The following is a 115343-nucleotide window of genomic DNA, read 5'->3' as shown; positions in this document are numbered from 1 at the left end:
CCGGCGTGAACGGCGCCGCGTGGCGAGCGCCCCGCAAGTTCGCGTCGATCGAGGAGCGCGATCCGTTCCGGGAGCGGACGGCTGAAAAGCAAACACCCCGCCCCGATGAACGGGAGCGGGGTGTTTCGTTTGCCGCGCGCGTATCGGAATACGCGGGCGTGTGTCCGGCTTACTGGCCGAAATACACGGAGTCGCGGCCTTCCTGCTTGACCGCGATCGCGCGGCCGGCACGCACGCCGGCGGCAGCTTGCGCGCCGTAGCCGGTTTCATCGGCGTTCGTCACGCGGGCCTGTGCGGTCTGCAGTGCGCGCGGGTAGTACTGATCGGAGACTTCCGGCTTGTAGCCGGCCTGTTCGAGCTGCACGAGTTCCGCGCGCACCTGGGCACGCGTCAGCTGGCCCGACGGGTTCGATTGGGCGAATGCGCCGTACGAGGCGGACAGGGCGGTTGCGGTGACGACTGCATAGATGAACGACTTCATGATGACCTCCGGTTTCATTGATTTCGCGCTTCGCTTGTTGCGTTCAGCGGTTGATTGCATCGTAGCGATCACGTTACCGGTCGGAAATACGCGTTCCAGCGAATAATTATTGCAACTGGGTAAACGATCTGGGCAGGTGGGTGTTTCATCTGATGATTGCGGGGCTGTCCCGCGGTCGATCAGGACCGCCGACGAGGCTTCCAGCGGGGCGATGTCGTCGATCGGCCAGTGGCTTGACCGCACGACGCTCAGTTAGATCGGATGCCGAAGTATTTGGGCGGAGTGGCTGACCTCGTTCGCGCCGAATCGCGCGCACTGCCGCGTCACTCGACCAGGACTGCCTGCCGTTTCCGGTATTCGGCCGGCGTGATTCCGACGTGCCGGGTGAACGATCGCCTGAGCGTATCGACGTTCGCGAAGCCGCATTTCGCGGCGACCTGTTTCGGCGTGTCGTGACCGTTCTCGAGCAAGTGGCGGGCTGCCGAGATGCGGGTCGTCTCGACCCAGGCGGCCGGCGTCATGCCGACTTCCGCCCGGAACAGCCGCGCGAAGTGGCGTGGGCTCATGCCCGCGTGCTTCGCCATCTCCGCCACCGAATGCTCGAGTTCCGGATTCGCCGCGATCCAGCGCTGGACTTCCTGCAGTACCGAACGCCCGGCGGGGCGCGCTTCGCCCTTGCGGCTGAACTGAAGTTGCCCGCCCGGGCGCTTGAAGAACATGACCAGTTGCGCGGCGACGCGCCGCGCGATCTCGCGGCCGAGATCTTCCTCGACCAGCGCGAGTGCGAGATCGAGCCCGGCCGTGACGCCGGCACCGGTGCGCAGCTTGCCGTCGCGCACGTACAGCGCGTCGGCGTCGACGGCGAGCGATGGATAGGCTTCGGCCAGCGCGTCGGCGGCAGCCCAGTGTGTGGTCAGGTGACGCCCCTTCAGCAGGCCGGTGGCCGCGAGGATGAACGCGCCGGTGCAGATCGAGCCGTAGCGCTTGCTCTGCACGGCCGCCGCTCGCAGCCACGCGAGGACGTCGGTGCGCAGTGCGATCCGGCCGGCGTTCGGCGCGCCGGCGACCAGCAGCGTGTCGATGCGCTCAGGAATGTCGGGGACGATCCAGTCCGGCAGCAACTGCGCACCGGACGAACTGCGGATCGGGCCAGACTCGCTCGCAATGATCCGCAACGTATAGAACGGCTTCCCGCATTCGGCGTTCGCTTGCGCGAAGACGTCGAGCGGTGCGGAGACATCGAGCAGTTGAACGCCCGGAACGGCGAAAATTCCCACGACCTTCGGCATGATCGATTGCGTGTTGTGTCGAACGTGACGGGTAGCAGTATAGGGGCGCTGTCGGTGCATCGGGCGGGTGGGGGCACCTGTTTCCGGCGTTCTTTCCGCCGTGCGGGCACCGTGTCCGTCCGCCGCGCAAAATGGCAGGATTTGACGTAACACGTCTATTGGAGACAGCTATCGAACTCCGGAGAATCAACGGTGTGTTCAATGGAGGTCGATCATGACTGAGAACGTTGCAGGCATCACCATTCCCGATAGCCAACTGACGCGCGAGATCACCGAACTCGTCCGCGATACCGCGTCTCCGCTGCTGTTCCATCATTCCAGCCGCGTCTTCTATTTCGCGGCGCTCGCGGGCCAGCGGCGCGGGCTCAAATACGATCCCGAGCTGCTCTACTGTGGCTGCATGTTTCATGACATGGGGCTCACGCACAAACACAGCAGCGCGTGCGAGCGTTTCGAAGTGGACGGCGCCAACGCCGCCCGCGATTTCCTGAAGGGCAAGGGTATCTCGCAGCAGGATATCGACGTCGTATGGACTTCGATCGCGCTGCATACCACGCCGGGTATCCCGCAGCACATGCATCCGGTGATCGCGCTCGTTACCGCGGGCGTCGAGATGGACGTGCTGGGCCTGACGTATCCGGAATACAGCGACGTCGAGCGCGAGGCCGTCGTCCGTGCGCATCCGCGTACGCCGCACTTCAAGGAAGACATCATTCAGGCGTTCTACGACGGGATCAAGCACAAGCCGGATACGACGTTCGGCAACGTGAAGGCCGACGTGCTCGCCGACAAGGATCCGCATTTCCATGCCGGCAATTTCTGCAGCGTGATCCGGTCGTCCGCGTGGGCCGGCTGATTGCTCGCGGTAGGGCGCACGGTCGCGGGGAAGGGGTGGTACTGGCGTGACTGGCGGCAGCGTCGCAGTGAGCGGGGTGGGTTGGCGTCGCGACACAGGCCGCATCGCCGGCAGCAAAGTACCCGTTTATGGGAGCGCGGTTCGTTGCGCTGCCGGATGTTCAACCGATACGGGTGTTCCAATGGCTTCCAAGCTTCACGACGTACCCGACAGCCCCTGTGTCGGCGTGTGCTCGACGCTGTTCGACGATGTCTGCAAGGGATGCGGCCGAACGGCCGACGAGGTCTCGCACTGGGTGTTCATGAACGACGACGAGAAACGCGCGACATGGGAACGCATCCGGCGCGAGGGCGCGGCGATGCGTTTCCATCGGGACGGGCGGTGAATCGCCAGAAGCGGCGTTCCTTCCGGATGACGGGGGCGGCGCTTGGCGAACATCTCCCTGTCCGGGGCGAATCCCTCGACCTTGTCTGGAATGATGGCGCGGAGGAACGCGAGCAAATGAAACCAGTAAAAAAGTTGTTACGTGACAACCGTGTGATGTGAGTCCGGACTTTATATACTGAATAATTGCATCCCGTCACCCAGGCGAATCTTCGATTCGCGGCCACAGCGACCTGCCTCCAGACAGGCGGGTCACGTTCGCTCCCGCCTATCTGGAGGCCCTGACGAGCGCCACAGGCACGCGCTCCAACCGGTTCCCGCACGCTCGCGGCAAAACGCCTATAATAATTGGGCAAATTGCCGGGAGAGGTCATGAGCACCATTGCTTTTCATCCTTCGGGCGTCGCGCATCCGCGTCAGGCCGAATTCACGATTCTCGAACAGTTGCTGGCGATCCGCGTTCGATCGGGGGCCGATCTTGCCGAGCTGGCGAGCGCACGCGTCGATGTCTCGGTGATCGACCGGTTGTCCGAGCGCGGGCTGAAATCGGACGAACTGGCTTTCATCATTCCGCGCCGCACGCTGAGCCATCGTCGCCAGGCGCACGAACGCCTGTCGCCGGAGGAGTCCGACAAGGCGATCCGTCTGGCGCGCATCGTCGCGCAGGCGACGGCCACGTTCGGCGACCAGGACAAGGCGATGGCGTGGCTGCGCAACGGGCTCCAGCGCTTCGGCGGCCGCACGTCGCTCGACATGGCGAGCACCGAGCATGGCGCGCGGCTCGTCGAGGAAGTCCTCACGCAGATCGACGAGGGGTACTTCGCTTGACGACGCTGTGGCGGATCAGCAATTTCGCCGACCTGAAAGGCATCGGCGGGTTGCGCGCCGGCGGGCGCTGGCATTTCGCCGGGCAGCCCGTCGTGTATCTCGCCGAGCATCCGGCGCTCGCGCTGCTCGAGACGCTCGTTCATTTCGAAATCGCCACGGTCGCGCAATTGCCGAGCGGGTATCAGTTGCTTCGCATCGAGGTGGCCGATTCGGTCGATATCGCCGAAATCGCGGAGGGCGACGCGCCGGACGACTGGCGAACCGACGTCGACTGGACCCGCAGCGCCGGCACCGAGTGGCTGCACACGCAGCCGAGCGCGCTGCTGCGCGTCCCGAGCGTCGTCGTGCCGCACGCGCACAACTTCCTGTTGAATCCGCTGCATCCGGCCGCTTCCGAGGTGCGTATCGCCGAAGTCATGCAATCGCCGTACGACACCCGGATTCTGCGGCTGATCCAGTCGAAGCCGGGCGAATAGGGAATCGGACGGCACGCGGCCCGCGCCAGTGCGGGATCAGCGCTCGTGTGCGGCGCGATCCGCGGCCGCATCGGGAGGCAGCGTCTGCCGAATGCGCGTGACCGTTCGTGTACTGACGAGACCGAGCATCGCACTGACGTCGGCGTGTGCGTGGCCGGCGAGCAACTGGCGGCGCGCATACGTATTGCGCAGCACGCGCGGGCTCAGGTCTGCCGCGTGGAAGCCGATCGCGGTCAGCGCGTCGCGCACCACGAGCAGCAGGAACATGTCGTTCATCGCGCCACCGCCGCGCGGCGCGGGAAACAGCAACGCGGATGCCGGCGCGTCTGCCGAGCGCGCGCGCCAGGCGGCGAGCGGCGCCAACGCGAATTCGGCGAGCGCGATCCGGCGCGCGGGCCGTGCGCGTTCGCGCGGCACGGATAGCACCGGCGGCCGTGCGTCGAGATCGGGCGCATCGTGCGTCGCCGCGCGTATCTCGGCCGACGTGATGCCACTCGCGAGCAGCAGCGCGACGATCGCGCGATTCCGGCAGTCGGCCGGCGTGTCGTCCGGTCGAGGCTGCACATGGCGCTGCAGCGCCGCGTCGGCATCGGGCGGCAGGTAGCACGGTTCGGGCTCGCCGTCCGGCCATGCGAGCGCGCGTGTCGCCCGGCCGGCTGGATGGATCGTGCGCACGCCGGTTTCGACCAGATGCCGGCACAGCCGGTCGATCAGCTTCGCGTAGCGCACGCGGGTCGACGTGCCGGGCGCACAGGTATGTTCGAGTTCCGCCAGGAAGGTCGCGACGTGGTCGGGACCGAACGTGGCCAGCGACACGCGCTGTGCGATCAGATGGCGCAGGAACCGTTCGAACATCGCGACGTGCTGCACGACCGATCGCGGCGCGAACGGCCGGCGATCGGCGCCGGTCGCGGCGGTTTCCTGCCATGCGCGGAAGGCGCCGGCGGGGTCGTGAATCCAGCGATTCGTGTCCATGCACGATTTATAGCTGGAACGTGGAGGCTCCGGCAATCGTTCCGATGGTCAGCGGGCTGGCTGGATCGACGCAACCGGCGCGTCAGTGCACGGTACGCGTGCCGTCGATAGGCATCGCCAGGTAAAAGAGCAGCAGCGTGTTGAAGAAACGGAGCGCGGCCGGCACGCCGTTCTGGTTGGCGTGCGCGTGCAGGTCGATGCTGGCGAGCAGCTGGATGCCCACCACGCTGATCATCGCGAACACGGCCAGCGTGGTGCTTCCGCCCACTGCATACGCGACCCGCGCGACCAGCGCGATGACGATGTTCCCCGAGTTGTTCTCCGAGGCGGTCGAAGCGATGGAAAGCGGCTTCGCGCGCGACGGCCGGGCAGCCGGCAAGCGCCGTCGGGCAGCGAGGTAACGACGTCACGACATCGGCCGAACAAGCGCATCGCACTGCGATGCAGTGCAACACGCACCGCCGAATGCGCATGCGGTGACGTTGCGCGCGCAACGTCCGGTCGCATTACGTCATTCCCTTATTGCGAAAAAATTTTTGTTCATGGGACTATCGAACGCGTTGCCGGCGCACCGAGGGGGTCGCAGGCAGCGTGATGTCCATCGCAACGACCTACAAGAACATCGGCAGACAATGAACAGAACAGCGATTTTTCCGTATGCGCCCGCGTTGCTCGCGGCCGCCCTGTTGACGGCATGCGGCGGCGACGTCGAGAACGAAGCAGGCCGCACGCCGACACCTTCCACCGATGCGAGCTGCCTCGCGGTCGACAACAGCGGTGCGACGGTCGTGGTGGGCTCGAACCAGCCGGGCGACCCGTCGCTGCCGGAAGCGTCGTCGGGCTATCGCACCGGGATGAAGCCGGTCTATGCGAAGACCTATCTGGTGGCCACGTCGAACGCGTACGCGAGCGCGGCCGGTTGCGCGGTGCTGAAGAAAGGCGGCACGGCCGCCGACGCGGCGGTCGCCGTGCAGGCCGTGCTCGGCCTGACCGTGCCCGAAGCGACGGGCCTCGGCTCGGGCGGCGTGCTGCTCTACTACGATGCGCGCGGCAAGACGCTGCAGGCGTATGACGGCCGGGAAACCGCGCCGGCCGCCGCGACGGAGAACTACCTGCGCTACGTCGACGACGCGACCGACCAGTCCGCGCCGCTGCCGAACGCACGGGCGAGCGGCCGCTCGATCGGCACGATCGGCGTGCCGAGGCTGATCGAGGCGCTGCAGCAGGATCACGGTCGGCTGCCGTGGCAGAACCTGTTCGGCGATGCGATCACGCTCGCGACCAACGGCTTCCCGATCGGGGGCCGGCTCGCCGACGCGATCGCGTCGAACGCCGCGAACCTGAAGCGCGACCCCGAGGCCGCCGCGTATTTCCTGAACACCGATGGTTCGCCGAAGACGCTCGGCACCGTGCTGAAGAATCCGGCGTATGCGCGCACGCTGACGCTGATGGCGCAGTCGGGCGCGAACACGCTGTACACAGGGCAGATCGCGCAGGACATCGTCGCGAAGATCGCCACGACGAAGGGTGCGGACGGGTCGACGCTCACGCCGGGCAAGACGACCGTAGCCGACCTCGCCGCGTACCAGGCGAAGCGCCGCGAGCCCGTGTGCACTACCTATCGCAGCTACTGGGTGTGCGGGATGCCGCCGCCGTCGTCGGGCGGCATCGCGGTCGCGTCGGCGCTCGGCATTCTCGAGAATTACGACCTGAAGTCGCTGAAGCCGACGGCGATCGATCTCGAAGGCGGCAAGCCGACCGTCGCGGGCGTGCATCTCGTTACCGAGGCCGAACGGCTTGCGTATGCCGACCGCGACAAATACGTAGCCGATACGGATTTCGTGCCGCTGCCGGGCGGCACGTGGAACACGCTGCTGAACAAGCCGTACCTGAAATCGCGCGCAGCGCTGATCGACCCGGCCAAGAGCATGGGCACCGCACAGCCCGGCAATCTCGGCGCGGTGCCGCTTGGCGTCGACACGACGCTGATCGAGCACGGCACGAACCAGTTCACGATCGTCGACGGTGACGGCAACGTGCTGAGCGCGACGACGACGGTCGAATCGAGCATGGGCTCGTTCCACATGACCAACGGCTTCCTGCTGAACAACCAGCTGACCGACTTTTCCGCGAACCCGGTCGACAGCGCGGGTAATCCGGTGGCCAACCGCCTGCAGCCGGGTAAGCGGCCGCGCAGCTCGATGGCGCCGACGATCGTGTTCGGTCAGGCAGCGGACGGCTCGCGCGGCGATTTCGTGATGGCGACCGGTTCGCCGGGCGGCGGCACGATTCCGCAATACGTGGTCAAGACGCTCGTCGGCGCGCTGGACTGGGGCCTCGACGCGCAGCAGTCCGCGGGGCTCGTCGACTTCGGCGCGAGCAACAGCCCGACGACCACGATCGGCGGCGAGCATCCGAACGTCAACACCGCGAACAACGGAGCGAACGATCCGCTGATCACGGGGCTGCTCGCGCTCGGGCACAAGGTGTCGACGTCCGCGCAGGCGAGCGGCGTCAACACGGTGATGCGCGTGACGGTCGGCCAGTCGCCCGCGTTGCAGGGCGGCACCGATCCGCGACGTGAAGGCGTCGTGCTCGGCGATACGTTCCGGCCATAATCGGGCAGAACGCGCGGCCCCGATCTGCCGGTATTCACCAACGGCGGTCGGGGCCGTGCATCGTGAAGGAGTCGCAATGACGAATGCGCATCTGCGTGAAATGGACGCCATCCTGTCGGTGCCGGGCTTTTTCGATTTCCTCGGCGACCTGGATTGCGACCACGCGCTGGACAGTCGCGATGCCGAGCCGTTCGATGCGCAGTGGATGGCGTCGTTCGACGAAATCGACGGCGATCCGGGCGCAGCGATCGACCGGCCGGCCGTGGATGCACTGAGGGAAAAGGCGTTCAAGCTCGCGTTCGGCGCATCGGGGCATGCCGGCGTGGCGGCGTGCGTATCCGACGACATCGAACTCATCGCGAGGAGCCGGTTGTCGGGCTGCACCGATGGCTGGCCGACACGCATCCTTTGGAATGCTTATAGAAGCGGCCGGTTTCCCTGCTAGCCGTTTCACCTGTCTGGTTTCCCGATCCGTGGCGATCAGCTGCGTCGCTGTTGCGGAATGCTCCGTGCGGTACGCCCCCAGAGTCCCCCCGTCTACCGTCCAATCCCGCCGCAAGCCCCCGATTGTCAAACAGTGTGAGTCAATCGTCAGCATTTGCAACGGAAGTAACAGTCCCCGCAAATCAATCGTTTTGCGCGTTCGCGCCGCTACATTAGCTCCACCTGCCGCACGTCGCGGCGAGGCATGCGACAAGCCGCACGAAGGCGGCCCGCAGCAACAACGTCTTTGGGGAGAATGACCATGAACAAGATTCGTACGATTCTGGTGGGTGCTGCACTGACCGCGATGGCGACTTCGGCTGCGTTCGCACAGACGGCCCAGACCGGCGCCCAGGGTTCCGCAGGCGTCGGCGCGCAGGTTCAGACGCCGCTGCTCGGCGGTGGCGTGGGCCTGCAGGCTGGCGCCGGCGCGAATGCGGCAGGCTCGGGTTCGGGCGCGGGCAACGTCGTGGGCGGCGCGCTGAACGGCGTCGGCAAGACGGTCGGCGGCGTCGGCTCGGCAGCCGGCACGGCGAAGGATGCCGCCGCATCGGCCGTCCACTCGACGAAATCGCACGTGAAGCACGTCGCAGGCACGGCAAAGAGCCACGCGCAAGGCGCGATGTCGACGGCGGGCGACGTCGCCGGCGGCGCGAAGGCGAAGGCCGGTGAGGCGCTCGAAGGCGCGACGAACTCGGTGCAGGGCGGCGCATCGGTCGGCGTGAAGGGTTCGGCGTCGGCACAAGGCGGCGCGCAGTAAGCGTCACGCTTCCCGACAGAGCCCGGCCCGCTTCGATGCGGGCCGGGCTTTTTTTGTTGGCGCGCACGGCGCGCCGTTGATCCCATCCTCGATACAGGGATGCGTCGGCGTTCGCCATCATCCGGCGACGCGACGCGTACGGGCACCTTGCCCGATGCCCGCCAGCAAGGGCCCGCAACGGGCGGCGTGCGCATCCTCTGCCTATTGCCTGCCCACCATGCTTAAATAGCGGGGCTCCCGGTGGGTTGCCGGGCCGCCGCGATCGCGGCGCCGGCCGATACGGGCATGCATGTCCGATCGACATCGTGACGACAGACGACACCAAAACGCCGTTCCGGCCCGCCCGGCGCGGCCCGATAACATTCCGAGGCCTTACGTCATGACCCTTCTGTTCCGTCTTCTCGCGCTCGCCTGCGCGCTCTGGCTGGCTGCCTGCGCAGCGACGCCTCCGCCGTCCGCCAGCACCAATGCGTCCGCCGCCGCACCGGACGCCAGCGAACGCCGCGGGCTCGGCACTGCGTGGGGCGAGTCGGTACGATCCGAAACTCGCCAGGTCGATTTCAAGCGCGCGGATCCGGCGAAGCCAACGGATCTCGCGTCGGTCTACTACAACGATGCGTTGCCCGGACACCCGCCCGCGTCCCAGGTGCGCCGGTTGCCGACGCGCGTCGCGCTCGCCAACGGCGACATCGCGCTGTCGTTCACGGACGAAAAGGGCGCGCCGCTGCATCTCGCGCGCAGCGACGGCCGCTGGCACATGGCGGGCGTCGAAGGTTCGCGCTACATGATCGTGCTGCGCAACCAGGGGCGCCGCACGTTCGAGGTCGTGTCGACCGTCGACGGGCTCGACGTGCTGTCCGGGCGGCCGGGCCGCTATACGAACGGCGGTTACGTGCTGTATCCGGGCCGCACGCTGACGATCGAGGGCTTCCGCAAGAGCCGCGACGAAGTCGCCGCGTTCCGCTTCGCGGCGGTACCCGACAGCTATGTCGCGAACGCGAAGTATGGCGATGCCGCGAACGTCGGCGTGATCGGCGTCGCGCTGTTCGCGCAAAAGGAGAGCGACGAGGAGGCGCTGCGCCGCAACGCGAATCCGTTCCCCGGCAATGACAACGGCTATGCACCGCCGCCGGTACCGCGCGGCGAGTGACGGCACGTCGTGGATCGGCCGCGTGCGTCGTGACGAACGACGCACGCGGGGCGACCCTGAATCGGCGCTGCCCGAACGACATGCCGGCACATACGATGAACTTCACGACAATCCTGCGCGACTCATGCGGACACGGATCAGCCCGACGAAATCGATGGTGTTGAAGCTCGCGGCGCTGGCGCTGCTGGCCTCGAGTACCGCCGTTGCCTCCGCCGAAACGCCGGCGCCCGAGTCGGTGCGGCTCGCCAATGGTCACGAGATCGAATGGGTGCGCCCGGGGTTGTTCGAGGTCGATGTCGCCCGCCACAAGAAATCGGCACTGAGCGTGCCGGTCGAGCTCCGCCGCGTATTGTCCGATGCATCGAGCGTCGCGTTCCCGTCGGACCGGTTGAAGCGGATCGACGGCAAAGACTATCTGCTGGTCGTCGTCAACCGCTCGTCGAACGTCCGCCCGACCGGATATTGCGGCGCGGGCGAAGAAGGGGCGCTGCACGTGCTGGAGCTGCACGGCGCCCGTGCGGTACCGCGTTTCTCGCTGCCGGTTCAAAGCTGCATCGACTCCGTTTCGCTCGAAACCAATGATGGAGCGCAATCGCCCTACCTGGCGATCGCGTGGCGCGACGCCCCGGCCGGTATCGACATCCGGTGGGAATATCTCGCACACGGCGGTCCAACGCATCGCTTCTTTCGTTTCGTGAACGGCTCGTTTGTCGAGGCCGAGGTTCCTCGGTAACACGGTCGCGCTGTGGCACGATGGCCGTTCGAATTCGCATCGCGTGATTCCCCATCTTCCGGATCGACGGAGAGCCTCATGTCGTTACCCGCTTTCAGGTACCATCCCGACCCGCTGGCAACGGGCAGCGTGATCCGTTCGGATGCGCGCTGCGTGTGTTGCGGCGCTGCGCGCGGTTACGTGTACGCCGGCCCCGTGTATGCGGTCGACGAGTATGAGCAGTGCATCTGCCCGTGGTGCATCGCCGACGGCTCGGCGCACGCGCGGCTCGACGCAGCCTTTACCGATACGTACGGCATCGGCGGCGGCGAATGGGACGCCGTGCCCGACGCGGTCATCGACGAAATCGCCTGTCGCACGCCGGGCTTTCAGGGCTGGCAGCAGGAACGGTGGTGGACGCATTGCGGCGATGGCGCGCAGTTCATCGGCCGTGCAGGCGCCGCCGAACTGACCGCGCTCGGCCCGCAGGCGGTTGCGTCGATTCGGGCATCGACCGGACTCGACGAGGGCGGCGAGTGGGTGCGTTTCTTTGCTGCACTCGACAAGGACGGCTCGCCGACAGCGTATATGTTTCGCTGCCTCCATTGCGGCGAACTCGGCGGCTACCAGGATTGCGACTGATGGTCTGGCTGGCGGCATCGCACGGCGATCGCAGGCCCCCATCGTCATGAAACAGAGGAATCTTCGTGAAGTTCATCCACGCGGCAGACATACATCTTGACAGCCCGTTGCACGGCCTGAGCGCGTATCCCGATGCGCCGGCCGCGCAGTTGCGCAACGCGTCGCGCGAGGCGCTGCGGCAGCTCGTGGATCGTGCGATCGAAGAGGAAGTCGCCTTCCTCGTGATCGCCGGCGACCTGTACGACGGCGACTGGAAGGATCACAACACGGGCATCTTCTTCGGCCAGCAGATGGGGCGCTTGCGCAAGGCCGGCATCCGCGCGTTCGTCCTTGGCGGCAACCACGATGCCGAAAGCGAGATGACGAAGAAGCTGACGCTGCCCGACAACGTCACCGTATTCGGCCACCGCAAGGCGGAAACCTACACGCTGTCGGAATTCGACGTCGCGCTGCACGGGCAGAGCTTCAAGGACAAGGCGGTCGTCGACAATCTCGCGATCGGCTATCCGGACCCGGTGCCCGGTTACTACAACATCGGCGTGCTGCATACGGCGCTCGAAGGCTACGCGGCGCACGCGAACTATGCGCCGTGCACGCTGGCCGAACTGCACGCGAAAGGCTACGACTACTGGGCGCTCGGCCACGTGCACGAATTCCAGCAATGGACGGGGCCGTCCACGGTGGTGTTTCCCGGCAACCTGCAGGGGCGTCATATCCGCGAGACGGGCCGCCGCGGCGCGGTGCTCGTGACGGTCGAACAAGGCCGCACGCAGGTCGAGCGTCTGTATCTCGACGTGCTGCGCTGGGAAGCCGTGTCGGTCGACGCGTCCGATTGCCTGTCGGTTGCCGATCTGTCGAGACAGATCGGCCAGTCGCTGGAAGCACTGCTGACCGTCGACGGCCACGTGCCGCGCGCGGTGCGCGTGACGGTCACGGGGCGCACGCCCGCGCATGGTCTCTTCTTCGGCCGCGCGCCGCAGTTGCGTGCGGAGGTGCTGAACCAGATCGGCATCATCGGCAACGAGCGGCTGTGGCTGGAGAAGGTCCGGCTCGCGACGTCCGCGGCCGATCATCAGCCGGGCGAAAGCGAGCAGCTTGAAGCGCTGGAGGACCTGAAGCAGATCCTGGCCGACGCCGCGCGCGATCCGGATTTCCTCGAACTGCTCGAACGCGACCTGAAGCCGTTCGTCGGCAAGGTGCGCAGCGACGTGAAGGAAGAGGTGCCGTTGCTGGCGATGGCACGTGCGGGCGAGCTCACGGCGCTCGTTGAACAGGTCGGGCCTGCTCTGCTCGCGCGGCTGGCGAGGGGGGAGTAAGCGATGCGCATCAATCAGCTCGATCTGATCAAGTACGGCAAGTTCACCGACGAGACGCTGCGTTTCCCGTCGGCCGGCGAGGATTTCCATGTGATCGTGGGGCCGAACGAGGCCGGCAAATCGACGATCCGCACGGCCGTGTCGGAACTGCTGTTCGGGATGAAGCTGCAGACGCCGCTTGCTTTCTTTCACAGCATGCCGGAGCTGCGGATTGGCGGTGTGTTGGAGAGTGGCACCAATGCACTCGCATTTCACCGTGCGCGAGGGCGCAATTCTTTGCGTACGGTTGCCGACGTCAAGCTGCCGGACGATTATCTCGCGACGGCACTTGATGGTGCGACACGGGAGTTTTTCGAGCAGATGTTTGGGCTCGATCACGAGAGGCTTGTCGCCGGAGGTCGGAGCATTCTCGATGCATCGGACAAGCTTGGGCAGGTGTTGTTCGAATCGGCGGCTGGTGTTGGAAGTCTCGGACCGGTTCGACAAGAGTTGACGGCCCGCGCAGGCGAGTTGTGGGCGCAGCGAGGCCGAAGTTCCTATTCTGAAGCCGAATCGTCGTTCAACGAAGCCGTGACCGAACTGAAGACGGTCCAGGTGCGCACGCGCGACTGGGTCGAACGCAAGGATGCGCGCGAAGCGGTCGAACAGCAGATCGAGCAGACGCGCGCCGAACAGCGCCGGCTCGAAGCGCTGCGCTCGAAGCTCGAACGTGTGCGGCGGCTGGCGCCGTACCTGAAGGAGCTGACGGTCAAGGACGCGGCGCTGGCGGAACTGGGCGCGGTCGTCGAGTTGCCGCCCACCGCGTATGCGGATCTGCTGAAGGCGCAGGGCGATCTCGCGGCCGAACAGAAGGTGCTCGAGGAGCGTCGTGCCGACCTGGTCGCGAAACGGCAGGCGCGCGATGCGATCGACGCCGATGCCGACACGCTGGCGCTCGAAGCCGACATCGAAGCGCTCGATCGGTTGCGCGGCGCGTGCATGAATCACGCGCAGGATCTGCTGCTGCTTGGCGCAGACGTCGAGCGGCACCTGTCCGCCGCGTTTGCCGCGGCCGCCCAGCTCGACTGGCCGACGGACGAGGTGTCGCTGCGTGCGTCGCTGCCGACGGCGCTGTCGCTGAAGACCGTCGCCAACCTGTTGCGCGAACACGGCGCGCTGCACCAGGCGCTTGCCGGCGCGCGCGAATCGCTCGACGAACGCACGCGCGAGCTTGCGCAGGTGCGGGAACAACAGGCGCGCCTGTCGACCGTCGATGTACCGGAAGCGCTGCGTGCGGCGCTGACCGATGCGCAGGGCTTTCGCAACAGCGGCCAGCGCGAGCAGGCGCTCGAACATGAAATTGCTGCTGCCGACAGCGCGCTGGCAGGTGCACTCGATGCGCTCGGCCAATGGCGCATGCCGGTCGACACGCTGCGGGCGCTCGACGTGCCGTCGGCGGCGCGGCTCGGCGCGCTGCAGAAGGAAGACAGCGAACGCGCGAGCGCGGCCGCTGCGGCACGCGACGCGCGGGACGGCGCGCTCGAAGAGCTCGAGCGGCTCGAACTGCAGGAGAAGCATTTCGCGGAGAACCACAAGGTCGTCACGACCGCCGACGTGCTGGCGGCGCGTGCGCGGCGCGACGGCGCGTGGGGCGATATCCGCAGCGGCGCGGTCGATCTCGTCACGGGCGCACCTGCGGTCGACGACGCGATTCGCCTGGCGGACGAACTCGTCGATGCGCAGCTCGGCGCGACGCAGGCGGCGGCGACGTTGCAGTCGCTGCGTCAGCAGGTCGAATCGGCGCGCGCCGGCGTGACGCGCAGGCACGCCGCGCTGGACGAACGCGAGCGTGAGCTCGCTGCGCATCGCGACGCATGGGCCGCACTCGCGACGACGGCCGCGGTGCCCGGCATGCCGCTGGCGGCGATGGGCGACTGGCTTGCGAAGCGCGACACGGTGTTCGCCGCGCAGGCCGACCTTGATCGGCAGCGCCGCGAATTCGACACGATTCGCGCCGCACGGGCCGGTGCCGAAGCCGCGTTGCGCGCGGCGCTGCGCACCGTGTCGCGAGGCGGCGAGTCGGACGGCCTGGCGGCGCTCGTCGCGAGCGCCGAGACCTTCGTACAGTCGGCCGAAAAAGCGCTCGCGCAACAGGACAGCCTCGAGGATCGCGCGCGGGAAGCCGAACGCGGGTGTGCGACGGCGCAGTCGCGCGCCGGCCACGCGCAGACGGCCTACGATGCGTGGCAAGCGCAATGGCGCACCGCACTGGCCGACGCAAAGCTGTCCGCGAGCGCGGCGACGCTGGCTGCGGCGGAAGGAGCGCTCGGGCTCGCCAACGCCGTGACGGCCGAACTGGCCGATGCCGATGCGCCGCGCAACCGGATCACTGCCATTCGCGCGGAACTGGCCGCGCTCGAGGCGGGGGCGCGGCGACTGGCCGCGGCGCTCGCCCCGGAATGGCTGACGAGCGGTGACTGGCCGGACGTCGCGCGCCGGCTGACGATGCGCCTCGCGGCCGCCCGGGAAATTGCACGTGCGATCGGTCGCGCTGACGAGACCGTGCGGCAGGCCGACGGCAAGGTCGCGGATGCCGCCGCCGCGGTGGCTGGTGCCGATGCGCGCATCCAGCCACTGCTGCAACTGGCCGGCGTAGCGTCGATCGACGCGGCGCTGCCGCTGGCCGAACGCTCGGATCGCCAGCGCCAGCTTCGGCAGGCGGTCGATGCCGCGCACGAGGCACTGGTGCGCGATGGCGACGGCCTGTCCCGGTCCGCCGTCGAAGCCGAAGTCGCGGAGCAGGACATCGTCGACGTACCGGCGCACCTTGAAGCGGTGAAGCAGTCGCTCGGCGATGTCGGCAAGCGGCTGAACGAGCTTTCCCAGCAGCAGGTCGTGGCCGATCAGGCGTTCGGCGCAATCGATGGGCAGGCGAATGCCGCCGTTGCCGAGTCGAAACGGCAGGAAGCGCTGGCGGCGATGGGCGATGCAGCCGAGCAGTACCTGGAGGCGGCCACCGCGAGCCGGCTGCTGAAGTGGGCGACGGATCGCTATCGCGACCAGAAGCAGGGGCCGATGCTCAGGCGCGCGGGAGAGATCTTCGCCGGGCTCACGCTGGGAGAATTCGCGCGGCTGACCGTCGATACCGAACGGACGCCGCCCGCACTGTATGCACGTCGGACGAAGGGCGCGTCGGTCGAGGTCGCCGGGTTGAGCGAAGGGACGCGTGACCAGTTGTTCCTTGCGCTGCGGATCGCGGCACTGGAGCTGCAGCTCGGCAGCCGGACCGCGCTGCCGTTCGTCGCCGACGACCTGTTCATCAACTTCGACGATGCGCGCGCGAAGGCCGGGCTCGACGCGCTGCGCGATCTGTCGACGCGCACTCAGGTGCTGTTCCTGACGCACCACGACCACCTGCTGCCGCTCGTGAGGGACGTATTCGGCGCGCGGGTCAACGTGGTCGAGCTGCAGCGCGCGCCGGTGGGTGCGTGACGCGCGGCGTGCGCGGAGGCCGGCGCACGGGCAGGGTCATCGCGAACAGGTAGTATGTGCGGTTCCGAAATGCCCGCGGCCGGTTCTGCCGGTCGCGGGTCAGGCCACACGAGGGGGGAATATGAAAAAGCTGGTAGCCGCCATCGCGTTCGCGGCGGACAAGCATCGCAATCAGCGGCGCAAGGACGAAGAGGCGTCGCCGTACATCAATCATCCGATCGCGCTTGCCGACGTGCTGGCCAACGAGGCCGGCGTCGAAGACGAACGGGTGATCGTCGCGGCGGTGTTGCACGACACGGTCGAGGATACCGAGACGACCGAGCAGGAACTGCTGAGGCTGTTCGGCAAGGACGTGGCGGACATCGTGATGGAAGTCACCGACGACAAGTCGTTGCCGAAGGAGGAGCGCAAGCGCCTGCAGGTCGAGCATGCGGCGACCATCAGCCGGCGCGCGAAGCTCGTGAAGCTGGCCGACAAGATCTGCAACCTGCGCGACATCGCGCGGCATCCGCCTGCGGACTGGCCGCTGGAGCGCAAGCAGGCGTACTTCGACTGGGCGAAGTCGGTCGTCGACCCGATGCGCGGCGTGCATCCCGGTCTCGAGGCGATCTTCGACACCGCCTACGACGCCAGGCCGGCGGACTGAGGCGTCTGGATGCGATCGACCCGATCCGTCGGATCCGCCGCGCCGCAATCGCCGGTCGTGGCGGGTGTCGATGTGGGCGGGGAAAAGAAGCAATGCGATCTCGTGATCCTGCGCGGAACGACGGTCGTCTGCCGCGAGGCGCAGATCGCGCCCGAGGCGGTGCCTGCGCTGTGTCTCGCCCATGACGTCGTGGCCGTCGGTGTCGACGCACCGAGCCTCTGGTGGGCGGGGAGCGGGCGCCGGGCGGCCGAGCAGACGCTCGCGCGCGAGCGGATCTCGTGCTTTCCGACGCCGTCGCGGGAGCAGGCGGTCGCGAGCACGTCTGGCTTCTTCGACTGGATGTTCATGGGCGAGCGCGTCTACCGCGCGCTCGCGGACGCCTATCCGCTGCTGACCGGCGCGCGCTATGCGGGCGGACGCGCGAGCTTCGAAACCTATCCTTATGCGATCACCTGCGCGATGCTGGGCAAGTCTGTTGCGTCGGCAAAGCAGAAACGCAACCAGCGCCGGCAATTGCTGGAGCGACTGGGGATCGACGTGTCGACGCTGAAGTCCGTCGATGCGCGAGACGCGACCCTTTGCGCCGTGACGGCGCAATGCGTCGTCGACGGGAATGCGCATGCGTATGGCGATGCGGCGGGCGGATATATCCGCGTGCCGATCGTGAGCGAGACGATCGTTCTCGATGCGCGGTAGCTGCGTCGCGCGGCCGGGGCGTAGAGATAAGGTGAGCTTTTGCGGGAGCGAAGCAGCCGGTGTGTCGACTAAGGTGTCAGGCGGTGACTGCCGGCCGGCAAGCATCGGGATGGCTGGCGCACACGACATGACGTCGGTGCGCGATGCGATCCCGAGCGGCGCAGCTCAATCCTCGAGGATGGCTTTCGGCACGCTGGCCAGATCGCAGGCTTGCGCCTGCTCGAAGTAGCCTTCGGCGTCGTCGATCATCACGACTGCGACGTCGATCAGTTCGTCGAGCCGTTGCAGCAGCGATTCACGCCACTCGATGTCTTCGTCGCGCTCGGGCGTCTTGTCCAGTTGCTCGATGATCGAGTCGGCCGTCTGCAGGAAAGGAATGGCCTGCTGATAGTTTTCGATCGAGACCATCGCCGCGTTGCGCGCGCCGACGAGTCGCTCGCGGTGCTCGTCCGCCAGTTCGGATTCGCCGCTGATCCGCGGCAAGACATCCGAGATGCGTTGCAGAAGCGGCGGAGCCTGTTCTTCCAGGATGATGGCGCGCTCGCGCAGCGCTGCATATTCGTCGCGAAGATCGGCGTCGCCGGGTTGAGTGGTGCTGTCCATCGTGGATATAGAGTGCGTGGTTCGGTCGCGGCATGATACTCGACAGCACCCGGTTCCTTGCCGGTTCCGTGGCTTCCTATATGGAAGGCAGAGCGGCTTGCGTCATATCTATGGGAGGCGGCTTCCATCGCGATGGGCGGCCGGTCGAGCCCCAAGCCCCCGTGCGCGGCAGCGCACGGGGGCTTTTTCAAAATATTTTCACAAAGGGGCTTGCGGAGTTGGAGGCGGCTGCCTACAATCACGCCTCTTTCGCGCTAACGGAAACGCGGCGCGGAAGAGGGAAGCAAGGTTGGCGGTGTGCTGGAGTCTGAAGCGCGCCACTGGCCTGGAAGTTGAGCCCCGCAGTCGCAACGATGTAGTGAAAAAAGTTGTTGACGAAATGCGAAACACGGTTCATAATCTCGCTTCTCTGCTGCTGAAAACGCAGCGCTGCTGAGAAACACGAAGTTCCTCGCAGAAACGCTCTTTAAAAATTAACAGCCGATAAGTGTGGGCGCTTGATGGAAGCGAGCTGATCCTCGGATCAGATAGCGAAAGTATCAAGAGTCTCACACTAAAGTAAGTCAGGTTTATGAAGCAATTCATATTCCTGTCAGCTTTGAGTGAGCGACCGGTTCTTAACTGAACCGAAAACAGTAACAGGTTTAAACTGAAGAGTTTGATCCTGGCTCAGATTGAACGCTGGCGGCATGCCTTACACATGCAAGTCGAACGGCAGCACGGGTGCTTGCACCTGGTGGCGAGTGGCGAACGGGTGAGTAATACATCGGAACATGTCCTGTAGTGGGGGATAGCCCGGCGAAAGCCGGATTAATACCGCATACGATCTACGGATGAAAGCGGGGGACCTTCGGGCCTCGCGCTATAGGGTTGGCCGATGGCTGATTAGCTAGTTGGTGGGGTAAAGGCCTACCAAGGCGACGATCAGTAGCTGGTCTGAGAGGACGACCAGCCACACTGGGACTGAGACACGGCCCAGACTCCTACGGGAGGCAGCAGTGGGGAATTTTGGACAATGGGCGAAAGCCTGATCCAGCAATGCCGCGTGTGTGAAGAAGGCCTTCGGGTTGTAAAGCACTTTTGTCCGGAAAGAAATCCTTGGCTCTAATACAGTCGGGGGATGACGGTACCGGAAGAATAAGCACCGGCTAACTACGTGCCAGCAGCCGCGGTAATACGTAGGGTGCGAGCGTTAATCGGAATTACTGGGCGTAAAGCGTGCGCAGGCGGTTTGCTAAGACCGATGTGAAATCCCCGGGCTCAACCTGGGAACTGCATTGGTGACTGGCAGGCTAGAGTATGGCAGAGGGGGGTAGAATTCCACGTGTAGCAGTGAAATGCGTAGAGATGTGGAGGAATACCGATGGCGAAGGCAGCCCCCTGGGCCAATACTGACGCTCATGCACGAAAGCGTGGGGAGCAAACAGGATTAGATACCCTGGTAGTCCACGCCCTAAACGATGTCAACTAGTTGTTGGGGATTCATTTCCTTAGTAACGTAGCTAACGCGTGAAGTTGACCGCCTGGGGAGTACGGTCGCAAGATTAAAACTCAAAGGAATTGACGGGGACCCGCACAAGCGGTGGATGATGTGGATTAATTCGATGCAACGCGAAAAACCTTACCTACCCTTGACATGGTCGGAATCCCGCTGAGAGGTGGGAGTGCTCGAAAGAGAACCGGCGCACAGGTGCTGCATGGCTGTCGTCAGCTCGTGTCGTGAGATGTTGGGTTAAGTCCCGCAACGAGCGCAACCCTTGTCCTTAGTTGCTACGCAAGAGCACTCTAAGGAGACTGCCGGTGACAAACCGGAGGAAGGTGGGGATGACGTCAAGTCCTCATGGCCCTTATGGGTAGGGCTTCACACGTCATACAATGGTCGGAACAGAGGGTTGCCAACCCGCGAGGGGGAGCTAATCCCAGAAAACCGATCGTAGTCCGGATTGCACTCTGCAACTCGAGTGCATGAAGCTGGAATCGCTAGTAATCGCGGATCAGCATGCCGCGGTGAATACGTTCCCGGGTCTTGTACACACCGCCCGTCACACCATGGGAGTGGGTTTTACCAGAAGTGGCTAGTCTAACCGCAAGGAGGACGGTCACCACGGTAGGATTCATGACTGGGGTGAAGTCGTAACAAGGTAGCCGTATCGGAAGGTGCGGCTGGATCACCTCCTTTCCAGAGCTATCTCGCAAAATTGAGCGCTCACGCTTATCGGCTGTAAATTTAAAGACAGACTCAGGGGTCTGTAGCTCAGTCGGTTAGAGCACCGTCTTGATAAGGCGGGGGTCGTTGGTTCGAATCCAACCAGACCCACCACCGTCTTGACTGGCGGTACACCCTGAGGAATATCTGTACATGGGGGCATAGCTCAGCTGGGAGAGCACCTGCTTTGCAAGCAGGGGGTCGTCGGTTCGATCCCGTCTGCCTCCACCAATCACCAACGCTAAGCGCTTGGTTCAGACACTGAACCGAGAATTTTGCATTGGCGATTGAGCCAGTCAGATTGATATGAGTAAAACCATATCGGCTGTCGTTCTTTAACAATCTGGAAGAAGTAAGTAATTTGGATAGCGGAAGCGTCTATGAGATGGACGTGAAAACTATCCGGGTTGTGATTGTATCGATGTATCTCAAGATGATTCGAACTCTATGTTTGACTCAATTGGAATACGGCACAAATGCGAGAACTCAACCTGTAACGACTGTCGATGAGACAGACTCGTTATAGGGTCAAGCGAACAAGTGCATGTGGTGGATGCCTTGGCGATCACAGGCGATGAAGGACGCGGTAGCCTGCGAAAAGCTACGGGGAGCTGGCAAACAAGCTTTGATCCGTAGATGTCCGAATGGGGAAACCCACTCCTTTTGGAGTATCCATGGCTGAATACATAGGCCATGTGAAGCGAACGCGGTGAACTGAAACATCTAAGTAACCGCAGGAAAAGAAATCAACCGAGATTCCCAAAGTAGTGGCGAGCGAAATGGGATGAGCCTTGCACTCTTTATTTGTATTGTTAGCCGAACACTCTGGAAAGTGTGGCCATAGCGGGTGATAGCCCCGTAGGCGAAAACAGTATGAAAGAACTAGGTGTGCGACAAGTAGGGCGGGACACGTGAAATCCTGTCTGAAGATGGGGGGACCATCCTCCAAGGCTAAATACTCGTGATCGACCGATAGTGAACCAGTACCGTGAGGGAAAGGCGAAAAGAACCCCGGGAGGGGAGTGAAATAGATCCTGAAACCGCATGCATACAAACAGTCGGAGCCTCGTAAGGGGTGACGGCGTACCTTTTGTATAATGGGTCAGCGACTTACGTTCAGTAGCAAGCTTAACCGTATAGGGCAGGCGTAGCGAAAGCGAGTCCGAATAGGGCGTTCAGTTGCTGGGCGTAGACCCGAAACCAAGTGATCTATCCATGGCCAGGATGAAGGTGCGGTAACACGTACTGGAGGTCCGAACCCACTAACGTTGAAAAGTTAGGGGATGAGCTGTGGATAGGGGTGAAAGGCTAAACAAACTTGGAAATAGCTGGTTCTCTCCGAAAACTATTTAGGTAGTGCCTCGTGTCTCACCTTCGGGGGTAGAGCACTGTCATGGTTGGGGGGTCTATTGCAGATTACCCCGCCATAGCAAACTCCGAATACCGAAGAGTGCAATCACGGGAGACAGACATCGGGTGCTAACGTCCGGTGTCAAGAGGGAAACAACCCAGACCGCCAGCTAAGGTCCCCAAATATAGCTAAGTGGGAAACGAAGTGGGAAGGCTAAAACAGTCAGGAGGTTGGCTTAGAAGCAGCCACCCTTTAAAGAAAGCGTAATAGCTCACTGATCGAGTCGTCCTGCGCGGAAGATGTAACGGGGCTAAGCTATATACCGAAGCTGCGGATGCGTGCTTTGCACGCATGGTAGGAGAGCGTTCCGTAAGCCTGCGAAGGTGCGTTGAAAAGCGTGCTGGAGGTATCGGAAGTGCGAATGCTGACATGAGTAGCGATAAAGGGGGTGAAAGGCCCCCTCGCCGTAAGCCCAAGGTTTCCTACGCAACGTTCATCGGCGTAGGGTGAGTCGGCCCCTAAGGCGAGGCAGAAATGCGTAGCTGATGGGAAGCAGGTCAATATTCCTGCACCATTGTTAGATGCGATGGGGGGACGGATCGCGGAAGGTTGTCCGGGTGTTGGAAGTCCCGGTCGCTGCATTGGAGAAGGCGCTTAGGCAAATCCGGGCGCGGAATTCAAGGGTGTGGCGCGAGCTCCTTAGGGAGCGAAGCAATTGGAAGTGGTTCCAAGAAAAGCCTCTAAGCTTCAGTCTAATGATGACCGTACCGCAAACCGACACAGGTGGGCGAGATGAGTATTCTAAGGCGCTTGAGAGAACTCGGGAGAAGGAACTCGGCAAATTGGTACCGTAACTTCGGGATAAGGTACGCCCTTGTAGCTTGATGCCCCTGCGGGCAAAGGGTGAAGGGGTTGCAATAAACTGGTGGCTGCGACTGTTTAATAAAAACACAGCACTCTGCAAACACGAAAGTGGACGTATAGGGTGTGACGCCTGCCCGGTGCCGGAAGATTAAATGATGGGGTGCAAGCTCTTGATTGAAGTCCCGGTAAACGGCGGCCGTAACTATAACGGTCCTAAGGTAGCGAAATTCCTTGTCGGGTAAGTTCCGACCTGCACGAATGGCGTAACGATGGCCACACTGTCTCCTCCCGAGACTCAGCGAAGTTGAAGTGTTTGTGATGATGCAATCTACCCGCGGCTAGACGGAAAGACCCCATGAACCTTTACTGTAGCTTTGCATTGGACTTTGAACCGATCTGTGTAGGATAGGTGGGAGGCTATGAAACCGGAACGCTAGTTTCGGTGGAGCCGTCCTTGAAATACCACCCTGGTTTGTTTGAGGTTCTAACCTTGGCCCGTGATCCGGGTCGGGGACAGTGCATGGTAGGCAGTTTGACTGGGGCGGTCTCCTCCCAAAGCGTAACGGAGGAGTACGAAGGTACGCTAGGTACGGTCGGAAATCGTGCTGATAGTGCAATGGCATAAGCGTGCTTAACTGCGAGACCGACAAGTCGAGCAGGTGCGAAAGCAGGTCATAGTGATCCGGTGGTTCTGTATGGAAGGGCCATCGCTCAACGGATAAAAGGTACTCTGGGGATAACAGGCTGATACCGCCCAAGAGTTCATATCGACGGCGGTGTTTGGCACCTCGATGTCGGCTCATCTCATCCTGGGGCTGTAGCCGGTCCCAAGGGTATGGCTGTTCGCCATTTAAAGAGGTACGTGAGCTGGGTTTAAAACGTCGTGAGACAGTTTGGTCCCTATCTGCCGTGGGCGTTGGATATTTGAAGGGGGCTGCTCCTAGTACGAGAGGACCGGAGTGGACGAACCTCTGGTGTACCGGTTGTCACGCCAGTGGCATCGCCGGGTAGCTATGTTCGGAAGAGATAACCGCTGAAAGCATCTAAGCGGGAAACTCGCCTTAAGATGAGATATCCCTGGGGACTAGATCCCCTTGAAGGGTCGTTCGAGACCAGGACGTTGATAGGTCAGGTGTGTAAGCGCAGTAATGCGTTCAGCTAACTGATACTAATTGCCCGTAAGGCTTGATCCTATAACAAGTCTGTCTCGCGCTGAATACAGCGCGTCGGATTGGTTGGATTCTCGTGTGTGATACACACAACTCAAAAATTACTGCTTCTTCCAAGATTGGTTGTGCTGCGAAGCCAGCGCAACAACCCTCTTTGCCTGATGACCATAGCGAGTCGGTCCCACCCCTTCCCATCCCGAACAGGACCGTGAAACGACTCTACGCCGATGATAGTGCGGATTCCCGTGTGAAAGTAGGTAATCGTCAGGCTCCCTAAGCCAAGAACCCCCGCCCGAAAGGCGGGGGTTTTTGCATTTCGGCGACGGAAATGCGTGCGGGCCGGGAATGGCCCGATTCAGGAATAGACTTCATCGACGAGTCTTGAGAAGCCGGATTATTTTGGCATTCTCGTTAAGCTCAGCAACGTCGAGCGGCGTCTGGTCAAATTCATTTTTTAGATGCTTCCTGGCACCGCATTTCAAGAGAAATTCGACCGAATCGAATTGATCCATCATGGCGGCTTGATGCAGTGGGGTATTGCCGAGATCTCCGGCGATGTTTACATCTGCACCCGCATCGATAAGAACCTGCATGTCTTCTATCGCACCCGTTCGGGCCGCGAGATGTAAAACGGTGTCGCCAACCGCGCCACGCTGATTGGGATCGATCAACGCAAGCCCCAGGAATTCGGGGTGAGTTGCGTATTTTTCGAATATTGCTTTCAGACGCATCCTCGGATGCCAGCTCTGAACCGTCGTTTCTTTTGTTCACCACGATACCTTGATCCTCTTCGCAATGACCAGGATGGGACATCGAGTTGATTGAGAATCGAATCGAAAAGCGTTGATCAAAATATTTCACGCAATAGGCGGGCAGTCTCTGCCGCCAAGTCAGGATCTTGATACCGCCATTCGATTCGACTCATCTCGCCGAGAAAATCGATGATGCTGTCTCGTTGATTTTTTGAGTATGCCTTCAATATTTCGTCGAGCCAGTCGTTCGCATCACCCGTTGCCATTCGGTGCAGCTTGTACACGAGAGAGTCGGGGATGTTGTCAGCTTGATCATACTCGTGGGTCGCTATCTTCATGAACAACGGAAGAAAGAACGCAAATGCCCGCGGCTTCATAAAAGCGAGGCACGCGGATTCATCGCAAGCGTAGTCTTCCCGCAATTCCTTGAGCGTTCTGTCGAAGCGCCTCTTTCCTCGAAAGAAGTCATCGACGGCACACGACTCGATCCCCGATCTGTTGGTGATCGGCTCCCCGTTGGGGAAGGGATCGTCCGGAAACAATGAAAAGTCCAAACTCATTCTAGGCCGTTTGCATGCACGGTTGACGTTGTCCTGGAGCCTGCGGTGTCAGATATCAGATCGCAATCCGCAAGATCGGAAAGAACCTGCCCGGGACGACGCTTGATTCCTTTTCGCCGATCTTTTCAGCCCCGAGCGCCAGATAGAACGGAACCGCATTGGGATCGGCTTCGATCACAAAGCTTCGGATCCCTCTCGCGGCGCTTTCCCTGCGGACCTCTTCCCACAGTGCACGAGCGACACCGCGGCCCATGTGGTCGGGATGGACGAACAACCATCCGGGCGTCGGACGATCCGATTCCGATGACGCCCTGACCCAGAACCCGATGATTGCCTCTCCGGATTCCGCGACGTAACCGATCGATCCATCGATCGTCTCAGGCGCAATCGTGAGGTCGCTCTGCCACAAGTCGAGCCAGTCCTTCGGATAGCCCCAGTGAGCCTTCGAAATGCGAGCCAGTCGCGTGAGCTCGTCCGCGTCCGCGGTACGGGCAGCGCGGACGGTGAATGGTTTGTGCATCTCGTCTCCTGTCGTGGTCGACACCTTCGGCGAGGTATCGTCCGGCTCGCATCGACTCCCCTCCGGAAGCGCGACTGGCCGACTCGAAGGGAGGTCGATCTCGACGCCACTACCTGACCTGCGATGCGTGCCCGGCGACGACGCGCCAGCCAGCATGCGATCGGCGCCACAGCCGAGTATAGGCAAACTCGCCATCGAACGCCGTGCCACCGAAATGGCCGGCGAGCATTGCCTTCGTCGTGGTCAGGATCATCTCGCCGATCGCGCATGCGTGCGTTTCCTGCACATCGAGTCTGTCGAGACGCAGCAGCTTCGCGCGATGCGCGGCCAGGTCGTCTTCTTTCGAAATGACCTGGCCGGTCGGGACGGTGAACACCAGATCGTCGTCCAGCAGCGCATCGAGCGCGTCGATATCGTTGGCCAGCATCGCGGCACGAAGCGCGGCTTCGCTGGGTTCGATGGCTGTACGGATTGCGTCCATTTCAGGGCCTCGTATCGTCTCTGAAGGTTTGTGGTTCTACTCATACCGGCGAGCAACAGCAAGCAACATACCGCACCGACGAAGATCGTCTAGCGCGCGTTCGACAGCGACTGACGCCGGACAAGCATCACCACGCAGATGCCGATCGACGCGAGGACGTTGACGGCCGGATAGAACGCGACAGCGACACTCCACGTGCTCAGCGCCAGCAACGCCAGCGCGTACTTGAGCACGCACAGCGCGAAATACGCGAGGCTCTCGCTCCACGGGTCGCGGATCGTCTTGCGGACGGTCGGGCCGAGGCCGGCAAGCTCGATCAGCGTGACCAGGCAGATCGAGATCGTCGGATCGTCGGTCAGCATCCACAGTGGAATGGCTGACAGGGCCGCGCCCAGGAACAGCCAGTCGAGTCGTGTCCAGCCGCGTTCGCCTCGAAGGATGCTGGCCACCAGCGTCAGGAAGCAGGTGACGGCGATCGCCGCCGTGCACCACGCGGAAGGCCCCGCACCCGAGACGAACTGGCCGGCAGCCGCGATCGCCGTGACGACCGACCACACGAGCCATGTGAACAGATGCGGACGAACCCTGCGCCGGTAGATCGCGTGCGCATACGGAATCGCCGCCAGCAAGGACACGGTCGTTCCGATCACGCCAAAGATCGAAGCGGCGCCCTGATCGACATTCACCATCGACGCACCCTTGTTCGCGCAGGCCGACCAGTATGTGGTCGGATGGGCCGGGGCGCAATGTCGTGCTGGCCAGGCGTCGCAGCGGGTGTCACGTCGCACCGCACCGGAAAGCCGATGCGATCGCACACAAACAAACGGCACCGGGATCGCGACGTGGCAGGAAAACCCACTGCACGACACGCGGATGAATAGAAATAACCTCTTCAATGAGAAGAAAAACTGTTCTTTCAAATCTCTTTTTGATGACCGACAGTTGGCCAACCGGACGACTGCGGCGATTCTCGGCGGTCATGGACCTCGGTCCCGACCGCTGGCGTTTTCGTCGGGTTGAATGCAGGCAGAGAACAACGCACAAATGCCTGGTCGTCAAAACGGAGTCTTGAATGAACCCAACTTCAGCAGAAAACCATCAGCACGCAGACTGGAGACGTCTTGCGGCGCAAGTCGCTCCGAGAACGCTCGCGCATATCGGCGGCCGCAGCGTGCTGGCCCGCAGCGGCCGGACGTTTGCCGCGATCAATCCGGCCACCGAGGCCGTCATCGCAGAAGTCGCGTCGTGCGATGCAGCGGACGTCGACGACGCAGTGCGTGCCGCGCGTCACGCGTTCGAATCCGGCGCGTGGTCGCGCTGCGCGCCGGCAGAGCGCAAGCGTGTGCTTTGCCGGCTCGGTGAACTCATCGCATCACACGGTGCGGAGCTCGCGCTGCTCGACTCGCTCAACATGGGCAAGCGCGTCGCGGATGCGTTCAGCATCGACGTGCCCGCCGCGGGCGGTCTGTTCAGCTGGTACGGCGAGGCCGTCGACAAGCTGCATGGCGAAGTCGCGTCGACCGACCCTGGCAACCTCGCGGTCGTCACGCGCGAACCGCTGGGTGTCGTCGGCGCCGTGGTGCCGTGGAATTTTCCGCTCGACATGGTCGCGTGGAAGGTGGCGCCGGCGCTGGCGGCAGGCAACAGCGTCGTGCTGAAGCCGGCGGAACAATCGCCGCTGTCCGCCTTGCGTCTCGCGGAGTTGGCGCTCGAGGCCGGCCTGCCGCCGGGCGTGCTGAACGTCGTGCCGGGTTATGGCGAGACCGCGGGGCGCGCGCTCGGGCTGCATCCCGATGTGGACGTGCTCGCATTCACGGGATCGACGGCCGTCGGCAAGAAATTCCTCGAGTACGCCGCGCAGTCGAACATGAAGCAGGTGTGGCTCGAATGTGGCGGCAAGAGCCCGAACCTGGTCTTCGACGATACCGACGATCTCGACCTGGCCGCACGCAAGGCGTGCTTCGGGATTTTCTTCAACCAGGGCGAGGTGTGTTCCGCCAACTCGCGGCTGCTGGTTCAGCGTTCGATTCACGATGCGTTCGTCGACCGGCTGATTGCGCATGCCGCCGCGTTCATGCCGGGCGATCCGCTCGATCCGGCGAGCGGAATGGGCGCCATTGTCGACGAGCAGCAGCATCGGCGCGTGCGCGAGTGGATCGCACGCGGTCGCGATAGCGCGACGCTCGCGATCGGCGGAGGCGCGCCGCGTGTCGACGGCAAGGGCTACTTCATCGAGCCGACGATCTTCATCGACGTGAAGCACGACGACGCCATCGCACGCGAGGAGATCTTCGGGCCGGTGCTGTCGGTGATGGCGTTCGATACCGAGGACGAGGCCGTCAGGCTCGCGAACGACTCGATCTATGGCCTTGCCGCGTCGGTCTGGACCGGCAGCCTGTCGCGCGCGCACCGTGTGTCGGGGCGGCTGCGCGCCGGCACGGTGTCCGTCAACACGGTCGATGCGCTGAGCGCGCAGACGCCGTTCGGCGGGTTCCGCCAGTCGGGCTTCGGCCGCGATCTTTCGCTGCACGCGATCGACAAGTACACGGGCCTCAAGACGACCTGGATCAGCTACTGATTCGGCGCGGCGGGCCGCAAACGGTTGCGCCGCACAACGCGACAACACTTTTTGTTCACAAAACTAACCGGAGACTCGCCTATGAATGCGCCCCACTTTCCGCATCGTACGACGCAGGACTATCAACGCAGCGACGCCGCACATCACCTGCATGCGTTCGTCGACCAGAAGGCGCTGAACGAGGAAGGCGCACGCGTGATGGTGCGCGGCGAAGGTGTCCATCTATGGGACAACGACGGCAACCGCTACCTGGACGGCATGTCGGGGCTGTGGTGCACCAACGTCGGCTATGGCCGGCCGGAGCTGGTCGAAGCTGCCGCGCGGCAGATGAAGGAACTGTCCTACTACAACATGTTCTTTCATACGACGCACCCGTCGGTGATCGAACTGTCGGAGCGCCTGTTCGCGCTGCTCGGCAATCGTTTCAGTCACGTGGTGTATACCAATTCGGGATCCGAATCGAACGAAGTGCTGATTCGCACCGTGCGGCGCTTCTGGGACGTGATGGGCAAGCCGGAGAAGAAGGTGCTGATCGGCCGCGTGAACGGCTATCACGGGTCGACGGTGGGCAGCGCGTCGCTGGGCGGCATGGCGTTCATGCATGAAATGGGCGACCTGCCGATTCCGAACATCACGCACGTGGACGAACCGTACTGGTACGCGAATGGCGGCGATCTGAGCCCCGAGGCATTCGGCAAGCAGGCGGCGCTGTCGCTCGAGCGCAAGATCCTCGAGATCGGCGCGGAGCGCGTCGCCGCGTTCGTCGCGGAGCCGTTCCAGGGGGCGGGCGGGATGATCTTTCCGCCGGATGGCTACTGGCAGGAGATCGAGCGCATCTGTCGTCAGTACGACGTGCTGCTCTGCGCGGACGAAGTGATCGGCGGTTTCGGCCGTACCGGCGAGTGGTTCGCGCACCGTCACTTCGGCTTCGAACCGGACCTGATCTGCATGGCCAAGGGGCTGACTTCGGGCTACGTGCCGATGGGTGGGCTGATCATGAGCCGGCGCGTCGGCGATGCGCTGGTCGACAAGGGCGGCGTCTACGCGCACGGGCTGACCTATTCGGGGCACCCGGTCGCAGCCGCTGTCGCGCTGGCCAACCTTGACGTGCTCGAGCGCGAAGGCCTCGTCGAGCGGACGAAGACGGATACCGGGCCGTACCTGCAGAAGGCGCTGCGCGATGCGTTCGACGGTCACCCGCTCGTCGGCGAGATCCAGGGCGTGGGCGCGGTCGGCGCGATCCAGTTCGCGAAGAACAAGGCGACGCGCGAGCGCTTTGCAAACGAGGCCGACCTGACCTGGCACAGCCGGACGGTCGGGTTCGAACTCGGCGCGATCGTGCGTTCGACCAATGGCCGCCTGATCGTTGCGCCGCCGCTGGTGATCGATCACGCGCAAATCGACGAACTGGTCGGCACGATGCGCAAGGCCGTGGATGCCACCGCGCGCGAAGTGCTCGGGATCGACTGCTGACCGGTTGAGCGACGCGCTTCCGTCCGGCGACAGACAGACGGGCGGGAGCGCACCTAACCACGGGTTTCGCTGCGGCGACGGGCCGGCTGCGTTCAGCCACCGGAGCGGCAATCCGGCAGGTTGAAGATCGGTCGTGGTGGGCGATAGTCCGGTAAATCGATGTGCTGCCGACTGCCTATTGATCAGGAATGCAAATAATTTGACTGGTTGATTGCAGGACGCACGCTTCGTGCAGACCAGGCATTCCGCTTCACCCGTCAGCCCCCCGAATCCGCGAACATCACAACAGAAACAAGGAGACGAAATGAGTCAGGGCGAGTCCGTTGCTCATCTCGAGGAAAGTACCATCCAGCCGATTCCGCTGACCGAGCGGCACGGCAGTGCGAAGGACCTGTTCACGATCTGGTTCGGGTCGAACATCATGATGCTGACGATCGTCACCGGATCGCTCGCGACCACGGTATTCAAGCAGCCGTTCTGGTGGGCGGCGCTCGCCACGCTCGTCGGCAGCCTGATCGGCGCGGTCTTCATGGCGCTGCATTCCGCACAGGGGCCGCAGCTTGGCGTGCCGCAGATGATCCAGACCCGCGGGCAGTTCGGGTCGTTCGGCGCGCTGCTCGTGGTCGCGCTGGTCGTCGTGATGTACGTCGGCTTCTTCGCGTCGAACTGCGTGTTCGGCGGGCAGGCGCTGCACAGCCTGAGCGCCGATATTCCGCTCGATGCGGGCGTCGTGGTGATCGGCCTGATCAGCCTGCTCGGATCGATCTACGGCTACAAGCTGATCCACGCGTATGCGCGACTGCTGAGCTGGTGCTCGGGCAGCGTACTCGTGCTGGCGTTCGTGTGGATCATTTTCGTGCACGGATTGCCGGCCGATACGTTCTCGAAGCACTCGCTGAACCTGTCCGGTTTCCTGGGCGCGATGTCGGTCGCCGCGCTGTGGCAGATCGCCTATGCGCCTTACGTGTCGGACTATTCGCGCTACCTGCCGCCCGATACCGGGCCGCGCACCGCGTTCTGGTCGAGTTACTGGGGCTGCGTGCTCGGCTCGTTCTTCCCGATGCTGCTCGGCTGCCTGGTGGGCCTCGCGACGCCGGATGGCAATGTCGTGAGCGGCCTCACGGGGCTCACGCAAGGGATCAGCGTGCTCGTGATCGTCGTGCTGTCGTTCGGCATTGCGGCCAGCAATGCGATGGAGCTGTATTGCGGTGCGCTGTCGGCCATTACCGTGCTGCAAACGCTCTTTCCGTCCTGGTCGGGCAAGGCGCGTGCGCGGGCGATCACCGCGATCGTCCTGTGCGGCATCGCGCTCGCGATCGCGCTGTTCGGGCAGGACAACTTCCTCGCCGGCTACACGAACTTCATCCTGCTGCTGCTGTACGTGCTCGTGCCGTGGACCGCAATCAACCTCGTCGACTACTACCTCGTGTGTCACGGCGAGTACGACGTCGATTCGTTCTTCCGGCAGGACGGCGGCATCTACGGACGCTTCAATACGATTGCCGTCGGCTCATACTTCATCGGCATCGTCGCGCAGGCGCCGTTCATGGCGACCGATCTCTATACGGGCGAACTGGCGAGCCGGCTCGGCGGCGCGGACGTGTCGTGGATCGTCGGTCTCTCGCTGACGTCGCTCGTCTACTACGTGGGTTGCAAGCTGTTCTCGCGGCCGATGCAGGGTGTCGCCGCGAGTGTCGACGGGGTGTCCCGCTGAGTCCGTGTCACGTTACAGCACGAATGTCCGCAGGCGTTCAACGTGGGCTTCGAGTCCGTCGAGGCCGAGATAGTGGCTGAGCTTGCCGGAACGGACCCGGGCGATGTCGGTCGTGAGCTTGAGCAGCAATGCCTCGCTCGCCGCGCGGCAGGCGGCGGCTGCATCGATGCCGCGTGCCGACAGTGCCGCACCGATCAGGCGCGCACTGTCGGCACTGCCGCTGGCGATACAGCGTGCCATCGCGTCTGCATCCGGCTGCACGCCAGCGTCGAGCAGCGCGCGCGTCAGCGCGGGCGGTATGTCGCCGGATACGGACACCAGCGAATCGGACTCGACCGGTGCGCCTGATTCGAGCAACGCGGCCGCCGCCGCAAATTTCTGACGTCGCAGCGCGTAGTCGGCCGGAATCGAGCTGCCGGCGAGCGCGGTGCGGAGATCCGCGAAGATCGTCGCGAGTTGCGCGGTGAGTGCCGCGTCGTCGCGGTCGATCGCATGTTGCAGTGCGTGACGCGCGAGCACGGGTTGCGCGGCGAGCGTGCCGTCGGCGAGCGGCGTGCGCCAGTCGATCACGGCTTCGCGATAGAACGCGATCAGTTTGTCCGCCAGCGGTGCCGACAGGCCATGATCGCTGCGGCGTTCATCGACGTATTCGAGCAACATGCTGCCGGTACCGCCTTCGCTACCGGGTTCCAGCGGATCGGCGTTGAGTTGCAGCACACCAAAGGCCGCATGCAGATCGGGCGCGACCGTCGCGAGGCCGTCTTCATGCATCGCGCCGCGCCACGCGGGCGGCAGCCCCTGTTTCCACGCGAGCACGTGGCCGTGGTCCTTGGCATCGGGTTCCGTCACGACGTAGATCCGGTCGCAATACTCGCATCCGCCGAACGGCAGCGCATCGATTTTGCCGCTCCACGGCCGCGCGTTCGCTTCGGCGGATTCCTCGGCCAGTTCGAGTTCGTGGTCGATCCAGCCCCGCAGGTCGCGGTAACCGTCGCTGTCGTTGTAGAACAGCTCGCTCCAGCCGATCGCTTCGACGTGACCGTTCATCTCGAGCGTCAGGTCGTAGTCGAGACTGCCACCGGCCGTCATGCGCCACAGCTCGAGCAGCGCAGGCGGAATGTCGCCGTGACAGCAGACCTGGACGGCCGCGATCTGGTCGGCTGGCATCGGCGGCTGCGCGTCGTAGATCACGCGGCCGGCGAACAGCACGATGCCGTGCGCGCGCAGGTCGGCCAGTTCAGCATCGGAAAAGACGGTTGCTTGCATCGGAGCAGGAGCGTTGGTGATGGATCGGGTGTTTGCCGTCGTTCATGAATAACGAACGGCAGCGATAGGTCGCATCGTATCAGCGTCGCGTGTGCGTTTCCGTGTCGGCGGTGCGCGCCTGTTGGCGACCGCCTGCCGCATCATCCACTTGCCAGTCCGGGCTCTCCCTCCGCCGCATGCACGTCCCGCCGGAACGCACCGGGGCTCGTGCCCGTCCATTTCCGGAACGCGCGATGAAACGCGCTCGGCTCGGTGAAGCCGAGCTCGGTGGCGATCTCCGCAACGCTGAGCGCGTGCCCGCGCAGCAGCGACTGCGCCAGCGCGCCGCGCAACTCGTCCTTGATGGCCGCGAAACTTTGACCTTCGCTGCGCAGACGCCGCCGCAGCGTCGCGGGCGTCGTGCCGAGGCGCGCGGCCAGCGTATCGAAGTCGGGCCACTCGGCGGCCGGTAGCGTTTTCAGCTGCACGCGCGTTTTCGCGACCCAGCCCGTATCGTGCCGGTAGCGGACGAGCAGGTTGCCGGGCGCGCCGCGCAGGAAGGTCTTCAGCGCCTGCTCGGAGCGGATCGTCGGCAGCGCGAGGTATGCAGCATTGAACGCGAGCCGGCTGTCGGGCCGGTCGAAATGCACGGGTACGCCGAAGAACTGGTGATAGTCGCTGCGCTGGTCGGGGCTCGGGCACGCGAAGTCGATGCGTTGCAGCGGGATGCGCCGGCCGATCAGCCAGCATGCGACGCCGAGCAGGATCAACCAGAACGTCCGGTACGCGAACGCCGGGTAGGGGGCGCCCGTCTGCGTCAGCACGATCTGCGCCTGCCCGTCGGCTACGACGAGCTCGCCGTGCGGCTCGTCCAGCACCACGCGCAGGAATTTCAGCGCCCGCCGCAGCGCCTTGTCGAGCGTGCCCGCGTGCAGTACCGCGTGGCACAGCAGCGTGAAGCTGCCGCGCCGCATCGGGCGTGCGGCGAGGCCGAAGAACTCGTCGTCGAGCGCACCCGCGATCGCGAGCCACAGCCGGCCGTACTGCTGCGGCGTGACGGGCTCGCGCACGGCGGCCGGCAGGCCGGCGGCGCGCAGCACGGGCGCCGTCGGAAGGCCTTGCCGGCGCAGGCACGCGAGCGCGTCGTCGACGAAATCCGGCGAAATCATCTGCGGCCCCATTTTCCTGCATCCTCCCGACATGGCAAAAGCGATCACGATTCTAGATTCTGTTTGTCATTGATTGCAATGTACGGGCTGTCTACTATCGAACTATCCCCGGCGCGCCCCTGGCTCGCCGGCGGCCATAACGCACAGGAGACACGCATGCCTGATGGAGCTACCGCCCGGGTGGTGCCGGCCTACGCCGACGCCGTGGCCCGGTTCAGTATCGAGACCGCCGCGAAGCAACTGCACGGCGACCTGGAGCGCGGCCTGAACGCGTGCGTGGAATGCTGCGACCGGCACGCATCCGCGGAGGCGATCGCGCTCGACTGGATCGACGCGGGCGGACAGCACCACCGCTACACGTTTGCGCAGATGAAGGCGCTGTCGGCACGCGTCGCGAACCTGCTGGTCGCGCAGGGCGTGAAGCCGGGCGACGTGGTGGCGGGCCTGTTGCCGCGCACGCCCGAACTCGTCGCGACGATCCTCGGCACGTGGCGCGCGGGCGCCGTCTACCAGCCGCTGTTCACCGCGTTCGGCCCGAAAGCGATCGAGCACCGGCTGCGCATGAGCGACGCGCGTCTGGTCGTGACCAACGTCGCGAATCGCGCGAAGCTCGACGAGATCGCCGATTGCCCGCCCGTCGCGACGGTGCGCGAGCCGAGCGAGACGCTGCCGGCGCGCGACATCGATTTCCGTGCGGTGCTCGATGTGCAGTCCGACGCGTTCGAGCCGGTGCTGCGCAAGGGGACGGACCTGTTCATGATGATGTCGACGTCGGGCACGACGGGTTTGCCGAAGGGCGTGCCGGTGCCGCTGCGCGCGTTGCTCGCGTTCGGCGCGTACATGCGCGAAGCGGTCGACCTGCGTGCCGGCGACCGGTTCTGGAACATCGCCGATCCGGGCTGGGCGTACGGCCTCTATTACGCGATCACGGGCCCGCTGCTGCTGGGCCACGCGACGACGCTCTACGAGGGCAGTTTCACCGTCGACAGCACATACGACGTGATCGAACGGCTCGGAATCACGAGCCTCGCCGGCTCGCCGACTGCCTACCGGATGCTGATGGCGGCCGGGACGGAAGCGGCGGCGCGGCTGAAGGGCAAGCTGCGCGTGGTCAGCAGCGCGGGCGAACCGCTGAATCCGGAAGTCGTGCGCTGGTTCGACGCGGCGCTTGGCGCGCCGATCTACGATCACTACGGCCAGACCGAACTCGGGATGGTCGTGAACAATCACCACGGCCTCGCGCATGCCGTCCACGCCGGTTCGGCCGGCTTCGCGATGCCGGGCTACCGTGTCGCGGTGCTCGATGAAGCGAGCCGCGAGCTCGGCCCCGGCGAGCCCGGGAACCTCGCGATCGATATCGCGCGCTCGCCGCTGCTGTGGTTCCACGGCTACTGGCAACAGGACACGCCGGCGATCGCGGGCGGTTATTACCGGACCGGCGACAACGTCGAGCTGGAGCCGGACGGCACCGTGAGCTTCATCGGCCGCGCGGACGACGTGATCACGTCGTCCGGCTACCGGATCGGCCCGTTCGATGTGGAAAGCGCGCTGATCGAGCATCCTGCGGTGAGCGAGGCCGCCGTCATCGGCGTGCCCGATGCGGAGCGCACGGAGATCGTCAAGGCGTTCGTCGTGCTGTCGAAAGACTTCGACGGCACGCCGGCGCTGGCCGAGGAACTGTGCCTGCACGTGAAGCGGCGGCTGTCCGCTCACGCCTATCCGCGCGCGATCGACTTCGTCGACGCGCTGCCGAAAACCCCGAGCGGCAAGATCCAGCGCTTCGTGTTGCGCAAGATGGAAGCCGAGAAGGCCGCTCAACCCTGAACATAACCTGTACGGACTGCGAATGGATATCAAGGATCGTGTTTTTCTGATCACGGGCGCCGGTTCGGGCCTTGGCGCCGCGGTGGCGCGCATGGTGGTCGCGGACGGCGGCAAGGCCGTGCTGCTGGACGTCAACGAAGAGGCCGGCGCGGGCCTCGCGCATGAACTCGGCGCGGCTGCGCGCTTCGTGAAGACCGATGTGACGAGCGAAGCCGACGGCCAGGCGGCTGTCGCCGCTGCGCGTGACGCGTTCGGCCGCATCGACGCGCTCGTCAACTGCGCGGGCGTCGCGCCGGGCGAGAAGGTGGTCGGCCGCGATGGCCCGCACTCGCTCGACCGCTTTGCGCGGGCGGTGTCGATCAATCTGGTCGGCACGTTCAACATGATCCGGCTGGCCGCCGAAGCGATGTCGAAGCAGGACGCCAATGCGGAAGGCGAGCGCGGCGTGATCGTCAACACCGCGTCGGTTGCGGCGTTCGACGGGCAGATCGGGCAGGCCGCGTATGCGGCGTCGAAGAGCGGCGTGGTGGGCATGACGCTGCCGATCGCGCGCGAACTCGCGCGGTTCGGCATTCGCGTGGTGACGGTCGCGCCGGGCATCTTCGCGACGCCGATGATGGCCGGCATGCCGCAGGACGTACAGGACGCGCTCGGCAAGAGCGTGCCGTTCCCGCCGCGGCTGGGCCGCCCGGAAGAATTTGCGGCGCTGGTGCGCCACATCGCCGAGAACACGATGCTGAACGGCGAAGTCATCCGTCTCGATGGCGCGTTGCGCATGGCACCGCGCTGACACTGGAGGAAGCGAATCATGACGACTCAGGATCCGATCGTAATCGTTGGTACGGCGCGTACGCCGATGGGTGGTTTTCAGGGCGACCTCGCGGCAGCCAGCGCGAGCGACCTTGGCGCGGTAGCGATTCGCGCGGCGCTGGAGCGCGCGAACGTGCCGGCCGAGCGTATCGATGAAATCGTGTTCGGCTGCGTGCTGCCGGCGGGCCAGGGCCAGGCGCCGGCGCGACAGGCCGCGCTGAAGGCCGGGCTGCCGCTCGCGGCGGGCGCGACCACGGTCAACAAGATGTGCGGCTCGGGGATGAAGGCCGCGATGTTCGTGCACGACCTGCTGCTGGCGGGTTCGGCGGACGTGGCCGTCGCGGGCGGGATGGAGAGCATGACGAATGCGCCGTACCTGCTGCCGAAGGCGCGCGCGGGGATGCGCATGGGTCACGGGCAGGTGCTCGACCACATGTTCCTCGACGGGCTGGAAGACGCGTACGACAAGGGCCGGTTGATGGGTACGTTCGCGGAGGATTGCGCGCAGTCCTATCAGTTCACGCGTGAAGCGCAGGATGCGTTCGCGATCGAATCGCTGACGCGCGCGCAACGTGCGATCGCGGAAGGGCGCTTCGTGTCGGAGATCGCACCGGTGACCGTGAAGGCCGGCAAGACCGAGGCAGTCGTGTCGATCGACGAGCAGCCGGGCAACGCCAAGCTCGACAAGATTCCGACGCTCAAGCCGGCGTTCCGCGAAGGCGGCACGGTGACGGCTGCCAACTCGTCGTCGATTTCCGATGGCGCGGCGGCGCTCGTGATGATGCGTCGCTCGGAAGCCGAGCGGCTCGGCCTCACGCCGAAGGCCGTGATCGTCGGGCATTCGACGTACGCGAACAAGCCGGGCCTGTTCGCGACGGCGCCGATCGGCGCGATTCGCAAGCTGTCGGAGAAGACCGGCTGGAATCTGCGCGACGTCGATCTGTTCGAGATCAACGAAGCGTTCGCAGTGGTGGCGATGGCTGCGATGCGCGATCTCGACCTGCCGCACGACAAGGTCAACGTGCACGGCGGCGCGTGTGCGCTCGGCCATCCGATCGGCGCATCGGGCGCGCGCGTGATGGTGACGCTGCTGGCCGCGCTCGAAACGTATGGCATGAAGCGCGGCGTCGCGTCGCTGTGCATCGGCGGCGGCGAGGCGACGGCGATCGCGATCGAACGCATCGTGTAACGCATCACGCGTAGGACGCACGCCGAGAAGCGGGCGACGGGTATCGCACGGGAATCTTCCGCGCGTTGCCTGTCGCCCGTTTTGTTTTGGACATCCCGCATGTGCTCGTCGATTGATCGATACGAAAACAGCTAGGATGTCGCGATGCCATTGCGCTGCGCGACCTTCACCAGTTCGACCATGTTCGGGGCGTTGAGCTTGCTCATGAGACGTACCTTGTAGGTGCTCACCGTCTTGTGACTGAGCATGAGCGTGCGGCCGATTTCCTGGTTGTTCATTCCTTTCACCAACAGGCCGAGGACCGTCATTTCACGGTCGGTGAGCCCATCGAGCTCTGCGGCCAGGCCCATGCTTTCGGTTGCCGAGATCTCCTGCAAGTTTTCGCGAAGCATGTTGGTGACCACTTGCGGGAAATACGAATAGCCGGCGAGCAAGGCCTTGACGGCCTTCGATATTTCATCCAGCCCGTCGTCCTTGCAGACGAAGCCTGACGCACCGGCTTGCAGGCAACGCATTGCATAGTTGCGCGTGTCGCCGGACGTGAGCACCAGGATGCTGGCGTCCAGTTCGGCGCCGCGCAGGCGATCCATGACCGAGAAGCCGTCCAGATCGGGAATGACCAGATCCAGGATGACCAGATCGGGCTTGAGCGCCCGAACGGCCTGGACGCCGTCCACGCCCGTGCGGCACTCCGCGACGACTTCATGGCCGTCACGCTCCAGGACCATTCGCACCGCCATTCGAATCAACGGGTGGTCGTCCACGATCACAATACGACGATTCACTGTCCCCTCTGCGCAATTGATTTTATTCGCCGAAAACACCGACCCTGACTGGGTAGTGCATTCGGTCTTCGGTTAAGTCCGTGGCTGAACAGGCATCGGCGCGTATTGCCGAGAAAGCTGCCATACCGTCGCCGCTAACGTTACTCGAATGTGGATCGATGACGAATGGGCCGAGCGGTGCGTCAGATATTTCCCGGCGAAAAGCAGAAAGTTCCGAATAGCTTGCACGGGTGTCGGGCCGGCACACTTGACGAGGTGATGGCGCAATGGTTTTGCTGATACCAGTCGCTCGGTGCGGGCCATCATTTTCTCGGTTGATTTGTTATTGGAGCAAGACGATGAAGAAACAACTCGCAGGATGGGGGCTGGCTGCAGGTGTACTGGTTGCCGCCGGCCATGCGCAGGCACAAACCGCGGAAATCAAGGTCACGGGCAGGATCGTGCCCGATGCGTGCCAGTTCACGATCGGTAACGGCGGTGTCTATGACTTCGGCTCCATCGGGTCGGACAAGCTCAATCAGGATGCCGTGACGACACTCGATGCGAAGACGCAGACCGTGGCCATCTCGTGCAATGCGGCTGCGAAGGTCGCGTTGAACGTGCGGGACAACCGCTCGGGTACGGCTGCCGGTGGCAAGGGCGACGACTACGAGTTCGGGCTGGGGGGCAAGGACAAGTTCGCGGGCTACTACACGCTGGCTCTGACCCGTGTGGTCGGCGACGGCAGTACGTTGGACGTCCTCGCCGCTCCCGCCGGATCCAATGCGTGGGCACTCGATAGCACGGGCTCGATGGCGAACGGGCAGGCGCGCAAATCATTTTCGGAATCGGGGAGTGTGGCGCCCGGGGCATACAAGAGCATCACGGCCAATCTGACCGTCACCCCGACGATCAACAAGTTGTCGGCGTTGGATCTTTCCAATGGTGGTGTCGATCTCGATGGCTCCGCGACTGTCGAACTGACTTATCTGTAAAAAACGGTCGGAGTTGGCCGGCGCGTCGGCTGGGTGCGATGGCCGACGTTCGGCTCATGTTTCCGGAGCGCTAGCCGAGCATTGGCAGGTCTGTGCTTTTGAGCAGGGCATGCGGGGGTGTGGCAATGCAAGTCGTGATGCTGGGCACCGTCATGACTCGGAGGGTATTCCGACAGGCGGGCATCCGAGTCGAGGCTTTACGACGTTGGAGTCGAGCATCCCACGGCGCGTGAGCGACCGCGCGATGCGTTTGTCAATGCCGTTCCGAATGAGCGAGATATTCACATGAGCTTGAAGCAGTTTTGTGTTCTTTCCGTGCTGGCCTGCAGTTTGTCGAGCCCGTGCGTGACGTCGGCTGCCGACCTCAGTGTCAACGGTTACATCCAGCCGGGCGGCGCTTGCGGAATAGCGTTGGGTAACGGCGGTATCGTCGACCTGGGTAATCTGTCGAGCAAGGATGTTTCCTCTCTCCCGAACCGAACCGTCATTCGAAATATGCCATTGACGATCAACTGTCCGCACCCGACGAAGGTCGGGGTCGACACGATCGACAATCGGGCTGGTACGAGGCCACCCGAATGGGCGATATACCCCGAAGTGCTCGGTCTAGGCAATCCTGCCATCGGCTACTATGACATTTTCAGTCCTCCGTATGGTTACAACAGCCTTGCCGATGGGAGGAGGGTCGTCGCGATTTGGCGGAAAAAAGGCAAGACTACTTGGGAAGGCGCGGGAGATAGCTACGGCAACTGGGCACCTAACACGACCATGTCCTGGGAGCTTGGATCGGGGCCGGTGGCGTTCAAGACACTGACGGACGTGTTGAAGGTCAGAGTCCGATTCGAGGGGGACATCGCGTTCACCGACGAGCTTGAGATCGACGGTTCCGCGACCCTTGAGCTTGTGTACCTGTAGCGCATACGCGTCGTTGAATTCCCCATTTCAAAGAGTCGGCGAAGAGAGATCGGCGCCTGCTTTCGGGTCGCGAAAGCCCAGGTACGCGGTCCCGATTTGAAGGTGCATGCGGATCGGCGAACAGTCCGGCCGAGTGGGCACGACATCGGGGAAAGCATATGTTGGCAGTGCATGCTGCCGCGATATGTGCTTGTCCAAACCATTCCGCACGAGAGCGAAATTCAGATGAAATCGAAGAAGTTGTGTGTTCTTTCAGCGCTTGCCTGTGCGTTGTCGATCCCTGGCGTGACGGTGGCTGCCGACCTCAGCGTGGGCGGTCGGATCCAAGCGGGCGGTGCTTGCACCATAACGCTGGGGAACGGAGGTGTCTTTGATCTCGGCACTCTGTCACGAAAGAACGATTTTCCTGGCCCATACCAAGCGATATATGCCGATTCAATGTTGACGCTCAACTGCCAGCGTCCGACCAAAGTTGGCGTCGAAATAATCGACAATCGCGAAGGTACGGCATCTAAAGATGCTTCCTATTATTTCGGTCTAGGTAATCCTGAAATCGGCTATTACTTCGTTACGACTGATCAAGCACAGGTCGATGGGGCGGATGGCTTCCAGATTTGGCGAGATAAAGGGTGGCCTTATTGGGGGGACAGACATGGTTGGGGGAGTGGTCGCCTTTGGAGCACTAACGCTACCCTTTCGTGGGACGTGGGTGGTCCACAGATGGAGCCGGTTGCGTTCAAGACGCTGACGACCAGGTTGGAGATCACTTTCCTTCCCAAATACGACACGGCCTTTACCGATGAACTCAAATTAGACGGTTCCGCAACCCTGGAACTTGTATACCTGTAGCGAATGTGCGCCATTGAAACCCCCGCTCCAGGGAATTCACGACCAGAACAAGGATCGTGATGCTGCGTCCACCGGGTGCGCGCGGTGACGGGATGGTGTCAGTCAACGTGTCGAGCGCCAGCGAATGCGTTACGGCGAGTGTCGGCTTCAGCGATATGCGCTTTCCAATACCGTTCCCAATGAGTGAGATATTCAGATGAGTTTGAAGCAGTTGAGTGTTCTTTCGGTGCTGGCCTGCACGTTGTCGATCCCCAGCATAACGTCGGCTGCCGACCTCAGCGTTCGCGGTCAGATCCAGGCGGATGGCGCTTGCAGCATAACGCTGGGGAACGGCGGTGTTGCCGACTTCGGCAATTTGTCGAAAACGGAGGGGTTTTCGAACGGATCTGCCCGCCGCGAGATACCGTTGACGATTAACTGCCGGAACCCGACCAAGGTCGGTGTCGATGTGATCGACAATCGAAAAGGCACGGCATCCATAGATGCTCCTTGGGAGTTTGGTCTGAGCAACCCTGCTATTGGTAGCTACCTCATCGATGCAACTGCTCCTCTGGTCGATGGGAGGGTGGGTGTCACGATTTGGCGCAATAAAGGCGAGAATATTTGGGGCGACAAGGGACGCTATCTCTTCTGGGGAAGCAGAAAAACCGCTTCGTGGGATATGCCAGGTCCGCAAAGTGAGCCGGTGGCGTTCAAGACACTGACGGGCTCGCTGAATATCATATTCTTCCCCGAGTGGGACTCTGTGTTTACCGACGAGTTTGAGCTCGACGGCTCCGCGACCCTGGAGCTCGTATATTTGTAACGCACGTGTGTCGTCGGATTCTCCTTCGTTGCAAAGAACCCGAACCAGGAAGATGGCGAGCATCTGATTGATTCGGCCGTGCCCGCACAGATGAAGAGCCCGCTCCCTTCTGATCTACCTATTTGAGTGTCATCCGGCGTCGGCCGCCGGATCGACGAATTTTCTTGCGCTCATCGGTGCAACATGCATTTTTATTTTTCAAGATAATTTAAATAGGATTGCGAATAATGTTTAACCGTGCGCTGCGCTTCTCGTCATGGTCTGCTTCCCATGTCCGCTCTTTTGCTCCACGCCAGCGCGCATTGGCAAAGTCCGTTCTGACAGGCATCCTGCCGATCATCCTGAGCGTGCCGAGCATTGCACTGGCATCCGGCGTCCTCCCCGAATCGTCCGTGGTGATCCTGAACGAAGCGGACGGCGAAACGACCATGAACGTGAAGAACACGGAGTCGATTCCGCTGTTGCTGCACACAACGATACAGAACACACCAGACGACCAGGAATTGCTGGTCGTAGCGGTGCCGCCGGTGAGCCGCGTGGAAGGTCAGGATACGCAACTGGTGCGCTTCATGCTGCAAAGCCCGGCGCCGCTCCAGGTGCAACGGCTCAAGCGCGTGACGTTCGAGGGCATTCCGCCCAAAGGCCCGGACGGCAAGGCGCGCATCAGCATGACGATCCGCCAGAACCTGCCGTTGATCGTGCATCCCGCCACGCTCGCGAAGCACACCTCGCCATGGACGCTGCTGCAGTGGTCGGTGGCGGACGGCAAACTGCGCGTGCGTAACGACAGCCCGTACGTGGTGCGTCTGGGGCAAGGCGTGCAACTCTTGCCGGAAAAGACCGCGGTGGATCTGGGCAAGACCTACGTGCTGCCTGGCAGTGCCGTCGAAGTGCCGTTGCCGCCAGGGACGGGCGCGCGCGCAGCCAGCGTCAGGCTGTCGCCCGCGACGATATACGGCTACGAGGTCGACACCTACGACGCTCCGCTCGTCGATACCGCGAGGCAACCGTAATGCGTGTCGATCGCGCGACGCGCAGAATACGGCGCCAGCGCGAATCGAGCGTGTACTGCGGCGGCACGGCCGCATCGCTGTTGTTATTGCTGGCCGGAACCTATTCGCCACGGGCACACGCACAGGTGGTTGCGCCGCTAGACACGGCGTCCGCTGCACAAGCAACGGCCGAGTCAGGCGCGGCCGATGCGATCTTCGATACGAGCATCCTGCAGCAACGCGGGCTCGATCCGCAGATCGCCGAGTATTTTCGCGATGCGCCGCGTTTTCGGCCGGGCCGCAGCCGTGTCGTCGTCTACGTCAACGACATTCGGAGGGGGCGGATCAATACGCGGTTCGACGAGGACGGCGCGCTGTGCTTCGACCGCGCGATTCTGGATGCGGCCGGACTGGTGGTACCCGACGCGAAGTACGCGATGCCCGGCGAATCGGAGCCCGACACGTGCTACGACTTCGCTCAGGCCTTCCCCGGTACGGACGTGACGCTCAAGCCGGGGCGGGAAGAAGCGCGATTGGTCGTACCAACCACGGCGTTGCGTCAGGCCGCAGCGGATTTCTCCGGCTACAGCCGGGGCGGCAACGCCGCGCTGCTCAACTACGAGCTGATGACCATGCGCAGCGAGGCGAGCGGCATGCCGGGCTCGAACTTCCTGTCGCTGAACTCCGAACTCGGCGTGAATGCTGGCGACTGGATCCTGCGCAGTCGCGCCTATTCTCAAAGCCAGGATCACGCCGGATTCCAGAGTCGACATCTGTACGCCTATGGCCAGCGAACCTGGTTGCGCTGGGGCGCCACGGCGCAGGTCGGACAGATCAACATCGCCAACTCGGTACTGACCGGCGCACCGCTGACCGGCGTCCAGATATTTCCCGATTCGGCGCTGGGTAAGCAGACGCGCAACATCGTCATGGTCGAAGGTGTGGCGCAATCGCAGGCGCGTGTCGAAGTGCGCCAGGCGGGCGGGTTGATCTATACCACCGTCGTGCCGGTCGGCCCTTTCGCGCTCACCGACCTGCCGCTCCTGAACAACAGCAGCGACCTGGAGGTGACCGTCATCGAATCCGACGGCGCGCGGCGCAGCTTCGTGGTGCCCGCCGCGTCGATCAGTGCGGGGGCGCTCGGGCAGCAGCCAGGCTATGCGTTCGCGCTCGGCAAGAGTCGCAATCTCGACGGCAACAAGGCCCGCAATCCGTGGGTGGCGAGCGCGAGCGGCAACTGGGCGCTCGGCAAGCATGGCAACGTCGGCGCCGCCGCACTGTTTGCGCCCGGCTACCAGGCCGGCAGCTGGGGCGCGGATATGCGCGTGTCGCGCTCGAGCAGCGTCAAGCTGCAGCAGCGCGTGTCGATGGACGCGGGCAAGTCGGGCACGGAAATCGAGGTCTCGGGCATTTTCGGCGGCCTGCACGAGAACCTGAGCATGAATTTCAGCAGTGCGTATCAGAGCAACGGCTATCGCACGCTGGACGACTTCACCGTGGATACCGGCCGGGCCGGGTTTGCCGCATCGCGCTACCGGAGCCGGCATACCGCGGCGCTGGCCTGGTCCGATTCCAGGCTGGGCGGTCTGACCTTCGGCTATTCATTCGCGAATCAACAGAACGGGGAGCGTACGCAGCGGCTGAACCTGTCGTGGGGAAAGAGCTTCGCGTTCGGCACCGTGTCGCTGAACGTGGAGCGCGATCTCAGCCCGCGCCGGGAGGGCCGACGTTACGGAGGTCACGCGTACGACAGGCCCGGCAACACCTATTACGCGTCGTTGAGCATCCCGTTCGGCAAACGAAGCGTCCGCACCTATGCCAGCAATACGAGCGGCTATACGCGATTCGGCACCAGCTACAGCGAGCGGATCGGCGATCACCTGAATTACTCGGTGAACGTGGACCGCAATACGCGCGACCGGCGCAACGCGGTGTCCGGGCAAATGGCCGCGACGCCGCGCATTGCGCAGGTCAACCTGGGCTTTTCCGATACCGGTGGGCGCGCCCGATCGTATTACGCCGGGGCCTCGGGCGGCGTGGTGCTGCACGCCGACGGGGTGACGCTTTCGCCATATCCCGTGCAAGACACGTTCGGCATCGTGTCGGCGTCGGGCGTATCGAACGTGAAGATCAACACGCCGCAAGGGCCGGTGTGGACCGACCGCTGGGGGCGTGCCGTGGTGTCCCGGCTCTCCGCATACAGCAGCAATCGCGTGGAGGTGATGACCCGCTCCTTGCCGCGCAACGTCGACATCGCCAACGGGTTCCAGCAGGTCGAGCCCGGACGCGGGTCCGTGAACCGGATCGACTTCCAGCTCAGCCGCGTGCGCCGGGTGCTGCTCAACGCGCGCGACGCCGACGGCAATCCGCTGCCCGCCGGCGCCTATGTGCTGGATGGCCGCCAGCGGTATGTCGGTATGGTGCTCGAGCAGGGGCAGGTGTTTCTGAACAACGGTGCAGGAAACGAGGCGTTGTCGGTGGCTTTGCCGGACGGCAGGCAGTGCCAGTTGCAGTATGCGTTGCCCGAGCCCACCGGCTCCGGCGCGCTGTTCGAAAGCGCCGATGCCCGATGCACACTTCAATGAGCCCGTGGCTTCGAGAGACGATATGTTGCGACAACCGAAATGTATCCGCCGGTGGGCGTGGACGATGTGTGCGGGATTGAGCCTGAGCGGGGCCGCGCAGGCCGCGGACAATTGCCAGATGCATGCCGGGCATGCGCAGCTGGACTACGGTGCTCAGTACCGGCAAACCATTCTGGGGCAGCCCGCATCGGCCGGAGGATACTCGTTGGGAAAACGTCTGGTTTCCGTGAGCATCGTCTGCAAGGAGTCGGTGCGCATGGCGATCTTCGTGCGCGGCGATGCGCTGGACGACGGCGCGTTCCGGTTCGGTCAGCAGGGCGTGCTTTCCGTGACAGCCGGCGACGCCAATCTGGACGGGAAGTCCGTTGCATTGGGCCGTGTGGAGCATGCCGGTCAGCAACCGTCGGAGCAGGCCGGAAAAGTCGGCTTGCATCCAGGCTCGGGCGTCGTGGTGCTGGCGCAAGGCGTGCCGGCGGCGGGCAACCGGTTGACGTTGCAACTGGAACTGGAGCCCGTGATTCCGCGCAGCGCGATCGAAGTCCTCAACAACGAATCCCACTGGTCCAGTAGCCACGCCGTGGAGCTGGTTCCGTTCTGAAGGCAACCGGCCGTCGAGGCTTCCCGTGGCAGCGCAGAGATGAGCCACGCAGCGGCGCAGCGCGTGCGAAAGTGCTCATGCCGGTCGCTTTGCCTCCGGCGACACCGCACCACATGCGCGAATCACAAGCTGCACGACCTGCTCGGTCTTCTCGTCGAACGCTTTCTGCGTGAACGTCCGCTTGCCGCTCAGCGCGCGGATCTGCGCATCGAAATCCGCGTAGTGCTGCGTGGTGGCCCAGATCAGGTACATCAGCGCATGCGCGTCGATCGGCGCGAGCAGCCCGCGCGCGATCCAGCCATCGATGACCTTCACGCGCGTATCGAACCACGGCTTCACGCGTTCCGACAGGATGTCCTGCATGTGCTCCGCACCGTGGATGATCTCGTTGGCCCAGACCTTCGAGCCGAGCGGCCGCCGCCGTGACAGCGCCATCTTCGCGCGCACGTAGGCACCGATCGCTTCGACGGGATCGTCGTCGGCCTCGAATGTGCCGGCGGCGCGATGCCAGTCCTCGAACAGGTCGTCGAGCACGCGGCGGTACAACGCAAGCTTCGTCGGGAAGTAGTAATGCAGGTTCGCTTTCGGCAGGCCGGCGCGCTCCGCGATCATCGCGGTGCTCGCGCCGTCGAGCCCGCGTTCCGCGAATACGGCCTCCGCACAGGCGAGCAGATGCGCTTCGTTGGACTCGCGGATGTGCGCCTTGCGTCGCCGCAAAGGCGCGGGCGTTTCATCGCTGTCGGTGGCTTCGGTTGCCGCCTCGTCATGTCTCATCGTTGCCCTCGCGCGGCGGGCGTGCCGCGTTGGGCTTCATTCTAGCCGCTGATTCGCATCGCGCGCACGTGTGCGGACATCGCACATTCATCGCCATGCTGCGTTGCGATGGCACGGTTCTCGCTCCATTCATTCACGCAAGAAAGTCATTGATTTGGTCATTTTGATCGTCTAAAACCTGTCCAATCGGACAGGATTCGATGAACGGCGGAAACCTTTCGGCCCGATTCGTCGGACGATCTTTGCAAGCGACCCGGGCATGCACCACGCAAGCGCAGGTGTGCGCCGAAACAGGCATGACATGCACCGGCACAGACCGGGCTGACGACATCACCGACCCCACAGGAGCGATACGAATGAACGCGGTATCGGAAACAGTGAAGCGGGCAGCTTTCGACACGTCGATCAAGGTCGACGGCAAGCGGTTGTGGGACAGCCTGATGGAAGTCGCGAAGATCGGCGCCACGCCGAAGGGCGGCGTGTGCCGCCTCGCGCTGACCGATCTCGACAAGGCCGGCCGCGACCTGATCGTCGGCTGGGCGAAGGCCGCCGGCTGCACGGTGACGGTCGATACGATGGGCAACGTGTTCATGCGCCGCGCGGGTCGCGTGGCCGATGCGGCGCCGGTCGTCACGGGATCGCACGCGGATTCGCAGCCGACGGGCGGCCGCTTCGACGGTATCTACGGCGTACTCGGCGGCCTCGAGGTGATCCGCAGTCTCAACGATCACGGCATCGAGACCGAGCATCCGGTCGAGGTCGTGATCTGGACCAATGAAGAAGGCTCGCGCTTCGCGCCCGCGATGGTCGCATCCGGCGTGTTCGCGGGCGTGTTTTCGCTCGAATACGGACTGTCGCGCAAGGATGTGGACGGCAAGACGATCGGCGAGGAGCTGGCGCGCATCGGCTACGCGGGTGACGTGCCGTGCGGCGGGCGCAAGCTGCACGCGGCGTTCGAACTGCATATCGAGCAGGGGCCGATTCTCGAAGCGGAGTGCAAGACGATCGGCGTGGTGACGGATGCGCAGGGGCAGCGCTGGTACGAGATCACGTTCACCGGCCAGGAAGCGCACGCGGGGCCGACGCCGATGCCGCGTCGCCGCGACGCGCTGCTCGGCGCGTCGCGCGTGGTCGATCTCGTCAACCGGATCGGCCTCGATCATGCGCCGTTCGGCTGCGCGACGGTCGGCATGATGCAGGTGCACCCGAACTCGCGCAACGTGATTCCGGGCCGCGTGTTCTTCACGGTCGATTTCCGTCATCCGGACGACACCGTGCTCGCGAAGATGGACGCCGCGCTGCGCGACGGCGTCGCACGCATCGCGGGCGAGATCGGGCTCGAGACCGCGCTCGAGCAGATTTTCTATTACAAGCCTGTCGCGTTCGATCCCGCCTGCGTGGAAGCGGTGCGCGGCGCGGCCGATCGCTTCGGCTACTCACATCGCAACATCGTGTCGGGTGCCGGCCACGATGCGTGCTATCTCGCGCAGGTCGCGCCGACGTCGATGGTGTTCGTGCCGTGTGTCGACGGCATCAGCCACAACGAGATCGAGGACGCGACACCCGCATGGATCGAGGCCGGCGCGAACGTGCTGCTGCACGCGATGCTGTCGCGCGCATGCGAGCCGGTTTCATGACGCAGGGACCGTAGCAGCCGGCAGGCTGCTCAATGCCTGACAGCCTGACCGTAGCATTCCTAAGAACGACCGCCCCGACTGTGCATTCACAGCCGGCGGGGACGGCTTTGTCTCCACCCAGTCGAAGGAACGCGTATGAGCACCCAGCCAACCGGCGATATCGCCGCGCATCGCCTGTCGTCCACGCAACTCTCGTGCGAATTCACCGATATCGCGCCGCTGCTCGATCCGACTGCCGCAGCGGCCGCCGCCAGCCGCTGCCACTACTGCTACGACGCGCCGTGCGTGCAGGCCTGCCCGACGCAGATCGACATCCCGAGCTTCATCCGCAAGATCGGCAACGGCAACCTGAAGGGCGCCGCGACCGACATCCTGTCGGCGAATCCGCTCGGCGGGATGTGCGCTCGCGTGTGCCCGACCGAGATCCTGTGCGAAGGCGCATGCGTGCGCAACCATCAGGATGCGCAGCCCGTTGCGATCGGCGCGCTGCAGCGGCATGCAACCGACTGGGCGATGGAGACCGGCGCGGTGCGCTTCACGCGCGCGCCCGACACGGGCCGCCATGTCGCGGTGGTCGGCGCGGGCCCGGCCGGTCTCGCGTGCGCGCACCGGCTTGCGCTCGCCGGGCACCGCGTCACGCTGTTCGACGCGCGCCCGAAGGCCGGCGGCCTCAACGAATACGGGATCGCCGCGTACAAGACCGTCGACGATTTCGCGCAGCGTGAGGTCGAGTGGCTGCTGTCGGTGGGCGGCATCACGCTGAAAACCGGCGTCGCGCTTGGCCGCGACATCACGCTCGACGCGCTGCGCGAGCAGCACGATGCGGTGTTTCTCGCGATGGGCCTCGGCGGCGTGCGTGCGCTTTCGATCGACGGCGAGCAACTGGCTGGTGTGATGAACGCCGTCGACTTCATCGAGCAGGTACGGCAGGCCGATGCGCTGGAGAACGTGCCGGTCGGGCGGCGCGTGGTCGTGATCGGCGGCGGCAATACGGCCATCGATGCGGCGGTGCAGAGCCGCAAGCTCGGCGCCGAGCGCGTGACGATGGTGTACCGGCGCGGCGTGGATGCGATGAGCGCGACGTGGGCCGAGCGCGAGTTTGCGCAGAAGAGCGGCGTCACGCTCGTCACGCACGCGAAGCCCGTGCGGATGGCGGGCGCGAACGGGCAGGTGACGGGTGTCGAATTCGAGGCGGCGTCAGGCGAGCGCTTCACCGTCGAGGCGGACATGGTGCTGAAGGCGATCGGCCAGACGCTGGTGCCGAATGCCATTGACACCGCGCTGCTGACGGCGGACGGCGCGCGCATCGCGGTGGACGCGGACGGGCGCACCGCCTGGCCCGACGTGTGGGCCGGTGGCGATTGCGCGGCGACGGGCGGTGTCGACCTCACGGTGCAGGCCGTGCAGGACGGCAAGCGCGCGGCTGCGTCGATCGACGCGGCGCTCGCGGAACGCGACGCGAAGGCTGCGTGACCGCATCAGGTGCGTCACACACCACGAGCACAACGAACACGACCCCATTCTCACGGAGCCGAACATGGCCGACCTTCGCTGCACCATCGCGGGCATCACTTCGCCGAATCCCTTCTGGCTCGCCTCCGCGCCGCCGACCGACAAGGCCTACAACGTGAACCGCGCGTTCGAGGCGGGCTGGGGCGGCGTCGTCTGGAAGACGCTCGGGCTCGATCCGCATGTCGTCAACGTCAGTTCGCGCTACGGCGCGGTGCAGTGGAACGGTCAGCGCATCGCTGGGCTGAACAACATCGAGCTGATCACCGACCGTCCGCTCGACGTGAACCTGAGAGAGATCGCGCAGGTGAAGCGCGACTGGCCGGACCGCGCGCTGATCGTGTCGCTGATGGTGCCGTGCAACGAACGCGACTGGAAATGGATCCTGCCGCTCGTCGAGGATACGGGCGCCGACGCGGTCGAGCTGAACTTCGGCTGCCCGCACGGGATGAGCGAGCGCGGGATGGGCGCGGCGGTCGGACAGGTACCCGAATATGTGGAGATGGTCACGCGCTGGGTGAAGGAAGGCACGAAGCTGCCGTGCCTCGTGAAGCTCACGCCGAACATCAGCGATATCCGGATGGGGTCGCGCGCCGCGTACAAGGGCGGCGCGGACGGCGTGTCGCTGATCAACACGATCAACTCGATCGTCGCGGTCGATCTCGACCACATGGCGCCGATGCCGACCGTGGACGGCAAGGGCACGCACGGCGGCTATTGCGGCCCGGCGGTCAAGCCGATCGCGTTGAACATGGTCGCGGAGATCGCGCGCGATCCGGAAACGCCGAACCTGCCGATCTCGGGCATCGGCGGCATCTCGAACTGGCGCGACGCGGCCGAGTTCATGGTGCTCGGCGCCGGCAGCGTGCAGGTGTGCACCGCCGCGATGCACTACGGCTTCCGGATCGTGTCGGATCTGGCCGACGGGCTGTCGAACTGGATGGACGAGAAGGGCTACGCGACGCTCGACGACATTCGCGGCCGCGCGGTGCCGAACGTGACCGACTGGAAATACCTGAACCTGAAGTACGACATCAAGGCGCGCATCGACCAGGACCGCTGCATCCAGTGCGGGCTGTGCCATATCGCGTGCGAGGACACGTCGCATCAGGCGATCACGGCGACGAAGGACGGTGTGCGCCACTTCGAAGTGGTGGACTCGGAATGCGTCGGGTGCAATCTTTGCATGCATGTGTGTCCGGTCGAGCAATGCATCACGATGGAGCGTGTCGATTCGGGTGACTACGCGAACTGGACCACGCATCCGAACAATCCGGCGAGCGCGGAGGCGGGGGCGAGTGCGGGCGCGGCGGCACCCGAGAAGCACGCGAAGAAGGCTGCTTGACGGCGTACGGCGATGCGGGCCATCCTGCATCGCCGCCTTTCGTTCCACCCGGGCCGGCATCGCATGATGCCGGCGCTGACGTTTCAGTGGAGTGCGTTCGATGAATCACGCAGCGAATCCCGCCGATCCCGATAGCGCCGCGGCGCAGGGCGGCAGCCTGTACAACGACGACCTCGCGCCGACGACGCCGGCGCAGCGCACGTGGAAGTGGTATCACTTCGCGGCGCTATGGGTCGGGATGGTGATGAACATCGCGTCGTACATGCTCGCGGCCGGGCTGATCCAGGAAGGCATGTCGCCGTGGCAGGCGGTGATGACCGTGTTGCTCGGCAACCTGATCGTGCTCGTGCCGATGCTGCTGATCGGCCATGCAGGCGCGAAGCACGGGATTCCGTACGCGGTGCTCGTACGCGCGTCGTTCGGCACGCAGGGCGCGAAGCTGCCTGCGCTGCTGCGGGCAATCGTTGCGTGCGGCTGGTACGGAATCCAGACCTGGCTCGGCGGCAGTGCGATCTATACGCTGCTGAACATCCTGACCGGCAACGCGCTGCACGGCGCGGCGTTGCCGATCGTCGGCATCGGGGTCGGGCAGCTCGCGTGCTTCCTCGTGTTCTGGGCGCTGCAGCTCTACTTCATCTGGCACGGCACCGATTCGATCCGCTGGCTCGAAAGCTGGTCCGCGCCGATCAAGGTCGTGATGTGCGTGGCGCTCGTGTGGTGGGCGACGTCGAAGGCGGGCGGCTTCGGCACGATGCTGTCGGCGCCGTCGCAGTTCGCGGCGGGCGGCAAGAAGGCCGGGCTGTTCTGGGCGACCTTCTGGCCGGGCCTGACCGCGATGGTCGGCTTCTGGGCGACGCTCGCGCTGAACATTCCCGACTTCACGCGCTTCGCGCATTCGCAGCGCGACCAGATGATCGGGCAGTCGATCGGGCTGCCGTTGCCGATGGCGTTGCTGTCGGTGGTATCGGTCGTCGTGACGTCGGCGACCGTCGTGATCTACGGCAACGCGATCTGGGACCCGATCGACCTGACCAGCCGGATGACGGGCATCGGCGTGGGCATCGCGCTCGTGATCCTCACGCTCGACACGATGTGCTGCAACCTCGCCGCGAATCTCGTCGGCCCGGCCTACGACTTCTCGAGCCTGTGGCCGAAGGCGATCTCGTACCGCACCGGCGGGATGATCACCGCGACGATCGCGATCGTGATGATGCCGTGGAAGATCCTCGCGACGACGGACGGCTACATCTTCACCTGGCTCGTCGGCTATTCGGCGCTGCTCGGGCCCGTGGCGGGGATCCTGATGGTCGACTACTTCCTGATTCGTGGCACGCGGCTCGACACGCGCGCGCTGTTCGACGAACGCGGCGGCTTCAGCTACGCGCGCGGCTGGAATCCGGCTGCGCTGGCCGCGCTCGCGATCGGCGTGCTGCCGAACCTGCCCGGCTTCCTGCACACGGCATTTCCGGCGTCATTTCCGAACGTGCCGGCGTTCTTCAACACGCTTTACACGTACGCGTGGTTCGTCGGCCTCGTGCTGGCGTCATGCGTGTACGGCACCTGGATGAAGTGGCGCGCCGGACAGCACGCGCAGATCGCGAGCGCATGACGCACGCGATGCGCTTGATGCGGCACCCGACAGCCAACGAGGAGGCAACCCAATGGCAATCCTGATTCGCGGCGGCACCGTGGTCGATGCGGACCGTTCCTATCGCGCGGACGTGCTCTGCGCAGCCCCGGAGGACGGCGGCACGATCCTGCAGATCGCCGAGCAGATCGACGCACCGGCCGGCGCAACCGTCGTCGATGCGCACGATCAGTACGTGATGCCGGGCGGCATCGATCCGCATACGCACATGGAACTGCCGTTCATGGGCACGACCGCGAGCGACGATTTCTACTCGGGGACGGCCGCCGGGCTCGCGGGCGGCACGACCAGCATCATCGACTTCGTGATCCCGAGCCCGAAGCAGCCGCTGATGGACGCGTTCCACGCATGGCGCGGCTGGGCGGAGAAGGCGGCAGCCGACTACGGCTTCCACGTGGCCGTGACGTGGTGGGACGACAGCGTGCACCGCGACATGGGCACGCTCGTGCGCGAGCATGGCGTGTCGAGCTTCAAGCATTTCATGGCGTACAAGAACGCGATCATGGCCGACGACGAGGTGCTCGTGAACAGCTTCTCGCGTTCGCTCGAGCTCGGTGCGCTGCCGACCGTGCACGCGGAAAACGGCGAGCTCGTGTTCCAGCTGCAGAAGGCGCTGCTCGCGCGCGGGATGACGGGGCCGGAGGCGCATCCGCTGTCGCGGCCGCCGGAGGTCGAGGGCGAGGCCGCGAACCGCGCGATCCGCATCGCGCAGGTGCTTGGCGTGCCCGTGTATATCGTGCATGTGTCCGCGAAGGACGCGGTCGATGCGATCGCGCGTGCGCGCAGCGAAGGGCTGCGCGTGTTCGGCGAGGTGCTGCCGGGCCATCTCGTGATCGACGAGGCGGTGTATCGCGATCCGGACTGGACGCGGGCCGCCGCGCACGTGATGAGCCCGCCGTTCCGCTCGGCCGAGCATCGCGAGGCGCTGTGGCGCGGGCTGCAGGCGGGGCAACTGCACACGACGGCAACCGACCACTGCGTGTTCTGCGCGTCGCAGAAGGCGATGGGCCGCGACGATTTCACGAAGATCCCGAACGGCTGCGGCGGGGTCGAGGATCGCATGTCGGTGCTGTGGCATCACGGCGTGAATCACGGCCGCATCACGCCGAACGAGTTCGTGCGGATCACGTCGACGAACGCCGCGCAGATCTTCAACCTGTATCCGCGCAAGGGCGCCGTGCAGGTGGGCGCCGATGCCGATCTCGTCGTGTGGGATCCGGCCGCGACGAAGACGATCTCGGTGAAGACCCATCACCAGCAGGTCGACTTCAACGTGTTCGAGGGCATGACGGTGCAGGGCGTCGCCACGCACACGCTGACGCGCGGCGCGCTCGCCTGGGCCGACGGCGACCTGCGCGCGGTGCGTGGCGCAGGCCGCTATCTGAAGCGGCCGCCGGCGGCGAGTTACTACGAGGCCGCGCGGATCGCGAACCGGCTGCGCGAACCGCATCCGGTCGAGCGCGCCGGCTGAACGGCGCATCTCGCGTGGGGCGTGTCGGTTCGAACGACACGCCCCGTGCTTGAACCTGCTTTCCCGTTCGTGCCGGCACCGCTCCGGCCCGAACCTGCCTCCTCTCCGCATCGCGTCAATTCTCTCAATATTTGGGACGAATTGAGCGTGATCTCGTCTTGCCGATCTCCCGGTACATAGAAGAACTGAGCAAGTCGACGCAACACGCGACGCCGCGCAAACGCGGCCATTTTGTTTGCGTTGTCGGCATGCATGCCGGCGAGTAATATCCACCGACGGCGTTGCGCAGGTGTGCCGGGCCGGGCCGCCCGCCGAACAGTCCAACAACATCGAGAGCAAGGAGTACGAGGTGGATATTCTGCGCAGTCTCCTGGGTATGCTGTTCCTGCTGCTGGTCGCCTATCTGCTGTCGAACAACCGGCGCGCGGTGAGCGGCCGGACCATGATCGCCGCGCTGTGCACCCAGCTGGCGATCGGCGCACTGGTGCTGTTCGTGCCGTCGGGCCGCACGGCGCTGGCGGCAGCGGCGAACGGCGTCAATCGCGTGCTCGACATGGGCAATCACGGCATCGCGTTCGTGTTCGGCGGGCTGGTCGACAGCCGGATGTTCCAGCTGTTCGGCGACGGCGGGTTCGTGTTCGGCCTGCGCGTGCTGCCGATGATCATCTTCGTGACTGCGCTGATCGCGGTGTTGTACTACATCGGCGTAATGAAGTGGATCGTTGCGATTCTGGGTGCGGCGCTGTCGAAATTGCTCGGCGTGAGCCGCATCGAGGCGTGCTCGGCGGTGGCGACGATCTTTCTCGGGCAGAGCGAGATGCCCGCGCTCGTGAAGCCGTTCGTGCGGAACATGACGAGTGCCGAGATCTTCACGGTGATGGCAAGCGGCATGGCGTCGGTCGCAGGCTCGGTGCTGGTCGGCTACGCCGGCCTCGGCGTGAGGATGGAATACCTGCTCGCCGCGTCGTTCATGGCGGTACCCGGCGGGCTGCTGTTCGGCAAGCTGCTGTATCCGACGGTCGAGCCGAGCCGCGTCGTGGTCGACGGGCTCGACTTCGACGACAAGCGCGCCGCCAACGTGATCGAGGCCGCGGCGTCCGGTGCGTCGGTCGGGCTGCGGATCGCGATCAATGTCGGCGCGATGCTGATCGCGTTCGTGGGGCTCATCGCGCTGATGAACCTCATTGTCGGCGGCGTGGCCGCGTTCGCGGGCTTTCCGCAGATCACGCTGGTCGGTATCATCGGCCACCTGTTCGCGCCGCTTGCGTGGATCATCGGCGTGCCGTGGCACGACGCGACGCTGGCCGGCAACTTCATCGGCGAGAAACTGATCTTCAACGAGTTCGTCGCGTATGGCGACCTGTCGCCGTACCTGAAGGGCGGCGCGCACGTCGCGGCGGCCGGCCTGCAGGTGCTCGACCCGAAGACGCTCGCGATCGTGTCGTTCGCGCTGTGCGGCTTCGCGAATTTCTCGTCGATCGCGATTCTCGCAGGCGGCTTCAGCGCGGTCGCGCCCGAGCGCCGCTCGGAAGTCGCGCGGCACGGTCTGCGCGCGCTGACGGCCGCGACGCTGTCGAACCTGATGAGCGCCGCGATTGCCGGCCTGTTCTTCTCGCTGCATTGAACCGCGCAGCAGACTCCGACCGACCGAGGAGAGGCAACGATGTTTTTACCGCAGGAATTCATTCGCCGGAAGCGCGACGGGCAGCCGCTCGATCGTGACGGGATTGCCGCGTTCGTCCGCGGCGTGACCGACGGCAGCGTGACCGAGGGCCAGGTGGCCGCGTTTGCGATGGCCGTGTTCTTCAACGACCTCAGCACCGACGAGCGCGTCGCGCTGACGCTCGCGCAGCGCGACTCGGGCGACGTGCTCGACTGGCGCGCGCTCGATCTCGACGGGCCGGTGATCGACAAGCATTCGACTGGCGGTGTCGGCGATGTCGTGTCGCTGATGCTCGGGCCGATGGTGGCCGCGTGCGGCGGCTACGTGCCGATGATCTCGGGGCGCGGGCTCGGCCATACCGGCGGCACGCTCGACAAGCTGAGCGCGATACCCGGCTACGACGTGACGCCCGATACGGACGCGTTTCGCCGCACGGTGCGCGACGTCGGCGTCGCGATCATCGGGCAGACCGCGCGGCTGGCGCCGGCCGACATGCGCATCTATGCGATTCGCGACGTGACGGCGACCGTCGAGTCGGTCGCGATGATCACCGCGTCGATCCTGTCGAAGAAGCTCGCGGCGGGACTCGACGGGCTCGTGATGGACGTCAAGGTCGGCTCCGGCGCATTCATGCCGACCGCCGAGCAGTCGGCGGAACTGGCCCGCAGCATCGTCGACGTCGGCAACGGCGCCGGCATGAAGACGACCGCGATCCTCACCGACATGAACCACTCCCTCGCGCCGTGCGCGGGCAATGCGCTCGAAGTGGCGTGCGCGATCGACTACCTGACGGGCACGTCGCGACCGGCGCGCCTGCATGACGTCACGATGGCGCTTTCCGCAGAGCTGCTCGTCACCGGCGGGCTGGCACGCGACGTTGCGGAAGCGCGCGCGAAGTTGCAGCACGCGCTCGATTCGGGGGCGGCGGCGGAACGCTTCGCGCGCATGGTCACGGCGCTCGGCGGCCCCGCGGACCTGCTCGATGCGCCCGCGCGTCATCTTGCGCAGGCGGACGTGATCGTACCCGTTCCGTCGCGCGCGAGCGGCGTGGTGCAGCGGGTCGATTGCCGCGCGCTCGGACTGGCAGTCGTCGCGCTCGGCGGCGGGCGTACACGCGCGGCGGATGCGATCGACTACCGCGTCGGCCTGACGGCGCTCGCGGAGATCGGGCAGCGTGTCGAAGCCGGCCAGCCGCTCGGTTACGTGCATGCCCGCGATGCCGCTGCCGCGGCACACGCGGTGGACGCGATCCAGCGCAGCTACGTGCTGGGCGAGACGGGTGACGCGCCGCCAACCCTCTATCAGCGGATCGGCTGACCGAGCGCGGGGGCAGACACAGGGATCGCTTCACGTCACGGGCGTATCGTGACGGCCGGGATGCGGCTGCGCCGAACCGTCCCGGCACACAATCGGAGGCATGACGAGATGGAACGACACGAACTGATCGAAACGGCGAAGGCGGCGCGCGAACGCGCGTATGCGCCGTATTCGCGCTTCAAGGTCGGCGCGGCGCTGCAGGCGCGCGACGGGACGATTTTTCATGGCTGCAACGTCGAGAACGCGTCCTATGGGCTCTGCAACTGCGCGGAGCGCACGGCGATGTTTTCGGCCATCGCCGCCGGTTATCGTCCGGGGGATTTCACGCGGCTTGCGGTCGTCGGCGACACGGATGGCCCGATCGCGCCGTGTGGCGCGTGCCGTCAGGTGATCATCGAGATCGGCACGCCCGACATCGAGGTGATCCTGGCCAACCTGAAAGGGGCCGTCGAAGTCACGACGGCCCACGCATTGCTGCCGGGCGCGTTCCGGTTGTAACGGCGCGCCTTCCTCACGAGACGCGCCGCACGCATCACGCGCCGTCGCGCGCGTCGTGGATCGGAATCACCGTGCGTGCGCCGCACTGGCGCAGCAGGTCGCGCAACTCGTTGATGACCGGAAACACCTCGTGGTTCCAGTCGGCGCCCTGGCGATCGTGCGCTTCCTGCTCGCGCTCGACGATCCAGCGATCTTCGCGGAAGATGCGCTCGGTGAACCAGACGAGCAGCGGCCACGCGAGATCGAGTGCGAACGGGACGCCGGGCTTGTGGATCGACAGCACGCCGAACGTGCGGTTGGTACGCTGTTCCGCGTCGAGCGGCACGTAGACGATCCACAGGTCCATCACGAGCGTGCCTTCGGTCGAGCGGATCTGCAGCGTCTGGTACGGATAGCCGGTGCGCACCGTCATCACGCTCTTGTCGGACTGCTCGGCCGTCTTCTTGCTGGCGCCGAACACGAGCGCCTCGCCGACCGGCTGCTTGCCTTCCAGCCGCGCGAATGTGTAGTCGACCTCGACCCAGTCGTCGCCGCGCCGGCGGCCGAGCGCGCGCGCGCGCATCTGCCCCATCTGCTTGCGGTGCAGGAACTGATGGTTCATGTCCATCAGGTTCTCGTGCATGAACGAGTAGTGGCACTTGACCTCGCGGCCGAAGCGGCGCGTCTTGTATGCGCGGTTGTCCGCCGAATCGAGCGCGGGGAACGGCTGCGAGTCGGCGAGCGTCGCGTCGCCCGGGAACACGAAGATCAGCCCGTGCGCTTCGCGGCACGGATAGGCGCGCACGCCGTTGGGCAGGCGCTCGCGGCCGAGGTAGGGCACGTCGACGCAGCGGCCGCTGTCGCATGCGTAGGTCCAGCCGTGATAGCAGCAGCGCAGCGTCTCGCCGCTCACGACGCCCGCGTGCAGCGGCACCTGGCGGTGCGCGCAACGATCCTCGAGCGCGTACACGGCGCCGGATTCGGTGCGCACGAGCACGATCGGATCGCCGGCGAAGCGCACGCCGAGCGTCTTGCCGCGTTTCAGCTCGCGCGACCACGCGAGCGGGTACCAGTGATCGGGATGAATCGGCACGCGGCGCAGGTCGCGCACGGCCGCGCCGGATGAGGGTTCTCCAAGGGTGCCGCTGTCGGGGAAGGGCACTGCACGCATGCGTGACGTCTCCAGGCTGGACTGGGATTCCGGGCGCCACATGACGCGGCGGGGATCTGGAGAAGTCTACGCGAAGTTGCCTGTCGCGGCGGACGCGATGCGGGTTTGCCCCGGCACGGCAGCCGCGGTTTCGTTGATGCAGCGCAACCCTGGGCGAAGGCGGCGCGCACTGGCCGTGCGTGGCCGTACGGGCCTCGGCCGCGCGGCGGGCGTCACCCCGTCACGCGGCCGGGAGACGGTCACGAGCGCGCATCGCGCCACAGTACCGCGTCGGTGCGGTACAGCGCCGGGAAGTACTGCTTCAGCCCGGCGATCTTCGGCATGTCGTTGTACGCGATGTACGGTGCGTCGGGATGCAGTTCGAGGTAGTTCTGGTGATAGGCCTCGGCCGGGTAGAACCCTTTGTAGTCCTCGACGCGCGTGACGACGGGCGCCGGAAACACGTGCGCGGTGCCGAGCTGCGCGATGTAGGCGGTTGCGACTGCGCGCTGCTGCGCGGTGGTCGGGAAGATCGCCGACCGGTATTGCGACCCTTCGTCGGGGCCCTGCCGGTTGAGCTCGGTCGGATCGTGCGCGACCGAGAAGAACACCTGCAGCAGCCGGCCGTACGTGATCCGGGTCGGGTCGTAGACGATGCGAACCGATTCCGCGTGCCCGGTCAGCCCCGAGCCGACGAGCGCGTAGTGCGCGGTTTCGGACGCGCCGCCCGCATAGCCGGCCGTGACCTGCTTCACGCCCTTCACGTGCTCGAACACGCCCTGCACGCCCCAGAAGCAGCCGCCGGCGAGCACGGCCGTCTCGTCGTGCGATGCGCCGGGCGTTTCGTCGAGCGTCGGCGCGGGCACGGTGCGCATCGGCTCGGCGGAATTGACGATGCGCTGGTAGCCGAACACGGCGGCGGCCGCGACGGCGATGGCGCCGATGCGGCGCAGCATCGCCGTGCGCCGTTGCGCAGCGGCATCGCGAGTGGAGGTCGGGATCATCTTTTGCTCCTGTCGAATGGGGCGGGGAACACGGCGGCCAGGTGGCGGCGCACGCGATCAACCGAAAGTGAATGCATACGCATCGACACCGGGATCGAGAAACTCGATCGCGAACGTGCGATCGGCGATCGCACCCGGCTGCCGGACGAGCTGATAAAGGCGCTGGCCCGTGACGGTGCCGTAGCCCTGCGCGTCGACGTCGGCGCCGTGCGCGGCACCGGGCGCCGCGCCGTCGAGCGTCACGCGAAAGCGCACGGGCTGGCCGTTCGCGCCCGGGCCGAGCACGAGGTGCAGGTCGCGTGCGTGGAAGCGGTAGACGATCCGGCCGTCGGGAGCGGTGAGCGACGCACGCTCGGCGCCGACATTCCAGGTGCCCGCGAGGCCCCAGTCGTTGAGGTCAGGCCGGGCCGGCGCGTCGTAGCGGTGTGCCGCATCGCGCACGGCGCCGCCCGGCGACGTGAAGCTCTCGGCCCGCGCGTAGCCGACATAGGTTTCGGGCGAGCGCACGTCCGCGCTGTCGGCGGCCGCGAGCGCGCCCTTCGCGGGCGCCCCGGCCAGCCCGAGCGGCACGTTCAGCGCTTCCGGATGCCCGGCTTCCGCGAGCAGCGACTGGATCGCGCGTTCCGACTGCGCGTATTCGCCTTCGCCGAAGTGGTGATGGCGAACGCGCCCTTGCGCGTCGATGAAGTAGTGCGCCGGCCAGTATTCGTTGTTGAAGGCGCGCCAGATCGAATAGCCGTTGTCGATCGCGACCGGGTAGTCGATGCCGAGGTCGTGCACGGCCTTCTTCACGTTGCCGATGTCGCGTTCGAACGCGAACTCCGGTGCGTGCACGCCGATCACGACGAGCCCGTACGGCGCGTACTTGCGTGCCCACGCGTTCGTGTACGGCAGCGTGCGCAGGCAGTTGATGCACGAGTAGGTCCAGAAATCGACCAGCACGACCTTGCCGCGCAGGCCGGCCGCCGTCAGCGGCGGCGAGTTCAGCCACTGCACCGCGCCGTCGAGCGACGGCAGCTTGCCTTCGACGGGCAGCGCGGCCGGCGCATGCGTCGCATCCACCGCGCGCATCATCGCGCCGCCGGCCTGCGCGGCATCGGCAGTCGCGGCCATCATCGCGCCACCCGAGCCGTTCGCGGCGCCGTTTGCCGCGTTGTCCGCCGGGTTGACCGCCGCGGCCATCGCCGCCGGTGCGCCGTTCGAACGCCCGCCGAGCCGGTCGACGAGCTTCGTCTCGAGCCCGCCCGTCGTGACGGTCGACAGTTGGGCGAGCGCGCCCGTATCGAGGCCGAGCGCGATTGCGCCGACGCCGGCCAGCAGCGCCACGCCGATCCCGCGCTTGATCCATTCGCCGGCGCCGAGCGAGCGCTTCATCGCGGCGAACACCTTGCCGCCGATCACGAGCGCGACGCCGAGCGAGGTCGCCGCGCCGGCCGCATACGCGATCAGCAGCAGCGTCGTGCCGACGCTTGCGCCGCGCAGTGCGGCGCCGGTCAGCACGAGCCCGAGGATCGGGCCCGCGCACGGTGCCCACAGCAGGCCGGTGGCGACGCCGAGCAGCAGCGACGACAGCGGGCCGGCCGGGCGGCCGTCGCGCTGCGCGAAGCCGGTGAGCCGGTTGCCGGCGGCGACGAGCGGGCGCGTCAGGTGCTCCGCGAGGCGCGGCATCAGCAGGGTCAGGCCGAATACTGCGAGCAGCACGATGGCGACCCAGCGGCCGGCCTGGTTGGCCTGCGCGACCCAGCCGCCGCCGACGGCGGCGAGCGTCGCGACGACGGCGAACGTGAGCGCCATGCCGGCGAGCAACGGCAGGCCGGTGCGTACGAACGGCTGGTCGGCGCGCGCGAACACGAACGGCAGCACGGGCAGGATGCACGGGCTCAGGATCGTGAGCACGCCGCCGAGGTAGGCAAGGACGATGAGCAGCATGGTGCGTTCTCCAGTCGGTCAGGAGTGGGGCCGGATCAGGCGGCGGCAGGGTGGAAGGCGAGCGCGAGGCCGTTCATGCAGTAGCGCAGGCCGGTCGGTTGCGGGCCGTCGTCGAACACGTGGCCGAGATGGCCGCCGCAGCGGCGGCAGTGCACTTCGGTGCGGATCATCCCGAACGACGCGTCGGTGGTGGTGGCGACCGCGTGGTCGAGCGGCTTCCAGAAGCTCGGCCAGCCCGTATGGCTGTCGAACTTGGTGGCCGACGAGAACAGCGCGAGGTTGCAGCCGGCGCACGCGAACGTGCCTTGCCGGTGCTCGTCGTTCAGCGGGCTGGTGTACGGCCGCTCGGTGCCGGCTTCGCGCAGGATCGTGTACTGGGCGGGCGTGAGCCGGCGATGCCACTCGGCGTCGCTGAGGGTGACCTCAAAAGGGGCGGCCGTTTGCGGGGTGGCCGGCGGCGCGGCGAACGCACGGCCGACCAGCGCGCGGCGGCCGACGGACGACAGCGTCGCGAGCACGGCGAGGCCGGTGGCGCCGGCGAACAGCAGATGTCTGCGGGTAGGCATGATGGGCTCCTGGCGGCAGGTCCTGAAAACATGCGCCCATCGTAGTCAGCGGCCGGTGTCGAAGTCCTCACGGAAAGTTAAATGAATTGTGATTGTTTTCTGGGTGATCCGGCTAGTTTGTTGAAATCCGTCGAAGCCCCGTCTGACAACGGTTTGCGGGAAATATGTGGTCTGCCAAGTTCCGCGAAAATCCGCCACGAGCCGCAACTTTTTAGTGTTTTTTTAGTGTTTGCGATGTGGGGTAGGCTCTGCTTAGAGATGCGCGGGCCGACCTGGTCGCGACATCAAAGGAGGGCGATCATGGGTGCTTTGACGGTTAGACAAATCGAAGCTGCAAAGGCGATCGGGAAGCTGTATTTCCTCCCGGACGGGCGCGGGCTGTTCCTGCGCATCGGCCCGGATGGCTCGAAAACCAGGCTCGTTCGCGTCAGCATTAATGGCAAGCAACACGACAAGCCGCTCGGCAAGGCGTGGGGGCGCACCATGACTGAAGGACAGTTGTCGCTAGAGGATGCACGCGCAGCCGCGGCGACGATTCGTTCACGTGGGCGCGACGGTGTGGACTATCTTGAAGCGAAGAAGCGTGAACGACAGGTCAAGGTTGAAAAAGCGGCGACAGCGGAACTCACGCTCGGAGATTTATTCGATGCTTGGTTCGTGACCATCAACAAGAAGAGAGGCAGGAAAGGCCGAAAGGATGGCGGTCGGATGCTGCGAGGGGCAATGGAAAAACATGTGCTGCCGGCCCTCCGTGCACACAAGATCACAGATGTGTTTGCGTCGAACGTTCTGCCGCTGCTTACCGCAATCTCCGACGTTGGGTACAACCGGCAAGCGGTGGAAATGCTGGTAACCATCCAATAAATGATTCGATGGGGTGAACGTAACCAACCGTGGAAGCGCTTACTGATCGACTGTGATGTACTCGCGCTCGCGAAAGAGGATGTCGTGTCGGGCGATTACGATCCGGTGCGTGATAACGAACGTAGTCGGACGCTGACGGACGATGAAATCTGCGTGCTAGGTAAGCTTGTTCCTGCCGCACGGCTTCCACGTTCCAATTGAGTCGGTGGTATGGGTGATGCTTGCGTGCGGAACGCGAGTCGGTGAAACACTCGTGACTCGATGGGCTGATCTTGACTTCAAGGCACGGACTTGGACGATTCCGAAGGAGCGTACGAAGTCAAGCGCAGAGATTGCGATTCATTTGTCAGATTTCGTCCTTGCACAGTTCGCGGCACAGCAGGTCGTGCGTGCGGGATTGCCGGAGGGTGATGCACGTCGCGAATACGTATTTCCGTCGCAACAGGGCAAGATTCCGCATGTCACTATTCATACAACGTGCAAGGCGATCCGTGACCGGCAACGCGCGAAGGGTGTGCGCCAGATTTCTTACCGGAGAGCAACACCGCCACAATCTGTCTTTCAGTGCAACAGCGACGTGACAATCCGATCAAGGCTCTCGGCAGTCCACGCGGGTTCACGCGAGCCCCACCCGTTGTCGGCCAGCATGCCGTTGCGCTCACCCGCCCGTTCGGGCCGCTGTTGGAAAACACCACGTTGCTCCCAACGGTGTTGCCTGTCAGCACGATCTGTCCGCCGTAGCGGTCGGTCGGGAGCTTGACGTCCAACTACACGCCCAAGTGGTGCGTGGGCAGGGAGCCGTGGCAGATGGTGATCAGCTTGATGTCGGCCGAGCCGCTCGCGGTAACGCCGGTGATGCTGACCGGGGTGAGTTGATCAAAAGTGACTGCGCCGTCGGTCGTCTGGCTGCGGTCGTTGCCACCCGCGTCGTTGATGCTTGCGGCTTGCGCCGGCGTGACAGCGTGCGTACCGCTGCGCAACTGGTTCTGCGGTGGTAGGTATAGTCGAAGCTGATGCACCAGCCCGGAATAGCCGAGTAGCCCATCGCGGCATCATTGCGGAGCGAACAACCGGGGGCGGCGCACGCGTGCCCTGCGGCAAATTGCGAAACTGACTGAACTCTTACTGACCCCATGTGCAGCGACGTGGTGGGCACTGTGGTTTTCCCTAGAAGAGTGGTGCTCTTTATTGCTTTGATATGTGGGTATGCAACGGATTAGGGTTAATCCGGTACGCAATTTCTGGATAGTTCGCAACAAGCAGATATCTTCGCGCTGCGTCGCTCACTAATATCCATCGAGCCGATACCCACCCTATCGCGGGTTGAATAAGTGAGCCACACGAAGTGGCGAGAGCGCTCATGGAACCAAGCACCCACACCGAGCAAAGAAAGCCGCGTCACCGCAGCCGATACTTCGCGCTGATTGCCACAGTGACAGCGCTGGTGCTGACCTACGGCGTCGTGCGGCATCTGTCGTGGGCGTCTTCAACACTCCCGGATCAACAGCACTTTACCGTCTCCATAGACCGGGACCAAGCATCTTGGAAAAGAACGGTCATCGCCATTCGCGAAGGTGTACCGGCCCATATCAACGTGCAGTCGAAAGAGCCCGGCGTACTGATGGTGCACGAGATACCCGGTGCTTTCGCCGCATGCGCGTCCGGCAGCGCGCAATCGCTGGATATCGTCCCGGTTGGCATCACTGGACGTTTCTCGCTGCATTTCCATACCCGCACGGGCGAACAGCTCGAAGTCGCCACGCTCGAAATCTATCCGCGGTAGCGAGGGGGATCGGTGCAGCACCAGCAAAGTGCCAAGCGCTTTTACTACGACAACGAAATGGAGCAACGACTCCTAGGAGACATGCATGAGACGTTACCAAGCATGGGCGATTGCGATATCGCTCAGCTCACTCACGCTCACTGGCTGCGGTGGCGGGTCCGATGACCCGGTGGCGGCCACGCCCAGTGCGCCCCCAACCGTTTCCATTGCGGACTACGTCGTTCCACGCCCGCCAAGCTGTGGCGCAAGTGACAAGCCCGAGACCGCACTGCAAGGTCAGGTGCCGGCTGCCATGCGTCAGGCCGGCTTTGCCGGATTCAGCTGCAACCTGAAGCTTGTCGGTCAGCTTCAGGGGGAAGGGGCGTCGTGGTCTGCTGCCACTTACACCGACAAGAAGGGACAGACCTGCTTCTATCACGCGACGATGGGTGCGAGTCCGATGCTCAATAATCCCAGCGCCCCACCACGCGTGAATCCGGGGGTGCCGGTGATCAATATCACCGACCCGGCACACCCGGTACGGGTCAGCTCATTGACGTCCACCGCGATGATCGATCCATGGGAGTCGTTGCGGGTCAACGTCGCGCGCGGGATCCTCGCGGCAGATAACGGACTTGGTGGTGGCGGTGGTCCCGAGATCGACCTGTACGACATCTCTTCGGATTGCACAGCGCCCCAGCTTCTTGCGAGCGTACCCGTTGGTACGGGAACCGACGGCGGCATCGTTCCCACCAGCGCGCCGTTGGGTCACGAAGGTGGTTTTTCCCCGGATGGCTTCACGTACTACATCGGTGGGTTCTACTCCAAGGCCTACTACGCAGTGGATTTGACAGTGCCGACGCACCCGAAGCTGATCTCCTCCATCAACATGGCGAATCTCGGGCTGGGAACACTTCCGCATGGATTGTCGGTGAGCCAAGACGGCACCCGCGCGTACTTCATCAGTGCCGGGAACGTTGGGACAGCGGCAGGCAGTACGGCGCCCCCGCTGAATGACCCGAACGCCACCGGCGACAACGGCTTCTTCGTCATTGATACCAGCGAAATCCAAAGCCGGCGCCCCAATGCGCAGATGCATCGCATCGCAACGGTGCCGGTTCGAGACGGCAGTGCCGCGCAGCATACGATTCCGTTCACCGTTGCCGGCAAGCCGTACCTGGTTGAAGTCGACGAGGGCGGGTCTGGTGGCATCCAGGATCCGAGCGCCGCTGGTGTGAAGGCTGCCTGCAATGCAAGCATGACGCCGTTCCCGTTGGCCCATATCTACGACATGTCTAATGAAGCCGCGCCCAGGCTCGTGTCCGAGACACGGTTGGAGACGCACGCCGTCGAGAACTGCAGCAAGGTCCTCCCGGATGTCGTGGGTCTGTCCACCTTTACCTACGGCTCGCACTACTGCAGCGTGGACAACCGGGAGAACGCTACCGCGCTCGCGTGCAGCTACTTTAATTCTGGTGTGCGCGTCTTCGATATTCGGGATCCGTCGAAGCCTAAGGAAATCGCGTACTACAACCCTCCGGCCGTGAAATCTCCGGGTGCCGGGTCCGGGCAACTCATGTTTGGGCAATATCGTGCCGGCGGTCCGGACTGGTGTGCATCGCGCCTCGATTTCGACTTTGACCGACACCTACTTACCACGGCATGCCAGAACAACGGCCTCCTCGTCATGGCGTTCGAGAACGGCACGTGGCCATTCCCCGAAAGTACGAAGGCGATTGAGATCGGCAATTGAAACATCACAACCGCGCCCCGTCGTGTCACGGCCCGACGGGGGCAAAACTAAGACAGCCACTATGCAGCCTGACGCACCTCGACGTCTGAAACTTTCCACGTTGGCATTACTCGCCGCACTTGCCGTTCCACTGACATGTCATGCCTTCGAGTCCGACGTGCACTTCGGGCTGACATACTGGCTGGCAAAGAATGCAGGGTTCGCGCCGCGCGAAGCAGAGGCGATTGCGATTGCGAATCAGCGCCTCGATGCAGGATCGATCGAATACATGACATCCCCGTTGCAGTTTGCGTGTCTGTCGCGCTACGCGCCCGACGCCGCAGACAACCAGGCGCGGCGCTATCCGAGCGAAGGCAAAATACCCTCAATCGCAAAAATCCGCATGGTCGTGCCCGGTGGGCCAGCCTCGCAATCCGCGGTTGAGGCTGCGCTCAAGCATGCCAATGGAGGCAAAGCCGCGTTCATGCTCGGCGAGTTCGGGCGGTCACTCCATGCGCTGCAGGATTCTTGGGCGCATCAGGGCACGCCATCCGTACCGGATTGGAGCCGCTACGGCATCTTGTGCGACGCAAATCTGGCCATGGCTGCGCCGCTTGACCGTGGCACGCCACAAAGCCATGCTACGGACTTGACCTCGCGTTGGCCCGCCGACGTGGAAGCTATGGCGAAGGCCACGTACGCGCAGATACTGAAGTATCCGAGCGTCAATGGCGTGCACCGGACTGCGTTGACTTGGGAGCAGGTAAAACCCGCAATCGCAGGCTTTACTAGCGCGCACACGAAGCGGGCAAAAGCAGATTGGTTTGCCGAGCATGACGTCGCCGACACCTCGTTTCTCGACGGAACCAGCCTGCCCGACGGCCCTGCCTGGAAGGCGGCACGTTGGAAAGGCCGTCGCGATATTCCAAAACCCATGGCGCCGGCAGCGCAATATGGTGTAGACAAGGCGCTCATCGATTTCTACACGGGCTTCTTCAGCGATTGGGTCACCACGTCGCCGGTCGACAAGCGCTGGTTGTCCGCACTTGCCACCGCGCGCAACCATCGGCCCGACGACGCCCTAGTAGATCAACTAATCGGCTGGCGATTGAGGGATCACGGAAGCTACCTTGCCCTTGAAGCGCAGCCGCGATCCGCACACGGTGCGTCGTCACCGCTTCGCCAGCGCGCCTCGTTCGAGGTGTTCAAGTCGTTGGATGACGCTGTGCTGCCGCTTATCTTGGAAGGGGACAAACCGTCTCCGATTCTTCCTTTCCTAGTGTTCGCGCTGCCGGACGCGGTCGACGGCAACAAACGAGCCGTTGCGCTGATCAAGCTGCTCGATTCGCCCTACGACACCATTGGCGTGCTCGCCGAAAAGCCAAACGGATCGACCTGGAAGATCACCGGGTTAATCTCATCCGCGGACTACTGAGCAGAACAGCAGAACGCAGGAGACGAAAAACGAAAGACGGAAGACCTTGAAATGCCAGTAGATATCGAACGCGGCGCGATGCAAGGACAGTGCCGCACACGCCTTCATGCGTTACATACAAAAGGCCTAGCGGCGTTCGGACTTGTATTGACAGCCTCGTGCGTGCCGACATGGGCCGAGGCGCACGCCTGGAACGTCCCGTACTACCTGCCGGTTCCGCTGTGGCTATATGCCTACGCAGCCGCCGGAACGCTCATCATCTCTTTCATGATCCTGGCGTTCGCCGGCGCACGGATACCTATTGGCGAGTCACGGCCGGACGTGCAGCAGAACGCGGAGTCGAAGGCGTTGCGGATACCGGCGACAGCGCTCAAGGCCGGCCAGATCGCCAGCGTACTCTTTCTCGCGCTGTTGATCGTCGCCGGCTTGGCCGGAACTCCGAATCCGTTTCAGAACATCAGCATGTCGGGTTTCTGGATCTGGTTTTATCTGGGGGCAATCTATGTGAGCGCCGTGCTTGGAGACGTCTACGCTTTCGCCAATCCGGTGGCCTGTCTATTACGAATCGCGGCGCGGCATTTCCCTGCCATCGAAACAGGGCGGTATCGCTATCCCCGATCGCTCGCCGCGTATCCGGCATTGGTACCGTATGTCGCGCTCGTCGCATTGGAATTATTCGGCGCCGGCAGGCCGAGAGACGTCAGCGTGTTTCTGCTCTCGTACATCGCGTATGCGCTGGCAGGGGCGTTTTGCTTCGGCCGGGGCGTGTGGCTCACGCACTTTGACATGCTGGGTATCCTGTATCGCCTGTGCGCAAAGCTCTCTCCGTTTGGATGGCGTTCGATTTCAAACGGTGACGCTGCCATCCAACTGAGAAACCCGATTGCTGACATCGCGAGTGAACCGCCCCTGCACATGAGCATAGTGGCCTTCCTCTCGTTCATGCTTTCGTCGACGGCCTACGATGGTTTGCGAGACACGGCCCCATGGAATCGATTTTTCTGGGGAAGTATCTACCCACACATCGTTCGCTATATTCCGGCGCTTGGGAAAAACTATGCGTTGTCCGGCGAAGTGCTTCTAGTCTGGCAATGGCTGACTTTCGCTGCCATCGGCGTGGCGTATTACGTTCTGTTTCGACTGTTCTGTACGCTTCAGGCGACCAGTGCGCGCACGTCATTGAACGGTAAGGCGATCGCGCAGCAGTTTTGCCTCGCACTGTTGCCCATTGCACTGTTCTACAACGTCTGCCATTACTTCACGCTCTTTCTGGGGCAGGCGCGGCAAGTGCTTGTACTCGTCTCCGATCCGCTTGGACTTGGTTGGCATCTGCTACCGGCGCTGCCCGCGTTAAGCGATACCACGCCAGCCCAATCGCTTATCAACATGGGCTACATTTGGCACGCTCAAGTGCTGCTGATTCTCGTCGGACATCTGCTGAGTGTGTATGTCACCCACGCCATTGTCGTTAGGAATCATGTCGAAAGCTCAGTAGTCAGCGAGCTGCCACTGCTGGTATTGACGATTGCCTTGACAGTCAGCGGCCTGTGGATTCTGTCGCTTCCGCTAGCGTGAGGACCGCGGAACCCGGTCTGAGTTCGGAAGGTGATACGCCCCACCGTTTGCGGAATGTCGCTGAGAATTGACTGGGTGTCGCGAAACCACTAGCGAGCGCAGCTTTCGTGATGCTGCATTGCCCGCTGGTGATCAGGTTGCGTGCCGCTTGCAGGCGGATCTCGATGATGTACTGGTACGGCGTCAGCCCGTTTGCCTTCTTGAAGCTTCGTATGAACGAATACAGATCACCTGGATAGTCCACTGCATTGGCAATCGTCAGCAGTGTCAATTCGTCTCGAAAATGGCCTTGAATATACTCGACAGCCCTTTGCATCATGGGCGCATGTGCGTACTCTTTCGGCCGCTGGCGCGATTCTAGGTACGCCATTCGACGCAGAGCTGCTGCACCCAATGCTTCCGCGTACATCGGGCCAAGCGGCATTCCCGCAAGCGCGTCCTCGTGGATCGCTCGCACCATCTGTATGAGGAGATCGTCGCTTAGGTCATACCGGAGCGCAGAAGTGCCAAGTCGCCCATTCGTTTGCAGACCTGATTTGGCTAACCATGATTGATTAAAGTGAACGTTAGACCATTCGATCGGCGTTGACCATCGGCCAGAAAAAGAAAATCCGGGTGCGACGAACGTCAGCGGCGTTCGAAGGTGTATCGTGGTCCACCCTCTACCCTCCATTCGAAGCTCGGCTTTGACCTGCGGCGTCAGGTAAATGGTAAATATCGCTCCGGTCGTCTCCATATCGATGAGTTCGGAGTCGCCAGCGAAGTAGTGTTCGATCGCGATGGGGGAGAGTGAGGGCGCAACGGAACGCCGCTTCCACGTATCAGGCGTCTGGCAGCTCGCGAGGTTTCCCTCGGGAGCTACCTTGCAGAAACCTCGCATCGTCGTCTGGCTTGCCATTCGCCCCCCTGGGTTCGATATACGTTTTCCGGATGTGACCTACCTATGATCACTGCGCTTCACGTATTCACATGACTGTAGGCATCCATTCTTACGCGGTTCTTACCTCCTCCGTGATTAGCGTCCAGGCCGACATTTGCGTTACTGAAAGTCGGTGGAGCAGCCCCCTGAAACACCGGACATAGCCTCTCACTTAAACTAGCGGGTAGGCATAAGACCGTGTTTTTGACTAACACCAGGCAGGAAGTGATGGAAGTGTTGACGGGCCCGGAGCGTCGGCGGCGCTGGACGGCGGAGCAGAAGCTGGCAATGGTTCGCGAGAGTTTCGAGCCGGGGAAGTCGGTCTCGATGGTCGCGCGCCAGCACGGCGTGAACCCGAACCAGCTGTTCCACTGGCGCAAGCTGTACCAGGATGGGAGCCTGTCGGCGGTCAAGGCTGGGGAGGAAGTGGTTCCGGCATCGGAGCTGGCCGATGCGCTCAAGCAGATTCGCGAACTGCAACGGATGCTCGGCAAGAAGACCATGGAGAACGAGATTCTCCGAGAAGCAGTTGAGTACGGCCGGGCAAAAAAATGGATAGCGCACTCGCCCTCGCTGCCGGAGGACGTTCATATAGACGACCAGTGAAACTGGTTTGTTAAGTTCTCGGCGTGTCGGGCATCATAGAGACAAGGAGAACTCGATGAAGAAGCGATTTGCCGACGAGCAGATCATCCGCATCTTGCGCGAGGCCGAGAGTCGGGATGAACCGGTGAAGGATCTATGCAAGCGCCACAACATCTCGGAACAGACGTTCTATCGTTGGCGCAACAAGTTCGGCGGCATGGATGTGGCCGACGCGCGTCGGCTCAAGGAATTGGAGTCGGAGAACGATCGGCTTAAGCGCCTGATCGCCGAGCAGATGCTGGTGATCGACGGCCTGAAGGAATTCAGTCGAACAAAATGAGCACCCCGACGGGCCGGCGCGAGGCGCTGGAAATCCTGACTCGGCGGGGGCTATCTCGACGCAAGACATGTTGCTACCTGGGACTGAGTCGCCGGGTGGCGACCTATACGCTCAAGCAACCGGAGAAAGATCGGCGTCTGGGCGAGCAACTGATTGCGGCTGCGCAGGAGGTGCCGCGCTTCGGCTACCGATGGATGTCGGCTTGGCTGGCGCTGGGCGAATCGCGTGTGCGACGAATGTGGCGAGCCTTGCAGCTCAACATTCCGCGGCGGCGCCCTCGCCGACGTCGTTGCGGCAACGACATACGCCTGCCTGGCGCCACCCAGCCCAATTCGGTCTGGAGCGACGACTTTGTGCACGACCAGTTGGTGGATGGGCGAGCGTTAAAGATGCTTTGCGTGATCGATGAATACACCCGCGAGTGCCTGGAGATCGAGATCGGCGCCAGCCTGCGTTCGCAGGATGTGATCCTGACGCTGTTCGCGACTGATGCACCTGTACGGCAAGCCTGCGTTTGTGCGGTTGGACAACGATGCCGAATTTACCGCCGCCAAGGTCATGCGCTGGCTGAGAGATGCTGCAATCGGCCCGGCCTTCATCGCGCCCGGCAGCCCGTGGCAAAACGGATTCGTCGAGCGCTTCAACGGCAAGCTGTGCGACCAATTGCTGAATCGCGAATGGTTCCGCAGCCGGGCCGAGGCCAAGGTACTCATCGAACGCTGGCGACAGTTTTACAACGAGCGTCGGCCCCATAGCGCGCATCGCTATTAACCTCCTGCCACGGTCCGTCGAGCCTCGCTGGATTCCGATAATATCGACGCGAGACTCACTGCCTGATTGGTCACAAAATTCCGCCTCAGGTCACCGCAATGACGGCGATTATCGACCAATATGCTGCTGCTGTGAGACACGAATTGGCGATGCACTGAGCATTAAGCACTGACGGTACCCCATCGTCAACGTCAAGAACCTGGGCATGACGTTCGACGGTCGCCCGGTTGTGTCGGAGGGAGATAAAACCACTTGCGGCCCAACCCTCATGGCTTCGCAATCCATTAATCCGCGCGCGCATTTTCTAGTACCACACTGCGATCTCACCGCATCGTTATTTTTCTGCGCGCCATCATTATCTTCACCTTGATTCCATTAATGTGACCTGACGCGCTGACGCATCAGGTTCACGACCTATAACGTCATTACGCTTCACCCAACTTCACACCCAATAAGAGATCCGATATGAATCGATCATTCCGAATCGCCGCCGTATCTATCGCCGCGCTGTGCGCCGCGTCATTCCAGATCGCGCGCGCCGCGCCCCCCGACGTCACGGTCTATCCGGCTGCCAATGGCAGCGACCAGTCCGATGCGCTGCAACAGGCGTTCGACGCGCTGCAGCCCGGCCAGCGGCTCGTGCTCGCGCCCGGGCAGTACGCGGTGAGCCGCTCGCTGACCGTGAAGAATCCGCAGGTCGTGATTTCCGGCTATGGCGCGACCCTCAGCGCCACCCGCAGCGAGGACCAGACCATCGTGATGAGCGGCAAGAACTCGACGCTCGTCGGCGTGACGCTGGTCGGCACCGGCACGACCCGGCTGACGACGCCCGAGTCCACCAAGGTCGAGATCACCGGCATCGGCGTGCAGGTGCTCGACGTCTCGGTGCGCGGCGGCAGTAGCGCCGGGCTGTTCGTGTTCGGCGGCAAGGACGTCGCGCTGGTCGGCAACGACGTGCGCGACACGCTCGCGGACGGCATCCACACCACCTACGGCTCGCGCAACGTGCTGGTGCAGGACAACACGGTGACCGGCACCGGCGACGACCTGATCGCGGTCGTCAGCTACATCCCCGACGGCGCGATCAGCAGCAACGTGCTGATCCGGAACAACAACGTGTCCGGCAACTACTGGGGGCGCGGCATCACGGTGGTCGGCGGCGCGGACGTGACCATCACCGGCAACACGGTGCGCGGCGTGGAGAAGGCAGCCGGCATCCTGGTCGGCCAGGAGGACGGGTACAACACCTACGGCGCGAACAACGTCGTGGTGTCGAACAACACGATCTCCGACATCTCCTTGCCCAATCCCGGCAACCCCCGGCCGGAAACCGGCATGGCCGGCATCGACCTGAACACCCACTCCGGCAAGGTCACCCGTGTCGCCGTGCTGGACAACCGGTTGTCCAGCGTCCGGTACTCCGGCGTCCGCGCGCTCGGCAACGTGTGCCAGTTCCGCATCGAACGCAACACGCTCACGTCGATCGGCGGCGCGGCGCTCGACCTGATACAGGCACCCAGCTGCGCACCGAGCCAGATCGTCTGCGCGGCCAATACGCTCGATGGTCGGGCGTTGACGCCAACGGGCTGCGTGTCGAGCGCGACGCTCGACATCACCGGCGCGAACGTCTCGCGCATGCCGGTGGTGCGCGATGCGTTGCGGCAGCCGCGCAACGCGGCGGCCACCGCGCAGGCGCACTGACATCGCGACGCGGGGCGCGCGGCTGCGCGATGCGCCGCGTGCGCGCGGCGAGGCGTTGCACTGGCATCCGACGTTCATGGGCCGGTGCTATTCGCACTGGGTCGACGGGCTCAATGGCGACTGGCTGATCAGCCGGAGAACAAATTAAATCTGTCACTCCAGAATCCCCGCCGATCGAGGCATCCGGACCCTGAGTTGACGACTTTATCGACGGTCTTGCCAAAATAATGTCGTCAACTCGCATCATAGGCTTCGAAGCCCGACCGTAAGGCCTTGACCTTATGGACGATTCCCGGCACGCGATGCGCCGGTTGCGACGCCGCTCCCGCGCGGCGCACCCCGGCTGGACGCCTTCAGCCTCAAACTCGATCGCCGACTGACGCTGTTTCAACGTGGAGCGCCCGAACCGTGGCTGCTCATCGAAACGGATCCCGCCGTCCAATCATTTTGTGAGCGGCTGGGTGACGTGCAGCTCAACGGACAGCGCTACCTCGCCGATTTTATGGGCTTACGCCCGGCGATATTCTCAGCGAATTTGGCCCCGTAACGACCGATGTAATCGGGTTCTGCGTCGGATGTTATCAGGCCGCTAAAAATAGGCATATACACGCACGTGCTGAACGAACGCCAGGCGGGCCGTGGCGACGCGATACCTCGGTCGCCATGCGGATGGGATTTAGAAAGTAGTTCTGAGGCGTCGCGATTTACAGGTAGACGCGTAAATCCATAACTATTCGGCATACTTAATAAGTATGAATAGATCTCAGATCCTGTAGCTGCGCAATCGACTAGAACATCGTCTTGAGGCCAACCCGGGCAAGCACCTGGTTGGGTCCGCTCGACATGCCGTCCGGGCCGACCATCCCGTTGACCTGAGCCTGCGCGTCGGCGTTCGCCCGTTGCCAGACGGCCGAGACATAAGCGAGCGTGCGCTTGGAGAGCGCGTAGGTGAGCGCGGCCGAGAACTGGTTGGCGTGGTTGTTGTCGACCGTGGCGTTGCCGTTCATGTAAAGCCACGAACCACACAGGAACAGGAACGGGCTGATGTGCCAGACCTCGGCGAGCTGCGCGCCCCAGACACTGCCGTTGTTGATGCTGTTATGCACCGTGGTGAACAGCACCGTGGTCGTGAACGGGCCGGCATCGTAGTGCGCGCCGACACCCCAGTTGCGTACGCTGGTGCTGATGCCGCCAACGAGGTACTTCTGGTTCGTATAGGCCGCGTTGGCGCCAAAAGCCCCGTGTGCGTAGTTCAGCCCCACGCTGACCGCGCTGTTCGTGCCGATGGAACCGGGCACGCCGCCGAAGCTGTAGAGCACGCCGCCCGAGAATCCACCGTAAACCGGTGAGCTGTACTTGATTGCATTGGAGATGGCCATGTCGCCGCTCATCCGGTCCCAGTCCATCGCGCCCGTCGGATTCTCCGGTATGGCGAGTTTGTTGAACGGGCCAGCACGGAAATCGTAGAGGCCGGCGCCGAACATCGACGCGCCATCATTCATTCCCGAAAAGAGCGAATCGACCATGAAGTCATATTGCCGCCCGAAGGTCAGTCGGCCCAGCGTGTTCGAGTCGAGACCAACGAAAGCTTCGCGCGAGAACAGGCTTTGCTGAGGGATAAACGAACCGGTGCCGAGCATGAACTGGTTTTCGAGCTTGAATATCGCCGCGCTGCCGCCGCCGAGATCCTCACGCCCGCTGAGACTGAACAGATTCGGAAAGCCGATCCCGTCGTCGAAGCGGTAATTCGAATGTCCGCCCTGATTGCTGACGTAGGTGACACCGGCGTCGATCATGCCGCTCAACGTCACGCTGCTCTGGGCATGCGCGCAGGTTGCAAACAGCAGGGCTACGGCCGCCGGTACGGAACGGGTAATGCACATTGTTGTCTCCTCAATCGACTGCTTCGTCTTGGCGTTTCGTTATTTTTCCGGCCACGGCCGGTACTGCGTTGGGCCCGACAACCGCGTCAACGGTTATCGGGCGTCTCCTCACTGAGGGTTCCTGGGCACGATAGTTATTTGAGTTTCAGGAGCCTCATTGCGTTTTCTTTCAGGATCAAAGGCTTGACCTCATCCTTGAACCCCGCGACCTCGAAATCCCGCATCCATCGCTCGGGCGTGATGAGCGGATAGTCGCTGCCGAACAACATGCGATCCTTCAGCAGCGTGTTCGCGTATTGCACGAGCTGCGTCGGAAAGTATTTCGGACTCCAACCGGAAAGATCGATCCAGATGTTGGGCTTGTGCAGTGCGAGGCTTAGCGCCTCGTCCTGCCATGGCCAGCTCGGGTGGGCGATCACGATTTCCATATCGGGGAAGTCGATTGCCACGTCTTCTAGCAACATCGGGTTCGAGTTCTGCAGGCGCAATCCGCCGCCGCAACGCATGCCGCTGCCTATGCCCGAGTGGCCGCTGTGAAAGATCGCGGGCAGTTTGTATTCCGCTATGACTTCGTAGAGCGGCCAGGCCATGCGGTCGTAAGGCAGGAAGCCTTGCACCGTTGGATGGAATTTGAAGCCCTTTACGCCGCATTCCTCGATCAGGCGGCGCGCCTCGCGTGCGCCCATCTTGCCCTTGTGAGGGTCGATGCTCGCGAAAGCGATCATCATGTCGCTGTTTTTCTGCGCCGCTTCGCAGATTTCCTCGTTGGGAATGCGGCGGCGGCCGATCTGGCTCTCACTGTCCACGGTAAACATCACCAGACCGAGTTTTCGCTCGCGGTAGTAGGCAACGGTTTCGTCGATCGTAGGTCGCCGATTTGAGCCGAAGTACTTATCGGCGGCGTGGTCGTATTCTTCGGCGTAGTTGTCGAAGGGGTTGCGGCACGAGACTTCCGCATGCGTGTGGATGTCGATGGCGACGAGTTCGGAGGGATTCATGTGAAGTTCAGTGGTGGGTGCCGAGCGCGGACAGACGTCCGGCCGCGTAACCGAGGAAGAAGTCGAGGCTGCCCGGATTGCTCATGGTTCCGGCCTTGACGGCCTTTTCCGGATTGGCGCCGAGCAGGAGCTTGCGCACGGGCAGTTCCATTTTTTTGCCGGTGAGCGTGTAGGGAATCTCGTTGACCTGCACGATCGCGTCCGGCACGTGGCGGGCCGATGCGCGGGTGCGGATTGCCGCGACAATGCGCGCGCGCAACGCGTCGTCGAGCGAGACGCCCGGTGTGAGCACGACGAACAAGGGCATGAACGAAGGGCGGCCCAGATATTCGAGGTCAACAACGAGGCTGTTCTGCACCTCGGGCAACTCTTCGACCACGGTATAGATTTCCGCCGTACCCATGCGGATTCCGTAGCGGTTGATGGTTGTGTCCGAGCGGCCGTAAATGACGCAGCCGCCTTCGGGTGTGAACCGGATCCAGTCGCCGTGGCGCCAGATTCCTTCAAACAGATCGAAGTAGCTGTCGCGGTAGCGTGTGCCGTCGGTGTCGTTCCAGAAGAATATGGGCATCGAAGGCATTGGCTTCGTCACCACGAGTTCGCCAACTTCGCCCACGACGGGCCGGGCGTGGTCGTCGTAGGCGTAAGCGGCTACACCGAGTTCCGCGCACTGAATTTCCCCAGCCCGCACGGGCAGCAGCGGGCTACACGCGACGAGGCCCGATGCGATGTCGGTGCCGCCGCTGATCGAGCCCAGCCAGAGATCCTGCTTGATGGAACCGTAGACCCAGCGGAAGGCGTCGAGCGGGAGCGGCGAGCCGGTCGAGTTAATCAGGCGCAGCGCTTCGAAGCGGCCGAGTTTCGCGGGCTCGAGGCCTGCCTTCATGCAACCGGTCAGATAGGCGGCGCCGCAGCCGAACTGGGTGACGCCGAGTTCGTCGATGCTTTGCCACAGCGCGTTAGCGGATGGCCAGTTCGGATTGCCGTCGTACAGCACGATGGCGGCGCCGGCCAGCAGCGCGCCGATCTGCGTATTCCAGACGATCCATCCGGTACTGCCGAGGAACAGCATGCGGTCGCCAACCCGAACGTCGTGCTGGAGGCCGAGCGACTTGTAGTGCGTGAGCAGGACGCCGCCGTGTCCGTGCACGATCGGCTTTGGCAGGCCAGTCGTGCCGGACGAATAGACGATCCAGAGCGGATGCGCAAAAGGCACGCGTTCGAAGTGCGGCGTGGAGGCGGGTGCGGGATCGCGAGGCCACGGCAGGCGGTCGCGCCAGCCAACCGGGCGCTGCGCGGCAAGCGGGCCTTCAACGTGGATTACGCGGCGCACGCTCGGCAGACTGCCCAGGATCTGCTCGACCATTTCGGCGCGGTCGTGGACGTTGCCGTTGTAGCTGTAGCTGTCTACGGCGAACAGGACGGTGGGCTCGATCTGGCGAAACCGGTCAAGCACGACGGACAGTCCCATGTCCGGCGAGCATCCCGACCAGATCGCGCCGAGGCTTGCGCAGGCCAGAAAGGCGATCACGGTTTGCTCACGATTCGGCATGTAGGCGGCGACACGGTCGCCCACTTTCACGCCACTCATCAATAGCAGCTCGGCCATGCGGGCCGTTTCCGCCGCGAGCGTTGCCCACGAGATCATGCGCAGGGGTTCGTTCTCGGAACGCGCGATGAGGGCTGTGTCCGTGGGATTGCGTCCGCGGAACATGTGCTCCGCGTAGTTCAGTCGCGTGTTTGGAAACCATTGCGCGCCAGGCATCGACACCTTGCCGAGCACAGGTTCGATGCTCCCATCCGCGTCCACATCGAAATAGTCCCAGATGGATCGCCAGAACGACTCGATGTCGCTGACCGACCAGTTCCACAGCGACGCGTAGTCGCCGAAATCGTCGCGACCGCTGCGAACCAGCCATTGCATGTAGTCAGCCAGCCGCGTTGCGGCTTGCTGTTGCGCCGAGGGCGACCACATCAGGTCGCCTTCGGACAGGGATGAGGTGTTTGCGTCCATACATGAGTACCAGGATGAAAAGGGCACCGCGCGGACCGTTTCGAATGACGTCGGTCCCCGCGTTGTCCTGAAGCATACGGACGCACCCCACCGAACAGAAATGAGTGTAAATACCAATTTGGACTAAAAGTGCATTTCGTATTTAATACGCTCCATCGAGGCGAACGCTCCGGTCGGGCCTGTTGGGGCCGGACCGAGGCGGCGCGCATGGCAAACGAACGGAACAGCGAGAACGCGATGACTGAGGCAGTACATGAAGTGCCGGTTTTGATCGTGGGCGCGGGGCCAGCCGGCCTGGCTGCGACCCTGTTGCTCAAGCAATACGGAATCGAGGCGTTGACGGTCAATCGCTATGGCTGGACCGCCAACACGCCACGGGCGCACTACCAGAACCAGCGAGCGATCGAAATCCTGCGCGAGCTCAAGCTCGAAGACGAGGTGATGGCCACCGGCATGGCGCCCGATCTGGCGCGCAATGTGGTCTGGACGGAAACGCTGGCTGGCGTCGAGTTCGCGCGCATTCAGACCTATATGGCCGAGCGGCAGGACGACTATCGCCGCGCGAGTCCGTGCGAGTCTTCGAACATCGCCCAGTGCCTGCTCGAGCCCATCATGGCGCGCGCGGCGCTTGAGCGCGGCGCGTCGATCCGCTGGCAGCACGAGTTCGTGGATCTGGTTCAGGACGAGAACGGTGTGACCGCAACGATCGAAGATCGCTTGGATGGTCGCCGTTATCAGGTTCGTGCGAAATACGTGATTGGCGCCGATGGCGCACGCAGTCGCGTGGCGGAGACGTTGGGCGTGAAGCACGAGGGCCAGGAGGGCTGGGCCGCGGCCGTCAACGTCTGGTTCAAGGCCGATCTCACGAAATACTGCGCTTACCGTCCCGGCATTCTCTACTGGACCAATCGTCCGGGACTCGACTTCTGGGTGGGCAGCGGCGGCTTCATCAACGTGCGGCCGTGGAACGAGTGGGTGATGTCGTTCATGTACGACCCGGCGCAGGGTATGCCGGACCTTTCTCCCGAGGCGCTCGTCGAGCGGGTGCGCACGCTGGTGGGCGACTCGGCGCTGGAGGTCGAGGTGCTGGCTGCGAGTCCGTGGCAGATGAATGCGCTCGTTGCCGACCGTATGCGGGTGGGCCGGGTTTTTCTCGCGGGCGACGCGGTCCATCGTCATCCGCCATCGGGCGGGCTGGGCTCGAACACATCGATGCAGGATGCCTACAACCTTGCGTGGAAGCTGGCCGCCGTGCTCAAGGGCGAGGCGGGCGCTGCGCTGCTCGACAGCTATGAGACGGAGCGCTTGCCGGTTGCGCGCAAGGTCGTGGCCCGCTCGATGCAGAACATCGACTACTTCGTGGAGGTCGCCAAGGCGCTTGGTTTCCGCCCAGGGCAGACAGCGGATGAAGGCTGGCGCGCGTGGGAGGGTCTCGCCGCGCCAACGGGCGAGGGCGTGCAACGGCGGGATGCGCTATCGGCTGCGCTGGCGCTGCAGCGCTATCACTTTGCCGCGCATGGCACCGAACTCGGCACACGCTATCCGGCCGGCGCGCTGGCCGCCGAGCAGGCAGACGAGGACGGCGAGCGCGATACGGCGATCAAAAGCAGCGGCATCGACGGCGAACTCCACTACGTGCCGCGCGCGCGCGCCGGTTCCCATCTGCCGCATGCATGGATCGAACGCCAGGCCGACCGCAGGCGCATGTCCACGCTCGACGCGTGCGGCAGCGGCCGCTTTACGTTGCTGGTCGGACACGCGGGCGCTGGCTGGCGTGCCGCGGCGGCGCTGGTTTCAGCGGCGACGGGCTTGACGGTCGACGTGGTTGAAATTGGTACCGGCCTCGAATACCGCGATGTCGAAAACGCCTGGCACGCGCTGCGCGAAACGGGCGACGACGGTTGCCTGCTCGTGCGTCCCGACAAGGTGGTTGCATGGCGTAGCGCCGGGCTCGCGAGCGATCCGGCTCGCGAACTCGAACGCGTCGTGCGTGCTGTGCTGGCCCGCTAGGCAGGCCTCCGGAATCACTTAAACACTCACAAGACTCTCAGATATGAAACTGCTCAACTACCGCCGCAACGGCGATCAACGTACCGGCGCAATGACAGACGCGGGCATCGTCGACTTGACCGCCATGCTGCCGGGCGCGCCTACCGAAATCGTCGAGATTCTGCATGGCGGCGTCGATGCCATCGCCCACGCGCGCGAATGCGTGGCCGTGGCTAGCGCGTTCATCGATCCGGCCTCCGTCCACGTTCTCGCGCCGGTGCTCAAGCCGAGCAAGTTCCTGGGCGTAGGCGGAAACTTCATGTCGCATATCGACGAAGTCCGTCACCTCGGCTTCAAAGAGCCGAAGTACCCGATCTGGTTCAACAAGCAGGTGACCTGCGTGAACGGTCCGTTCGATCCGATCTATGCGCCGTTCGATTCTCAGGAACTCGACTACGAAGGCGAGATCGGCCTCGTGATCGGCAAGCGTTGCCGGCGTGTTTCCGTTGATGAGGCGCCTGGCGTGATCGCAGGGTACGTGGTCTGCAACGACGTGAGCATTCGCGACTGGCAAATGCGCGCGCCGACTTCGACGATCGGCAAGTCGTTCGACACGCATGGCCCGTTCGGCCCGTATCTCGTGACGCCGGATGAGGTTGGCGATCCGGGCGCGCTGATGATTCGCACCTGGGTGAATGGCGAGCTGCGCCAGCAAGGCTCGACCGCCGAGATGATCTTCAACGTGGCCGAGCTGGTTAGCGATCTGTCGCAGCGCTGCACGCTGGAAACTGGCGATGTGCTTTCGCTCGGTTCGCCCGCCGGTGTGGGTGGCTTGCGTAATCCGCCGGCGTACCTGAAGGAGGGCGATGTCGTGCGCGTTGAAGTGGAGAAAATCGGCGCGATCGAGAACCGAGTGTGCGCGGAACCGCGCTAACTGCAGCGTTATTCGCTGCGTTATTCGTATTGACAGGAAAAGAACATGGAAACGAAAGTCACCGAAACCCCCGCATCGCTCGAAGCCCATGCGGCGCGGCTGTCGCCGTACAAGCTTGCGCACGTGATCTGCCTGACCGACCGGATCGACGCGATGCGCGACTGGTATGCAACGGTGCTCAATGCAACGGTTGCGTTCGAAAACGCAAGCCTCTGCTTCATGCGCTATGACGACGAGCACCATCGCATCGGATTCATTCGCGCCGAGGGAATGCAGCCCGAACCGGTCGGCCCGACTCGCTCGATTCATCACTATTCGTTCACGTATCGGGATCTTGGCGAGCTGTTTGGCACCTATCTGCGTTTGCGTAGCGCGGGCATCGAGCCGTTCTGGTGCGTGAATCACGGTCCGACGACGTCGATGTATTACCGCGATCCGGACGGCCACCGCGTCGAACTCCAGGTCGACAACATGACGAATGAGGAAATCGACGCGTTTTTCGCGGCGGGCAGCTATGAGGAGAATCCGATCGGGGTGATTTTTGACCCGGAAAACTGGATTGCGCGCCTGCTTTCCGGGGAACCCGCGAGCAAGCTCGCGGTGCGCGAAGAGCTTCCTGCCGGCACGACGCCGTGGGACATGATTCGCAATTGATGGGCAATGTGAGCGGTTCCAATATCCTATGAGGGTCAACCCGGCCACGCCTGCTGCGCTACACTTGCACCACGTCAGCATGCGAGAGGCAAGAATGGTGAGGGCCACACTGGATCAGGAAAGACGGCTGGAAATCGGCCGCCAGCGGCGCGAGAAAACGCGCAACGGCATTATAGAAACTGCGTTCCAGGTCGTTCGGGAGCGGGGCGCGGATGAGCCGATGCTCGATGACTTCATTGCCGCCGCGGGCGTGGCGAAGGGGACGTTCTACAACCACTTTCCCACCAAGAGTGACTTGTTCCATGCATTGGGCAGCCATGTTGCCGATGCAATCGACGACCGCATCAATCTGGTCATCGAGGGCGTGACGGATCCGGCGCAGCGCATCGCGGTGGCTTGCCGCCAGTTCGTGCGGCTGTGCCGGGAGCGGCCCGAGTGGGGCTGGATTCTCGTACGGGCAATGCCGGGCGCCCAGGCAGGATGGAGCAAGGGCATGCAGCGCGGCGTGCTGGCCGACGTGCGGGCGGGCGTGAAGCTGGGTCTTTTCACAGTGCCGTCTGTACAGGTTGCTGTGGTGATCGGCATGGGAGCGCTTGCGATGGCGATTCAGGCTGTGTTGTCGGAAAAGACGCCAGCGCGGTTTGGAGAAGATGTCGCCGAATTGACGCTGCGGGCCATGGGGATGAGTCTGGAAGATGCACATCGGGTGGCCCATCTTCCGTTTGATATGAAGTAGTTTCCGCGGGACCGGTTTTGAAGACCGTCTCGCTTACCAATTACATCGCACTACTAGATAATTGGCGATTGACAGACAACGCCAGATGTAAGTGTTCGGTATTAACGCTAGCCGCGTTCAGTAACGTTGCTAGCATAAATTTGCGGAAGGGCCCCGGAGTTAAATGATTTTTCTAAAGTTGCTTGCGGCTGATTAGTCGTTGCATTCCTACAATAGAAGCCATGCCGATGTTCTCTAACGTCGCTAGCACGTTGCACGTGTTCTTTAATACATGCTAGCGCATGTGTCGCGTGGATGAGTAGGAGTCCATATGGATTAGATCGAAGAGCGGGCCGCTCGAGCGGCGAAGGTTGCGTCCGTGCTTTGACCGCTGGGCAACGGCGAGCTTTCCCGCAAGCAGGCCGAACGAGCAGCACTGCCATTAGGCGTTCACTGCAGTAGGCCGTTTCGTGAAAATCCTGAATCCGGAAAGTGCAGCGATACGTGTCCAATGGGCAGATGGCCGCGGCTTCGACAACGAATCGGGCTGGCGCAAAACGATCTGGATCGGTCGCGGAGCGGCGCACCCATCCGTGCTTGCCCCGTGCGTCAATTACGCCTCTATCCGCAAACAGCCTGTCGAGCGCATCGCCCCGTTCGAGGAAGCAGACGCGTGTGTTTACACGGGAGAAAACGTCGGTGGCCACTGTCGCGAGAGCAATTTCGTAGGGGCCGGGATCCACTCCATAAAACGAGGTCAGCATTCCGCGAATTTTCGAAGTCCGACGAGCATCGACCAACACCTCGCCGTCGTGGATCGCGCCGGCACGCTCGAAGGCTGTACAAAACAAGCGTGGCATCAACGACGGGACGATCATGATGACCTCTGGCGCCGCAACGAGTACGGTATAGGTGAGGGTGCCTCACACGGCAAGCAGTCCAGAATTGTTGTTGGACCGAGTGCATCAACCTGGCGTCGTGCCCGGCGCGCTTTACCGAGCGGGTTTAGTGTTAGCCGCCGGTGCTCGATTGACTCGCAATCAGTTTCGCCCCGCAGGCCAGTTCGTCGCCGTCGCATGCGGCCGGCTGACCATCGAAGCGGCCGTGCCCCGACCCCATCACGATTGTCGTCGGCCCGTGAATCTCGCAGATCGCAGGATCATGCAGTCGGGCGATTGCTCGGCCCTTGATTCGCGAATGCGGTGCGCCCGACAGAACACGGCCGCCATGACCGTGCCCATCGCCTTCTAGGACATAAGGTTTTTCGCTCATCAGAAAGCCCAACTGAAGTCCTGAGGATGGCCTGCCGGGCTGCCGCGTCCGGGGGGCTCAGCATCACGATCGTGGCGTGTAGCGGATCGCGTAGATTCACAAGCGTGCTGGTTTTGCCATCCTGGTTATTCATCATCAAAGCCAACGCAAGCTGGACCCACGTGGAGCGGGTGCCCGTATCGCCGCCAATGCGACGCTGCATATCGAATGCGTCTTTTGGATCGTCTAAATCGATATGCTGCGGGTTGTCGTGCAGTGACTGCACCATCAGCGGGAGCTGGCTCGACGACGCACCCGTGTCGTAAAACATCCGACTGGGTTGATTCTCGGGTGCAACGGTTTGCAGTACCTCCTGCCAGCCCGTTTTGATCTTCTCGATGCGCTCGCTTTTCTTCAGCGGTTCGCCGTGGCCGTCGCTCAGGTCGACGCGCACCGGACGATGCAGATATGCCAGTACCGGCCAATCATCGTACTCGTTCAGTTGCCAGTTTTTCCGCGGCACAGGCACCCGTGGATTCGGCTTGAACCGTTCGGGCACTTTCAACAGTGTGGTCTTCCCGAACTCCGGTAGTTTTGATTGCCAGTAGTCCCACGGCATTTCGTTGCGATGTTCTTTTCGATACTGATCCTGCTGGTCCCAGAAGTAGTTCCACAATTTGATCACGTCGTACTGCGTCTGAGGCTCATCGTCGAATTGCCCGGCGACGACACAAAGGAACGGGGGCGAGAAAGGCGGCGCTTTCGAGCGCCGCTGGTCTGAGGAATTTCCTCAGAATTTTTGATCGATACCGACCGCAACACCGAGTTGGCTGTGGCCGGGCTGGCCGACGGACGCGTAGTTGTTCAGGCCGAGTGAACTGCCACCATTGTTTCGGGCGGTACCGACGTTCGCATACAGCATCGTGCGCTTCGAGAGCGAGTAGAGTGTTCCCGCGACGAAGATCATCGGGTGCGCGTCGCACCCCTGGTAGTCGTAACGGCCACCGATCGCGTACACCTGCAGGAAAGGGGTAACGAACGCGTTGCCGGCGAGCCAATATACGGTGCCGCGAGGCGTGAGTTGCAGGTCGCCCGTGACCCGGGTGACATTGGCCATCACCGCGAATTTCGCTGCGTTGTACCGTGCGGCGAATGCGTAGCGGTTGTCGACGCGCGACGACAGATCGCCCGTCTCCGTCACCGTGCCGCGAGCCTGCTCGTACGTCGCAGTCGCCGTGAAGCGATTGACCGTATATTCGAGTGCGGCACCGATATATCGCCCGGCCAGCGCATTGCCCGGTTCCTGCTGGCCGAAACCGTACATGGCTTCGGTAGTGAAACCCGCGAAACGGCTCGACGTGAACTTCGCCGAATTGTTCACGCGGATCGTCGCCAGCGGAATGGCATTGAGTGACAGGGCCGAATAGGCCGCGAAAAAAGTCGGGTCGTAGTAGATCCCTCTGTCGAACTGCACGCTGTACTGGCGTCCGAACGTCAACTTCCCGACGCTGCCGTCAACGCCCACCCACGCCTGGCGATTGAAGAGCGTGTTGGCCACGACCATCGATCCGGTCGCCGAATTGAAGCCATTCTCGAGCTGGAACACCGCTTTCACGCCGCCTCCGAGGTCTTCGACGCCTCTGAAGCCGAAACGCGATGGCAAATACGCGCTCGGTGCCATCCCGATCGATCGATGCCCTGCGCTATCCGCATTGGTGAGATATTGAATCCCCGTGTCGACAAGCCCGTACAGGGTGACGGAACTTTGAGCCATTGCAAGGCCAGGAGTCGACATTAAAAGTAGTTGTACGAATCGTTTCATCGAAAAATTGACGCCTGTTGAAATCAGCAGTCTCGGTGGATTTCCGAACAGCAAAAGCAGGACGGCGGCAGGGCCGGAATTTATCGACATCGGGCCTGGCGGATTGCCCGGCCGGACACCGGCTTCTGCTACAGATGGCTGCGGCGCGCGATCGACCCGGTCGGCCATGACCGGATGATCGGACGCACCGCAGCCGGCACGCTCATTGCGAGGCCAACGTCTGGGGCTTGGCCGCGCCCAGCAGGTAGTGGATCGCCGCGACCGTAGCGATGTTGGCGGCCAGGCATGGCAAACCCAGGTTGATGCCGCCGAACTGAACCTTCCCGAGATACAGTGCCAACGCGAGACCTTGTCCGACGATCATGCCTGCCGTCACCGCCACCGGCCGGATACGCAGCGAGAACAGCACGGCGATCAGGCCCGGGAAGAACTGGGTGACGCCGTAATAGGTGACGTTGATCAGCGTAAGCATCAGCGTGGGTGCTGCAGACGTCATCGCAATGGACACGGCGAGGTACACGAAAATGACGATCTTCGCCGCCCCTGTCTGCCGTTGCGACGGTAGCGACGGCAGCAGGTTGCGGCTCACGATCGGGCCGATCGCGAGACACATGCTGGTCAGCACGAGCAGGCCGGAAAGCGCTGCCGCCGCTGCGACGAGCCCGAGCATCCACGACGGGAGCAACGCATTCGCAGCAGCGAAGAACGCCTCGTTCGGCGAGCGAAGATGCAGGTTCTGGCTGATTGCGTAGTACGCGGCGATGACGAGGAACGGATACATCAGCATATAGAGCGGCATTGCGATCTGCGAGCGTCGGATCGTGTCGGCGCTTTTCGCGGTGAAGAAAATCTGCACGCCGAACGGCATCGCGAGGAAGCCGAGCGATTGCAGCAGGATCGTGCTCATCGAGAACCGCAGCTGTTCCGCATTCATCTGGTTGCCCACGTGCAGGCTCGCTGCGTGGAACACCTCCGTCACGCCGACGTGTCCCGCCACGGCCAGGCCCGTGATCACGATCGCCAGGACCATCAGGATGTCCTTCAACACGGCGACGTACGCCGACGAACGGATACCGGCGATCATGATGTATAGAAATGCGAGCACACCAGCGATCAGCACCATGTGCAGCGGCTCGAATTGCCAGCCCAGGCCACGAAACGCGGCAACGAGGCCCGTGAACTGCAGTTGAGCCATCGGCAGCAGAAACACGATCGACGACAGGGCGACGACGAACTCGGTCGAGCGGCTTCGGAAATAGCCGCCGAACAGGTCCGCGAGCGTAATCGCGTTGTAGCGCTGCCCCGCTTCCCAGATCTTTGGGCCGAGAAAATAGCCGAGCGGGTAGGCGAGCAGAATGTAGCCGAGGAACCAGATCCCGTAGGTCGGCCCCTTCGCATAGATGCCGCCCGCGAAGCCGACCATCGTCGCGACGCTGTAAATCTCGCCCGCTGCCAGGAAGAAGACGAGAAATGCACCGAACTGCCGCGATGCGACGAAGAAATCGTGCACGCTCTGCTTGCCTACGCCTCGGCGCGAGTAAAGCGCGAGGCAGAACGACAGGAGGATGAACCCCGTGAATACCACAGACGACATGTGATCCTCCGCGAAATCAGACATCAAGCCGCGCCGCATCGGCCGCCGGCTTGTCGAAACAGCGCCAGCAGACGTACAGGCATGCGGACGTCAGCACAAACCACGCGAACATCCACGCGTAGATGAACGGCACGCCGAACACGTACGCATCGACGGACGAGACCCAGGGCAGCAAACCCAATACGCCGAGATAAGGCACGGCGATGCCGATCAGAAACTTGGGCATGGCCTGTCACGCCTCCTGCCGCGCTGCACCGACCGGATCGATCGGCGTGCAGATGCCGGCGCGCGCTTCGATCGCCTCGCCGGCCGCCAGACACAGCGCTTCCTGGAAGCGACCCGCAACGATCTGGACGCCCATCGGCACACCATCTCGAACGCCGGTTGGCACGGACAGTCCCGGCAGGCCGAGGAGCGCTGTCGCAAGCAGCGGGCCCTGCGCATCGAGGATGCGCCGGAACGCGTCGTCGCCTCGTTGGTCTTCGTCGATCGCGAACGGCTGCTCGCACGACACGGGCATCAGCAGCAGCGGGTATTGCTGGAAGAACGCCTGCCATTCGCGCAGCAGGCCCGTGCGCCGGGCGAGCCCGTTCATGTAGCCGGCCAGGTCGAGCGGTGTCGCGAGGCGGCGCTGGCACGCGAACGCGTTGCGAATCGCCTGGTCGCCATGCGTCTCGATCGTCTTGCCCAAGCCGCTCACCGCTTCGTTGGTGACGAGGGCGAGCCAGAGGTCGCTCGCCTCGTTCAACCGCGGCGGCACGACTTCCTCGACCACGCATCCGGCATCTTCGAGCCAGCGTGCCGCCTGACGCACGGCGTCGGCCACGACGGGGTCGGTCGGCACGCCCGGGATCGATGTGCATACGGCAACGCGTGCAGGGAACCGTGCAGTCGATGCGGGGCCGCCGTCCGGCGCGACGGGCATCCACCACGCGTCCCGCGAATCGGGCGCGGCCATCGCCGACAGTGCAAGACGCAGGTCGCCGACCGTGCGCGCCAGCGGCCCCTGAACCGACGCGAGCTGAACGGCGAGCGTCCGGTCCTGCGACTGCGTCGGGTTGTAGGCCGGCACGCGGCCCGAGGTCGGGCGCAGGCCTGCGACGCCGCACGCGTAAGCCGGGTAACGGATCGATCCACCGAGATCGTTGCCGTGTGCGATCGGGCCGATGCCTGCCGCAACGGCCGCCGCCGCGCCGCCGCTCGAGCCGCCCGGCGTCAGGCCCGGATGCCACGGGTTCAGCGTGCGGCCGTACAGGTCGTTGTCCGTAAACCAGCGGTACGAGAACGCCGGTGCGTTGTTGCGTCCGATGATGATGGCGCCGGCCTTGCGCAGGTTCGCCACCACGGGGCTGTCCTCGTGCGCGACGAGGTTCCCGAAGGCCTTCACGCCGTTGGTCGTCGCGAAGCCGGCCATGTCGACGTTCACCTTGACGGTCACCGGTACGCCGTGCAGCGGGCCGGTCGGTTCTCGTCGCGCAACCGCTTCGTCGGCTGCCGTGGCGGCGGCCAACGCGCTGTCGGCAAGCACGTCGACGATCGCGTTGATCCGCGGATTGACGTCATTGAGCCGCTGCAGGCAACTCTGCACGAGTTCCTTCGACGACACGTCGCGGCGCGCGACGAGTGCCGTCATTTCCGTTGCGCTCAGGCGCCACAATTGCTGTTCCATGTCTCGCTCCTTCTTGTTCTACATCGTTATGGTTTGCCGCGAACGCCCGACCGGGCACGCGTTGAAGGAAGCCTAACCGGACAGTATTGGTCGCATAAGACGAGCTTTTTTCGGTGAAGACAACTTGTGGTTGTCAGCGCCGCTGGAGCGCATGCGGCGCCGCGACCGCGCGGATCGGCCGCTCCGACGCGCATACGCGGATAGAATCTGGGCCGAACGACAGGGCGTCCGGCAGTCATGCCACGGCGTGAAATACAAGAATGCAGAACCGCGGAAGGAGACATGAAAGACCACCACTTGAAGGCGTGGCTTGCGCTGGTTGAAACCGGCAGCATTCGCGGCGCCGCGCGCCATCTTCACTTGAGCCAGGCGGCAGTCACCAAGGCGATCCGCGAACTGGAGCAGGACCTGGAGGCGCCGCTGATCTCGCGCAGCACGCGCGGCGTGACGCTGACGGAGTGCGGCCAGCAACTGACCGTGCGTGCACGGCTCGCCCAAGCGCAGCTGACGCTTGCGCGCCAGGATATCCGGCAGATTCTCGGCGGCAAGCATGGGCACGTATCCGTTGCCGTGACGCCGATGGTGTTTCTCGGCGTGCTGCCTGGCGTGATCGAGCGCTTCCGCAAGCGCATGCCGCTCGCGAAGCTCACGGTCGAGGAAGGGATGATGCCGCACGTCCTCCACGCGCTGCGCGACGGCTCGATCGATTTCGCAGTGGCGGCGCCCGCCGACGAGGAAGTCAGAGGCGAGTTCCATTTCGAACCGCTGCAGGTGCTGGAGACGGTCGTGGCATGCCGGCGCGGACATCCGCTGGAGACAGCCACCGAATGGCATCAGCTCGTCGGCTGCACGTGGGTCATGAACCTGTCGTCAGGCAGCCAGCACAGCAACCTGCTCGACCATTTGCGGCGAACGCACCATGCGCTGCCGGATTCGATCGTCAGGGTCAATACGTTCGGCGTCGGCTGGAACCTGATGACGCGGAGCGACGCATTGCTTTCGTGTCCGGCCGAGATGCTCGCAGTGGAGCCTTATGCAGCGCAGGCATGCCGGATCCCGTTGCGCATGGCGCTCCCGCCGCTCACGCTCGGCATCCTCAAGCTGCGCGATGCGCCGCTGTCGCTGGCCGCGGAGACGCTGGTCGCACTGTTCAGGCGAGACCTGGCGGATTGATCAGGGCGTCCAGCGATCAACGGTGACACGGTTGCCCATGACGTTGTTCTTCGTGACCACGTATTCCCCCGTCGATCGACGGCATGCCCGGATGCCGTACATCGAATCTCTCCTGCCGGAAAACGCCAGGATGACCGTCGTTCCACCTGAAGGAGCGATCCCGGTCAAGCATGGCGCAACTGGTGAGACAAAAGTATTTACGGGGAATAGCAATTCGCCAAAATCCCCCGCGAAAGGAGATTGTTGAGATGTACGCAGACGATTTTGACGGTGAGATTGAGATCGATGAGGTCGATAATCTGGTCGAGTTCCTCAGTAGACGACCTGCATTCGACGCAAATAATTTTGTGTTGACGTTTGAGGAAAGTGGTTTTCCTCAATTGAATATTTTTGCAAAAAGCGATGTTGCCGTCGTCTATTACATGGACATTGGTGGGAATTTCGTTTCGAAAGGCGCTTCCGAGACAGGTGGTACGGAGAAGTTTTACGAGAATAAGCTCGGCGGGGAAGTAGATCTGTCGAAAGATTGTGTCGTGAGTAAAGAGCAAATGATTGAAGCCGCAAAGCAGTTTTTTGCGACGAAGCAACGGCCCGAGCAACTGTCATGGAGCGAGTTGTAAGAAACGGAGCCTCGTGACGGTCGTCCCTTTGTAGATTCCTTGGCTCGTATGGACGAGCCATTTTTTCGAACGCGGAGCGCTTGACGTTCAGTGCAAGAGCTGGGGAAGCTTTTACGACAGTGCGATGACGATCACCGGCTGCTGCGCTGGCACCGACAGGATCATGCCGCAATGACGGCGATTATCGACCAATATGCTGCTGCTGTGAGACACGAATTGGCGATGTACTGAGCATTAAACACTGACGGTACCCCATCGTCAACGTCAAGAACCTGGGCATGACGTTCGACGGCCGCCCGGTTGTTTTCGAGTACCACACTGCGATCTCACCACACGCTATTTTCCTGCGCGCCATCATTATCTTCACCTTGATTCCATTAATGTGACCTGACGCGCTGACGCATCAGGTTCACGACCTATAACGTTATTACGCTTCACCCAACTTCACACCCAATAAGAGATCCGATATGAATCGATCATTCCGAATCGCCGCCGTATCTATCGCCGCGCTGTGCGCCGCGTCATTCCAGATCGCGCGCGCCGCGCCCCCCGACGTCACGGTCTATCCGGCTGCCAATGGCAGCGACCAGTCCGATGCGCTGCAACAGGCGTTCGACGCGCTGCAGCCCGGCCAGCGGCTCGTGCTCGCGCCCGGGCAGTACGCGGTGAGCCGCTCGCTGACCGTGAAGAATCCGCAGGTCGTGATTTCCGGCTATGGCGCGACCCTCAGCGCCACCCGCAGCGAGGACCAGACCATCGTGATGAGCGGCAAGAACTCGACGCTCGTCGGCGTGACGCTGGTCGGCACCGGCACGACCCGGCTGACGACGCCCGAGTCCACCAAGGTCGAGATCACCGGCATCGGCGTGCAGGTGCTCGACGTCTCGGTGCGCGGCGGCAGTAGCGCCGGGCTGTTCGTGTTCGGCGGCAAGGACGTCGCGCTGGTCGGCAACGACGTGCGCGACACGCTCGCGGACGGCATCCACACCACCTACGGCTCGCGCAACGTGCTGGTGCAGGACAACACGGTGACCGGCACAGGCGACGACCTGATCGCGGTCGTCAGCTACATCCCCGACGGCGCGATCAGCAGCAACGTGCTGATCCGGAACAACAACGTGTCCGGCAACTACTGGGGGCGCGGCATCACGGTGGTCGGCGGCGCGGACGTGACCATCACCGGCAACACGGTGCGCGGCGTGGAGAAGGCAGCCGGCATCCTGGTCGGCCAGGAGGACGGGTACAACACCTACGGCGCGAACAACGTCGTGGTGTCGAACAACACGATCTCCGACATCTCCTTGCCCAATCCCGGCAACCCCCGGCCGGAAACCGGCATGGCCGGCATCGACCTGAACACCCACTCCGGCAAGGTCACCCGTGTCGCCGTGCTGGACAACCGGTTGTCCAGCGTCCGGTACTCCGGCGTCCGCGCGCTCGGCAACGTGTGCCAGTTCCGCATCGAACGCAACACGCTCACGTCGATCGGCGGCGCGGCGCTCGACCTGATACAGGCACCCAGCTGCGCACCGAGCCAGATCGTCTGCGCGGCCAATACGCTCGATGGTCGGGCGTTGACGCCAACGGGCTGCGTGTCGAGCGCGACGCTCGACATCACCGGCGCGAACGTCTCGCGCATGCCGGTGGTGCGCGATGCGTTGCGGCAGCCGCGCAACGCGGCGGCCACCGCGCAGGCGCACTGACATCGCGACGCGGGGCGCGCGGCTGCGCGATGCGCCGCGTGCGCGCGGCGAGGCGTTGCACTGGCATCCGACGTTCATGGGCCGGTGCTATTCGCACTGGGTCGACGGGCTCAACGGCGACTGGCTGATCAGCCGTCAGCCGTAGAGCAAATTAAATCTGTCACTCCAGAATCCCCGCCGATCCAGGCATCCAGCCCCAGAGTTGACGACTTTATCGACGGTCTTGCCAAAATAATGTCGTCAACTCGCCGGTGTCCGCATCAAATTTGTCCACTCGCGAAGTGGACCATGCGTTCCGACGGTAAGCTCCTGATTTCCAGATTGATTCCCGCAGCACAATGCGATCCGTCGCGACGCAGAGTTCAGGCGGGACGCTCTTTGTCTCAAACCAAGTCCGCCGGTGGGGGACATGCGGCGTTGTGGGGCTGCCGGGGTCGACTGCATCCGGCGGCATTCGGCCAACAAGAGACTGTCGGCGACATCTTCTTCGGGCCATTCGAACGGAGTTGGAACCGTACGCGTTTTGTCGAGGCGTGCACCCAACAGAGGCTGTCTCTCGTGTCGGTATGCGTCTTTGCAGTCCCGCCCCCCAATTCTTCGTGGCCGCGGCACGCTTCTATTGCGCACCTGCCCGGCGCCCCATCGCAAACAACTCGCTATCCGCTTCGACGCCTGGCGCGAGTTCACTGGCGTGGCCCCGAATCCGTCTCCGACAAACTGAGATTGTCGTCCGTTGCATTTTCATCCTCGATGGTCGTTAAGTTGACAATGCTCCGCATAGCAATCGAATGAAGTGGACGCGTCGAAATTCTGGATGCTCAATCGGATCAGGCACAATAGAGCCGGAATCGGTGATCTGAAAAGGCTCATGCTTGCGTGTGCCGAATCAAGCACGGCGAAAAAGCCCGCTATTCCCCGAAACAGAGGATGGAAAATCGTCCGTCTGGTCGTCGCGTTATCCAATACGAATGATTGCCTCTGCCGTTGCTTGGCGGCAATGCCGTCGCATTGTCGCGGTAGAGGAATGCAGGGTTGTGGCGGTGCGGCGACCGATGGCGACCGACGGCGGGGGCTCGGCGGCTGTCATGCAGGTATCCGGTTTCGACGAATCAGGCGTCGTCACCCGTTTCGAATCGATCTGTTCGAAGGGTAAATGCCAACGCAGTTATTTCAACTACATGGAGAAAATAATGAAGAGGATCATGATCGGACTGGTTGCGCTTGCCATGTCCGCAACCGGGTTTGCCAAGGAATGGACGACGATTCGCATTGGCGTCGACCCGTCTTATCCTCCGTTCGAATACAAGAAGCCGTCCGGGGAATTGACTGGCTTCGGCGTGGACCTCGGCAATGAAGTGTGCAAGCGCCTCAATGCGAAATGCCTCTGGGTCGAAAATGCATTCGACGGCATGATTCCCGGCCTGAAGGCGCGGAAATTCGACGCGGTCCTGTCGTCGATGTCGATGACGCCTGCGCGATTGAAGCAAATCGATTTCTCGAACAAGACGGCGCATGCACCGACGTTTCTTGTCGCGAAAAAGGGCTCGGGTATCCAGCCGACGCCGGCATCGCTCAACGGTAAAGCCGTCGGCGTGCTGCAAGGCTCGATGCAGGAGACGTATGCGAAGGCGCATTGGGAAGGTATCGGCGCACGCATCCTGTCGTATCAGAATCAGGATCAGGTGTATGCCGACCTGACCAACGGCCGGCTCGATGCCGCGTTGCAAAATGGCGTGCAAGCATCGCGCGGCTTCCTGAATACGCCGCAAGGCAAGGACTATGCATTCGCGGGCGGTGAGCTGAACGATCCGAAGATTTTCGGACCGGGTCAGGGCATCGGCATTCGCAAGGAAGACACGGACCTGAAGGACAAGATCAACACGGCGCTTGCCGCGATCCGTGCCGACGGGACGTATGACAAGATCGCCAGCCGCTATTTCAATTTCGACATCTACGGCAATTGAGCGCATGCGCGTCCTGCCCGTCGCACCGGGTGACGGGCGCGTGACGTACCCGGCGCGGCGGAACGAAGCGGCGGCATGACGATGTGTCCGCCGCGCCGAAGCACATGTGAAGGGTGATCCTGGCCCACAAAACTGTCGTACCCGGAGCGAGGCAGAAGTGAGAGACGAAGACTTTGCCCTTTTTATCGAGACCTTCTCCGAGGCCACTAGCCGGGTCGAGGTTCCGCGCGCGAGTTTCGACAGGTTCGCGAATAGGTTGCCGGATCAGCTCCTGAAGTATTGGGAGCAAGAAGGTTGGGGTAGCTATGCAGATGGTCTGTTCTGGATCGTGAACCCGGACGAGTATCAAGACATCCTTAATATCTGGCTGGCGGGCACGATCTTCGAGGAAGTCGATAACTATCATGTCATCGCTCGAACGGCGTTCGGTAAGCTGTATGCGTGGGGTGAGAAGACTGGGCCGAGCCTGACGGTTTCATGCCCTACGCATTCCCTGATTGCTCTGGAGAAGGATATGAAGGGGCCGCTCAAGAATCCGGACTTTCGTGTTCAAACCTTCTTTGGTGCCAGGACGCGGAGTGAATGTGACTTCAAGGACGAGTCGAAGCAGCCGTTGTTCAATCGCGCCGTCGGCAAGCTCGGACAGCTCGAGCCGAACGAGATGTATGGCTTTGAGCCAGCTCTGATTGCTGGCGGTCAAATCAATCTCGACCATCTGAGAAAGGTGGATCTCGATGTCCACTTGACGATTCTGCGGCAGCTTGCGTCACCGAAGATGCCATTTACTGGCACTCCGACTTGATTCCGTGTGAGGTAGGAATGGCAAAGGGGATCAGATGAGGGATGGCGACCTTGAAGTTTTCATCGATCGCCATGCCCGGACGTCTTCTACCTGACTATGTGCAGGGTATGCACCGGCTGCGCAAGGCAGGCATCACGGCATCTCTAGACGAGACGGTGGATAGGGCGCTGGCATCATTCGCGAATCGTAGGCGGGTTTTTCGACACCCAGCAGCGATAGAAGCGGTGGGTCAAAGCAATTCTCCGGAAAGAAGTTGCTGAAATAGGAAACGTCTTCGCGACGGTCCATCCTCTCGAACATGGCTTCGATTGGCCCCCAATAGTATCGCCAGGACAAGACATCAAGCTCGCGTTGTCGATCTGGCGGAAGCGCATCGATTGCAATTGCGCTCAACCCGTCACGAGTGAACTGATAGGCACGCCAAAGCGAGTCGATCAGGAAATTCGGCGCACTGGGCGAGAATGCGACATAGTCCGCGCCGGCTCGGTCTCGATATCCTGCAATGCGGGTAAATGCGCGGAAGGACGGGACCGCTGCCATGCTGTCTGGATCGCGCAATTCAAGCTGATAGTAATAGAACAAGGTCTCCGTGGCTTCGTCATACCGGATGACCAGCTTGTTTCCGGGATTGTGGTAGTGCCCGGTTGCCGGGTCTATAAAGCCACCTGAACTATCCCGCTGCAGGCCCGGCTTCTTGCCGAAAATGCATCGGACGTCGTCGATCAACGCATCGCCCCAGTCTTCATAGAATCGGGTCAGCTGTTCATTGCTGATCGCAACTGAAGCATAGATACCAACCGGCTCCATCTGTTCGCTCCGTCAGGTTTTGACCTCATCAATACAGCACGATTATCTGCTCATACTCAGGCTTCGCACAACGCGTGACGACGCGGACTGCCTGCGCTGAAACCGCACCGAGGGCGAGATGAAACCGGGCTTCGCGACGCGGTGGGTCGTGACGTTTCCAATGTCGGTAACAAGAGGCGTCCCAGGTCGCTTTCTCTGCATTCGGTCCGTGCGTTTTTGCATATGAGATGGGTTTTTTCGTCTCTACGCCGTGGAAATCCAAGCCAATACACTCGGTAACGGTATCGCGGAACGGCGCTCTGCGTTTCGCAACCGCGCATTGACAAGAATGACAGGAATGCAGTGCATGTCGAGCGGAACATCGACCGCGCTGCAGATGCACGACGGTGACTTGCCGGATGACGCGATCAAGTGCCGTTTTCGCCGCAGCGGACCCACGAGGTACCGATCGAAGCACAGCGCATGACGATTGTGCGGCGGCGATGACATGACCACCGGCAATGCTCAACGATAACTGAAGCAGATAACAAAGTGTGCGACCGCACTGAGTGAGACAGCGATGACACGATTTACTCCTTCCGCGCAGGCTTTTCTCGACGCGCGCGATCTGCTGCTGCAGCATCGCACCAACTACGAGCGCGCGTATTCCGAGTTCACCTGGCCTGAACTTGAAACATTCAACTGGGCGCTCGACTATTTCGACGTGATGGCCGAGCGTAACGACAACCCGGCGTTATGGATCGTCGACGATCCGGCCGGGCCGGGCAACACGTTCACGTTTGCGCAGATGGCCGAGCGCTCGTCGCGCGTGGCCAACTTCCTCAGAGGCCTGGGGGTGACGCGTGGAGACAGGCTGCTGCTGATGCTGCCGAATCGTGTCGAACTCTGGGACGTGATGCTGGCCGCGATGAAGCTCGGTGCCGTCGTGCTGCCTGCGACGACGCAACTGTCCCCGGACGATGTTCGCGAGCGGGTGGAAGTGGCCGGGGCGCGTTTCGTCGTTGTCGATGCGGCGGAACTCGGGAAGTTCGAGGCGCTCGATGCCGACATGACGTTCATCGCGGTCGGCGCTGCGCCGGGCGCAGCACGTGGCTGGATCGACTTCGGCCACGCATATGATGCGAGCGCCTCGTTCGAACCGGATGGTCCGACGAAGGCGACCGATCCATTGCTGCTGTACTTCACGTCGGGCACGACGTCGAAGCCGAAACTCGTCGAGCATACGCATCAAAGCTATCCGGTCGGACACCTCTCGACGATGTACTGGATCGGTTTGCAGCCGGGTGACGTGCACTGGAACATCAGCTCGCCGGGCTGGGCGAAGCACGCGTGGAGCTGCTTCTTTGCGCCGTGGAATGCGCAGGCGTGCGTGTTCGTCTACAACTATGCGCGCTTCGTACCGAAAGAGACGCTGGATGTACTCGTTCGTTGTGGGGTCACGACGCTCTGTGCGCCGCCGACCGTCTGGCGGATGATGGTGCAAGAGCCGCTTGCGTCGTATCCGGTGAAGCTGCGTGAGATCGTCGGTGCGGGCGAACCGCTGAATCCGGAGATCATCGAGCGGGTGCGGCATGCATGGAACGTCACGATCCGCGACGGCTTCGGCCAGACCGAAACGACCTGCCAGATCGGTAATTCTCCGGGCCAGCCCGTCGTCAACGGATCGATGGGGCGGCCGTTGCCCGGGTACCGTATCGAACTTGTCGATGCCGACGACCAGCCCGCGAGCGAAGGCGAAATTGCGTTGCCTCTCGAGCAGCGTCCGGCCGGCTTGATGACCGGCTATGCGAACAACGAGCAGGCGACCGCGCATGCGATGCGCAATGGCTTGTACCACACGTCGGACGTTGCACTGCGTCTTGACGATGGCTATTACGTGTACGTCGGTCGTGCGGACGACGTGTTCAAGTCATCCGACTACCGGTTGAGTCCTTTCGAGCTGGAGAGCGTGCTGATCGAGCACGAGGCGATCGCGGAGGCGGCCGTGGTGCCAAGTGCCGACCCGCTGCGTCTGTCGGTGCCGAAGGCGTTCGTCATGCTACGTCACGGTTACGATGCCGGCCCCGATCTCGCTCGTGAGGTATTTCGCTTCTCGCGCGAAAAGCTTGCACCGTACAAGCGGATTCGGCGACTCCAGTTCAGCGATTTGCCGAAGACCATCTCGGGCAAAATTCGCCGTGTCGAATTGCGGCGGCTGGAAATGGAACGCGATTCAGGAACCGGGCGATTCGCGGACGAGTATTGGGAAGAAGATTTTCCCGAGTTGCGCTGATCTTGTACCTTGGGGGCCGGGCGCGACGCATTCGCGCCCGGCCCCGATTTCTCCTTGATGCCGCAATGCAGGTATGCTCGCCGACCAGGGCGACCGATCGCGCGTGTCAGTGACCTCGTACACGCAGGTGCCGGCCGAGGAACTCGACGGTGTGTCCGAAGGCCTGCGAAGCGCTCTCCTCATGGTAATGAAGAGGGTCTCCTTCGCGATCGAATCCGTCTCCGGTCGGGTAAAGGCGAATCTGTACGGACGCGGAACCATCGTCAACGGAGGCAGGACGTGAGGACGGACATTGCGGGTCGAGCGTGCCGCAATGCGCCAGCACCGGTCCGGTTCCGTCCTGAGGCGACACGGGCGTCGGCACGCTGTAATACACGACGCACGGTAGCGGCATCTTGCGGGCGGCGGCGAGCGCAACCGCGCCTCCCCAGCCGTATCCAACGATTGCAATCTCGCCTGCGTGACCGATCGCGTCAGCGGCGGTCGCGACGAGCTCGGCCGCGGTGTCGACGCCGAGTGTCGCTGCGAGCGTGTTTCCGCGCAGGTAGTCGTCGGCAGCATAGTCGTCCAGTTCGACTTCACGCTCGACCTTGTCGAACAGCGCGGGCACGACCGTCAGATATCCTTCGGCGGCGTACCTTTCGGCGATGTTGCGCATGTCGGCGTTGACGCCGAATATTTCGTGCACCAGCACGATTCCGCCGACCGGCCTGTCGTCCGGTTCGGCGGACCATCCATTCATCGGCCCATGTGTGCTCACCAGCGTGATCCAGTGACTCATCGATACCTCAGACAATGCGATTGATCGGGAACATCCTGGAGGATTGTGATGCAACCTTCAAAAAATAAACAGTATAGTCTGTTTCTTTTTTGAAGGCTTGCCCGAATCAGTTCAACAGCCCATAGGCGCGCGCTTTGGCGAGCGCCGCAGAGCGGTTTCGCACACCGAGCTTGCCGTAGAGGTTTCTGAGGTGCCATTTGACAGTGGGGAGGCTGAGCGAAAGCTGGTCTGCCAGCGTCTGGTTGCTCAGTCCTTCGTTGACGAGACGCAGGAGTTGCGTTTCGCGCAAGGTGAGGGGCTGGACCACATCGACGGGTCCGGCTGCCGAATTGAAGGCCCGGGTAGCGTCGCCGTCTTCATCGCTTTGCGATTGACCGCAAATGGCGTGAAGCCGGTCGAGAAAATCGATTTCGGCGGGGCGAATCAACGCGAAATCGCGGGCACTCGCTTTGGCGATAAGCTTGCCGACGGCTCGTTGATACAGGATGAACGGATAGACGAGCGAGCCGGTGTGTGCCAGACCGATTGCGCGTGACAGTGCTCGCGTCGCTTCCCGCTTTCTTCCCGCGCGGGCATAGGCATCCATCGATGCGAGCAGGAGGGACACGCGATCGCTGGTGCGCCCTTGCGTGGTGGCGAGCCGCATGGCGGCATCGATCGTGTCATGGGCCTGTTTGAAAAGACCTTTCGCAATGGCCAGCTCGATACCGACGAGCAACCAGTCGCTGCGCTCGCGCATCCCTGTCGCGTGCGTCCGGTTGCCGGACTGAATGACCCGGCCGGCGAGTTCGATTGAATCGGTCTCGGCTTCGATGCCGGCATGCAGGCGCCGCCGGATGCGTTGTGCCGACAATAGAGTCATGATGCGCGGTGCGTACCGGCGCGCTATTTCGTCGAGGGATGAATCGGCCGTGTCGGCGATTTCGCCATCCGGCTTCATGGCCACGCAAGCGCCGAGCCCGAGTTCGGTGGTCATGGGCACGCCGTAATGGTTGGCGGGCTGCATGCTGCGCTAGAGCGGCACGCGTGCGTCGGCAAACTTGCCTTGATCGGTCAGCGCACGGGCATGCACGCTATCGATGATGGCCAGCACGGGAGAGCTTTCCCCGATTTCAGACAGGACGCGGGCTCGCACGTTGCCCAGGATCCGGTCGGCGAGATCCGGTCGTGCGCGAGACAGTGCGAGGGCTGCGCGCAAAATGCCGATCCATGCGCGCAGGAAGATGCTGTGCGATCGTTCGATCGCGCCGTCCGCAGCATCCAGATGCCGCTCGCTTTCGGCCAGATCCCCGCGGTCCAGGGCGGCCAGGGCCGCCACTGCCGTCACGGTGCCGACCTGAAGGGGGTCGTAGTGCCCGGTGTCGTTCAGCCACACCAGCGCCTCGTCGTGAGCGGCGTCCAGTGCATCCGTCGATACCGCCAGCACGATTCTCAGGAATGAGAGATCGGCGGTTTCGAGTGCGGCCGAAGGCGGGGCGGGATCTTCCGACATCCGCCGATCCAGCATTTCCAGCGCGGATCCCGCTTTTTCATACTGCATCAGATGGCACAACGCCCAGACATACCAACCTTGTGCCTGAACCGGCAAATCGCCGCCGAGACTGAGCAATTTCTCAGTCCACTCCACGAACAATGACATTTGCCCGCAGTCTGCCGCAACGTGCCGCGCGATGCGTCCGATCAGACTTTCGGCCCGCTTTACGTCCGGCGCCTCGAGTGCGCTCCCCAACGCCGACACGTAGTCCTTGCGATCCTCGTACCAGCGGGCCGCATTCTTCAATACCTCGGACCGGCGCGCGGGAGACAGACGGTCTTTCGCTTCCTGCAGCAGGTACTCGCGAAGCAGCGTGTGCAAGCGAAACCATCGACGGCCGACGCCGATCGAAAAGATCAGCAGGTTCCGCTGCAGCAGGTCGTCCAGCCAGTCGCGAGCGTTGGGATTGCCGGTGATGAACTCCGCCAGCTCCACGTTGAATTCGCGCACGAGCGCGACCTCCATCAGGAAGTTCACCCGTGCGGGATCGATGATGGACAGGACGCGTTCGGTGAGCACGCGGGAAATGTCTTTCTGGTCGCCGTTGAAATCGCGCAGCGGCGTTGGCGGAAAGTGCGCTGAAGCGGTGTCGCACGGAAACTGCCGTTGCTCCGACATCAGAACCTGGGCCAGGCGCACTGCCGCCGGCCACCCCTCGGTGTGCGCATGGATCTCCTGAACCGCCCTGTCGTCAAGCCCCGCGAATCCCGACAACGAGAACAGTTGTCTCGTCTCGTCGCGGTTGAAACCGAGTTGGTCGGGCCCGAGCAACAGACCATCCACCTCGAGTTTCATCCGGACGAAATCGATCGGGAGGTTACGCACGCTGGAGACGACCAGGCGCACATCCGGCACGCGATGGAACGTCAAGCGTTCGATGAAGGCGGAAACCATCGGATCGATGCACACATCGAGGTTGTCGATGAACAGGATCGTGCGCCCGCGCAGCTGGCGCAGGTCGCCGACGATTGCCTCCAGCGCGTGATTCGGATCAAGAATGTCGACCGGGTCCGCGACCGGACCGGCCGGCTGCGCATGCCGGTCGTCTGTCGTTTGCGACGCGTCCGTCAGGGCCTGTCGAAGGAGCGCCAGGACGGAACGGACATCTCGCTCCCGCTCGTCGAGCGAGAGCCAAAGGCAACGCTCGTCGCCGGAGCGCAGCCAGCGGTAGATTGCACTCAACAGGACCGTTTTCCCGTAACCGGGCGGTGCCGTGACCACCGTGAGGCGGGGAAGTGCCCGGGCGCGTAGCAGCGCAAACGCGCGGGTCGGCACGCGCTCGAAGCCGAAATCAGGGGGCGCAAGCCGTCCGCGGGACCAATTGTTCCAGTTCATCGAGTTCAGTGCTTCCAGGCGTACGACATTGACGTGGTTGCCGCGTATGGGATGGATGCGGGTCAGCCGGTCGGGAACCCCGTTCAACTGCCGGACGGTCCTGCCATTTTGCGATGCACAAAACCGCGGGCGAGATCTGCCGCTCGTGCGCCGCTGGTCAGATTCTGACCGCGCGTCACGACTTCCGGGCCCCGGGTTTTTCCTAGGTCCATACCCGTCCTTTGGGATGGGGATGTTGATCGCAGACAAGGCTTTAATCGTTCTGCAACGAAACGGCGGATATCGATGGTGCGAACCATCGAATCCTCCCGGCGGTTGCGGATGGGTTGGGAGCCGGACCATCCCCGTTCTCCGAATCCCGAGACATCTTGAAGCGGCACTATCTGGCACAAAAAAGACAGCTCAGTCTGTCTGTTTTATTGAATCAAACTGGAGCGAGACGATGAGACTTGAAGGCAAGGTGGCAATCATAACGGGTGCGGCCACCGGTATCGGCAACGCGATCGCGAAGAAGTATGCCGCTGAAGGCGCGAAGATCGTGATCGCCGACGTGAAGGGTGCGGAAGCGGCCGCCGCCGAATTCGGCCCGGGCGTTGCGCTCGGTGTTCACGCGAATGTGGCCGATCCGGACAGCGTCCGGCAGATGGCAGCCGCGGCAGTGGAGCAGTTCGGGAAAATCGACGTGCTGGTCAACAACGCCGGCATCTTCACCGGACTCAACGGTATCCCGATGGAAGCGATTCCGGTCGAGGACTGGGATCGACTCTATGCGGTGAACGTCAAGGGCCCGTGGCTGTGCACGAACGCGGTAGCGGCGGCGATGCGCGAAGGTGGCGGCGGCCGGATCATCAATATCGCTTCGGTCATCGCGCATGTCGGCGTTCCGTTCATGCTGCATTACGTGTCGAGCAAGGGCGCTGTCGCGGCAATGACCCGTGCGATGGCACGCGAATTCGCGGCCACGAAGAGCCGGATCCTGGTCAACTCGATCTCGCCCGGCTACACCCATTCGGCGAACGCGATCGCCAACGCCGGCCAGCATGAGCAATTCGAAGGGGTGGCTTCGCAGATGCGAACGATCGAGCGCCCGCAGCAGCCTGACGACATCGCCGGCGCGGCGCTCTGGCTTGCCAGCGACGACGCGTCTTACATCAACGGCCAGAACGTCGTCGTGGACGGCGGCATTTTCATGAGTCTCTGATCGTCTCTCGGAGGTTCACTACAGCAATCCATCGCAGAGCTAACGCCATGAATGCAAATGTGCCGCACGTTGCGGACCCGACCCGTCTCAGGAACAAGAACTTGATTGGCGGCCAGTGGAAGGATGCGCTTTCCGGCCAGTCGATCACCGTCGAGAACCCCGCGACCGAAGAGATCATCGCGGAAGTGCCTCGCGGCCAACAGGAGGACATCGACGCTGCCGTGAAGGTTGCGCGAACCACATTCGAGTCCGCCGCGTGGCGCAAGATCCGTCCGATCGACCGCGGCCGGATTCTGGAAAACATCGCTCGCAAGATCGAGGAACATGCCGACGAGCTGGTCTGGCTGGAGTCGGTGGACACCGGCAAGGCGATCTCGTTCGCGAAGGTCATCGATCTTCCGTCGACGGTTGACGTGTTTCGCTACATGGGCGGATGGTGCTCGAAGCTGAGTGGCTCGACGCCGCCGATCTCGTTCGATGGAAAGGAATACCACACGTATACGCGTCGCGAGCCGGTCGGGGTGGTCGGTGCGATCACGCCATGGAATTACCCGCTCGCGCTGGGGGCCTGGAAGATTGCATCCGCGTTGGCCGCGGGTTGCACGATGGTTCTGAAGCCTACCGAGCTGACGCCGCTCAGCACGCTTCGGCTCGCCGAGTTGTGCCTCGAAGCGGGATTGCCCGAAGGCGCGCTGAACATCGTCAACGGTTATGGCCATGAGGCGGGCGAGGCACTGGCGCGTCACCCGGACGTCGACAAGATCACCTTCACCGGGTCGACGGCGGTGGGCAAGAAGATCGTCGAGTACTCGCTCGGCAACATGAAGCGCGTGACGCTGGAACTCGGCGGGAAATCGCCGAGCATCGTCTTCGACGATGCGGACCTCGATCAGGTCGCGCTCGGCGCCGCGCTCGCGGTGTTCTTCAACTCAGGTCAGATCTGCTTTGCCGCGAGCCGGCTGTTCGTGCAGGACAGCGTCTACGATCGCGTGGTCGAGGCGATCGCCGCGGTCGCGGCGCAGTTCAAGGTCGGCAACGGCCAGGCCGCCGACACGATGCTCGGCCCGCTGGTGTCGCGCAAGCAGCAGGAGCGCGTGCTGGGTTACGTTCAGTCCGGCATCGAACAAGGCGCGAGCCTCGTGTGCGGCGGCCAGAAGGTGGGCGACAAGGGTTACTTCGTGCAGCCGACCGTGTTTGCCGATGCAGATCAATCGATGAAGATCGTGCAGGAGGAGATCTTCGGGCCGGTCGTCAGCGTCATCCGCTTCAAGGACGAGGCCGAGGCGATCCGCCTCGCGAACGATACGGCGTATGGGCTGGCGGCGAACATCTGGACGCGTGACATCAAGAAGGCACATCGCGTGGCTCACCGGCTGCAAGCGGGGTCGGTATGGATCAACTGTCACGGCGTCATCGACCCGGCCGCGCCGTTCGGCGGGTTCAAGCAGTCCGGCTGGGGGCGTGAAGTATCGGAAGAGGGTCTGGCTGCGTATACCGAAACGAAGACGGTTTGCGCGTTGCTGGACGACTAGTCGATAACCGATTTCCGGGCATTGTGTTTGGGCGGTTGAGGAGACCGATCATGTGGGAATACATTAAGTACTACTTTGCACCGTTCGTGCAGGCGTTGGCGATCTGGGGTTTTTATCGGGGAGGCGACTTCACGTGGATTGCGATCGGTGCGTTTCCGGCCATCGCGATGCTTGACGCGCTGCTACCGCTCGACCTGTCGGAGCGCCGGATGAAGAGTCACTTCTGGGCCTATCTGCCGGTCTGGATTGCGACGCTTCTGTTACCCGTCATGTACTTCGTCTTTGCATGGTCGGTCGGGCATCACGCCCTGACTGCCCTGCAGATGGCGGGCGGTGTCGCAGGTCTGGCCTGGCTGTCGGTCGTGCCGGGCGTACCGGCGACGCACGAACTCTATCACTCACGCGGGCGTCTCGCCCGTTTCGTCGGGCGCTATGGGCAGATCGCGTTTCTCGACTGCATGCGCATGGAAGTGCACGTGGTCGGCCATCATCGTGATGTCGGTACCGCCGAGGACGTCGACACCGCGCGTCGCGGAGCGACCCTGTACCGTTTCGTCATCCGGTCGATGTGGGAATCGACCCGTCTCGAACTCAAGCTCGACGCCGACACGCTCGAGAAGCGCGGCTACTCGCGCTGGTCGATCCGTCACTCCGTGTGGCGAGCGATCCTCGCCGTCGTGGTGTTCGTCGGCATCATCCATGCAATCGGCGGCATCAAGGCAGCAGGCCTGTGCTTCATCGCCATGGTGATCGCGCGCTTCTGGGTAGAGGCATTCAACTATTACCAGCACTTCGGTCAGACCCGGGTCGTCGGTACCCCCATCGAAAAGCGGCACGTGTGGAATCACTACGGCACGCTTTCCCGGTTGTACGCGTTCGAGATCACCAATCACGCCGAGCACCACCTGAATTCCTACCTCCCGTACTACAAGCTGGTGCCGGACAGGCAGGCGATCATCATGCCGAGCATTATCGTCTGCTTCCTTTCGGGGTTCATTCCCCCGTTGTGGTACAGCCGAATCATCAAGCCGGCGCTGCGTCGTTGGGATAACGAATTTGCGTCACCGGCAGAGCGTCGCCTCGCGATGGAGCAGAACCGTAGCGTTGGGTGGGAGGACTGGTTTGACGAGCCGCCGACCAAGCCGGGCAAGCCGACCACGACGGCATGGGCCGGCAGCTGAGCGCGTACTGAACGGAGACTACCCGTGACGATGACCCCCCAACTTGTGCAGAGCCAGACGAGAGACCTGCAGCGGCAAATGATCGGGCACGGCATGCTGATTCTGTTGATCGGCATGCTGGTCGGGATCGGGTTGCTGGTGAGCCTGATCGGCGGGCTGGAAACGTGGCCGGGCCGGCTCGTGTCGGTTCACCTGCCAGGAAGCAGCGCCGCGTGGGTTCGATTCCACATCGGTCAATTGCTGAACGCCTTCCTGATCGTTCTGGTGGCGCTGACGCTGCCCGTGCTCGGCGTCGAACCCCGGCTCGGGCGCCGTCTCGGATGGCTCATGGTCGGGACGGGCTGGGCGAACACGCTCTTCTACGGGGCCGCGCTGTTCGCGCCCAACCGTGCGCTTACCTTCGGCAATAACCGGCTGGGAGATGCGAACTTCGCGTCCTTCATCGGACTGGTTCCCGGTTTGGTATTCGCGATCATTTCCATCGTCGTTGTGCTCATCCTGGTCGGACTGTCGTTTCGACGCCCGGTGTGGCCGGCGACCCAAAAGATCAGTGGTGTTTGATGCGAGACTTTCTGAAAGCGGCATTTGGTAAATCGAAGCCCAGGCAATTGCGGATTCTGCCCCAGGACGTGACGATCGAGATCGGGCAAGGACAGACGCTGCTGGAGGCTGCGCTGGCCCAAGGCGTCGCCTATCCGCATGATTGCACGGTTGGCACATGCGCGTCCTGCAAGACTCGCCTGAAGCAGGGGCGGGTTCGAGAGGCGACACCGTTCGGCTACACGCTGTCCAAGCAGGAGCTCGACGCGGGATACATTCTGGCGTGCCAGGCGTTTCCGCGCGACGAACTCACCGTCGTGGAGATCGAACCGGCTGCGGTCGATCTGCGGCCTGCGGAACAATATGCCGCGACCATCGTCGCAAGCGAGCCGCTCACGCACGACATCCTGAAGGTCACGGTGCAGACGGATCGTGCGATCAACTATGCGGCGGGCCAGTACGGGAATCTGCGCAAGGCAGGCGGAGGCAGAGCGCGATCCTACTCTTTCGCGAATGCGCCGCAACGCAAAGGCAGGACGACACTGGAGTTCTATATCCGCAAGGTTCCGGGCGGCGAGTTCACCGAGGCGCTGTTCAGCGGACAACTGGACGGTACATCGCTGGAAATGGAAGGGCCTTTGGGCACTTTCCATTTGCGCGGCGGTGAGGCTCCGATGGTGTGCGTCGCCGGCGGCAGTGGCCTCGCGCCGTTGATGAGCGTGCTTGAACACGCGAGGGGAAACCGCATCAGGCGCGACTGCACGCTTTTGTTCGGCGCGCGGACGCAGGCGGATCTGTACCAGCTGGACGCTATCGAGAACATCGCCGCGCACTGGCAAGGCAGCTTTCGGTTCATTCCGGTGCTGTCGCACGAACCGATCGACAGCGACTGGCGTGGCGCACGAGGGCTGGTCACCGACCACATCGAAGCCGGGTTCTGCAGTGGGGCCGAGGGTTACCTTTGTGGCCCGCCGCTGATGATTGACGCGGCGATTCCCGCGCTCGGCCGATATGGCATTCCGGTCGACAAGGTGTTCTACGACAAGTTCACCGATAGCGGGACACGTTGAACGCCAATCCGCAAGACATAAGTAAATTCGATACGTTATGGAATCCGTATCAATGAGAAGGTGATTGAAATGAAGTGCGGTTGAGCGCAGCGATCACGCCGCGCAACGAGACAAGAGATATAAAAGATCGGAGACAAAGCATGACGGGAGCACGTGCTGCCTTGGCGGCAGGATGTTTGATCGCCCAATGTTCGAGCGGGACCGTGTGGGCTCAGGACGCATTCAATATCAGTGCCATCGGCGCCAGTTCGCTCGCGATGGGTGGCGTGGCCGCGGCCAGCAATGTCGGTCTGCCCGGCATGATGGTGAATCCGGCCACCCTCGGGCTCATGAACGAAGGAAGCTATGGCGAGCTCGGTGCCGGGGTGATCACGGCTAACGTCAAGGCAAAAAATGAAGCGACCGGGGAGATCGCAGACTCCCATACGCGCGGCAGGAATAACGGACCCTACTATGCGCCCGAGCTGGCCTACTTGTGGCGATATCGGCGTTATGCACTGGGCATTGGCGTGTTTGCGTCGTCTGGTGTCGGGACCGAATATGGCACGGGCAGCTTTCTTTCCCGAACGACGACAAATGGCGTAGACACGGGGCTGGATAATTTTTCCCGTCTCATGGCATTGAAAATTCCCTTTTCAATGGCGTATCAAGTGACCGACAAGCTGACCGTCGGCGGGGCAGTGGAGGCTGTCCTGATCGCGGCGAATATGGGCTTGTTGTTCGATGCTTCGCAACTCGGCGTACTTGGGGCCCAGGGAAGACTCTCGGGAGGATTGTTGTCGTCGTTGATGAGCATTCCGGGTCTTTCAGGCGCTCAACTGCAATTCAGCAACGGCAAGATCGCCGGCGGCGCGGCCGATGGCTGGGGCGTGAGCGGCAAGCTCGGGTTGACCTATCAGGCTACGCCAAGGACAAGGCTGGGGCTCGCGTACCAATTCAAGACGCACGTCAGCGACCTGACCGGGAGTGCGCAGGTTAACGCCGTCAGTGCTTCCGCCGGCAATATTCCGATCGGCGGTACGGTACGCATCGCCGATTTTCAGTTGCCTGCTTCGTTCACGGTCGGTATCAGCCAGGACCTGTCGGACCGGCTCACGGTCGCGGCGGACTATCAGCGCGTGTTCTGGCGCGATGTCATGAGCAGTTTGCGAGTCGGGTTCACCCAGGATGGATCAGGCAAGGGCATTTCCTTGGCGCTTCCGCTGAACTACCGGGACACCAACGTGTTCTCCATTGGCGCGCAATACCGATACAACGCGAACTGGACTTTCCGTGGCGGTTTCCACTATGCGCAGGAGGCGGCGCCGGGTTCCGGATTGCTCGCCATCATTCCTTCGACACCGACCACGAGCATCACGGCGGGGGGCGCCTATACGTTCAATCGAGGCGGGACGATCGACTTCGCGCTGGGCTATTCGCTGCCCAAGCGCGTAGCCAGCAGCGGGAACACCGGGAGCAGCGTGCCGATTTCTGTGACCGATTCGATGTTTCACGTCGCGTGTTCCTATACACAGCGGTTCTAGTGTCGCATCGCACGTTATTTGATGAGTGATCTATGCAAGCTGAATCTTCGGGTTTCGATGTCGTCGTGATTGGTGCGGGAGCGGGCGGGATATGTGCGGCTGCTCGACTCGCCCATCTGGGTTATAGAACGCTGCTTGTCGAATCGCTCGATCGCGTGGGGGGACGGGCGTCGACCCGGGAAGTCGACGGCTTCCTGTGCAATACGGGCGCACTGATCATCGAAGTGGACGGTGCCGTTGCGAAGACCTACGAGGATCTGGGGCTTGCGCTCGATCTCCATATTCCCCGGCGTGCATCGACTGTTCTGCGCGCGAACGGGAAAGACATCAACCTGTCGGAAGGCATCGGCGGGTGGCTGCGGAATGCGGGGCCAAAGGCAGTGGCGGCGATGACGGGCCTCATCCCGTGGCTTGCTCCCAAGAAGGGGCAGTCGCTTTCCGAATGGTTGAACCGGTTTACGCGCAGCCCGGCTGTTCATGGCCTGATCGATAACGCGGTAGGCGCGATGTTTGCGGCGAATAGCACGATATTCCAGGCGGACGTCTTTCTGCACTACTTCACAAAGGACACCGCGTTCAGAAAATTCGGACTGCCGCCCGGCGGAACGATCGAGGTGTGGAAGCCGTTGGTCGATCTGATTGTGTCGAAGGGGGGCGAGGTCTGGCTCGATGCTTCCGTGAAGGCACTCGAGTTCTCTGCCACGGGCCTGGTCGATGCCGTCGTGATCGAGAGGGGCGGACGATCGACGACGGTTCCCTGCAACGTCGTCGTCAGCAATATCGGTCCGCTGCAGACAGCGCTGCTGGCAGAAGAGACGCAGTTTCCCCGCGGCTACGTGCAATCGGTTCGCGATGCGACTCATCCTGCCGCAATCATTACGGTCCACTTCGCCAGCCGGCAACCGCTTGCGCATTTTCCGGGGCTGGCGTTGTTCGCAAAGACAAGACGCATGGTGTATGCGGCGAATTTCAGCGCACCGGAGCTCAGGCGCGCACCGCCTGGATGGCACCTGTATTGCGGTGCATCGGTACCGCGACCACCTTGCGGTCAGTTCGACGTGGAGAAGGAAACGGCACTGCTGTTCGATGACCTTCGTGAGCATTTCCCCGGCTTCGACGACGCCAGGATCGTCGCCGTCGACGTCACCGCGCATGAATGGCCCGCGCAGCGTGCCGTTACCGGCTACGACCTGCCCAGCCAGACGCCGGTGGGCAATCTCTGGAACGTGGGGGATGGCGTCAAGCCGTGGGGATCGGGGGGGACGGCTGCTTGCGCGGAAGTCGCGAGAAGGGTGGTCGAGGATATCCAGGTGCGCTTTCCGTTGTCCTGGCCGGCTTCACGTTTGAATGTGAACGCGAGCGGAGAGCATAAAGCGGTTCGAGTGTAAGCCTGGCGACCCCGTTTCAGTGAATTCGGGGCGTCGTAGCAAATGGGAGGAACAATTGTGAAGGTTGCAGTCATTGGTGGCGGCCCGGCCGGATGCACCGCCGCATATACGTTGCGAAAGCATGGGCATGAGACCGTGTTGTTCGAAAGCCAGGATCATGTCGGCGGGCGAACGAGCCAGGTCCATCGAGACGGATTCAATCTCGGCTCCGGCGCATTGTTCCTGATGGGAGGCATCTATCCGCGAACGAATGCGATCCTCAAGGAGCTGGGTCGTCACGGCGAATTGGTCGCATGGGACGCCAAGACCCATGTCGTCGATTGGGACAGGCAGCGCTACACCGTGGATTTCGATCAGGTCCTGAGTTTCCTGAAGCTGCCGGTCTTCAGTACGCTCGACAAGCTCCGGATCGGTCTGGGCGTCCTGAAACAACTGCTGTCCCCGGGGCCGAAATCCTGCTTTGACGGTGCGGAGCTGGCCAAGCATGACAACGGCGAGCACCTGGAGAGCTGGTCCTTGCGTGTGCTCGGGAAGAAGGGGCATCACTACATAACGGTTCCCTATATGGGATTCCTGTATGCGGTGCCGATGAATTGGCTGTCGACGCCGCTGTATCAGGCCATCATCCAGCAGTTTTACAAACTCTCGCTGCAAGTTCCGCCTAAAGGCGTGGGGCAGATTTGCGACTGGCTCATTGAAGGGGCTTCGGGCGTCGATCTCCGTCTGTCCAGCCCGGTGAGGGGGATCTACAAGAACGATCGGAACTACACGATCGCGTCGAACAACGAGCTTTACACCGTCGATGCGGTCATTCTCGCGTCGGAGCCCGGCGTATCGGCCGACCTGCTCGAGGGCGTGGTGTCGGAACAGTCGACCGGGAAACTCAGAAAATGCCTGTATTCCGAGTACGCGCACGTTCAAGTCTGCTACGCGAATAATCCGTGGCCGAACTTCCCGGTGAGCGTTGCGTTGCCTGCCAACGATCTTCGAAACTGGGGCGCCTGCGTCCTGCAGAGCAAACGCCACCCGAATGCGGTTCCGCCTGGCGGCGAGGCGGTGGGTGTCTACTTCTACACGCCGCCGCTGGAACACATGACGGATGACGACATCAAGCGCGAGGCGGTGACCGCGGTAACGGAAGTTTTCGGTGCGGCGCCGGAGCCGACATTCGTTCATCTGTTCCGCTACAAGCGCGGTCTTTCGATCGCAGGCCCCGGACACTATGCAATGCTGAACTCGCTGCACGGCGAAATGCCGAAGGGCATCTATCTGGCCGGCGATTATTTCGCCCATGCGGGCGTCGAAGCGGCCGTGTTGAGCGGTGAGCTGGCTGCGAACCGCCTGATGGGGCGAGCATAAGTTCATTGGTGAGCCGGCGTATTCAAGGCATGTGATTAGCTGTACTTCTTTGTTAAAGAAACACAACCAGCACGAAGGAGAGAGATGATGGATTCAACGATGAGCAATCGCGCATATTTCCGGTACTGGCGGCTTTGTGCACTGTGCGGGCCGATTTTTCTGGCCGCGTTCCTGCTGTGCTGGGGCATGCTCGGATACAACATTCCGCCCATCCCGGCCGATCGAACACCGGAACAGATGGCTGATTTCTTCCGCCATCATTACAACGAAGTGCGTGCCGGCATGGCTGGCGCGATGCTCTTCGGCGTGCTGTATTTGCCGTGGACCTTGTCGATCACCAACGTGATGAAACGGCTCAATCCGGAGGAAAACGATGTCCTTTCGACCTTGCAGATGTGGGGCGGTGGCCTGACGGTCGTGCCCCTGGTGACATCGTCGGTCTTCTGGTTGACGGGGGCGTATCGTCCCGACGTACTGTCGCCGGTCACGCTGCAGATGCTCTATGACATGGGCTGGCTGTTGATCGACATGTTCTATGCGATCACCACCATTCCGATGGTCGCGATCGGGATGGCCGGCCTGACGGACCGGCGTGCGAAGCCGCTGTTTCCTCGATGGGCCTGCTGGTATTCGATCTGGGCCGGCCTGAGTTTTCTCTTCGAGTTGATGATGCCGGTGTTCAAGACGGGGCTGTTTGCTCGACAGGGATGGTTGAATTTCTGGGTCGAGTTCCTCGTGTGGTTCGGCTACATCCTGCTGATCACGTTTTATGTCTTCAAGGCCGTGCCGCGGCTCGAGCAGGAGCGCGCGGATCGATTGAAGCTGGCAGGAAACGTCACGCGCCAATCGGTCGGTGCGCGTCTGTCGAACGCATGACCTCATTGCACGGTGGGTCGATATGACTAGTCTTGGTTCCCCGGCTTCGGCAGACGCAGCGGTCGAAGCCCCGCGACAAGGTGCCCGGCCCGTGTCGGTGCCCGGCATCTTGTTCTTCATCATCGCCGATATTGCGATATTCGGCGCGTTCTTCGTGGCGTTCATGATCGAGCGGCGCGGTCAGCTCGAACTGTTTGACGTCTCGTCCCGCAGTTTGAATATCGGACTCGGTCTGCTCAATACGTTGATCTTGATGACGAGCGGCATGTTCGTGGCATTTGCGGTCAACGCCGCGCGGCGCGCGCAGGTGGGTCAGGCCAGGCGTTGGTTGCTGTTGGCCATGTTGGTCGGTGCCGGTTTCGGGGTGACGAAGCTGACTGAATACTTCGACAAGTTTTCCCATGGCATCAGTATGCTGACCAACGATTTCTTCATGTTCTATTTCGTGCTGACCGGTGCGCATTTCATCCACTTTGTCGCCGGAATGATCATTCTCGCGACGCTCTGGTTCAGGGCGGCCCGCGAGCCGGTACATGAAGGGCCATTGTTTGAGTGGATCGAGGCGGGCGCACTGTACTGGCATATGGTCGACCTGCTCTGGATCGTTATTTTCCCGATGCTTTATCTGGTAGGAGCGCAATGATGGAGCAGGCGCATACGACTTCGGCCCGGGCGTTCTTCGTGTGGTTGTTCTTGATGGTGGCGACGCTTTGCAGCGGTTTTCTTGCAGAGCATCATGGTCTGGCCAACGGATTGACGGCGGTTGTGGCCATCATGTTCATTGCGGCGATCAAGGGGCGCGCCGTGCTGTTGCACTTTATGGAGATCAAGGCGGCACCGCTGCCGTGGCGTATCGCATTCGAGGCCTGGATGTGGGGCGTGTGCGGCACGATTGTCGCGATCTGGGCCTGCAGCGGCGCTTGACGTTCGCGTACCGGGCGGGCCTGCCCCTTGTTCGTTGACTCGCCTGGGCAGGTCGACCCGGAGAGGGCGCGCTTGAGCGGGGCGCTCGTGCTGCTGCATCGCAGCAGCGAAATATGGCCATCCCGAGTTGACACAAACACGCTGCCGCACAACAATTGCAAAAAAACAGACGGGCTAGTCTGTTTGTATGTTGTGAGTTGAGGAAGACGGACGCATTCAGACGGAATCGTGATGAACGAAAGGATCAAGAGGATTGTGATCGCGGGA

General features: G+C 63.0%; 97 protein-coding genes, 2 tRNA genes, 3 rRNA genes and 5 pseudogenes (2 of these 107 only partly in view). 72 read left to right on the top strand and 35 right to left on the bottom strand.

The annotated features are described in order from the left end of the window. Positions 1-85: the final stretch of a hypothetical protein gene (locus ACN8ZM_RS37240; RefSeq protein ID WP_420212958.1), read on the top strand. The gene continues 155 nt to the left of window position 1, outside the view; the window shows 85 of its 240 coding nt (coding positions 156-240); its start codon lies beyond the left edge, outside the window; the stop codon is at positions 83-85. An 84-nt stretch (positions 86-169) separates the two neighbouring features. Here ACN8ZM_RS37240 and ACN8ZM_RS37235 read toward each other — a convergent pair whose 3' ends face one another. After that, a complete protein-coding gene (locus tag ACN8ZM_RS37235; protein WP_420212957.1) occupies positions 170-481 on the bottom strand; it encodes a DUF4148 domain-containing protein in 312 nt (103 codons plus the stop codon). 323 nt (positions 482-804) lie between these two features. Further along, a complete protein-coding gene (locus ACN8ZM_RS37230) occupies positions 805-1770 on the bottom strand; it encodes a GlxA family transcriptional regulator (RefSeq protein WP_420212956.1) in 966 nt (321 codons plus the stop codon). Positions 1771-1984: 214 nt separating this feature from the next. Between ACN8ZM_RS37230 and ACN8ZM_RS37225 the strand changes: the two genes are divergently transcribed. The 4 genes from ACN8ZM_RS37225 (at position 1985) to ACN8ZM_RS37210 (ending at position 4314) form a co-directional block, all read left to right on the top strand. Beyond that, positions 1985-2626, top strand: coding sequence for an HD domain-containing protein (locus tag ACN8ZM_RS37225; protein ID WP_011349307.1), 642 nt, complete (start codon positions 1985-1987; stop codon positions 2624-2626). Between the two features lie 181 nt (positions 2627-2807). Continuing rightward, a complete protein-coding gene (locus ACN8ZM_RS37220) occupies positions 2808-3011 on the top strand; it encodes a DUF1289 domain-containing protein (RefSeq protein WP_301770817.1) in 204 nt (67 codons plus the stop codon). A gap of 371 nt (positions 3012-3382) precedes the next feature. Continuing rightward, entirely contained in the window at positions 3383-3838 is a 456-nt protein-coding gene (gene parS / locus ACN8ZM_RS37215) for a type II toxin-antitoxin system Xre/ParS family antitoxin (protein ID WP_031403156.1), read from the top strand. Further along, positions 3835-4314 (top strand): RES family NAD+ phosphorylase, encoded by a 480-nt coding sequence (locus ACN8ZM_RS37210; protein ID WP_043185420.1) that lies wholly within the window; start codon positions 3835-3837, stop codon positions 4312-4314. Before parS ends, ACN8ZM_RS37210 begins: the two co-directional genes overlap by 4 nt. A 36-nt stretch (positions 4315-4350) precedes the next feature. Here the strand turns inward: ACN8ZM_RS37210 and ACN8ZM_RS37205 are convergent, their stop codons facing one another. Together ACN8ZM_RS37205 and ACN8ZM_RS37200 are read right to left on the bottom strand one after the other, a co-directional pair. After that, positions 4351-5289 carry a tyrosine-type recombinase/integrase gene (locus ACN8ZM_RS37205; RefSeq protein WP_420212955.1) on the bottom strand — a complete coding sequence of 313 codons (939 nt, stop codon included), beginning with the start codon at positions 5287-5289 and terminating at the stop codon, positions 4351-4353. Between the two features lie 82 nt (positions 5290-5371). Continuing rightward, a complete protein-coding gene (locus ACN8ZM_RS37200) occupies positions 5372-5668 on the bottom strand; it encodes a hypothetical protein (RefSeq protein ID WP_420212954.1) in 297 nt (98 codons plus the stop codon). A 253-nt stretch (positions 5669-5921) separates the two neighbouring features. Here ACN8ZM_RS37200 and ACN8ZM_RS37195 point away from each other — a divergent pair, with 253 nt between their 5' ends. From ACN8ZM_RS37195 to ACN8ZM_RS37150, 10 genes are all read left to right on the top strand, one after another. Beyond that, complete coding sequence (locus tag ACN8ZM_RS37195; protein ID WP_420212953.1) at positions 5922-7907, top strand: gamma-glutamyltransferase family protein; 1986 nt, start codon at positions 5922-5924, stop codon at positions 7905-7907. A gap of 100 nt (positions 7908-8007) precedes the next feature. After that, on the top strand, positions 8008-8352 hold the full coding sequence (locus ACN8ZM_RS37190) for a hypothetical protein (protein ID WP_420212952.1): 345 nt from the start codon (positions 8008-8010) through the stop codon (positions 8350-8352). 300 nt (positions 8353-8652) lie between these two features. After that, positions 8653-9150 (top strand): hypothetical protein, encoded by a 498-nt coding sequence (locus ACN8ZM_RS37185; protein WP_420212951.1) that lies wholly within the window; start codon positions 8653-8655, stop codon positions 9148-9150. A gap of 379 nt (positions 9151-9529) precedes the next feature. Then, the gene (locus ACN8ZM_RS37180) at positions 9530-10300 is read left to right on the top strand and encodes a hypothetical protein (RefSeq protein ID WP_420212950.1); all 771 of its coding nucleotides are present in this window, start codon (positions 9530-9532) and stop codon (positions 10298-10300) included. A 154-nt stretch (positions 10301-10454) separates the two neighbouring features. After that, positions 10455-11033, top strand: a complete 579-nt coding sequence (locus tag ACN8ZM_RS37175; RefSeq protein WP_420212949.1) for a hypothetical protein — start codon at positions 10455-10457, stop codon at positions 11031-11033. A 78-nt stretch (positions 11034-11111) separates the two neighbouring features. Continuing rightward, complete coding sequence (locus ACN8ZM_RS37170) at positions 11112-11654, top strand: CbrC family protein (RefSeq protein ID WP_420212948.1); 543 nt, start codon at positions 11112-11114, stop codon at positions 11652-11654. 65 nt (positions 11655-11719) lie between these two features. Next, complete coding sequence (locus ACN8ZM_RS37165) at positions 11720-12970, top strand: metallophosphoesterase family protein (protein ID WP_420212947.1); 1251 nt, start codon at positions 11720-11722, stop codon at positions 12968-12970. 3 nt (positions 12971-12973) lie between these two features. Continuing rightward, positions 12974-16441 carry an AAA family ATPase gene (locus ACN8ZM_RS37160; RefSeq protein WP_420212946.1) on the top strand — a complete coding sequence of 1156 codons (3468 nt, stop codon included), beginning with the start codon at positions 12974-12976 and terminating at the stop codon, positions 16439-16441. A 121-nt stretch (positions 16442-16562) separates the two neighbouring features. Beyond that, positions 16563-17087, top strand: coding sequence for an HD domain-containing protein (locus tag ACN8ZM_RS37155; RefSeq protein ID WP_043185438.1), 525 nt, complete (start codon positions 16563-16565; stop codon positions 17085-17087). A gap of 9 nt (positions 17088-17096) precedes the next feature. After that, on the top strand, positions 17097-17783 hold the full coding sequence (locus ACN8ZM_RS37150) for a DUF429 domain-containing protein (protein ID WP_420212945.1): 687 nt from the start codon (positions 17097-17099) through the stop codon (positions 17781-17783). 165 nt (positions 17784-17948) lie between these two features. Here the strand turns inward: ACN8ZM_RS37150 and ACN8ZM_RS37145 are convergent, their stop codons facing one another. After that, the gene (locus ACN8ZM_RS37145; RefSeq protein WP_164462949.1) at positions 17949-18386 is read right to left on the bottom strand and encodes an ATPase; all 438 of its coding nucleotides are present in this window, start codon (positions 18384-18386) and stop codon (positions 17949-17951) included. 646 nt (positions 18387-19032) lie between these two features. Between ACN8ZM_RS37145 and ACN8ZM_RS37140 the strand changes: the two genes are divergently transcribed. The 5 genes from ACN8ZM_RS37140 (at position 19033) to rrf (ending at position 24246) form a co-directional block, all read left to right on the top strand. After that, positions 19033-20565, top strand: a 16S ribosomal RNA gene (locus ACN8ZM_RS37140). Between the two features lie 64 nt (positions 20566-20629). Beyond that, positions 20630-20706: transfer RNA gene (locus tag ACN8ZM_RS37135), tRNA-Ile, on the top strand. 41 nt (positions 20707-20747) lie between these two features. Beyond that, positions 20748-20823 (top strand) — tRNA-Ala (locus ACN8ZM_RS37130). 295 nt (positions 20824-21118) lie between these two features. Beyond that, positions 21119-24000: ribosomal RNA gene (locus ACN8ZM_RS37125) — 23S ribosomal RNA — on the top strand. A gap of 133 nt (positions 24001-24133) precedes the next feature. Further along, a 5S ribosomal RNA gene (gene rrf / locus ACN8ZM_RS37120) occupies positions 24134-24246 on the top strand. Together the 16S, 23S and 5S rRNA genes with 2 tRNA genes alongside form the textbook arrangement of a ribosomal RNA operon. 98 nt (positions 24247-24344) lie before the next feature. Here rrf and ACN8ZM_RS37115 read toward each other — a convergent pair. The 6 genes from ACN8ZM_RS37115 to ACN8ZM_RS37090 all read right to left on the bottom strand — a co-directional run bounded on the left by ACN8ZM_RS37115 (position 24345) and on the right by ACN8ZM_RS37090 (position 27270). Continuing rightward, positions 24345-24707 (bottom strand): ankyrin repeat domain-containing protein, encoded by a 363-nt coding sequence (locus ACN8ZM_RS37115; protein ID WP_420212944.1) that lies wholly within the window; start codon positions 24705-24707, stop codon positions 24345-24347. A gap of 116 nt (positions 24708-24823) precedes the next feature. Then, positions 24824-25288, bottom strand: coding sequence for a DUF6714 family protein (locus tag ACN8ZM_RS37110; protein WP_420212943.1), 465 nt, complete (start codon positions 25286-25288; stop codon positions 24824-24826). 55 nt (positions 25289-25343) lie between these two features. Beyond that, positions 25344-25808: a GNAT family N-acetyltransferase gene (locus ACN8ZM_RS37105; protein WP_205823736.1), complete on the bottom strand. Its 465-nt coding sequence runs from the start codon at positions 25806-25808 to the stop codon at positions 25344-25346. Positions 25809-25917: 109 nt separating this feature from the next. Next, positions 25918-26289 (bottom strand): nuclear transport factor 2 family protein, encoded by a 372-nt coding sequence (locus tag ACN8ZM_RS37100; protein ID WP_420212942.1) that lies wholly within the window; start codon positions 26287-26289, stop codon positions 25918-25920. Between the two features lie 89 nt (positions 26290-26378). Further along, positions 26379-26978, bottom strand: coding sequence for a hypothetical protein (locus tag ACN8ZM_RS37095; RefSeq protein WP_420212941.1), 600 nt, complete (start codon positions 26976-26978; stop codon positions 26379-26381). Between the two features lie 88 nt (positions 26979-27066). Beyond that, on the bottom strand, positions 27067-27270 hold the full coding sequence (locus ACN8ZM_RS37090; protein WP_143331200.1) for a hypothetical protein: 204 nt from the start codon (positions 27268-27270) through the stop codon (positions 27067-27069). Positions 27271-27361: 91 nt separating this feature from the next. On the opposite strand from ACN8ZM_RS37090, the gene ACN8ZM_RS37085 reads away from it, so the two are divergent. The 3 genes from ACN8ZM_RS37085 to ACN8ZM_RS37075 all read left to right on the top strand — a co-directional run bounded on the left by ACN8ZM_RS37085 (position 27362) and on the right by ACN8ZM_RS37075 (position 32054). Continuing rightward, on the top strand, positions 27362-28867 hold the full coding sequence (locus ACN8ZM_RS37085) for an aldehyde dehydrogenase (RefSeq protein WP_420212940.1): 1506 nt from the start codon (positions 27362-27364) through the stop codon (positions 28865-28867). A gap of 81 nt (positions 28868-28948) precedes the next feature. Continuing rightward, complete coding sequence (locus ACN8ZM_RS37080) at positions 28949-30340, top strand: aspartate aminotransferase family protein (RefSeq protein ID WP_043185465.1); 1392 nt, start codon at positions 28949-28951, stop codon at positions 30338-30340. A gap of 304 nt (positions 30341-30644) precedes the next feature. Continuing rightward, complete coding sequence (locus tag ACN8ZM_RS37075; RefSeq protein WP_043185469.1) at positions 30645-32054, top strand: purine-cytosine permease family protein; 1410 nt, start codon at positions 30645-30647, stop codon at positions 32052-32054. Positions 32055-32066: 12 nt separating this feature from the next. On the opposite strand, the gene ACN8ZM_RS37070 is transcribed toward ACN8ZM_RS37075, so the two are convergent. Then, entirely contained in the window at positions 32067-33320 is a 1254-nt protein-coding gene (locus ACN8ZM_RS37070; RefSeq protein WP_420212939.1) for an SMI1/KNR4 family protein, read from the bottom strand. A gap of 140 nt (positions 33321-33460) precedes the next feature. Continuing rightward, positions 33461-34480 (bottom strand): AraC family transcriptional regulator, encoded by a 1020-nt coding sequence (locus ACN8ZM_RS37065; protein ID WP_043185475.1) that lies wholly within the window; start codon positions 34478-34480, stop codon positions 33461-33463. Between the two features lie 144 nt (positions 34481-34624). On the opposite strand from ACN8ZM_RS37065, the gene ACN8ZM_RS37060 reads away from it, so the two are divergent. The 3 genes from ACN8ZM_RS37060 to ACN8ZM_RS37050 are packed head-to-tail and all read left to right on the top strand — an operon-like array spanning position 34625 to position 38291. Then, on the top strand, positions 34625-36292 hold the full coding sequence (locus tag ACN8ZM_RS37060; protein ID WP_420212938.1) for an acyl-CoA synthetase: 1668 nt from the start codon (positions 34625-34627) through the stop codon (positions 36290-36292). A 22-nt stretch (positions 36293-36314) separates the two neighbouring features. Next, positions 36315-37082, top strand: coding sequence for a 3-hydroxyacyl-CoA dehydrogenase (locus ACN8ZM_RS37055; RefSeq protein WP_089454125.1), 768 nt, complete (start codon positions 36315-36317; stop codon positions 37080-37082). Positions 37083-37100: 18 nt separating this feature from the next. Then, the gene (locus ACN8ZM_RS37050; protein ID WP_420212937.1) at positions 37101-38291 is read left to right on the top strand and encodes an acetyl-CoA C-acetyltransferase; all 1191 of its coding nucleotides are present in this window, start codon (positions 37101-37103) and stop codon (positions 38289-38291) included. 131 nt (positions 38292-38422) lie between these two features. On the opposite strand, the gene ACN8ZM_RS37045 is transcribed toward ACN8ZM_RS37050, so the two are convergent. Then, positions 38423-39076, bottom strand: a complete 654-nt coding sequence (locus ACN8ZM_RS37045; RefSeq protein WP_043185489.1) for a response regulator transcription factor — start codon at positions 39074-39076, stop codon at positions 38423-38425. Positions 39077-39414: 338 nt separating this feature from the next. Between ACN8ZM_RS37045 and ACN8ZM_RS37040 the strand changes: the two genes are divergently transcribed. The 7 genes from ACN8ZM_RS37040 to ACN8ZM_RS37010 all read left to right on the top strand — a co-directional run bounded on the left by ACN8ZM_RS37040 (position 39415) and on the right by ACN8ZM_RS37010 (position 46794). Continuing rightward, positions 39415-40050 (top strand): DUF1120 domain-containing protein, encoded by a 636-nt coding sequence (locus ACN8ZM_RS37040; protein WP_420212936.1) that lies wholly within the window; start codon positions 39415-39417, stop codon positions 40048-40050. A gap of 285 nt (positions 40051-40335) precedes the next feature. Next, the gene (locus tag ACN8ZM_RS37035) at positions 40336-40965 is read left to right on the top strand and encodes a DUF1120 domain-containing protein (RefSeq protein WP_089454128.1); all 630 of its coding nucleotides are present in this window, start codon (positions 40336-40338) and stop codon (positions 40963-40965) included. 225 nt (positions 40966-41190) lie between these two features. Continuing rightward, the gene (locus tag ACN8ZM_RS37030) at positions 41191-41814 is read left to right on the top strand and encodes a DUF1120 domain-containing protein (RefSeq protein ID WP_420212935.1); all 624 of its coding nucleotides are present in this window, start codon (positions 41191-41193) and stop codon (positions 41812-41814) included. 196 nt (positions 41815-42010) lie between these two features. After that, positions 42011-42619 (top strand): DUF1120 domain-containing protein, encoded by a 609-nt coding sequence (locus tag ACN8ZM_RS37025; protein WP_420212934.1) that lies wholly within the window; start codon positions 42011-42013, stop codon positions 42617-42619. A 227-nt stretch (positions 42620-42846) separates the two neighbouring features. Further along, on the top strand, positions 42847-43632 hold the full coding sequence (locus ACN8ZM_RS37020; RefSeq protein WP_420212933.1) for a fimbria/pilus chaperone family protein: 786 nt from the start codon (positions 42847-42849) through the stop codon (positions 43630-43632). Next, positions 43632-46196, top strand: a complete 2565-nt coding sequence (locus tag ACN8ZM_RS37015; RefSeq protein WP_420212932.1) for a fimbria/pilus outer membrane usher protein — start codon at positions 43632-43634, stop codon at positions 46194-46196. Before ACN8ZM_RS37020 ends, ACN8ZM_RS37015 begins: the two co-directional genes overlap by 1 nt. Then, the gene (locus tag ACN8ZM_RS37010) at positions 46174-46794 is read left to right on the top strand and encodes a hypothetical protein (protein WP_420213341.1); all 621 of its coding nucleotides are present in this window, start codon (positions 46174-46176) and stop codon (positions 46792-46794) included. Before ACN8ZM_RS37015 ends, ACN8ZM_RS37010 begins: the two co-directional genes overlap by 23 nt. A 75-nt stretch (positions 46795-46869) precedes the next feature. On the opposite strand, the gene ACN8ZM_RS37005 is transcribed toward ACN8ZM_RS37010, so the two are convergent. After that, positions 46870-47568: a TetR/AcrR family transcriptional regulator gene (locus tag ACN8ZM_RS37005; RefSeq protein WP_089454133.1), complete on the bottom strand. Its 699-nt coding sequence runs from the start codon at positions 47566-47568 to the stop codon at positions 46870-46872. Positions 47569-47924: 356 nt separating this feature from the next. On the opposite strand from ACN8ZM_RS37005, the gene ACN8ZM_RS37000 reads away from it, so the two are divergent. From ACN8ZM_RS37000 to ACN8ZM_RS36965, 8 genes are all read left to right on the top strand, one after another. Further along, positions 47925-49205: a Zn-dependent hydrolase gene (locus tag ACN8ZM_RS37000; protein WP_420212931.1), complete on the top strand. Its 1281-nt coding sequence runs from the start codon at positions 47925-47927 to the stop codon at positions 49203-49205. Positions 49206-49340: 135 nt separating this feature from the next. Then, positions 49341-50678: an NAD(P)-dependent oxidoreductase gene (locus ACN8ZM_RS36995; protein WP_420212930.1), complete on the top strand. Its 1338-nt coding sequence runs from the start codon at positions 49341-49343 to the stop codon at positions 50676-50678. 64 nt (positions 50679-50742) lie between these two features. Then, positions 50743-52059, top strand: a complete 1317-nt coding sequence (gene preA / locus ACN8ZM_RS36990; protein ID WP_043185517.1) for an NAD-dependent dihydropyrimidine dehydrogenase subunit PreA — start codon at positions 50743-50745, stop codon at positions 52057-52059. A 100-nt stretch (positions 52060-52159) separates the two neighbouring features. Next, positions 52160-53668, top strand: coding sequence for an NCS1 family nucleobase:cation symporter-1 (locus tag ACN8ZM_RS36985; RefSeq protein ID WP_089454136.1), 1509 nt, complete (start codon positions 52160-52162; stop codon positions 53666-53668). A 52-nt stretch (positions 53669-53720) separates the two neighbouring features. After that, entirely contained in the window at positions 53721-55178 is a 1458-nt protein-coding gene (gene hydA / locus ACN8ZM_RS36980) for a dihydropyrimidinase (RefSeq protein WP_043185523.1), read from the top strand. Positions 55179-55527: 349 nt separating this feature from the next. After that, positions 55528-56802, top strand: a complete 1275-nt coding sequence (locus ACN8ZM_RS36975) for a NupC/NupG family nucleoside CNT transporter (protein ID WP_043185528.1) — start codon at positions 55528-55530, stop codon at positions 56800-56802. 39 nt (positions 56803-56841) lie between these two features. Further along, positions 56842-58158, top strand: coding sequence for a thymidine phosphorylase (gene deoA / locus ACN8ZM_RS36970; RefSeq protein WP_420212929.1), 1317 nt, complete (start codon positions 56842-56844; stop codon positions 58156-58158). Positions 58159-58266: 108 nt separating this feature from the next. Then, positions 58267-58656, top strand: coding sequence for a cytidine deaminase (locus tag ACN8ZM_RS36965; protein WP_089454138.1), 390 nt, complete (start codon positions 58267-58269; stop codon positions 58654-58656). 34 nt (positions 58657-58690) lie between these two features. Here the strand turns inward: ACN8ZM_RS36965 and ACN8ZM_RS36960 are convergent, their stop codons facing one another. The 4 genes from ACN8ZM_RS36960 to msrB form a co-directional block, all read right to left on the bottom strand. Continuing rightward, a complete protein-coding gene (locus ACN8ZM_RS36960; RefSeq protein WP_301767130.1) occupies positions 58691-59806 on the bottom strand; it encodes an aromatic ring-hydroxylating oxygenase subunit alpha in 1116 nt (371 codons plus the stop codon). A 239-nt stretch (positions 59807-60045) separates the two neighbouring features. Continuing rightward, entirely contained in the window at positions 60046-60789 is a 744-nt protein-coding gene (gene msrA / locus ACN8ZM_RS36955) for a peptide-methionine (S)-S-oxide reductase MsrA (RefSeq protein WP_301767131.1), read from the bottom strand. A 57-nt stretch (positions 60790-60846) separates the two neighbouring features. Next, positions 60847-62718, bottom strand: coding sequence for a cytochrome c biogenesis protein DipZ (locus tag ACN8ZM_RS36950; RefSeq protein WP_420212928.1), 1872 nt, complete (start codon positions 62716-62718; stop codon positions 60847-60849). 35 nt (positions 62719-62753) lie between these two features. After that, positions 62754-63284 (bottom strand): peptide-methionine (R)-S-oxide reductase MsrB, encoded by a 531-nt coding sequence (msrB, locus tag ACN8ZM_RS36945; protein ID WP_122950303.1) that lies wholly within the window; start codon positions 63282-63284, stop codon positions 62754-62756. Between the two features lie 300 nt (positions 63285-63584). Between msrB and ACN8ZM_RS36940 the strand changes: the two genes are divergently transcribed. Both ACN8ZM_RS36940 and ACN8ZM_RS36935 read left to right on the top strand, forming a co-directional pair. Further along, complete coding sequence (locus tag ACN8ZM_RS36940) at positions 63585-64148, top strand: Arm DNA-binding domain-containing protein (RefSeq protein WP_420212927.1); 564 nt, start codon at positions 63585-63587, stop codon at positions 64146-64148. A 217-nt stretch (positions 64149-64365) separates the two neighbouring features. Continuing rightward, positions 64366-64587 (top strand): annotated as a pseudogene (locus tag ACN8ZM_RS36935) (tyrosine-type recombinase/integrase); the annotation flags it as partial. 122 nt (positions 64588-64709) lie between these two features. Here ACN8ZM_RS36935 and ACN8ZM_RS36930 read toward each other — a convergent pair. Continuing rightward, positions 64710-64808 (bottom strand): annotated as a pseudogene (locus ACN8ZM_RS36930) (TlpA family protein disulfide reductase); the annotation flags it as partial. Further along, positions 64778-65283, bottom strand: a pseudogene (locus ACN8ZM_RS36925) (transporter); the annotation flags it as partial. The pseudogenes ACN8ZM_RS36930 and ACN8ZM_RS36925, both read right to left, overlap by 31 nt. 225 nt (positions 65284-65508) lie before the next feature. Between ACN8ZM_RS36925 and ACN8ZM_RS36920 the strand changes: the two are divergent. From ACN8ZM_RS36920 to ACN8ZM_RS36905, 4 genes are all read left to right on the top strand, one after another. Further along, a complete protein-coding gene (locus ACN8ZM_RS36920) occupies positions 65509-65931 on the top strand; it encodes a hypothetical protein (RefSeq protein ID WP_420212926.1) in 423 nt (140 codons plus the stop codon). Between the two features lie 85 nt (positions 65932-66016). After that, positions 66017-67663, top strand: a complete 1647-nt coding sequence (locus ACN8ZM_RS36915; protein ID WP_420212925.1) for an LVIVD repeat-containing protein — start codon at positions 66017-66019, stop codon at positions 67661-67663. Positions 67664-67763: 100 nt separating this feature from the next. Further along, positions 67764-69077: a DUF6765 family protein gene (locus ACN8ZM_RS36910; RefSeq protein ID WP_420212924.1), complete on the top strand. Its 1314-nt coding sequence runs from the start codon at positions 67764-67766 to the stop codon at positions 69075-69077. A 51-nt stretch (positions 69078-69128) separates the two neighbouring features. After that, the gene (locus ACN8ZM_RS36905; RefSeq protein WP_420212923.1) at positions 69129-70652 is read left to right on the top strand and encodes a hypothetical protein; all 1524 of its coding nucleotides are present in this window, start codon (positions 69129-69131) and stop codon (positions 70650-70652) included. Here the strand turns inward: ACN8ZM_RS36905 and ACN8ZM_RS36900 are convergent. Continuing rightward, on the bottom strand, positions 70615-71550 hold the full coding sequence (locus ACN8ZM_RS36900; RefSeq protein ID WP_420212922.1) for a helix-turn-helix domain-containing protein: 936 nt from the start codon (positions 71548-71550) through the stop codon (positions 70615-70617). The genes ACN8ZM_RS36905 and ACN8ZM_RS36900 overlap by 38 nt on opposite strands. Positions 71551-71799: 249 nt before the next feature. On the opposite strand from ACN8ZM_RS36900, the pseudogene ACN8ZM_RS36895 reads away from it, so the two are divergent. The 3 genes and pseudogenes from ACN8ZM_RS36895 to ACN8ZM_RS36885 form a co-directional block, all read left to right on the top strand. After that, positions 71800-72188, top strand: a pseudogene (locus ACN8ZM_RS36895) (transposase); the annotation flags it as partial. A gap of 44 nt (positions 72189-72232) precedes the next feature. Beyond that, positions 72233-73333 (top strand): annotated as a pseudogene (locus ACN8ZM_RS36890) (IS3 family transposase). 399 nt (positions 73334-73732) lie between these two features. Beyond that, a complete protein-coding gene (locus tag ACN8ZM_RS36885; RefSeq protein WP_089454178.1) occupies positions 73733-74968 on the top strand; it encodes a right-handed parallel beta-helix repeat-containing protein in 1236 nt (411 codons plus the stop codon). Positions 74969-75756: 788 nt separating this feature from the next. Here the strand turns inward: ACN8ZM_RS36885 and ACN8ZM_RS36880 are convergent. From ACN8ZM_RS36880 to ACN8ZM_RS36870, 3 genes are all read right to left on the bottom strand, one after another. After that, positions 75757-76851 carry a porin gene (locus tag ACN8ZM_RS36880; RefSeq protein ID WP_420212921.1) on the bottom strand — a complete coding sequence of 365 codons (1095 nt, stop codon included), beginning with the start codon at positions 76849-76851 and terminating at the stop codon, positions 75757-75759. A gap of 134 nt (positions 76852-76985) precedes the next feature. Then, entirely contained in the window at positions 76986-77849 is an 864-nt protein-coding gene (locus tag ACN8ZM_RS36875) for an amidohydrolase family protein (protein WP_420212920.1), read from the bottom strand. A gap of 7 nt (positions 77850-77856) precedes the next feature. Continuing rightward, a complete protein-coding gene (locus ACN8ZM_RS36870) occupies positions 77857-79863 on the bottom strand; it encodes an acetoacetate--CoA ligase (protein ID WP_420212919.1) in 2007 nt (668 codons plus the stop codon). Between the two features lie 207 nt (positions 79864-80070). On the opposite strand from ACN8ZM_RS36870, the gene ACN8ZM_RS36865 reads away from it, so the two are divergent. The 4 genes from ACN8ZM_RS36865 (at position 80071) to ACN8ZM_RS36850 (ending at position 84176) form a co-directional block, all read left to right on the top strand. Then, the gene (locus ACN8ZM_RS36865) at positions 80071-81873 is read left to right on the top strand and encodes an FAD-dependent oxidoreductase (RefSeq protein WP_420212918.1); all 1803 of its coding nucleotides are present in this window, start codon (positions 80071-80073) and stop codon (positions 81871-81873) included. Between the two features lie 43 nt (positions 81874-81916). After that, positions 81917-82786 carry a fumarylacetoacetate hydrolase family protein gene (locus ACN8ZM_RS36860; protein WP_420212917.1) on the top strand — a complete coding sequence of 290 codons (870 nt, stop codon included), beginning with the start codon at positions 81917-81919 and terminating at the stop codon, positions 82784-82786. 45 nt (positions 82787-82831) lie between these two features. Next, the gene (locus tag ACN8ZM_RS36855) at positions 82832-83440 is read left to right on the top strand and encodes a VOC family protein (RefSeq protein ID WP_420212916.1); all 609 of its coding nucleotides are present in this window, start codon (positions 82832-82834) and stop codon (positions 83438-83440) included. A 94-nt stretch (positions 83441-83534) separates the two neighbouring features. Further along, positions 83535-84176: a TetR/AcrR family transcriptional regulator gene (locus ACN8ZM_RS36850; RefSeq protein WP_420212915.1), complete on the top strand. Its 642-nt coding sequence runs from the start codon at positions 83535-83537 to the stop codon at positions 84174-84176. Between the two features lie 990 nt (positions 84177-85166). Here the strand turns inward: ACN8ZM_RS36850 and ACN8ZM_RS36845 are convergent. The 6 genes from ACN8ZM_RS36845 to ACN8ZM_RS36820 all read right to left on the bottom strand — a co-directional run bounded on the left by ACN8ZM_RS36845 (position 85167) and on the right by ACN8ZM_RS36820 (position 90491). After that, on the bottom strand, positions 85167-85427 hold the full coding sequence (locus tag ACN8ZM_RS36845) for a PAAR domain-containing protein (RefSeq protein WP_420212914.1): 261 nt from the start codon (positions 85425-85427) through the stop codon (positions 85167-85169). Further along, complete coding sequence (locus ACN8ZM_RS36840; protein ID WP_420212913.1) at positions 85315-86091, bottom strand: hypothetical protein; 777 nt, start codon at positions 86089-86091, stop codon at positions 85315-85317. The genes ACN8ZM_RS36845 and ACN8ZM_RS36840 overlap by 113 nt, the downstream gene beginning before the upstream one ends. A 105-nt stretch (positions 86092-86196) precedes the next feature. Beyond that, entirely contained in the window at positions 86197-87396 is a 1200-nt protein-coding gene (locus ACN8ZM_RS36835) for a porin (RefSeq protein ID WP_420212912.1), read from the bottom strand. 34 nt (positions 87397-87430) lie between these two features. Further along, on the bottom strand, positions 87431-88822 hold the full coding sequence (locus ACN8ZM_RS36830) for a sodium:solute symporter family protein (RefSeq protein WP_420212911.1): 1392 nt from the start codon (positions 88820-88822) through the stop codon (positions 87431-87433). A gap of 16 nt (positions 88823-88838) precedes the next feature. Then, entirely contained in the window at positions 88839-89048 is a 210-nt protein-coding gene (locus ACN8ZM_RS36825; RefSeq protein ID WP_011349362.1) for a DUF3311 domain-containing protein, read from the bottom strand. A 6-nt stretch (positions 89049-89054) separates the two neighbouring features. After that, entirely contained in the window at positions 89055-90491 is a 1437-nt protein-coding gene (locus tag ACN8ZM_RS36820) for an amidase family protein (RefSeq protein ID WP_420212910.1), read from the bottom strand. A gap of 282 nt (positions 90492-90773) precedes the next feature. On the opposite strand from ACN8ZM_RS36820, the gene ACN8ZM_RS36815 reads away from it, so the two are divergent. The 5 genes from ACN8ZM_RS36815 (at position 90774) to ACN8ZM_RS36795 (ending at position 96753) form a co-directional block, all read left to right on the top strand. Beyond that, positions 90774-91664: a LysR substrate-binding domain-containing protein gene (locus tag ACN8ZM_RS36815; RefSeq protein WP_043185554.1), complete on the top strand. Its 891-nt coding sequence runs from the start codon at positions 90774-90776 to the stop codon at positions 91662-91664. A gap of 179 nt (positions 91665-91843) precedes the next feature. Then, positions 91844-92284, top strand: a complete 441-nt coding sequence (locus tag ACN8ZM_RS36810) for an Imm1 family immunity protein (RefSeq protein WP_420213325.1) — start codon at positions 91844-91846, stop codon at positions 92282-92284. 467 nt (positions 92285-92751) lie between these two features. After that, positions 92752-93987, top strand: coding sequence for a right-handed parallel beta-helix repeat-containing protein (locus ACN8ZM_RS36805; RefSeq protein WP_089454178.1), 1236 nt, complete (start codon positions 92752-92754; stop codon positions 93985-93987). 1178 nt (positions 93988-95165) lie between these two features. Beyond that, complete coding sequence (locus ACN8ZM_RS36800; protein ID WP_043185873.1) at positions 95166-95951, top strand: ABC transporter substrate-binding protein; 786 nt, start codon at positions 95166-95168, stop codon at positions 95949-95951. 157 nt (positions 95952-96108) lie between these two features. Continuing rightward, on the top strand, positions 96109-96753 hold the full coding sequence (locus tag ACN8ZM_RS36795) for a GAD-like domain-containing protein (protein ID WP_420212909.1): 645 nt from the start codon (positions 96109-96111) through the stop codon (positions 96751-96753). A gap of 132 nt (positions 96754-96885) precedes the next feature. On the opposite strand, the gene ACN8ZM_RS36790 is transcribed toward ACN8ZM_RS36795, so the two are convergent. Continuing rightward, complete coding sequence (locus ACN8ZM_RS36790) at positions 96886-97560, bottom strand: hypothetical protein (protein WP_043185564.1); 675 nt, start codon at positions 97558-97560, stop codon at positions 96886-96888. Positions 97561-98119: 559 nt separating this feature from the next. Here ACN8ZM_RS36790 and ACN8ZM_RS36785 point away from each other — a divergent pair. Next, positions 98120-99832 (top strand): AMP-binding protein, encoded by a 1713-nt coding sequence (locus ACN8ZM_RS36785; RefSeq protein ID WP_420212908.1) that lies wholly within the window; start codon positions 98120-98122, stop codon positions 99830-99832. Between the two features lie 106 nt (positions 99833-99938). On the opposite strand, the gene ACN8ZM_RS36780 is transcribed toward ACN8ZM_RS36785, so the two are convergent. The 3 genes from ACN8ZM_RS36780 to ACN8ZM_RS36770 form a co-directional block, all read right to left on the bottom strand. Next, complete coding sequence (locus ACN8ZM_RS36780) at positions 99939-100613, bottom strand: dienelactone hydrolase family protein (protein WP_420212907.1); 675 nt, start codon at positions 100611-100613, stop codon at positions 99939-99941. A 106-nt stretch (positions 100614-100719) separates the two neighbouring features. Beyond that, positions 100720-101589 carry a LuxR C-terminal-related transcriptional regulator gene (locus ACN8ZM_RS36775; protein ID WP_420212906.1) on the bottom strand — a complete coding sequence of 290 codons (870 nt, stop codon included), beginning with the start codon at positions 101587-101589 and terminating at the stop codon, positions 100720-100722. A gap of 36 nt (positions 101590-101625) precedes the next feature. Further along, positions 101626-103569 (bottom strand): hypothetical protein, encoded by a 1944-nt coding sequence (locus ACN8ZM_RS36770; RefSeq protein WP_420212905.1) that lies wholly within the window; start codon positions 103567-103569, stop codon positions 101626-101628. A gap of 145 nt (positions 103570-103714) precedes the next feature. Between ACN8ZM_RS36770 and ACN8ZM_RS36765 the strand changes: the two genes are divergently transcribed. From ACN8ZM_RS36765 to ACN8ZM_RS36710, 12 genes are all read left to right on the top strand, one after another. Beyond that, positions 103715-104683 (top strand): SDR family NAD(P)-dependent oxidoreductase, encoded by a 969-nt coding sequence (locus ACN8ZM_RS36765; RefSeq protein ID WP_420212904.1) that lies wholly within the window; start codon positions 103715-103717, stop codon positions 104681-104683. 101 nt (positions 104684-104784) lie between these two features. Beyond that, complete coding sequence (locus tag ACN8ZM_RS36760; RefSeq protein WP_241017538.1) at positions 104785-106215, top strand: aldehyde dehydrogenase family protein; 1431 nt, start codon at positions 104785-104787, stop codon at positions 106213-106215. A gap of 50 nt (positions 106216-106265) precedes the next feature. After that, on the top strand, positions 106266-107396 hold the full coding sequence (locus ACN8ZM_RS36755; RefSeq protein WP_420212903.1) for an alkane 1-monooxygenase: 1131 nt from the start codon (positions 106266-106268) through the stop codon (positions 107394-107396). A gap of 24 nt (positions 107397-107420) precedes the next feature. Then, positions 107421-107957: a hypothetical protein gene (locus ACN8ZM_RS36750; protein WP_226279945.1), complete on the top strand. Its 537-nt coding sequence runs from the start codon at positions 107421-107423 to the stop codon at positions 107955-107957. Beyond that, a complete protein-coding gene (locus tag ACN8ZM_RS36745) occupies positions 107957-109006 on the top strand; it encodes a 2Fe-2S iron-sulfur cluster-binding protein (protein WP_420212902.1) in 1050 nt (349 codons plus the stop codon). Before ACN8ZM_RS36750 ends, ACN8ZM_RS36745 begins: the two co-directional genes overlap by 1 nt. 140 nt (positions 109007-109146) lie before the next feature. Beyond that, a complete protein-coding gene (locus ACN8ZM_RS36740; RefSeq protein ID WP_420212901.1) occupies positions 109147-110529 on the top strand; it encodes an OmpP1/FadL family transporter in 1383 nt (460 codons plus the stop codon). Between the two features lie 32 nt (positions 110530-110561). Next, positions 110562-111917 (top strand): phytoene desaturase family protein, encoded by a 1356-nt coding sequence (locus ACN8ZM_RS36735; protein WP_420212900.1) that lies wholly within the window; start codon positions 110562-110564, stop codon positions 111915-111917. 57 nt (positions 111918-111974) lie between these two features. After that, positions 111975-113276: a protoporphyrinogen/coproporphyrinogen oxidase gene (locus tag ACN8ZM_RS36730; RefSeq protein ID WP_420212899.1), complete on the top strand. Its 1302-nt coding sequence runs from the start codon at positions 111975-111977 to the stop codon at positions 113274-113276. A gap of 99 nt (positions 113277-113375) precedes the next feature. Next, on the top strand, positions 113376-114152 hold the full coding sequence (locus ACN8ZM_RS36725; protein ID WP_155291980.1) for a hypothetical protein: 777 nt from the start codon (positions 113376-113378) through the stop codon (positions 114150-114152). A 22-nt stretch (positions 114153-114174) separates the two neighbouring features. Then, the gene (locus tag ACN8ZM_RS36720; protein ID WP_420212898.1) at positions 114175-114795 is read left to right on the top strand and encodes a cytochrome c oxidase subunit 3; all 621 of its coding nucleotides are present in this window, start codon (positions 114175-114177) and stop codon (positions 114793-114795) included. Next, positions 114795-115076, top strand: coding sequence for a cytochrome C oxidase subunit IV family protein (locus tag ACN8ZM_RS36715; protein WP_089454193.1), 282 nt, complete (start codon positions 114795-114797; stop codon positions 115074-115076). Before ACN8ZM_RS36720 ends, ACN8ZM_RS36715 begins: the two co-directional genes overlap by 1 nt. A gap of 231 nt (positions 115077-115307) precedes the next feature. Then, positions 115308-115343, top strand: partial view of an NAD(P)/FAD-dependent oxidoreductase gene (locus ACN8ZM_RS36710; RefSeq protein WP_420212897.1) — the start only. The gene runs 1173 nt beyond the window's last position; the window shows 36 of its 1209 coding nt (coding positions 1-36); the start codon lies at positions 115308-115310; its stop codon lies off the right edge, out of view.

The sequence above is a fragment of the Burkholderia aenigmatica genome, from assembly GCF_048627025.1.
Classification (GTDB): domain Bacteria; phylum Pseudomonadota; class Gammaproteobacteria; order Burkholderiales; family Burkholderiaceae; genus Burkholderia; species Burkholderia aenigmatica.
Note: the sequence above shows the minus strand (reverse complement) of the source record. Positions and strands in the feature narration are given on the sequence as shown.

Excerpts from the sequence above, each read along its gene's own strand:
- ACN8ZM_RS37235 (WP_420212957.1), bottom strand. The coding sequence starts at position 481 with ATGAAGTCGTTCATCTATGCAGTCGTCACCGCAACCGCCCTGTCCGCC.
- ACN8ZM_RS37230 (WP_420212956.1), bottom strand. The coding sequence starts at position 1,770 with ATGCCGAAGGTCGTGGGAATTTTCGCCGTTCCGGGCGTTCAACTGCTC.
- ACN8ZM_RS37225 (WP_011349307.1), top strand. The coding sequence starts at position 1,985 with ATGACTGAGAACGTTGCAGGCATCACCATTCCCGATAGCCAACTGACG.
- ACN8ZM_RS37220 (WP_301770817.1), top strand. The coding sequence starts at position 2,808 with ATGGCTTCCAAGCTTCACGACGTACCCGACAGCCCCTGTGTCGGCGTG.
- parS (WP_031403156.1), top strand. The coding sequence starts at position 3,383 with ATGAGCACCATTGCTTTTCATCCTTCGGGCGTCGCGCATCCGCGTCAG.
- ACN8ZM_RS37205 (WP_420212955.1), bottom strand. The coding sequence starts at position 5,289 with ATGGACACGAATCGCTGGATTCACGACCCCGCCGGCGCCTTCCGCGCA.
- ACN8ZM_RS37195 (WP_420212953.1), top strand. The coding sequence starts at position 5,922 with ATGAACAGAACAGCGATTTTTCCGTATGCGCCCGCGTTGCTCGCGGCC.
- ACN8ZM_RS37190 (WP_420212952.1), top strand. The coding sequence starts at position 8,008 with ATGGACGCCATCCTGTCGGTGCCGGGCTTTTTCGATTTCCTCGGCGAC.
- ACN8ZM_RS37185 (WP_420212951.1), top strand. The coding sequence starts at position 8,653 with ATGAACAAGATTCGTACGATTCTGGTGGGTGCTGCACTGACCGCGATG.
- ACN8ZM_RS37180 (WP_420212950.1), top strand. The coding sequence starts at position 9,530 with ATGACCCTTCTGTTCCGTCTTCTCGCGCTCGCCTGCGCGCTCTGGCTG.
- ACN8ZM_RS37175 (WP_420212949.1), top strand. The coding sequence starts at position 10,455 with ATGGTGTTGAAGCTCGCGGCGCTGGCGCTGCTGGCCTCGAGTACCGCC.
- ACN8ZM_RS37170 (WP_420212948.1), top strand. The coding sequence starts at position 11,112 with ATGTCGTTACCCGCTTTCAGGTACCATCCCGACCCGCTGGCAACGGGC.
- ACN8ZM_RS37160 (WP_420212946.1), top strand. The coding sequence starts at position 12,974 with ATGCGCATCAATCAGCTCGATCTGATCAAGTACGGCAAGTTCACCGAC.
- ACN8ZM_RS37155 (WP_043185438.1), top strand. The coding sequence starts at position 16,563 with ATGAAAAAGCTGGTAGCCGCCATCGCGTTCGCGGCGGACAAGCATCGC.
- ACN8ZM_RS37150 (WP_420212945.1), top strand. The coding sequence starts at position 17,097 with ATGCGATCGACCCGATCCGTCGGATCCGCCGCGCCGCAATCGCCGGTC.
- ACN8ZM_RS37145 (WP_164462949.1), bottom strand. The coding sequence starts at position 18,386 with ATGGACAGCACCACTCAACCCGGCGACGCCGATCTTCGCGACGAATAT.
- ACN8ZM_RS37115 (WP_420212944.1), bottom strand. The coding sequence starts at position 24,707 with ATGCGTCTGAAAGCAATATTCGAAAAATACGCAACTCACCCCGAATTC.
- ACN8ZM_RS37110 (WP_420212943.1), bottom strand. The coding sequence starts at position 25,288 with ATGAGTTTGGACTTTTCATTGTTTCCGGACGATCCCTTCCCCAACGGG.
- ACN8ZM_RS37105 (WP_205823736.1), bottom strand. The coding sequence starts at position 25,808 with ATGCACAAACCATTCACCGTCCGCGCTGCCCGTACCGCGGACGCGGAC.
- ACN8ZM_RS37100 (WP_420212942.1), bottom strand. The coding sequence starts at position 26,289 with ATGGACGCAATCCGTACAGCCATCGAACCCAGCGAAGCCGCGCTTCGT.
- ACN8ZM_RS37095 (WP_420212941.1), bottom strand. The coding sequence starts at position 26,978 with ATGGTGAATGTCGATCAGGGCGCCGCTTCGATCTTTGGCGTGATCGGA.
- ACN8ZM_RS37090 (WP_143331200.1), bottom strand. The coding sequence starts at position 27,270 with ATGACCGCCGAGAATCGCCGCAGTCGTCCGGTTGGCCAACTGTCGGTC.
- ACN8ZM_RS37085 (WP_420212940.1), top strand. The coding sequence starts at position 27,362 with ATGAACCCAACTTCAGCAGAAAACCATCAGCACGCAGACTGGAGACGT.
- ACN8ZM_RS37080 (WP_043185465.1), top strand. The coding sequence starts at position 28,949 with ATGAATGCGCCCCACTTTCCGCATCGTACGACGCAGGACTATCAACGC.
- ACN8ZM_RS37075 (WP_043185469.1), top strand. The coding sequence starts at position 30,645 with ATGAGTCAGGGCGAGTCCGTTGCTCATCTCGAGGAAAGTACCATCCAG.
- ACN8ZM_RS37070 (WP_420212939.1), bottom strand. The coding sequence starts at position 33,320 with ATGCAAGCAACCGTCTTTTCCGATGCTGAACTGGCCGACCTGCGCGCG.
- ACN8ZM_RS37065 (WP_043185475.1), bottom strand. The coding sequence starts at position 34,480 with ATGGGGCCGCAGATGATTTCGCCGGATTTCGTCGACGACGCGCTCGCG.
- ACN8ZM_RS37060 (WP_420212938.1), top strand. The coding sequence starts at position 34,625 with ATGCCTGATGGAGCTACCGCCCGGGTGGTGCCGGCCTACGCCGACGCC.
- ACN8ZM_RS37055 (WP_089454125.1), top strand. The coding sequence starts at position 36,315 with ATGGATATCAAGGATCGTGTTTTTCTGATCACGGGCGCCGGTTCGGGC.
- ACN8ZM_RS37050 (WP_420212937.1), top strand. The coding sequence starts at position 37,101 with ATGACGACTCAGGATCCGATCGTAATCGTTGGTACGGCGCGTACGCCG.
- ACN8ZM_RS37040 (WP_420212936.1), top strand. The coding sequence starts at position 39,415 with ATGAAGAAACAACTCGCAGGATGGGGGCTGGCTGCAGGTGTACTGGTT.
- ACN8ZM_RS37035 (WP_089454128.1), top strand. The coding sequence starts at position 40,336 with ATGAGCTTGAAGCAGTTTTGTGTTCTTTCCGTGCTGGCCTGCAGTTTG.
- ACN8ZM_RS37030 (WP_420212935.1), top strand. The coding sequence starts at position 41,191 with ATGAAATCGAAGAAGTTGTGTGTTCTTTCAGCGCTTGCCTGTGCGTTG.
- ACN8ZM_RS37025 (WP_420212934.1), top strand. The coding sequence starts at position 42,011 with ATGAGTTTGAAGCAGTTGAGTGTTCTTTCGGTGCTGGCCTGCACGTTG.
- ACN8ZM_RS37020 (WP_420212933.1), top strand. The coding sequence starts at position 42,847 with ATGTTTAACCGTGCGCTGCGCTTCTCGTCATGGTCTGCTTCCCATGTC.
- ACN8ZM_RS37015 (WP_420212932.1), top strand. The coding sequence starts at position 43,632 with ATGCGTGTCGATCGCGCGACGCGCAGAATACGGCGCCAGCGCGAATCG.
- ACN8ZM_RS37010 (WP_420213341.1), top strand. The coding sequence starts at position 46,174 with ATGCCCGATGCACACTTCAATGAGCCCGTGGCTTCGAGAGACGATATG.
- ACN8ZM_RS37005 (WP_089454133.1), bottom strand. The coding sequence starts at position 47,568 with ATGAGACATGACGAGGCGGCAACCGAAGCCACCGACAGCGATGAAACG.
- ACN8ZM_RS37000 (WP_420212931.1), top strand. The coding sequence starts at position 47,925 with ATGAACGCGGTATCGGAAACAGTGAAGCGGGCAGCTTTCGACACGTCG.
- ACN8ZM_RS36995 (WP_420212930.1), top strand. The coding sequence starts at position 49,341 with ATGAGCACCCAGCCAACCGGCGATATCGCCGCGCATCGCCTGTCGTCC.
- preA (WP_043185517.1), top strand. The coding sequence starts at position 50,743 with ATGGCCGACCTTCGCTGCACCATCGCGGGCATCACTTCGCCGAATCCC.
- ACN8ZM_RS36985 (WP_089454136.1), top strand. The coding sequence starts at position 52,160 with ATGAATCACGCAGCGAATCCCGCCGATCCCGATAGCGCCGCGGCGCAG.
- hydA (WP_043185523.1), top strand. The coding sequence starts at position 53,721 with ATGGCAATCCTGATTCGCGGCGGCACCGTGGTCGATGCGGACCGTTCC.
- deoA (WP_420212929.1), top strand. The coding sequence starts at position 56,842 with ATGTTTTTACCGCAGGAATTCATTCGCCGGAAGCGCGACGGGCAGCCG.
- ACN8ZM_RS36965 (WP_089454138.1), top strand. The coding sequence starts at position 58,267 with ATGGAACGACACGAACTGATCGAAACGGCGAAGGCGGCGCGCGAACGC.
- ACN8ZM_RS36960 (WP_301767130.1), bottom strand. The coding sequence starts at position 59,806 with ATGCGTGCAGTGCCCTTCCCCGACAGCGGCACCCTTGGAGAACCCTCA.
- msrA (WP_301767131.1), bottom strand. The coding sequence starts at position 60,789 with ATGATCCCGACCTCCACTCGCGATGCCGCTGCGCAACGGCGCACGGCG.
- ACN8ZM_RS36950 (WP_420212928.1), bottom strand. The coding sequence starts at position 62,718 with ATGCTGCTCATCGTCCTTGCCTACCTCGGCGGCGTGCTCACGATCCTG.
- msrB (WP_122950303.1), bottom strand. The coding sequence starts at position 63,284 with ATGCCTACCCGCAGACATCTGCTGTTCGCCGGCGCCACCGGCCTCGCC.
- ACN8ZM_RS36940 (WP_420212927.1), top strand. The coding sequence starts at position 63,585 with ATGGGTGCTTTGACGGTTAGACAAATCGAAGCTGCAAAGGCGATCGGG.
- ACN8ZM_RS36920 (WP_420212926.1), top strand. The coding sequence starts at position 65,509 with ATGGAACCAAGCACCCACACCGAGCAAAGAAAGCCGCGTCACCGCAGC.
- ACN8ZM_RS36915 (WP_420212925.1), top strand. The coding sequence starts at position 66,017 with ATGAGACGTTACCAAGCATGGGCGATTGCGATATCGCTCAGCTCACTC.
- ACN8ZM_RS36905 (WP_420212923.1), top strand. The coding sequence starts at position 69,129 with ATGCCAGTAGATATCGAACGCGGCGCGATGCAAGGACAGTGCCGCACA.
- ACN8ZM_RS36900 (WP_420212922.1), bottom strand. The coding sequence starts at position 71,550 with ATGGCAAGCCAGACGACGATGCGAGGTTTCTGCAAGGTAGCTCCCGAG.
- ACN8ZM_RS36885 (WP_089454178.1), top strand. The coding sequence starts at position 73,733 with ATGAATCGATCATTCCGAATCGCCGCCGTATCTATCGCCGCGCTGTGC.
- ACN8ZM_RS36880 (WP_420212921.1), bottom strand. The coding sequence starts at position 76,851 with ATGTGCATTACCCGTTCCGTACCGGCGGCCGTAGCCCTGCTGTTTGCA.
- ACN8ZM_RS36875 (WP_420212920.1), bottom strand. The coding sequence starts at position 77,849 with ATGAATCCCTCCGAACTCGTCGCCATCGACATCCACACGCATGCGGAA.
- ACN8ZM_RS36870 (WP_420212919.1), bottom strand. The coding sequence starts at position 79,863 with ATGGACGCAAACACCTCATCCCTGTCCGAAGGCGACCTGATGTGGTCG.
- ACN8ZM_RS36865 (WP_420212918.1), top strand. The coding sequence starts at position 80,071 with ATGGCAAACGAACGGAACAGCGAGAACGCGATGACTGAGGCAGTACAT.
- ACN8ZM_RS36860 (WP_420212917.1), top strand. The coding sequence starts at position 81,917 with ATGAAACTGCTCAACTACCGCCGCAACGGCGATCAACGTACCGGCGCA.
- ACN8ZM_RS36855 (WP_420212916.1), top strand. The coding sequence starts at position 82,832 with ATGGAAACGAAAGTCACCGAAACCCCCGCATCGCTCGAAGCCCATGCG.
- ACN8ZM_RS36850 (WP_420212915.1), top strand. The coding sequence starts at position 83,535 with ATGGTGAGGGCCACACTGGATCAGGAAAGACGGCTGGAAATCGGCCGC.
- ACN8ZM_RS36845 (WP_420212914.1), bottom strand. The coding sequence starts at position 85,427 with ATGAGCGAAAAACCTTATGTCCTAGAAGGCGATGGGCACGGTCATGGC.
- ACN8ZM_RS36835 (WP_420212912.1), bottom strand. The coding sequence starts at position 87,396 with ATGGCCGACCGGGTCGATCGCGCGCCGCAGCCATCTGTAGCAGAAGCC.
- ACN8ZM_RS36830 (WP_420212911.1), bottom strand. The coding sequence starts at position 88,822 with ATGTCGTCTGTGGTATTCACGGGGTTCATCCTCCTGTCGTTCTGCCTC.
- ACN8ZM_RS36825 (WP_011349362.1), bottom strand. The coding sequence starts at position 89,048 with ATGCCCAAGTTTCTGATCGGCATCGCCGTGCCTTATCTCGGCGTATTG.
- ACN8ZM_RS36820 (WP_420212910.1), bottom strand. The coding sequence starts at position 90,491 with ATGGAACAGCAATTGTGGCGCCTGAGCGCAACGGAAATGACGGCACTC.
- ACN8ZM_RS36815 (WP_043185554.1), top strand. The coding sequence starts at position 90,774 with ATGAAAGACCACCACTTGAAGGCGTGGCTTGCGCTGGTTGAAACCGGC.
- ACN8ZM_RS36805 (WP_089454178.1), top strand. The coding sequence starts at position 92,752 with ATGAATCGATCATTCCGAATCGCCGCCGTATCTATCGCCGCGCTGTGC.
- ACN8ZM_RS36800 (WP_043185873.1), top strand. The coding sequence starts at position 95,166 with ATGGAGAAAATAATGAAGAGGATCATGATCGGACTGGTTGCGCTTGCC.
- ACN8ZM_RS36790 (WP_043185564.1), bottom strand. The coding sequence starts at position 97,560 with ATGGAGCCGGTTGGTATCTATGCTTCAGTTGCGATCAGCAATGAACAG.
- ACN8ZM_RS36785 (WP_420212908.1), top strand. The coding sequence starts at position 98,120 with ATGACACGATTTACTCCTTCCGCGCAGGCTTTTCTCGACGCGCGCGAT.
- ACN8ZM_RS36780 (WP_420212907.1), bottom strand. The coding sequence starts at position 100,613 with ATGAGTCACTGGATCACGCTGGTGAGCACACATGGGCCGATGAATGGA.
- ACN8ZM_RS36775 (WP_420212906.1), bottom strand. The coding sequence starts at position 101,589 with ATGACCACCGAACTCGGGCTCGGCGCTTGCGTGGCCATGAAGCCGGAT.
- ACN8ZM_RS36765 (WP_420212904.1), top strand. The coding sequence starts at position 103,715 with ATGTTGATCGCAGACAAGGCTTTAATCGTTCTGCAACGAAACGGCGGA.
- ACN8ZM_RS36755 (WP_420212903.1), top strand. The coding sequence starts at position 106,266 with ATGTGGGAATACATTAAGTACTACTTTGCACCGTTCGTGCAGGCGTTG.
- ACN8ZM_RS36745 (WP_420212902.1), top strand. The coding sequence starts at position 107,957 with ATGCGAGACTTTCTGAAAGCGGCATTTGGTAAATCGAAGCCCAGGCAA.
- ACN8ZM_RS36740 (WP_420212901.1), top strand. The coding sequence starts at position 109,147 with ATGACGGGAGCACGTGCTGCCTTGGCGGCAGGATGTTTGATCGCCCAA.
- ACN8ZM_RS36735 (WP_420212900.1), top strand. The coding sequence starts at position 110,562 with ATGCAAGCTGAATCTTCGGGTTTCGATGTCGTCGTGATTGGTGCGGGA.
- ACN8ZM_RS36725 (WP_155291980.1), top strand. The coding sequence starts at position 113,376 with ATGAGCAATCGCGCATATTTCCGGTACTGGCGGCTTTGTGCACTGTGC.
- ACN8ZM_RS36720 (WP_420212898.1), top strand. The coding sequence starts at position 114,175 with ATGACTAGTCTTGGTTCCCCGGCTTCGGCAGACGCAGCGGTCGAAGCC.
- ACN8ZM_RS36715 (WP_089454193.1), top strand. The coding sequence starts at position 114,795 with ATGGAGCAGGCGCATACGACTTCGGCCCGGGCGTTCTTCGTGTGGTTG.